Source organism: Nocardia sp. BMG51109 (genome assembly GCF_000526215.1).
Taxonomy (GTDB): domain Bacteria; phylum Actinomycetota; class Actinomycetes; order Mycobacteriales; family Mycobacteriaceae; genus Nocardia.
The window spans coordinates 2,180,289-2,295,631 of sequence record NZ_JAFQ01000004.1 but is presented as its reverse complement, the minus strand read 5'-3'; the positions used below and the strand labels follow the sequence as shown (position 1 = coordinate 2,295,631).

The 115,343-nt window shown below is 68.9% G+C and carries 100 protein-coding genes, 4 tRNA genes and 1 riboswitch (2 of these 105 cut by a window edge); of the genes, 56 read left to right on the top strand and 48 right to left on the bottom strand.

The features are described 5' to 3' along the window. On the top strand, window positions 1-372 hold the 3' portion of the coding sequence (locus tag D892_RS0111840; RefSeq protein ID WP_156959471.1) for an Ig-like domain-containing protein. It extends 579 nt beyond the left edge of the window; 372 of the gene's 951 nt are visible here — the last part of the coding sequence; its start codon lies off the left edge, out of view; it ends in the stop codon at window positions 370-372. An 80-nt stretch (window positions 373-452) separates the two neighbouring features. On the opposite strand, the gene D892_RS0111835 is transcribed toward D892_RS0111840, so the two are convergent. The 5 genes from D892_RS0111835 to D892_RS0111815 all read right to left on the bottom strand — a co-directional run bounded on the left by D892_RS0111835 (window position 453) and on the right by D892_RS0111815 (window position 5,212). Beyond that, entirely contained in the window at window positions 453-2,423 is a 1,971-nt protein-coding gene (locus D892_RS0111835) for a M13 family metallopeptidase (RefSeq protein WP_024801441.1), read from the bottom strand. 139 nt (window positions 2,424-2,562) lie between these two features. Next, a complete protein-coding gene (locus tag D892_RS0111830) occupies window positions 2,563-2,949 on the bottom strand; it encodes a DUF397 domain-containing protein (protein ID WP_024801440.1) in 387 nt (128 codons plus the stop codon). A gap of 10 nt (window positions 2,950-2,959) precedes the next feature. Continuing rightward, entirely contained in the window at window positions 2,960-3,811 is an 852-nt protein-coding gene (locus D892_RS0111825) for a DUF5753 domain-containing protein (protein ID WP_024801439.1), read from the bottom strand. 57 nt (window positions 3,812-3,868) lie between these two features. Next, window positions 3,869-4,375 carry a DUF4190 domain-containing protein gene (locus tag D892_RS0111820; protein ID WP_024801438.1) on the bottom strand — a complete coding sequence of 169 codons (507 nt, stop codon included), beginning with the start codon at window positions 4,373-4,375 and terminating at the stop codon, window positions 3,869-3,871. 54 nt (window positions 4,376-4,429) lie between these two features. Continuing rightward, entirely contained in the window at window positions 4,430-5,212 is a 783-nt protein-coding gene (locus tag D892_RS0111815) for a pirin-like bicupin family protein (protein WP_024801437.1), read from the bottom strand. 627 nt (window positions 5,213-5,839) lie between these two features. On the opposite strand from D892_RS0111815, the gene D892_RS0111810 reads away from it, so the two are divergent. Continuing rightward, window positions 5,840-7,246, top strand: coding sequence for an MFS transporter (locus D892_RS0111810; protein ID WP_024801436.1), 1,407 nt, complete (start codon window positions 5,840-5,842; stop codon window positions 7,244-7,246). Here the strand turns inward: D892_RS0111810 and D892_RS0111805 are convergent. Further along, the gene (locus D892_RS0111805) at window positions 7,191-7,469 is read right to left on the bottom strand and encodes a hypothetical protein (protein WP_024801435.1); all 279 of its coding nucleotides are present in this window, start codon (window positions 7,467-7,469) and stop codon (window positions 7,191-7,193) included. The two genes, D892_RS0111810 and D892_RS0111805, sit on opposite strands and share 56 nt — an antisense overlap. Window positions 7,470-7,636: 167 nt before the next feature. Here D892_RS0111805 and D892_RS0111800 point away from each other — a divergent pair, with 167 nt between their 5' ends. Next, window positions 7,637-9,304, top strand: a complete 1,668-nt coding sequence (locus tag D892_RS0111800) for a DUF4185 domain-containing protein (RefSeq protein ID WP_024801434.1) — start codon at window positions 7,637-7,639, stop codon at window positions 9,302-9,304. Between the two features lie 21 nt (window positions 9,305-9,325). Here the strand turns inward: D892_RS0111800 and D892_RS0111795 are convergent, their stop codons facing one another. The 4 genes from D892_RS0111795 to D892_RS0111780 form a co-directional block, all read right to left on the bottom strand. Continuing rightward, a complete protein-coding gene (locus tag D892_RS0111795; protein ID WP_024801433.1) occupies window positions 9,326-10,519 on the bottom strand; it encodes an ABC transporter ATP-binding protein in 1,194 nt (397 codons plus the stop codon). 220 nt (window positions 10,520-10,739) lie between these two features. Next, on the bottom strand, window positions 10,740-11,594 hold the full coding sequence (locus D892_RS0111790) for an ABC transporter permease (protein WP_051499046.1): 855 nt from the start codon (window positions 11,592-11,594) through the stop codon (window positions 10,740-10,742). Window positions 11,595-12,072: 478 nt separating this feature from the next. Continuing rightward, window positions 12,073-12,789: a molybdate ABC transporter substrate-binding protein gene (gene modA / locus D892_RS0111785; RefSeq protein WP_084161502.1), complete on the bottom strand. Its 717-nt coding sequence runs from the start codon at window positions 12,787-12,789 to the stop codon at window positions 12,073-12,075. Between the two features lie 68 nt (window positions 12,790-12,857). After that, a complete protein-coding gene (locus D892_RS0111780; protein WP_024801430.1) occupies window positions 12,858-13,256 on the bottom strand; it encodes a TOBE domain-containing protein in 399 nt (132 codons plus the stop codon). A gap of 139 nt (window positions 13,257-13,395) precedes the next feature. Here D892_RS0111780 and D892_RS0111775 point away from each other — a divergent pair, with 139 nt between their 5' ends. After that, a complete protein-coding gene (locus D892_RS0111775) occupies window positions 13,396-14,214 on the top strand; it encodes a hypothetical protein (RefSeq protein ID WP_024801429.1) in 819 nt (272 codons plus the stop codon). 42 nt (window positions 14,215-14,256) lie between these two features. Here the strand turns inward: D892_RS0111775 and D892_RS0111770 are convergent, their stop codons facing one another. Continuing rightward, complete coding sequence (locus D892_RS0111770) at window positions 14,257-15,705, bottom strand: CCA tRNA nucleotidyltransferase (protein WP_024801428.1); 1,449 nt, start codon at window positions 15,703-15,705, stop codon at window positions 14,257-14,259. A gap of 169 nt (window positions 15,706-15,874) precedes the next feature. Between D892_RS0111770 and D892_RS0111765 the strand changes: the two genes are divergently transcribed. The 9 genes from D892_RS0111765 (at window position 15,875) to D892_RS0111725 (ending at window position 28,449) form a co-directional block, all read left to right on the top strand. Next, the gene (locus D892_RS0111765) at window positions 15,875-16,426 is read left to right on the top strand and encodes an NUDIX hydrolase (RefSeq protein ID WP_036566951.1); all 552 of its coding nucleotides are present in this window, start codon (window positions 15,875-15,877) and stop codon (window positions 16,424-16,426) included. Further along, complete coding sequence (locus tag D892_RS0111760; RefSeq protein WP_024801426.1) at window positions 16,423-18,981, top strand: DUF6049 family protein; 2,559 nt, start codon at window positions 16,423-16,425, stop codon at window positions 18,979-18,981. The genes D892_RS0111765 and D892_RS0111760 overlap by 4 nt, the downstream gene beginning before the upstream one ends. Further along, window positions 18,978-19,190 (top strand): hypothetical protein, encoded by a 213-nt coding sequence (locus D892_RS0111755; protein ID WP_024801425.1) that lies wholly within the window; start codon window positions 18,978-18,980, stop codon window positions 19,188-19,190. The genes D892_RS0111760 and D892_RS0111755 overlap by 4 nt, the downstream gene beginning before the upstream one ends. Before the next feature lie 377 nt (window positions 19,191-19,567). Next, window positions 19,568-23,674 carry a lipid II flippase MurJ gene (locus tag D892_RS0111750; protein ID WP_024801424.1) on the top strand — a complete coding sequence of 1,369 codons (4,107 nt, stop codon included), beginning with the start codon at window positions 19,568-19,570 and terminating at the stop codon, window positions 23,672-23,674. A gap of 255 nt (window positions 23,675-23,929) precedes the next feature. Then, entirely contained in the window at window positions 23,930-24,508 is a 579-nt protein-coding gene (gene sigM / locus D892_RS0111745; protein WP_024801423.1) for an RNA polymerase sigma factor SigM, read from the top strand. A gap of 72 nt (window positions 24,509-24,580) precedes the next feature. Next, window positions 24,581-25,528 (top strand): hypothetical protein, encoded by a 948-nt coding sequence (locus D892_RS0111740; protein WP_024801422.1) that lies wholly within the window; start codon window positions 24,581-24,583, stop codon window positions 25,526-25,528. Between the two features lie 119 nt (window positions 25,529-25,647). Then, complete coding sequence (gene trxB, locus D892_RS0111735) at window positions 25,648-26,634, top strand: thioredoxin-disulfide reductase (protein ID WP_024801421.1); 987 nt, start codon at window positions 25,648-25,650, stop codon at window positions 26,632-26,634. Between the two features lie 31 nt (window positions 26,635-26,665). After that, window positions 26,666-26,995, top strand: a complete 330-nt coding sequence (gene trxA, locus D892_RS0111730; RefSeq protein ID WP_024801420.1) for a thioredoxin — start codon at window positions 26,666-26,668, stop codon at window positions 26,993-26,995. A 254-nt stretch (window positions 26,996-27,249) separates the two neighbouring features. Further along, window positions 27,250-28,449: an N-acetylmuramoyl-L-alanine amidase gene (locus D892_RS0111725; protein ID WP_024801419.1), complete on the top strand. Its 1,200-nt coding sequence runs from the start codon at window positions 27,250-27,252 to the stop codon at window positions 28,447-28,449. A 61-nt stretch (window positions 28,450-28,510) separates the two neighbouring features. Here D892_RS0111725 and D892_RS40965 read toward each other — a convergent pair whose 3' ends face one another. The 9 genes from D892_RS40965 to rpmH all read right to left on the bottom strand — a co-directional run bounded on the left by D892_RS40965 (window position 28,511) and on the right by rpmH (window position 37,551). After that, entirely contained in the window at window positions 28,511-29,251 is a 741-nt protein-coding gene (locus D892_RS40965; protein ID WP_036566945.1) for a hypothetical protein, read from the bottom strand. A gap of 224 nt (window positions 29,252-29,475) precedes the next feature. After that, window positions 29,476-30,480, bottom strand: a complete 1,005-nt coding sequence (locus D892_RS0111710) for a ParB/RepB/Spo0J family partition protein (RefSeq protein ID WP_024801416.1) — start codon at window positions 30,478-30,480, stop codon at window positions 29,476-29,478. 4 nt (window positions 30,481-30,484) lie between these two features. Continuing rightward, on the bottom strand, window positions 30,485-31,447 hold the full coding sequence (locus D892_RS0111705; protein WP_232236060.1) for a ParA family protein: 963 nt from the start codon (window positions 31,445-31,447) through the stop codon (window positions 30,485-30,487). A gap of 2,313 nt (window positions 31,448-33,760) precedes the next feature. Then, window positions 33,761-34,501: a 16S rRNA (guanine(527)-N(7))-methyltransferase RsmG gene (rsmG, locus tag D892_RS0111695; protein ID WP_024801414.1), complete on the bottom strand. Its 741-nt coding sequence runs from the start codon at window positions 34,499-34,501 to the stop codon at window positions 33,761-33,763. 98 nt (window positions 34,502-34,599) lie between these two features. Further along, a complete protein-coding gene (locus D892_RS0111690; protein WP_063629955.1) occupies window positions 34,600-35,205 on the bottom strand; it encodes a protein jag in 606 nt (201 codons plus the stop codon). Between the two features lie 132 nt (window positions 35,206-35,337). After that, on the bottom strand, window positions 35,338-36,486 hold the full coding sequence (gene yidC / locus D892_RS0111685) for a membrane protein insertase YidC (RefSeq protein ID WP_024801412.1): 1,149 nt from the start codon (window positions 36,484-36,486) through the stop codon (window positions 35,338-35,340). Between the two features lie 4 nt (window positions 36,487-36,490). Continuing rightward, window positions 36,491-36,901, bottom strand: a complete 411-nt coding sequence (gene yidD, locus D892_RS45060; protein ID WP_084161035.1) for a membrane protein insertion efficiency factor YidD — start codon at window positions 36,899-36,901, stop codon at window positions 36,491-36,493. Next, window positions 36,898-37,326 carry a ribonuclease P protein component gene (rnpA, locus tag D892_RS45055; RefSeq protein WP_024801411.1) on the bottom strand — a complete coding sequence of 143 codons (429 nt, stop codon included), beginning with the start codon at window positions 37,324-37,326 and terminating at the stop codon, window positions 36,898-36,900. The genes yidD and rnpA overlap by 4 nt, the downstream gene beginning before the upstream one ends. A gap of 81 nt (window positions 37,327-37,407) precedes the next feature. Then, a complete protein-coding gene (gene rpmH / locus D892_RS45050) occupies window positions 37,408-37,551 on the bottom strand; it encodes a 50S ribosomal protein L34 (protein WP_084161034.1) in 144 nt (47 codons plus the stop codon). 571 nt (window positions 37,552-38,122) lie between these two features. Between rpmH and dnaA the strand changes: the two genes are divergently transcribed. The 8 genes from dnaA to D892_RS0111640 all read left to right on the top strand — a co-directional run bounded on the left by dnaA (window position 38,123) and on the right by D892_RS0111640 (window position 50,372). Continuing rightward, the gene (gene dnaA / locus D892_RS0111675) at window positions 38,123-39,940 is read left to right on the top strand and encodes a chromosomal replication initiator protein DnaA (RefSeq protein WP_024801410.1); all 1,818 of its coding nucleotides are present in this window, start codon (window positions 38,123-38,125) and stop codon (window positions 39,938-39,940) included. Between the two features lie 839 nt (window positions 39,941-40,779). Continuing rightward, window positions 40,780-41,949, top strand: coding sequence for a DNA polymerase III subunit beta (gene dnaN / locus D892_RS0111670; RefSeq protein ID WP_024801409.1), 1,170 nt, complete (start codon window positions 40,780-40,782; stop codon window positions 41,947-41,949). A 178-nt stretch (window positions 41,950-42,127) separates the two neighbouring features. Further along, complete coding sequence (gene recF, locus D892_RS0111665) at window positions 42,128-43,351, top strand: DNA replication/repair protein RecF (RefSeq protein ID WP_024801408.1); 1,224 nt, start codon at window positions 42,128-42,130, stop codon at window positions 43,349-43,351. Window positions 43,352-43,496: 145 nt separating this feature from the next. After that, window positions 43,497-44,081: a DUF721 family protein gene (locus D892_RS0111660; protein WP_024801407.1), complete on the top strand. Its 585-nt coding sequence runs from the start codon at window positions 43,497-43,499 to the stop codon at window positions 44,079-44,081. A 451-nt stretch (window positions 44,082-44,532) separates the two neighbouring features. Beyond that, entirely contained in the window at window positions 44,533-46,566 is a 2,034-nt protein-coding gene (gene gyrB / locus D892_RS0111655) for a DNA topoisomerase (ATP-hydrolyzing) subunit B (RefSeq protein WP_024801406.1), read from the top strand. A gap of 124 nt (window positions 46,567-46,690) precedes the next feature. After that, a complete protein-coding gene (gene gyrA, locus D892_RS0111650) occupies window positions 46,691-49,201 on the top strand; it encodes a DNA gyrase subunit A (RefSeq protein ID WP_024801405.1) in 2,511 nt (836 codons plus the stop codon). Between the two features lie 336 nt (window positions 49,202-49,537). Beyond that, complete coding sequence (locus D892_RS46570; RefSeq protein ID WP_024801404.1) at window positions 49,538-50,191, top strand: DUF3566 domain-containing protein; 654 nt, start codon at window positions 49,538-49,540, stop codon at window positions 50,189-50,191. Between the two features lie 107 nt (window positions 50,192-50,298). Then, window positions 50,299-50,372 (top strand) — tRNA-Ile (locus tag D892_RS0111640). Window positions 50,373-50,503: 131 nt separating this feature from the next. Here the strand turns inward: D892_RS0111640 and D892_RS0111635 are convergent. Beyond that, complete coding sequence (locus tag D892_RS0111635; RefSeq protein WP_024801403.1) at window positions 50,504-51,865, bottom strand: MFS transporter; 1,362 nt, start codon at window positions 51,863-51,865, stop codon at window positions 50,504-50,506. A 62-nt stretch (window positions 51,866-51,927) separates the two neighbouring features. Between D892_RS0111635 and D892_RS0111630 the strand changes: the two genes are divergently transcribed. Then, entirely contained in the window at window positions 51,928-52,323 is a 396-nt protein-coding gene (locus D892_RS0111630; protein ID WP_024801402.1) for a metalloregulator ArsR/SmtB family transcription factor, read from the top strand. 69 nt (window positions 52,324-52,392) lie between these two features. Here D892_RS0111630 and D892_RS46565 read toward each other — a convergent pair whose 3' ends face one another. Further along, window positions 52,393-52,536, bottom strand: coding sequence for a hypothetical protein (locus tag D892_RS46565; protein WP_156959470.1), 144 nt, complete (start codon window positions 52,534-52,536; stop codon window positions 52,393-52,395). A gap of 371 nt (window positions 52,537-52,907) precedes the next feature. Between D892_RS46565 and D892_RS0111620 the strand changes: the two genes are divergently transcribed. Continuing rightward, a complete protein-coding gene (locus D892_RS0111620) occupies window positions 52,908-53,126 on the top strand; it encodes a DUF6480 family protein (protein ID WP_024801401.1) in 219 nt (72 codons plus the stop codon). Between the two features lie 33 nt (window positions 53,127-53,159). On the opposite strand, the gene D892_RS43620 is transcribed toward D892_RS0111620, so the two are convergent. The 3 genes from D892_RS43620 to D892_RS0111605 all read right to left on the bottom strand — a co-directional run bounded on the left by D892_RS43620 (window position 53,160) and on the right by D892_RS0111605 (window position 55,233). Then, window positions 53,160-53,771: an MspA family porin gene (locus D892_RS43620; RefSeq protein WP_084161033.1), complete on the bottom strand. Its 612-nt coding sequence runs from the start codon at window positions 53,769-53,771 to the stop codon at window positions 53,160-53,162. A 78-nt stretch (window positions 53,772-53,849) separates the two neighbouring features. After that, window positions 53,850-54,854, bottom strand: coding sequence for an LLM class flavin-dependent oxidoreductase (locus D892_RS0111610; protein WP_024801399.1), 1,005 nt, complete (start codon window positions 54,852-54,854; stop codon window positions 53,850-53,852). An 85-nt stretch (window positions 54,855-54,939) separates the two neighbouring features. Beyond that, window positions 54,940-55,233 carry a helix-turn-helix transcriptional regulator gene (locus tag D892_RS0111605; RefSeq protein ID WP_051499613.1) on the bottom strand — a complete coding sequence of 98 codons (294 nt, stop codon included), beginning with the start codon at window positions 55,231-55,233 and terminating at the stop codon, window positions 54,940-54,942. A 226-nt stretch (window positions 55,234-55,459) separates the two neighbouring features. On the opposite strand from D892_RS0111605, the gene D892_RS0111600 reads away from it, so the two are divergent. Then, the gene (locus D892_RS0111600; protein WP_024801397.1) at window positions 55,460-58,315 is read left to right on the top strand and encodes a hypothetical protein; all 2,856 of its coding nucleotides are present in this window, start codon (window positions 55,460-55,462) and stop codon (window positions 58,313-58,315) included. On the opposite strand, the gene D892_RS0111595 is transcribed toward D892_RS0111600, so the two are convergent. After that, window positions 58,304-58,639 carry a hypothetical protein gene (locus D892_RS0111595; RefSeq protein WP_024801396.1) on the bottom strand — a complete coding sequence of 112 codons (336 nt, stop codon included), beginning with the start codon at window positions 58,637-58,639 and terminating at the stop codon, window positions 58,304-58,306. The two genes, D892_RS0111600 and D892_RS0111595, sit on opposite strands and share 12 nt — an antisense overlap. A gap of 116 nt (window positions 58,640-58,755) precedes the next feature. Further along, a riboswitch (cobalamin riboswitch) is annotated at window positions 58,756-58,868 on the top strand. 97 nt (window positions 58,869-58,965) lie between these two features. Here D892_RS0111595 and D892_RS0111590 point away from each other — a divergent pair. The 6 genes from D892_RS0111590 (at window position 58,966) to D892_RS0111565 (ending at window position 66,799) form a co-directional block, all read left to right on the top strand. Further along, the gene (locus D892_RS0111590; protein WP_024801395.1) at window positions 58,966-60,492 is read left to right on the top strand and encodes an ABC transporter substrate-binding protein; all 1,527 of its coding nucleotides are present in this window, start codon (window positions 58,966-58,968) and stop codon (window positions 60,490-60,492) included. Beyond that, on the top strand, window positions 60,489-61,253 hold the full coding sequence (locus D892_RS0111585) for a trans-aconitate 2-methyltransferase (RefSeq protein ID WP_036566939.1): 765 nt from the start codon (window positions 60,489-60,491) through the stop codon (window positions 61,251-61,253). Before D892_RS0111590 ends, D892_RS0111585 begins: the two co-directional genes overlap by 4 nt. 6 nt (window positions 61,254-61,259) lie before the next feature. Beyond that, entirely contained in the window at window positions 61,260-62,228 is a 969-nt protein-coding gene (locus D892_RS0111580) for an ABC transporter permease (protein WP_024801393.1), read from the top strand. Further along, a complete protein-coding gene (locus tag D892_RS0111575) occupies window positions 62,225-63,046 on the top strand; it encodes an ABC transporter permease (RefSeq protein WP_024801392.1) in 822 nt (273 codons plus the stop codon). The genes D892_RS0111580 and D892_RS0111575 overlap by 4 nt, the downstream gene beginning before the upstream one ends. Before the next feature lie 443 nt (window positions 63,047-63,489). After that, window positions 63,490-65,145 carry an ABC transporter ATP-binding protein gene (locus D892_RS40945; protein ID WP_084161500.1) on the top strand — a complete coding sequence of 552 codons (1,656 nt, stop codon included), beginning with the start codon at window positions 63,490-63,492 and terminating at the stop codon, window positions 65,143-65,145. 427 nt (window positions 65,146-65,572) lie between these two features. Next, window positions 65,573-66,799 carry a cytochrome P450 gene (locus D892_RS0111565; RefSeq protein WP_024801390.1) on the top strand — a complete coding sequence of 409 codons (1,227 nt, stop codon included), beginning with the start codon at window positions 65,573-65,575 and terminating at the stop codon, window positions 66,797-66,799. Between the two features lie 42 nt (window positions 66,800-66,841). Here D892_RS0111565 and D892_RS0111560 read toward each other — a convergent pair whose 3' ends face one another. After that, window positions 66,842-67,918, bottom strand: a complete 1,077-nt coding sequence (locus D892_RS0111560) for a diacylglycerol kinase (RefSeq protein WP_024801389.1) — start codon at window positions 67,916-67,918, stop codon at window positions 66,842-66,844. A 93-nt stretch (window positions 67,919-68,011) separates the two neighbouring features. On the opposite strand from D892_RS0111560, the gene D892_RS0111555 reads away from it, so the two are divergent. Beyond that, on the top strand, window positions 68,012-68,746 hold the full coding sequence (locus D892_RS0111555) for a glucose 1-dehydrogenase (protein WP_024801388.1): 735 nt from the start codon (window positions 68,012-68,014) through the stop codon (window positions 68,744-68,746). Between the two features lie 72 nt (window positions 68,747-68,818). On the opposite strand, the gene D892_RS0111550 is transcribed toward D892_RS0111555, so the two are convergent. Continuing rightward, window positions 68,819-69,415, bottom strand: a complete 597-nt coding sequence (locus D892_RS0111550) for a TetR family transcriptional regulator (RefSeq protein ID WP_024801387.1) — start codon at window positions 69,413-69,415, stop codon at window positions 68,819-68,821. 205 nt (window positions 69,416-69,620) lie between these two features. Here D892_RS0111550 and D892_RS0111545 point away from each other — a divergent pair, with 205 nt between their 5' ends. From D892_RS0111545 to D892_RS0111520, 6 genes are all read left to right on the top strand, one after another. Beyond that, window positions 69,621-70,406: an SDR family oxidoreductase gene (locus tag D892_RS0111545; RefSeq protein ID WP_024801386.1), complete on the top strand. Its 786-nt coding sequence runs from the start codon at window positions 69,621-69,623 to the stop codon at window positions 70,404-70,406. 32 nt (window positions 70,407-70,438) lie between these two features. After that, a complete protein-coding gene (locus D892_RS0111540) occupies window positions 70,439-71,314 on the top strand; it encodes an SDR family NAD(P)-dependent oxidoreductase (protein ID WP_024801385.1) in 876 nt (291 codons plus the stop codon). Between the two features lie 61 nt (window positions 71,315-71,375). Next, a complete protein-coding gene (locus D892_RS0111535) occupies window positions 71,376-73,025 on the top strand; it encodes an acyl-CoA synthetase (RefSeq protein WP_024801384.1) in 1,650 nt (549 codons plus the stop codon). A gap of 123 nt (window positions 73,026-73,148) precedes the next feature. Next, window positions 73,149-74,504: a cytochrome P450 gene (locus D892_RS0111530; RefSeq protein ID WP_024801383.1), complete on the top strand. Its 1,356-nt coding sequence runs from the start codon at window positions 73,149-73,151 to the stop codon at window positions 74,502-74,504. 168 nt (window positions 74,505-74,672) lie between these two features. Next, entirely contained in the window at window positions 74,673-75,506 is an 834-nt protein-coding gene (locus D892_RS0111525; protein ID WP_024801382.1) for an SDR family oxidoreductase, read from the top strand. 373 nt (window positions 75,507-75,879) lie between these two features. Further along, window positions 75,880-76,782, top strand: a complete 903-nt coding sequence (locus D892_RS0111520; RefSeq protein ID WP_024801381.1) for an alpha/beta fold hydrolase — start codon at window positions 75,880-75,882, stop codon at window positions 76,780-76,782. 43 nt (window positions 76,783-76,825) lie between these two features. Here D892_RS0111520 and D892_RS0111515 read toward each other — a convergent pair. Beyond that, window positions 76,826-76,898, bottom strand: a tRNA-Ala gene (locus tag D892_RS0111515). Window positions 76,899-77,072: 174 nt separating this feature from the next. Between D892_RS0111515 and D892_RS0111510 the strand changes: the two genes are divergently transcribed. Together D892_RS0111510 and D892_RS0111505 are read left to right on the top strand one after the other, a co-directional pair. Further along, a complete protein-coding gene (locus D892_RS0111510) occupies window positions 77,073-77,792 on the top strand; it encodes an enoyl-CoA hydratase/isomerase family protein (RefSeq protein ID WP_024801380.1) in 720 nt (239 codons plus the stop codon). Between the two features lie 81 nt (window positions 77,793-77,873). Further along, window positions 77,874-78,926 carry an alpha/beta hydrolase gene (locus D892_RS0111505; protein WP_369801746.1) on the top strand — a complete coding sequence of 351 codons (1,053 nt, stop codon included), beginning with the start codon at window positions 77,874-77,876 and terminating at the stop codon, window positions 78,924-78,926. 312 nt (window positions 78,927-79,238) lie between these two features. On the opposite strand, the gene D892_RS49150 is transcribed toward D892_RS0111505, so the two are convergent. Together D892_RS49150 and D892_RS45045 are read right to left on the bottom strand one after the other, a co-directional pair. Then, window positions 79,239-79,373 carry a hypothetical protein gene (locus tag D892_RS49150; protein WP_255360218.1) on the bottom strand — a complete coding sequence of 45 codons (135 nt, stop codon included), beginning with the start codon at window positions 79,371-79,373 and terminating at the stop codon, window positions 79,239-79,241. A 108-nt stretch (window positions 79,374-79,481) separates the two neighbouring features. Then, window positions 79,482-80,000, bottom strand: a complete 519-nt coding sequence (locus D892_RS45045) for a hemophore-related protein (protein WP_198036880.1) — start codon at window positions 79,998-80,000, stop codon at window positions 79,482-79,484. 290 nt (window positions 80,001-80,290) lie between these two features. On the opposite strand from D892_RS45045, the gene D892_RS0111490 reads away from it, so the two are divergent. From D892_RS0111490 to D892_RS0111475, 3 genes are all read left to right on the top strand, one after another. Further along, window positions 80,291-81,142, top strand: coding sequence for an ABC transporter ATP-binding protein (locus D892_RS0111490; RefSeq protein ID WP_156959945.1), 852 nt, complete (start codon window positions 80,291-80,293; stop codon window positions 81,140-81,142). Next, window positions 81,139-82,503: an ABC transporter permease gene (locus D892_RS0111485; RefSeq protein ID WP_051499044.1), complete on the top strand. Its 1,365-nt coding sequence runs from the start codon at window positions 81,139-81,141 to the stop codon at window positions 82,501-82,503. Before D892_RS0111490 ends, D892_RS0111485 begins: the two co-directional genes overlap by 4 nt. Before the next feature lie 294 nt (window positions 82,504-82,797). Further along, window positions 82,798-84,186, top strand: coding sequence for a S1 family peptidase (locus D892_RS0111475; RefSeq protein WP_156959469.1), 1,389 nt, complete (start codon window positions 82,798-82,800; stop codon window positions 84,184-84,186). Between the two features lie 19 nt (window positions 84,187-84,205). Here the strand turns inward: D892_RS0111475 and D892_RS0111470 are convergent, their stop codons facing one another. After that, a complete protein-coding gene (locus D892_RS0111470) occupies window positions 84,206-85,720 on the bottom strand; it encodes an NAD(P)/FAD-dependent oxidoreductase (RefSeq protein WP_024801374.1) in 1,515 nt (504 codons plus the stop codon). 226 nt (window positions 85,721-85,946) lie between these two features. On the opposite strand from D892_RS0111470, the gene D892_RS48475 reads away from it, so the two are divergent. The 8 genes from D892_RS48475 to D892_RS0111430 all read left to right on the top strand — a co-directional run bounded on the left by D892_RS48475 (window position 85,947) and on the right by D892_RS0111430 (window position 91,722). Continuing rightward, window positions 85,947-86,054 (top strand): DLW-39 family protein, encoded by a 108-nt coding sequence (locus D892_RS48475; RefSeq protein WP_232236058.1) that lies wholly within the window; start codon window positions 85,947-85,949, stop codon window positions 86,052-86,054. A 12-nt stretch (window positions 86,055-86,066) separates the two neighbouring features. Next, window positions 86,067-86,142 (top strand) — tRNA-Ala (locus D892_RS0111460). Window positions 86,143-86,331: 189 nt separating this feature from the next. Next, window positions 86,332-87,342, top strand: coding sequence for an adenylate/guanylate cyclase domain-containing protein (locus tag D892_RS0111455; protein ID WP_024801373.1), 1,011 nt, complete (start codon window positions 86,332-86,334; stop codon window positions 87,340-87,342). 736 nt (window positions 87,343-88,078) lie between these two features. Continuing rightward, window positions 88,079-89,116, top strand: a complete 1,038-nt coding sequence (locus tag D892_RS0111450) for a daunorubicin resistance protein DrrA family ABC transporter ATP-binding protein (RefSeq protein WP_024801372.1) — start codon at window positions 88,079-88,081, stop codon at window positions 89,114-89,116. Continuing rightward, window positions 89,113-89,961, top strand: coding sequence for an ABC transporter permease (locus tag D892_RS0111445; protein ID WP_024801371.1), 849 nt, complete (start codon window positions 89,113-89,115; stop codon window positions 89,959-89,961). Before D892_RS0111450 ends, D892_RS0111445 begins: the two co-directional genes overlap by 4 nt. A 45-nt stretch (window positions 89,962-90,006) precedes the next feature. Further along, the gene (locus D892_RS47690; RefSeq protein ID WP_198036879.1) at window positions 90,007-90,177 is read left to right on the top strand and encodes a hypothetical protein; all 171 of its coding nucleotides are present in this window, start codon (window positions 90,007-90,009) and stop codon (window positions 90,175-90,177) included. Between the two features lie 133 nt (window positions 90,178-90,310). Further along, a complete protein-coding gene (locus D892_RS0111435; RefSeq protein WP_024801370.1) occupies window positions 90,311-90,838 on the top strand; it encodes a peptidylprolyl isomerase in 528 nt (175 codons plus the stop codon). A 17-nt stretch (window positions 90,839-90,855) separates the two neighbouring features. Then, on the top strand, window positions 90,856-91,722 hold the full coding sequence (locus tag D892_RS0111430) for a rhomboid family intramembrane serine protease (RefSeq protein ID WP_084161029.1): 867 nt from the start codon (window positions 90,856-90,858) through the stop codon (window positions 91,720-91,722). 88 nt (window positions 91,723-91,810) lie between these two features. Here D892_RS0111430 and D892_RS0111425 read toward each other — a convergent pair whose 3' ends face one another. Together D892_RS0111425 and crgA are read right to left on the bottom strand one after the other, a co-directional pair. Then, complete coding sequence (locus tag D892_RS0111425; RefSeq protein ID WP_024801368.1) at window positions 91,811-92,260, bottom strand: PH domain-containing protein; 450 nt, start codon at window positions 92,258-92,260, stop codon at window positions 91,811-91,813. A 99-nt stretch (window positions 92,261-92,359) separates the two neighbouring features. Further along, complete coding sequence (gene crgA / locus D892_RS0111420; protein ID WP_024801367.1) at window positions 92,360-92,626, bottom strand: cell division protein CrgA; 267 nt, start codon at window positions 92,624-92,626, stop codon at window positions 92,360-92,362. Between the two features lie 170 nt (window positions 92,627-92,796). Between crgA and D892_RS0111415 the strand changes: the two genes are divergently transcribed. The 3 genes from D892_RS0111415 (at window position 92,797) to D892_RS0111405 (ending at window position 94,872) form a co-directional block, all read left to right on the top strand. Next, window positions 92,797-93,435, top strand: a complete 639-nt coding sequence (locus D892_RS0111415) for an aminodeoxychorismate/anthranilate synthase component II (RefSeq protein WP_024801366.1) — start codon at window positions 92,797-92,799, stop codon at window positions 93,433-93,435. A gap of 124 nt (window positions 93,436-93,559) precedes the next feature. Next, window positions 93,560-94,372 (top strand): RibD family protein, encoded by an 813-nt coding sequence (locus tag D892_RS0111410; protein WP_369801745.1) that lies wholly within the window; start codon window positions 93,560-93,562, stop codon window positions 94,370-94,372. Window positions 94,373-94,425: 53 nt separating this feature from the next. Beyond that, window positions 94,426-94,872: a deaminase gene (locus tag D892_RS0111405; protein ID WP_036566924.1), complete on the top strand. Its 447-nt coding sequence runs from the start codon at window positions 94,426-94,428 to the stop codon at window positions 94,870-94,872. A 21-nt stretch (window positions 94,873-94,893) separates the two neighbouring features. Here the strand turns inward: D892_RS0111405 and pknB are convergent, their stop codons facing one another. The 7 genes from pknB to D892_RS0111370 form a co-directional block, all read right to left on the bottom strand. Continuing rightward, window positions 94,894-96,795: a Stk1 family PASTA domain-containing Ser/Thr kinase gene (gene pknB, locus D892_RS0111400; protein ID WP_024801363.1), complete on the bottom strand. Its 1,902-nt coding sequence runs from the start codon at window positions 96,793-96,795 to the stop codon at window positions 94,894-94,896. Continuing rightward, window positions 96,792-98,309: a protein kinase gene (locus D892_RS0111395; RefSeq protein ID WP_024801362.1), complete on the bottom strand. Its 1,518-nt coding sequence runs from the start codon at window positions 98,307-98,309 to the stop codon at window positions 96,792-96,794. Before D892_RS0111395 ends, pknB begins: the two co-directional genes overlap by 4 nt. A 51-nt stretch (window positions 98,310-98,360) precedes the next feature. Next, window positions 98,361-99,827 (bottom strand): penicillin-binding protein 2, encoded by a 1,467-nt coding sequence (locus tag D892_RS0111390; RefSeq protein WP_024801361.1) that lies wholly within the window; start codon window positions 99,825-99,827, stop codon window positions 98,361-98,363. Then, the gene (locus D892_RS0111385; protein WP_024801360.1) at window positions 99,824-101,338 is read right to left on the bottom strand and encodes an FtsW/RodA/SpoVE family cell cycle protein; all 1,515 of its coding nucleotides are present in this window, start codon (window positions 101,336-101,338) and stop codon (window positions 99,824-99,826) included. The genes D892_RS0111390 and D892_RS0111385 overlap by 4 nt, the downstream gene beginning before the upstream one ends. Then, window positions 101,338-102,774, bottom strand: a complete 1,437-nt coding sequence (locus tag D892_RS0111380; RefSeq protein ID WP_024801359.1) for a PP2C family serine/threonine-protein phosphatase — start codon at window positions 102,772-102,774, stop codon at window positions 101,338-101,340. Before D892_RS0111380 ends, D892_RS0111385 begins: the two co-directional genes overlap by 1 nt. Continuing rightward, the gene (locus D892_RS0111375; RefSeq protein WP_024801358.1) at window positions 102,771-103,238 is read right to left on the bottom strand and encodes an FHA domain-containing protein; all 468 of its coding nucleotides are present in this window, start codon (window positions 103,236-103,238) and stop codon (window positions 102,771-102,773) included. Before D892_RS0111375 ends, D892_RS0111380 begins: the two co-directional genes overlap by 4 nt. Before the next feature lie 185 nt (window positions 103,239-103,423). Beyond that, window positions 103,424-104,794, bottom strand: a complete 1,371-nt coding sequence (locus tag D892_RS0111370) for a DUF3662 and FHA domain-containing protein (RefSeq protein ID WP_024801357.1) — start codon at window positions 104,792-104,794, stop codon at window positions 103,424-103,426. A 247-nt stretch (window positions 104,795-105,041) separates the two neighbouring features. Between D892_RS0111370 and D892_RS0111365 the strand changes: the two genes are divergently transcribed. Then, window positions 105,042-105,127 (top strand) — tRNA-Leu (locus D892_RS0111365). A 239-nt stretch (window positions 105,128-105,366) separates the two neighbouring features. On the opposite strand, the gene D892_RS0111360 is transcribed toward D892_RS0111365, so the two are convergent. Together D892_RS0111360 and D892_RS0111355 are read right to left on the bottom strand one after the other, a co-directional pair. Further along, on the bottom strand, window positions 105,367-106,029 hold the full coding sequence (locus D892_RS0111360) for a PhoU domain-containing protein (RefSeq protein WP_024801356.1): 663 nt from the start codon (window positions 106,027-106,029) through the stop codon (window positions 105,367-105,369). A gap of 763 nt (window positions 106,030-106,792) precedes the next feature. Continuing rightward, entirely contained in the window at window positions 106,793-107,797 is a 1,005-nt protein-coding gene (locus D892_RS0111355; protein WP_024801355.1) for a stage II sporulation protein M, read from the bottom strand. Between the two features lie 45 nt (window positions 107,798-107,842). Here D892_RS0111355 and D892_RS0111350 point away from each other — a divergent pair, with 45 nt between their 5' ends. Continuing rightward, complete coding sequence (locus D892_RS0111350) at window positions 107,843-108,640, top strand: RDD family protein (protein ID WP_024801354.1); 798 nt, start codon at window positions 107,843-107,845, stop codon at window positions 108,638-108,640. Between the two features lie 280 nt (window positions 108,641-108,920). Here D892_RS0111350 and D892_RS0111345 read toward each other — a convergent pair whose 3' ends face one another. The 5 genes from D892_RS0111345 to D892_RS0111325 form a co-directional block, all read right to left on the bottom strand. After that, entirely contained in the window at window positions 108,921-110,213 is a 1,293-nt protein-coding gene (locus D892_RS0111345; protein ID WP_024801353.1) for a DUF58 domain-containing protein, read from the bottom strand. 3 nt (window positions 110,214-110,216) lie between these two features. Beyond that, window positions 110,217-111,200 carry a MoxR family ATPase gene (locus tag D892_RS0111340; protein ID WP_024801352.1) on the bottom strand — a complete coding sequence of 328 codons (984 nt, stop codon included), beginning with the start codon at window positions 111,198-111,200 and terminating at the stop codon, window positions 110,217-110,219. Between the two features lie 10 nt (window positions 111,201-111,210). Next, window positions 111,211-112,293, bottom strand: coding sequence for a DUF4129 domain-containing protein (locus D892_RS0111335; protein WP_024801351.1), 1,083 nt, complete (start codon window positions 112,291-112,293; stop codon window positions 111,211-111,213). Next, on the bottom strand, window positions 112,290-113,204 hold the full coding sequence (locus D892_RS0111330) for a hypothetical protein (RefSeq protein ID WP_024801350.1): 915 nt from the start codon (window positions 113,202-113,204) through the stop codon (window positions 112,290-112,292). The genes D892_RS0111335 and D892_RS0111330 overlap by 4 nt, the downstream gene beginning before the upstream one ends. 216 nt (window positions 113,205-113,420) lie before the next feature. Continuing rightward, entirely contained in the window at window positions 113,421-113,966 is a 546-nt protein-coding gene (locus D892_RS0111325; RefSeq protein ID WP_024801349.1) for a TetR/AcrR family transcriptional regulator, read from the bottom strand. Between the two features lie 120 nt (window positions 113,967-114,086). Between D892_RS0111325 and D892_RS0111320 the strand changes: the two genes are divergently transcribed. Further along, window positions 114,087-115,343: the 5' portion of an MFS transporter gene (locus D892_RS0111320; protein ID WP_024801348.1), read on the top strand. 324 nt of this gene lie beyond the right edge of the window; 1,257 of the gene's 1,581 nt are visible here — the first part of the coding sequence; it begins with the start codon at window positions 114,087-114,089; its stop codon lies beyond the right edge, outside the window.

The window sequence follows — 115,343 nt, the reverse complement described above, 5'->3', positions numbered from 1 at the left end:
GTGGTCAAGGAGATGCCGACGTCGATGGGCAAGCCCAAGCACGAAACGCCCAACGGCACCTACTACGTCGGCGAGAAGAACCGGAAGATGATCATGGACTCCAGCACCTACGGGGTCGCGACCACCGATCCGGAGGGCTACAAGCTCGAGGTCGAGTACGCGACCCGGCTGTCCAACAGCGGCATCTTCGTGCACTCCGCCCCGTGGTCGGTTCCGCAGCAGGGTGTTTCGGATACCAGCCACGGCTGCCTCAACGTCAGCCCGGCGGACGCCCAGTGGTTCTTCGAGAACTCGCAGAAGGGCGATCCGGTCGTGGTGCAGAACTCCCAGGGCACCCTCAGCGCCAGTGACGGCATGGGCGACTGGAACTGATCCGGTACCGAGCACTCCGTACCGAACAGCGCGGGCCCCGAGCGAAATGCTCGGGGCCCGCGCTGTTTTCGAAGGTTGATCTACCAGATCCGCACGCGCTCGGCCGGATCCAGGTACAGCGCGTCACCCTCCGTCACGTCGAACGCCTCGTGGAAGCCGTCCAGGTTGCGGACCACGCCGTTGCAGCGGAACTCGGGCGGCGAGTGCGGGTCCACGGCCAGGCGCCGAATCGCCTCCTCCCGGCGGGATTTGGTGCGCCACACCTGTGCCCAGCCGAAGAACACCCGCTGCAGGCCGGTGAGCCCGTCGACGACCGGCGGCTCGGCACCGTTCAGCGAAATCCGGTAGGCCTGCAGGGCGATCGAGAGGCCACCCAGATCACCGATGTTCTCGCCGATCGTGAACTCGCCGTTCACCGTGTGGTTGTCGGGGAGATCCGCGGGGGAGAACCGGTCGTACTGATCGACCAACGCCTTGGTGCGCTTGCCGAATTCGGTGCGGTCGGCATCGGTCCACCAGTCGATCATATTGCCGTCGCCGTCGTATTTGCTGCCCTGATCGTCGAATCCGTGCCCGATCTCGTGGCCGATCACGGCGCCGATACCGCCGTAGTTGGCGGCGTCGTCGGCGTTCATGTCGAAGAATGGCGGCTGCAGGATCGCGGCGGGGAAGACGATCTCGTTCATCCCCGGGTTGTAGTAGGCGTTCACCGTCTGCGGCGTCATGAACCACTCGTCGCGATCGACCGGACCTCCGAGCTTGTTCAGGTCGCGATCGTGTTCGGCGGCGTAGCCGCTGCGGTAGTTGCCGACCAGATCGGCCGGATCGATCTGCACGGCGGAGTAGTCGCGCCAGCGATCCGGGTAGCCGATCTTCGGGGTGAACTTCTCCAGCTTGGCGAGCGCGGCCTCGCGGGTCTCGGGCCCCATCCAGTCCAGCTGGGCGATATTGCGGCGGTACGCCTCGGTCAGGTTGTCCACCAGCTGCCGCATGCGCTGCTTGGCCTCGGGCGGAAAGTGCTCGGCCACGTACAGCTTGCCGACCGCCTCGCCGAGCAGGTCCTGCACCAGCGACACACCGCGCTTCCAGCGCTCGCGATTCTCCTGCGCCCCGGTGAGCGTGCGGCCGTAGAAGTCGAAGTTCTCCTCGACCAGTGCGGCGGTCAGATACGCCGCGCGGGACCGCAGCACCCGCCAGCTCGCCCAGGCGCGCCAATCCTCCAGCGGCTCCGACGCCCACAGCCGGGCGAAGGTGCGCACGTAATCCGGTTGGCGCACAACAACTTCGGCGAACAGTTCCGAGGCAGGACGGTCGGCTCCCGACGCCGTCGCGGCGGCCCATGCGGCCCAGTCGAATTCCGGGTTCACCTCGGCGAGCGCCGCGAAAGTGGTGAGGTTGTAGCTCAATTCGGCATCGCGGCGGCGCACCACGTCCCAGTGCCCGGCGGCAAGCTCGCGCTCCAGTTCGAAGGCCCGCCGCGGGTCGTGGTCGATCCCGGCGAGGGCGAACATGCGGCCGATGTGTTCGACATAGGCCGTGCGGATATCCGCGTAATCGTCACTGCGGTAATAGGATTCGTCGGGCAGGCCGATGCCGGACTGGGTCGCGTGCACCAGGTAGCGCTGCGAGTTCTTGTCGTCGGTGTCGACGTAGAACATCAGCGCGCCGCCGACGCCGGTGCGCTGCAGGCGGCCCAGCAGCGCGGCGAACTCCCCGCGGTCGGTCACCTCGCGTATCGCGGCCAGCTCGTCGGCGACCGGGGACAGCCCGGCGGCCTCCACGGCCGGCTCGTCCATGAAGCTGTTGTACAGGTCGCCGATCTTGCGCTCTTCGCTACCGGGCGCGGCGTCCGAGGCCGAGGCGCCCAGAATAATCGTCTGGACGTCGAGCTCGGCCTGGTCGTACAGCGTCCGGAAGGCGCCGTCGACCGCGCGATCGGCCGGAATCTCGTAGCTCTCCAGCCACTTGCCGTTGACGTGCGCGAACAGGTCGTCCTGCACCCGCACGGCCGCGTCGCGATAGGTCAGATCGATACCGGAGGGGGTCGTCACATCCGCAGTCACGATCTCCAGTATGCCGATCCGAACGAGTGCGTGCCGGGCCCGTGAACCGTGATACCGCCCCGCCCGGCACCGCCTCGCGGGACGTTCCCGCCGCGCACACGGGTGCACCCACCGGCCGGACCGGCGCCTACCCGGGAACGGGTACGCGATCGAACTCACCGTCGCGCGCCCCGGCCACGAAGGCAGCCCACTCGCCCGCCGTATAGCCGAGCTCGACATCTCCGCATCGCACCACCGCGCCGCCCGTACCGGACACGGCCGCGGTCAGTGCGCCCGGCGTGGGGCCGGCGGCCCGCCCGAGCACGGCGTCGAGAAAGGCCATCCACTCGCCGGCCGTGACGGCGATGACGGGCTCGTCCTCGGGGCGATCGGCCGGATCGCGCCGGAACTTGCTGTCGCGAACGAATACCGCGGCACCGTCGAACCGGACCTCCACGCACTGGTTGCCGTTGTTGGTGCGGGTCGAGGTGAACCAGCCGGTGGCCTCCGGCCGATACCTGGCGGCGGTTGACATGCGCAAAATTTTACACGTCGGCATGCTTCCTGATCAGCGCCAATGACTCGGTGCGGCCGAGCGATTGGTCCAATGCGCGCACGTAGGCGAAGGCCAGGTCGCGGACCTGTTCCGGATTGTCGACCGCACCGCCGAAGACGGCGCTCTCGGCCCAGGCGAAGGTCGGCAGGCTCTCGTCGGCGAAGTCCAGCAGGTGGAAGCTGGAGCCGCCGAGAATGGCACCCGCCGGGGCGCTGAACGGAATCACCCGTACCTCCACCGTCTCGATGTCCTCGAGCAGATCCGCCAGATACCGCAGCTGGCCGTGCAGCACCTTCGGCCCGCCGATCTGCTGCAGCAACGTCGCCTCGCTCATCACCGCGGTGAGTTCGACCCGGTCCGGGCCGCGCAACCGCTGCTGTCTGCGCATCCGCACCGCGACCAGCTGTTCCACCTGCACCGGGCGGATCATCACGTCGGCGCTGATCAACGCCCGCGCGTAATCCTCCGTCTGCAGCAGGCCCGGCACCACCAGGCTGTCGTAGCTGCGGACGGAGTCGGCGCCGTACTCCATGCCGTAGTAGCGCTGCAGATCCGGCCCGATCAGCGCCGACGACTTGGCCCACCAGCCGCGATCCTTGCTGGCCGCGAGCAGGGTGAGCAGTTCGTCGCGCTCCTCGTCTCCCACCTCCAGCAGATCCAGCACGGGTCCGATGGTGTTCGACGTCAGCACCCGGCGGCCCTTCTCCACATGCGACCAGTTGGCGGGGGTGAAGCCGACCTGCCTGGCGAACGTCGCCGAATCGAAGCCGCGTAGTTCACGCAGTTCACGCAGGCGCAGGACCAATTCCCAGCGGGCAACCGTAGGGGACAGGGGAGCCATGAGTCGTGATGCTACGCCGCGCCGTTCACCGGTGGGTGACTATTGTCATTCCCTACGTCAATTGGTCGGGGCAGGGGTGAGCGTGACACCCAGATCGTTCCCCACCCTGTCCTCGAAATCTCGCTGGCACTGGTCGAGCCTGGCCTGATCACTGCCGGCATCGCGGACACAGTCCATGTAGTCCCGGCCGCCGTGGTCCTCGAAGAAGCCCCAGATGACGATCGCCCCGACCACACCGCCGATCAGTGCCAGCAGGCCCAGCACGATGCCAGCCACCGCCATCCCGAACCCGCCGGCCGTGCCGCGGCGTGCCTTGACGGCCGCGATGATGCCGAACAGCACCGCGAACACGCCCAGGACGATCGCGCCGACGATGGTGATCAGTGCGACCACGGCCAGAATGCCCAGCACCAGCGCGGTGATCGCGAGGCCCCGCCGCTTCGGCGACTCCTGCCAGTACTGCTGACCCGGATAGTCGCCCGGCGGGGGCGGGGGATACTGCCCTTGCGGGGGATATTGGCCTTGCGGGGGCGGGTACTGATCGGGCGGCGGATACTCGGGCATGGCGGTCCTCTCGTTCACCTGGGCGAAATGCCGGATTCGGGCGACCCTCGGATGCTATTGCGCCCCGAGCCGTGCGTGCATCTCCCACACGAGGATCTCCGCGGGCGAGTTCACCGCGATCCGCTGACCGCCACTGCGGGCCAGCCGCACCGCGTCGCCCGCGTAGAGGGCTCCGACGCCCTCCATCTCGATCTCGCCCGCGGCGACGAACAAGTGCAGGTAGGGGGCTTCGGGGAGATGCACCGGCGGGGCCCCGGACGCCGCCGGCATCCGCGCGACGTGCAGTGCGGAATGGCTGCTGTTGATGGCGATCGCGGTGCGGTCGCGGTAGCGCGGCAGGCCCGAGGCCACCGTCACCAGCCCGCCGCCGGCCAGTTCGTCATCGATCTCCCACTGCTGGTAGCCGGGCTCCAGACCGGGCTCGTCGGGCACCACCCACATCTGCACGAAATGCACCGGCTCGGCGGTATCACCCCGGTCCGGCGCCGGCCCGCGCGCATCGTTCTTCTCCGAGTGCAGGATCCCCGAGCCGGCGCTCATGCGCTGGGCCAGGCCCGGATAGATCACGCCGCTGTGCCCGAGCGAATCCTGGTGTACCAGTGCGCCACTCAGGACCCAGGTGACGATCTCCATATCCCGATGGGGATGGGTGTCGAAGCCCTGGCCCGGCGCGACGATGTCCTCGTTGTTCACCAGCAACAGGCCGTGATGGGTGTTGTCGGGATCGTAGTGTTCGCCGAAGGAGAAGGAATGCTTCGAATCCAGCCATGCCACACGGGTTTTCATGCGGTCGCCGCCGCGATGGACGTCGATGTGTGGTGTCGTGAGTATGGACACCGTGGTCCTCCTCTCCGGCCGAGCACCGATCATGTTTCAGGGTAGGAGCACATCGCGGACCAGGTAACGAATTCCCCGCGAATTCTACCGCGCCACCTCGGCCGCTCCCGGGCGGCGAGGGCGTCGGACCCCACGGTAGGCTGCGGATCTGCCGGACCGCCGCGGCACCCGCTCGACGCCCGGCACGGCCGGCGCCCGGCAACCACCGCGGCGCGGTGCCCGCCCGCGGACGACCGTAACCTGGTGTGCCGCAACCTGAACCGGAGGTGAATCGCGGATGCGACCCGAGGTGCTCACGGGTCTCGAACGCACTCTCCGGCAGCGTGCCCGCTCGTCGGGCGTCGTCGGCTCCGGATCGTCCGCCACTCCGCTTCCGCAATACGAAACCACTGGTAGTACGGCGTGTCGCGGCAAACTGCCCGGCCCGGACACCGCGCCGCCGGATCGTTGCGCATCCGAGGGGCGAGCGAGCGAGATCGGCCGGGTACCGAGTCGGCGCCCCGCGACGCGCGCTGTCGGCCCGGCGACGCGCTGTCTCGACGGGCGATCGCCGGACGCCCGGGCGCCGCGACCGGATATCCGAAACACCTTGTCCGCCTTGCTGACCGCGACCGTCAGACCGTGCGGATGACCGAACGCCTCGCCTCGGGCCCGGACGAATCCGCCACCGCGGAACCCCGCTCCCGCTGGGCCGCCGCGCTGGCCGCCACCGCCCGCAATCCCGGCATGCTGCGGCTGGCGCTGGTGCGCTTCGCCGGACAGTTCGGCGACGGCATGTTCCAGGCGGCGCTGTCGGGCGCGATCCTGTTCAATCCGGAGCGCGCCACCGATCCGCTGGACATCGCGGCCGGATTCACCGTGCTGCTGCTGCCGTACTCGCTGATCGGCCCGTACGCCGGGGCACTGCTGGACCGCTGGGACCGGCGGATGGTGCTGCTGGTGGCGAACGTGCTGCGCGGCGCGCTGATCGCGGCGACCGCCGCCGTCCTGCTGGCCGGGATCGGCGAGACCCCGCTGCTCCTGCTGGCGCTGGCGGTGGTCGGGACCAGCCGATTCGTGTTGTCCGGGGCCAGTGCGGCGCTGCCGCGGGTACTGGAACAGCGCTGGCTGGTACCGATGAACTCGGTGCTGGCCACGGCGGCCTCGGGCTGCGCCGGGGCCGGCGCGGCCGCCTCGGTCGCGATCATCGGCGGCATCGGCACGGGCGATTTCGCCTCCGCGGTGGCGGTCGCCGTCAGTGCGGCCGGATCCGTCGTCGGCGCGCTGGCGGCGCTGAGCTTCCACCGCCACCGCCTCGGGCCGGAGCGCTCGGCGACCGCACCGCGCAGTTCGCTGCGTGCCATCGTGACCGGGCTGGGCACCGGGGCGCGGGCGGTGTGGGAATCGCGCGAATGCACCACCGCGATGATCGGCATCGGCGCGCACCGCATCGTGTTCGGCGCCGACACCCTGCTGATGGTGCTGGTGCTGCGGCGCTCGCCGGAGGAGTTGTCGCTGAGCAGCGGGCTGATCGGATTCGGGGTGGCCATCGCGGCCGCGGCATCCGGGATGCTGGTCGCCGCCGTGCTGGCGCCGGTGCTGATCCCGTGGCTGGGCCGACCGCGCACGGTGCTGGCGGGCCTGGCCACCGCCGTGCTGGTGCAGGCGGCGCTGGTCACGCCCATCACGCTGGCCACCGGTCCGGCCGAGCAGCGGGCCCATCAGCTGCTGCTGGTCGGCGCGTTCCTGCTGGGGCTGGCCGGCCAGACCATCAAGCTGACCGGCGACGCCTGCCTGCAGATCGATGTCGACGACGCCCGGCGCGGCCAGGTGTTCGCCCTGCAGGACACCGTCTTCAACATCACCTTCGTGGCGGCCGTCGCCGGGACGGCGATGCTGATCCCGGACGACGGCCGCTCGGCGGCGGTGGCGCTGGCCGGGGCGGCGGTCTACGGGCTGGGTATCCTCGCCATCGCGCTCGACACCCGGCGGCGCGCCGTCACACGCCCGGACCGATCTGTTCGTCCCACACACCCAGACCGCTCGGATCGGTGAAGAAGCTGTCCAGCGCGCCGTCGTCGTCGAGATCCAGTGCCGATACGTCGGCGACGCCGTCGCCGTCCGAATCCCACAGCGCGTCGTCGGCCAGGCCGTCGCCGTCGAAGTCCAGGGCGATCGCATCGGCTGCCCCGGTGCCGGACAGCTCCAGATCGGCCGCCGACGACCAGGCCTGGCGAACCCCGTCGCCGATGCCGAAGACATACTCGATATCGGTCATAACCAACTCCGACGCGCCCGGACCGCAACCGGTTCCCGCCTGCCGTGCTGCGAACGGGCAAATCGGTCGGTTAGATTGGACAGGCTTGTGCTCGGCCCCGGTGACAGCGGTGGCCGATTGTGTGATATCACCGCAGTTCGGCCGGTTACCGAGAGAACAGGGAGAGCATGGGAAGAGGCACTGCGCCTGCGCTTTTCGGTGTCCTGCTGACCGCCCTCGGCCTCGCCGCTCCGGCCGCCGCGGCGCCCGCGCCGTGGGCACCGGCACCGGTGAACGCCTGCGGCGAAACGGGTTTCGACCCGCTGGCGCGCGAGCCCGACCCGAACGCGCCACCGGCGCCGGTGCTGCCGCCGAATATTGATATCCCGGTGCCGATTCCGGAGATCGTTCCGGTTCCGGTTCCCGGGCCGCAGCCGGACAACACCCGCATCGATCCGGCGCCGCTGCCGCCCGACCCCTGCGCCAACCCGTGTCCCGACATTCGCGACACACCCAAGCCCGCCGCCGCCGAGGAACCGGCGAAGCCGAAGGAGCCCGCCCCCGACTCCTCCGGTTCCGGGTCGGGATCGGCCGACTCGGGCTCCGGCGACTCGGGCTCCGGCTCCAATTCGGGCTCCGGCGACTCGGGCTCCGGCGGCGGATCGAACTCCGGCTCGGGCAGCGGGTCCGGCTCCAACTCCGGCCCCTTCAACCTGCCGAGCGTGCGCATCAAGCCCGAGCCCGAACCGATTCCGATCCCGGTGCCGGGCGGCGAACCGCCGGCGCCGCAGACCCCGCCGCCGCCGATCGTCCATCCGGCCGAGCCGGGACCGATCGCCGCACCGGTGGCGCCTCGCCACCTCGAGTCGACGCGACTGGTGAACCAGGTGACCGGTCACGGCTCGACCAACCGCACCGATATGCGCTGGGGCGTCGACGGCACCGACCTGGGCATCATGTGGGAGACCAAGCCGGACGAGATCGCCGTGCTGTTCGGCGACACCTTCGGCAAGGGCTGGCACCCGGGCGGGGCCGGCGGGGCCGATCAGGACTGGCGCAGCAACGTCCTCGGCTACAGCACCGAACGCGACCTGTCCAAGGGTCTGAGCATCGATACGATGGTGCAGGACAGCCGTTGTCACGCCGCCGAACTGCTGGACAGCCGGAAGATCAAGAATTACGAGACCACTGTGATCCCGACCTCCGGCTTCGCGCTCGGCGGCCGGCAGTACGTGAGCTACATGTCGGTCAATCACTGGGACCGCATCCCGGGCATGTGGTGGACCAACAACGGCGGGCTCGCCTACTCCGACGACAACGGCCGCACCTGGGTCAAGGACCAGTACGCCAAGTGGGACAACATGTTCGGGCTGCACCGGTTCCAGGTCACCACGATGGTCCCGCACGGCGACTACGTGTACATGTTCGGCACCCCGAACGGCCGCGTCGGCGTCATCGGACTGGCCCGGGTGCCCCGCGCCGAGGTGCTCAACAAGTCGGCCTACCAGTACTGGGTGAACGGCACCTGGGCGCCGGCCGCCGAGAACACCGCCACCCCGGTGCTTCCGGGCATCGCGGGTGAGATCTCGGTCCGGTACGACGAATCCAGCGGCCAATGGCAGATGGTGTACCTGGATCCGGCGCGACAGGCCATCGTGCTGCGCACCGCGGCCGAGCCCCAGGGCGCCTGGAACGAGGGCCTGCCCCTGGTGAACACGACCGAGTATCCGGCGTCCTACGGCGGTTTCATCCACCCGTGGTCGACCGGCAAGGACCTGTACTTCACCATGTCGGCCTGGGACAGCTACAACGTCTACCTGATGCACTCGACCCTCGACGAACCCGCCGACCCGTAGTCGCACCGCGGACCGTCCGCGTCAGCACGGATAGACCTGCACCTCCGTGGTTTTCACCGCGAAGTAGACCTCCAAGCCGGGAGCGAGGCCGAGTTCGGCGACGGCCGCCGGGGTCAGGTCGGCGATCGGGCCCGGCGCACCGTCGGGCCCGTCGTCGGTGTGCACGCGGACGATGCCGCCGCGGTCGGTGAGTTCGGCGACGCGGACCCGAAAGACGTTGCGCGGACTGCCGGTCGGGTGGTCCCGGTGCACGGCGACGGCGGCGGGGGAGAAGACCGCCGCGGCCCGGACCTCGGGCAGCCATGCGCTGTCGCGACATCCGTGCACGAGATCGTCCCCGCAGCGCACCGCACCCGTCAGCTGTCGGGAATCCGCCGGTGCCGCAGCATCGCTCGCGGCCGCGCCGTCCTCGACCGACGGGCGTGACATTCCGGCCTCGCCGTCGGCCACCGCGGTACCGATCATCAGGTTCACCCCCGCGATCCGGGCGGCGAACGCGCTGCGGGGACGCGCCAGCACGGCGGCCACCGGACCCTGTTCGACGATCCGCCCGGAGTCCAGCACCACCACGCGATCGGCGAGTGTGAGGGCGTCGACGATGTCGTGGGTGACCAGAATCGCGCTGAGCCCCTTGGTGTCCCGCCGCTCGCGCAACACTCGGCGCAGCAGGGTGCGCATGGCCGGCGCGGCGGTCACGTCGAGGGCGGCCATCGGTTCGTCCAGCAGCACCACCCGCGGCTCGACGGCCAGCGCCCGGGCCAGCGCGACCCGCTGCGCCTGACCACCGGACAGTGCCCCCGGCCGCCGCCCGGCCAGCGCCGACGCGTCGACGGCGCCCAGCCAGCCGCGGGCCGCCCGCGCCGCGGCCCGCGCCCGCATTCCCCGGCTGCGTGGCCCGAACGCCACGTTCGCCTCCGCCGACAGATGCGGGAACAGGAGCGGATCCTGTGCCAGCAGCGAGATTTCGCGGCGATGCGGCGGCACCGCGACACCCTCGGCGACATCCGTGAGCACCCGGCCGCCCCACCGGACGTGGCCGACGTCCGGCCGCACCAGCCCCGCCACCACCTCCAGCAGGGTCGACTTCCCGGCCCCGTTCGGCCCGAGCACCGCCAGCACCTCGCCGGGGGCGACACTCAGTTCCGCGGTCAGACCGCGCTCCGCGACGCGAACCGAAACATCCAGCCCGGGTCGACCATCCGCCCCACCGGTCACCACCCACTCTCCTTTCCGCGAGTCCTACGGCGGAATTCGCGGTGGGCAATCGGGCCGGGGAAGGCAATCACGGCCACAGCCGACTCGCGCCCGGCAACACGGGTCGAAACCTCCTGCTCCGCAAGACCGTCCGGCCCACGGCCATCGAGCACCGCCCTCCTGCCGACCGAGTTCATGGATGTGTCTCGGGCGGAACCCGATGCGTGGCGCCGTGCCGAACTCATCGCCGCCGCCCTCGGCCGGAGCCGCCCCAGCGCCACAGTCCGCCCGCCCACTCGCGCCCCCCGGCCACCCCCACCCGGCGGTACGCGACCAGCACGATCACCACCGCGACCAGCACCAGCAGCAGCGAAAGCGCCACGGCCGCATCGGGATCGTCCTCGCGCTGCAGATAGATCTCCAGCGGCAGCGTCCTGGTGCGCCCGCGCAGGCTGCCGGCGAAGGTGAGGGTGGCGCCGAACTCACCCAGGGCCCGGGCGAACGACAGCACCGCACCCGACACCAGCGCGGGACGCAACAGCGGCACCGTGATTCGCCACCAGACCGTGCTCGGCCCGGCGCCCAGGGTGGCGGCGATCCGCTCGTACCGCTCCCCGGCGGTGCGCATCGCGCCCTCCAGGGTGATCACCAGGAACGGCAGCGCCACGAAGACCTGTGCCAGCACGACGGCGGTGGTACTGAACGCGATCCGGATTCCCGCCGCCTCCAGGTGCCCGCCCAGCATCCCGTTGCGCCCGAACAGGTACAGCAGCGCGAGGCCGCCGACGACGGGCGGCAGGACCAGCGGCAGCAACACCATCGCGCGCAACACCGGCAGTATCCGCCAGCGCACCCGGGCGAGCACCACCGCCATCGGCACCCCCAGCAGCACGCACAGCGCGGTGCTGGCCACGCCGGTCTTCATGCTGAGCGACAAGGCATCTCGCGAGGTCGGCGAGCTCACCAGCCCGAAGAAGTCCGACCAGTCGACCGCCCCCGCCAGCGCCACCAGCGGCGCGGCCACGAACGCGAAGCCGGCCAACGCCGGTACCAGCACCCACCGCGGCACGGCAAGCCCGGGGCCGCGCAACAACATCCGCGTCGCACGAGCCGCCCTGGACCCGGGCGCGAGATCGTGGTCACCCGCCTGCCCGGGATCAGCCGGCCGTACAGCGGACCGATCGGTGATCAACCGGCACCACCCCGATCTCCCTCGGCGCCCGGCCGATTCGGATGACACGGCTCCTTCGTCACGCGGTGGTGGACAGTAGCCGTCACACGCCGCAGGCCCGATCGCGGCTCCACCGGGCATGGCCACCCGGACCCGACCGCCGCTACGGCCCGCCCGACGGAATCGACCGGCATGCGGCACCTCGTCGACCGGCACCGAGCGGACAGCGATGTGCCACGGTGCGGTCTACCGGTATCACCACCGAGGACTGCCCGGGCGAGATCCTCCGGCCCACACATCATTCCGGTGCCCACCGCGCGGCCGCCGACAGCACGGGACGATCCTGTGCCACAGGAGCTTTCCCGCCCGGAGCACCGAGTCGTGCGGGGACCGCCCAGCGGATTCACGGCGCGCCGAAGCCGGCCCTCGACAGCGCCGCGCGACCCTGCGGCCCGGTGACCAGCTCCTCGAACTGGCGCGCCAGTTCGGACTGCTTCGAATCGGCCACGGTGGCAAGGGGATAGGTGTTGACCGCGCCCGCGGATTCGGGGAAGGGCACGGTGGCGACCTTGTCACCCGCACCCGCGGCGTCGGTGACGTACACCAGCCCGGCATCGGCCTCGCCCGAGGTCACCTTGGCCAGCACATCGGTCACCGCCGACTCCTCGCTCACCGGCGAGAGGGCCACGTGCGCGGCGGTGGTCACCTTCTTCGTCGCGGAACCGCACGGCACCTGCGGTGCGCACACCACCAGCCGCAGCTCCGGCTGGGCCAGGTCCGTCAGTGCCGCAATATGTTTCGGGTTGCCGGGCGGGGTGACGATGGTCAGCACGTTGGTGGCGAAGGTCTGCGGCGGCTCGGTGATCCGGCCGGTCTTCACCACCTTGTCCATATTGGCGGTATCGGCGGAGGCGAAGACGTCCGCGGGCGCACCCTGATTCAGCTGTGCGGCCAGATCCGACGAACCGGCAAAGGAGAAAGCCACTTTCGTCCCCGGATGCGCCGACTCGAACTCGGTGCCGAGGCCGGTGAAGACCTGGTTCAGCGAGGCCGCCGCGAACACCGTCACCGTGGTCGCGCCGCCGCCGGAGTCCGACGAGCCACAGCCCACCGATCCCATCGTGACGGCGGCCGCCGCGCACAGCACACCGATCCGCCGCAGCCCGCCGCCACGGCGGTCGCCGCCGGTCACCGCGGAGGCGTCTCGACCACGACCGTGGTCGCCTTCACGCTCGCCACCGCGACGCTGCCCGGTTCCAGACCGAGCGCCCGCACCGACTCGCTGCTCATCAACGACACCACCGTGAACGGTCCGCATTGCATCTCCACCTGTGCCATCACCCCGTCGGCCACCACACGGGTGACCAGTCCGGGGAACCGATTGCGTGCCGAACTGGCACTGCCCAGCCGGGCCTGTGGCGGCCGGGCGTGGTCGACCGCCAGTGCGGCCAGGTCCCGTCCGTCGATCGCCAGCCGGCCCGCGTCGTCCTTGTGCGCGGCGAGCGTGCCGGCATCGATCCACCGGCGCACGGTGTCGTCGCTGACACCGAGCAGTTCGGCGGCGTCTCGGATACGCAAGCTGGGCACCGCAGCAGCATATGCCCGCATTTTCGGATCAACAACGTTCAATGATCCGAATCTGCGGATACGGGAAATCATTGTTTTCGGAGAAGTCACCCACGGCGCGCGTCCGCCGACGACGCCGCCCAGTACGCTCGAAGCAATCATGGCCACCTATTTCGACCCGCGGTTCTGGTCGCCGCTGCGCGCCGTCGGCCTCGGCCGTCGCCTGTTCGCCCCGGTCCGGCTGGAGCAGTGGAGCGCCCGGACGACCGCCTGGCTGGATCCGGTGGCCGATCTGGGCGCCGGCACCGTCACCGCGCTGCTGCCCGACGTGCTGATGACGCTGCTCAGCGAGGGCATCCTGAGCCAGTTCGGCGGCAAGGAGGTCACCGCCACCCTGCTCGGCCACGAGATGACGGCCACGCTGCGGACGCTCGAGGTCCGCCGCCGCGGGGCGCACTTCCGGACCAGGACGGTGCTGACCGATCTGGTGTGGAGCGAGCACCCGATCGAGGAGATGACCGTCGTCGCACACGGCGTCCGGCTGATCCCGGGGATGCCGACCAAGGTGCGCACCGCCAACCTCGACGTCACGGGCACCGTCTCCACCACGGCGCTGGTCGAATGGCTCGACCGGTGGCGGTTGGACTGGCGGCTCGGCGTCGACGCGGAGACCGGGCTGATCACCGCACGGCACCGGCGCCGACGAATCAGTGCCCTGGTAGACGCGACGATCAGGGAGAATCTCCTGCACGTCACCGTGCACCGGGCGACCCGCCTCGGCATCCGTATTCCCCGGCGGTGGATCCGGATCGCCCCGATACCGCTGACCGGCCTACCGAAACGCCTCACCGTCGTGCGCGCCGACCGGGACACGGACCGGGTTCACTTCCGCATCGATATACCCGAGATCACCGGCTCGTTCGATCTCACCCAGATCCGCTCCGCCATCGTCGCCGGCACCACGCTGATCGTGTTCTGAAGTCCCCGATCGTCTTCCGAAGTCCCTGGTGCGGCCGAAGTCCTAGGGCGCGCCGGAGTTCCACCACTCCAGCAGCGCCTCCGTCGCCTCGTCCCGCGACATCGGCCCGCGATCCATCCGCAGGTCCTTCAGGTACCGCCACGCCCGGCCGACCTGCGGACCGGGTTCCAGGCCCAGCAGTTCCATGATGGCGTTGCCGTCCAGGTCCGGGCGCACCCGCTCCAGGTCCTCCTGCTGCCGCAGGCGTTCGATGCGCGTCTCCAGGTCGTCGTAGGTCGACTGCAACTGGGCGGCCCGGCGCTTGTTCCGGGTGGTGCAGTCGGCGCGTACCAGTTTGTGCAGCCGCGGCAGCAGATCGCCGGCGTCGGTCACGTAGCGGCGCACCGCCGAATCGGTCCACTGGCCCTTGCCGTAGCCGTGGAAGCGCAGGTGCAGGTAGACCAGCCGGGCCACGTCCTCGGTGAACTGCTTCGGATACTTCAACGTGCGCATACGTTTGCGCGTCATCTTGGCCCCGACCACCTCGTGGTGGTGGAAGCTCACCCCGCCGCCGGGCTCGTTGCGCTTGGTCGGCGGCTTGCCGATGTCGTGCAGCAGGGCCGCCCAGCGCAGCACCAGGTCCGGATCGCCCTCCTCCTGGTCGACGGCCTGCCGCAGCACCGTCAGGGAGTGCTGGTAGACGTCCTTGTGCTGGTGGTGCTCGTCGATCTCCAACCGCATCGCCGGCACCTCCGGTAGCACCCGTTCGGCCAGGCCGGTCTCGCACATGACGTCGATGCCCTCGGTCGGATGCTCGCCGGCGATCAGCTTGTCCAGCTCGGCGCGCACGCGTTCGGCCGTGATCCGGTCGATCTCGTCGGCCATGGCGGCGATCGCCGCACGGACCCGCGACGCCGGATCGAATCCCAGCTGCGCCACGAAGCGCGCGGCACGCAACATCCGCAGCGGATCGTCGTGAAACGAATCCTCCGGCGCCGCAGGCGTATCCAGCACCCCGGCCAGCAGCGCGTCCATGCCGTTCAGCGGATCGAGGAACTGCAGCTCGCCCTCGGCGCCGATCCGCACGGCCATGGCGTTGACGGTGAAATCGCGCCGGACCAGGTCGCCGTCGAGGGTGTCGCCGAAGGTCACCTCCGGATTGCGTGATATCCGGTCGTAGCTGTCGCTGCGGAAGGTGGTGATCTCCAGCTGCCAGCCCAGTTTCGACGCGCTCACCGTGCCGAACGCCAAACCGCCGGTGTCCCACAGATTGTCGGCCCACCCGCGCAGGAGCTGCTGCACGTCGTCCGGGCGCGCGTCGGTGGTGAAATCCAGGTCCGTGCCCAGCCGGCCCAGCACCGCGTCGCGCACGCTGCCGCCGACCAGATACAGCTGATGCCCGCGCGCGGCGAACATCTCGCCGAGCGGCGTCAGCACATCCGACAGCCTGCCCAGGGTTATCGCCGCGGCCGCGAGTAGACGAGTACGACGATCCACGCTCGGATCGGACACTCTCGGATCAGACACTGCTGCATCCTCGAACTTCGGCGAAACCACGGGAACGCAGCTTAGTTGGTCGTCGAACGCCGCCCGCCGCCGCTACGCGGCGGACGCCGCCCGGGGCCGCCGTGGCCCGGCGAGCGGAACGAGGCGACGGACTCGGCACAGCTAGACTGACGCAGTGTCTCCGGCCGATCGCGCGAACAGTCGACGTCGCCAGCCCCGGCGCCGCGGTTCGGCCGGTAATGCGGCGGACAACCGCAGGGGCAAACCACGCATGCGCACCGTCCGCGAAACCTCCGCGGGCGGCCTGGTCGTCGACGGTCTGAACGGGCCCCGCGAGAACCGTTCCGCGGCCCTCATCGGACGTACCGACCGCCGGGGTCGGTTACTGTGGTCGCTGCCCAAGGGACATATCGAAGAGGGGGAGACCGCCGAGCAGACGGCCGTGCGCGAGGTCGCCGAGGAGACCGGCATCGACGGGGTGGTCGTCGCCGAGCTCGGGAGTATCGACTACTGGTTCGTCACCGAAGGCCGCCGGGTACACAAGACCGTGCATCACTATCTGATGCGGTCGGTGGGCGGCGAGCTGTCGGACGCGGACATCGAGGTCACGAAGGTGGCTTGGGTGCCGTTGAGCGAGCTGGACTCCCGGCTCGCCTACGCCGACGAGCGCCGGCTGGCCGAGGTCGCGAACCGCCTGATCGACCGGATGGAGAACGGCAGACAATGACGCGTGAGGGCCGCCGTCGGCACCGCTGCGTGCCGATGCTCATCGCGCTGGCTCTGGCGGTGCTGGCCGCACCGTTCGCCGGGCCGGCGACCGCACAGCCATCGGGCAGTAGCGGTTCGCCGTCGTCGAGATTCCTCAAGCTCACCCTCGATTCGGTGGCGCCGAACACGGTGACCACCAGCAGCGACTCGGTGCTGACGGTGACCGGGACGGTCACCAATATCGGCGATCGGGTGGTCGACGACGTCAGCGTGCGCGCCCAGCGCGCGCGGGCCATCGACGACCCCAGCGGCCTGCGCTCCGCCCTGCAGCTGGACCAGGTGAACTACGACGTCGTCGGCCCGTTCCAGGACGTCACCGATCGCCTGAGCCCGGGTCAGCGCAAACAGTTCACGCTGCGGATCGGGATCCGCGAGCAGGCGCACGGCAGCGCGGGCAGCGCACCGGTCACCTCCTCGCTGGACATCACCGACCCCGGTGTCTACCCGCTGCTGCTGAACGTCAACGGCGAACCCGCCTACGGCAATCAGGCCCGCCTCGACGACGCCCGGTTCCTGCTTCCCGTGCTCGGCCTGCCGCCGACCTCCACCGATGCGGAAGATGCCGGAGCGCAGTCCGTTCCGGCGACCACCGACTCCCCGGTGGCCACCAGCCTGATCTGGCCGCTGGCCGATCGGCCGCGGCGGGTCGGCGGCATCCCCGGTTCGGTCGACGGCCAGGAATTGCTGACCGACGACGAACTGGCCGGTGAGCTGGCACCGGGCGGCCGCCTGGACCAACTGCTGTCGGCCCTGGAATCCACCCTGCGCCCCACGGCCGGGCGGGACACCCGCTCGGCACCGGGCCTGTCCGATGCCATCTGCCTGGCCGTCGACCCCGATCTGTTGCTCACCGTCTCGGATATGACCGAGGGATATCGAGTGCTGGCCAGCCCGTCGGATCCCGACGGCCCGACCCGCGACGGCACCGGGACGAGTGCCGCACAGAACTGGCTGGACCGATTGCGCACGGTGGCGCAGTCGGTGTGCACCGTGGCGCTGCCGTACGCGCAGGTCGACATCGGCGCCCTGGCCGCCGTGCACGACGCCGACCTGACCAACCGCGCGCTCCGGTCACCGGCCGACATCGTCGATTCCTTGCTGTCGGTCCGATCGATGCGCGGGCTCGCCCTGCCCGCGGCGGGGAGCATCGATTCCGAGGCCGCCACGCTGCTCGCCGGGCAGGGCTACACCACCGCGGTACTCGCCGACAACGCCGTGGCGGAGGCCGATTCCCTCAGCACCGCAACGGGTTCCGGGGTATCGCGCACCGAGGGCGCCACGGTCCGCAGCACCGCCGCGGTATCCGCGGCGACCGATGCGCCCAGCCCGGAGATGGTGCGCCTGCCCGATATCACCGTGCCGTCGAACGGCGCTCAGCCGCAGCAGTCCGATTCCGCCCTGCGGGCGGCCACGTTCGACTCCTGGTCGGCCACCGCGCTGGCCGCGGTCGGCTCCAATCCGGCGACCCCGCCGTTCACCCCCGATACGGTGCGCTACGAGGTCACCAACGACTCCCGCACGGCCCGGCTGCAGGACGCGCTCGGCGCGGTGTCGTGGTCGGCGCTGAACCCGCAGTCCGGCCGACCCCGCGCAGAGTTGCTGATGCCGCCGCAGCAGTGGGGCGCCGGCCGGGACGAGGCGACCGCGCTGCTCGACCAGCTCGATCTGATGTTCCGCAGCGGGCTGGCGACGCCGCGCTCGTTCCGGGATCTGGCGGCACAGCAACCGGACCCCCGCCCGTTCGAGGTGAACTACCGTTCCGAGGTCGCCGACGCCGCGGTGCCGGACCGGTTCATCGCGCCCGCGCAGGAGCAGGGGCGGCGCATCACCGAACTGATGGGCGCGCTGGTCGAGGTGCCGCAGCAGGAACCGACGCCGCGCGGTTTCGTCACCCCGCTGCGCGACGACCTGGTCCGGGCGCTCACCACCTCGGACCGCACCAGCCCCGGCGCCCAGGCCGATACCGCAGCCCAGCGCCGGGTCGACCAGGTCACCCGCACGATGGACAATCTGTTCCGATCGGTCACCGTGCTGCCGCCGGGCGGCGTGTACACGCTGGCCTCCGAGCAGAGCCCGCTGCTGCTGGTGGCCCGCAACGAGCTGCCGGTCGCCATCCGGATCCGCCTGAAGATCGGCGTACCGGCCGAGACGAACATCACCGACATCGGGGAGCAACAGCTGCCGGCCGAGGGCACCCGGTCCTTCCAGATCCCCACCCAGGTCAGCGACAGCCGCAATCTGGTGATCCCGATCTCGATCACCACGGCGGACGGAATCCCGCTCGGCGATCCCACTTCGGTCTCGGTGCGGTCCAACGCCTACGGTCCCGCGTTGGCGATAATTACGGCATGCGCCGGTGCACTGCTGTTCCTGTTGGCCGGCCGCCGTTTGTGGCGCCGTTTCCGGGGACAGCCGGATCCGGCCGACGAGGGCCTGGATACGGGAATGCGCCGCAGGCTGAACCGGTATATGCGGGCACGGAAGCGGGTGCGCCGGCAACAGGAGGCACCATGAGCGACGACGGCCCGGGTATTTCGGGCACCGCCGCGCGGGGCGTCCTGTCCCGGCCCGGCGACGGATACCGGGATGATGGCAGCAGGCTCCGCGCCCCGTCCCGCATCGGTTCGCGGAGCGGTACCGACGGCCGGGCCGCGGGTCGCGAGGTCGACCTCCGGCACGACCGGGTCCCCTTATCCATCCGATCGGCCAGGGAGGAACGGTGAGCGAACACGACAGCCGTCCCCGGCCGACCGGGCCCGACGAGGGCCCGGAACCCCGTCGCGCCCCGTCCGCGCCGTGGGAACGCCACCGGCCCCGCCCGGCCCCGCCGATGCCGCCGGACGGCGCACCGGACGAGCCGCCACATCCGGGTCCGCAGGGTCCCCGTCGACAGGTCCCGCTGAGCGGCCCGATTCCCCGGGTGTCCACCGGTAATCCGAACCAGCCTCCGCCGAGCGGACCGCGTCCGGGCCCCCCGAACAACGCACCGCGGCGGCCACCGCCGAACGACGCCCCGCGCCAGATGCCGCCGAACGATCCCGGGCGGCGCCCGCCGGGCGGCCCCCCGCGACCGGTGCCACCCAACGGCCCGAACAGCAGAATGCCACCGAGCGGTCCGCCGCCCGGTCCCCGGCCGGGCGGTCCGCCTCCGGGCGCCCATCCCGGGACGCCCCCGGCACCACCGCGTCGCGGTGCGCCACCCCATGCCGGCGGACCCGTTCCGCCACCCGGACCTCCGCCGGGCCGGCGCCCACCCGCGGCGGATCCGATCGACGGTCCCACCCGGCGTATCCCGCGACCGGACCGGGCCGGCGATCCGGCGCGTCCCGAACCCCGGCCGCAACCCCGGCACCGGCCGTCCGCGCCACCCGACCGGCCCGCCCGCGCCGACCGTCCGGGGCCGCACCGCACCGCACCGCAGGCCGCGGTCGCGCAGCGGGAGAGCCCGAATGCGCGACTGGTCCGGGACTCCGGCTCCATCGCGCTCGCGACGCTGGTCAGCCGGATCACCGGCTTCGGCAAGCAGCTGCTGCTACTGACCGTGCTCGGCCCGGCCATCGCCAGCGGCTTCACCGTCGCCAGCACCATGCCGACGATGGTCGAGCAGCTGGTCCTGGGCGCCGTGCTGACGGCGTTCGTGGTGCCGACGCTGGTGCGGGCCGAGAAGGAGGATCCGGACGGCGGCTCCGCATTCGTGCGGCGCCTGATCACCGCGGCGGTCACGGTGCTGGCCTTCACGGCGCTGCTCTGCACGGCGGCCGCACCGCTGCTGATCAAATACGTATTCCTGTCCGACGACGGCAAGGTCAGCACCACGCTGACGACCGCGCTGGCCTTTCTGCTGCTGCCGGCCATCCTGTTCTACGGCATCTCGTCGCTGCTGATGGCGATCCTGAACACCCGGGAGAACTTCAAGCCGGGCGCCTGGGCACCGGTGCTGAACAATCTCGTCGTCCTCGTCGTCCTGGGCCTGTACGCGATCACCCCGGGCGAGATCACCCTGGACCCGGTCCGGATGAGCGACCCCAAGCTGCTGCTGCTGGGCGGTGGCGTCACCCTGGGCGTCGTCGTGCAGGCGGCAAGCATGATGCCGGCAATCCGGCGCGCGGGTATCGATCTGCGGCCGCTGTGGGGGGTCGACGCGCGGCTGAAACAGTTCGGCGGCATGGCGGGCGCCGTCATCCTCTACGTATTCATCAGCCAGGCCGGCATGGTGTTCGGCACCCGGATCTCCTCGCACGCCGACGAGGCCGGACCGGCCATCTACAACAACGCCTACCTGCTGCTGCAGTTGCCGTACGGCGTCCTCGGCGTCACGGTACTGACCGCCATCATGCCGCGCCTGAGCCGCAATGCCGCCGACGACGACACCCCCGCGGTGGTCGACGACCTCTCGGCCGCCACCCGGCTGACGATGATCGCGCTGATCCCGGTGGTGCTGTTCCTGACCATCGCCGGGCCGCAGGTCGGCACCGCGCTGTACGGCTACGGCAACTGGGGGACCGACGACGCCGCTCGCCTCGGCCAGGCGGTGAGCTGGTCGGCGTTCATGCTCATTCCCTACGCCCTGGTCCTGATCCACCTCCGCGTCTTCTACGCCCGCGAGCAGGCGTGGACGCCCACCTGGATCATCCTCGGCATCACCGCCGTCCGGATCGTGCTCTCGGCGGCGGCGCCGTTGGTGGTGGACGACGACCACGTCGTGGTCGCCCTGGGCGTGGCCACCGGCCTCGGGTACGCCGCCGGCGCGGTGATAGGCGCCTGGCTGCTGCACCGCAGTCTGGGCGATCTGCGGATGTCCAATGTCGGCCGCACCATCACCCGGGTCGTGCTGGCGTCGGTCGCCGGTGCCGCGGTGGCGCTCATCATCGACCAGTTGCTCGGGTTGTCGCGCTTGCACAGCGGGATGGGCTCGCTGTTCCGGGTCGTCATCGACGCCCTGGTCATGTTCGGTCTCTCTTTCGGGCTGATGCGGCTGGCCGGTATTCCGGAGATCGTGGCCATCACCGTGGCGATCTCCCGCCGCCTCGGCATCACGCCGCCCGCGCCCGACCTCGGTCTCGGCGAGGGCGAGGCGGATGTACACGACACCATGGTGCTGCCGCGGCCCGACCTCGATGCGCCGTACTACTACCGGTACGACCCATATCTCGACAGCCAGCAGACCATGGTCCTACCTGTTATCCGACCCGGTGCCGTTGACCGCACCGGCGGGGGTGAGTTCCCGTACCCTGTTCGGCAGAGAAACGCAAACGCCGGTTCCGGCACCCGCGGGGCCGGCGATGCCGGTACCCGCGCGGAGTCGGATTTCGGCCGAGTCGGCGACGTCCCCGGTGCGCCGCCGACATATCGAACTTCGACACACCAGGGCGAAGGAGGCACGAGGGTGAGCGACGACGCGGCGGGAGGTGTCCCGGCCGCCGACCCTGCCGACGCGGCAGGCGCAGTGCGCACCGACAACGTCCCGCCCGGGCAGACGCCGGCCGACCACACCGCCGACCAGGGCATGGGCGACGCCGAGCAGTCCGCGGCGCCGCCGCCGGAGGACGAGCCGGCCGGTGACGATCGATCGGAGCCACCGCGCGACCCGGCCTACGACACCGGAATGCTCCCGGTCGGATCCCCGGAGATGCCGCCCATGCGGGTCGAACCGCCCTCGCGGCGCGGCCCGCGTGGTCCCAAGCTGATGCCGGGCGCATCGGTCGCCGGTGGCCGGTACCGCCTGCTGGCGGATCACGGCGGATCCCGCGGCCTGCGGTTCTGGCAGGCACTGGATGTGAAGCTGGACCGCGAGGTCGCGCTGACGTTCGTGGATGCCGATCAGAAGGCGGCCGACAACGCCGGCCACGACGGACCGCAGGCTATTCTGTCGCGCACGCTGCGCCTGGGCCGGATCAATTCGCCCGGCCTGGCTCGCGTGCTCGACGTGGTCCGCGGCAGTTCCGGCGGCATAGTGGTGGCCGAGTGGACACCCGGCAGGTCGCTGCGGGAGATGGCCGAGACCCAGCCGTCGCCGATCGGCGCGGCCCGCTCGATCCGGGTTCTGGCCGCGGCGGCCGAACTGGCCCATCGCGGCGGCGGCGCGCTATCGATCGACCACCCCGACCGGATACGCATCAGCGCCTCCGGCGATGCCGTGCTCGCCTTCCCGGGCACGCTGGCCGACTCCGATGCCCAGTCCGACGTGCGCGGGCTCGGCGCGATGCTGTATGCGCTGATCACCGCCCGCTGGCCGATTCGCGGCGGCGGCGTCAGCGGTACCGCCGCGACGGTCGGCGGACTGCGGCCGGCCGACTACGGCGCCGACGGCACCCCTGTGGAACCGCGGCAGATCCGGCCCGAGACCCCGTTCGAGATCTCCGCGGTCGCGGTGCGTTCGCTCGAGTCCAACAAGGGCGTGCGCACGGCCGCCACGGTGCAGCACGTGCTGGAACAGGCCTCGGTGGTCGATCAGAAGACCGACTTCATCCCGGTCCTGCGCCTGGGCCAGCGGGCGACGAGCGCCCCCGACGAATCGCTGGCCGACCCGGAGCTGCTGGCCCAGGAGAAAGAACGCTCGCAGCGGATGCTGTGGATTCTCGTCGGGCTCGGCGTGCTCGCGGCGCTGGTGGTCGGCGTCATCATCTGGTGGCTGCTGAGTATCTTCGCCCCGAGCAATTCCGAGGCGCCGCTGAACGAGCAGCGCAAGCTCGGCCTGACCACCGCGAATGTGGCTCCGGTCAACCCGAATACGGGTTCGCCGGAGCCCTCGGCGACCACCCCGGGCAGCGTCCCGGTGCGCGCCACCGGCGCCACGGTGTTCTCGCCCGAGGGCACGCCGGACAGTCCGGGCAACATCGGGGCGGTACTGGACGGCAATCCCACCACCACCTGGCACACCGACCAGTACTTCCAGCAGTTCCCGGCGTTGAAGAAGGGCGTGGGCGTCGTAACCACCCTCGGCAGCCCCAGCAAGCCGACCAAGGCGATCATCGACTCGCCGACCCCGGGCACGGTGGTGGAGATCCGTACCTCGCCGACGGCCACGCCGACCCTCGACCAGACGCAGCTGATCGGCCAGGCCACCCTGGCCGACGGCGCCACCGAGATCCCGCTGCGCGCCGACCAGCCGGGCCGCTACGTACTGGTCTGGATCACCAACCTGGCCGAGTCCGGCGGCCAGTTCCAGACGACGTTCGCCGACATTCGCTTCGAAGCCGCGCCCTGACGATCGCGGCGCCGCGCGGCGCACGATATCCGGTCTCCGGTCTGGTTGCTGCTCGTTCGAAACTGCCGATATGATGCTCACCGCGCTCTCGGCAGGGGAGCTTCCTGGGATCTGGTGCTGCGGTCCTGGATGAACGCGAAATTGGCGGTGAGGTCCGGCTGCGGACGTGACGCCGCATGAGCGCTGATCCTAGGGGTTGTGTTGTCGTTTGATGCGGGCGAGCGGTCCGGCGCGGGGACATCCGAGCCGCCTGCTGTGCGGCGCCGCTCGGCCGATCTCGACGCGGCCTCCGACCGCGCGCTGCTCCGCGCGCATGTCGCCGGCGATCGTGACGCCTTCGGGGTGCTGTTCCGCCGCCACTACCACCACCTGTGGCAGCTTGCGCTGCGCACCTGCCGCGTCCCCGAGGATGCGGCCGACTGCCTGCAGGACGCGCTGCTGTCGGCGCACCGCAACGCCGCCGCCTTCCGCGGTGATGCGGAGGTCCGCAGCTGGCTGCACCGCATCGTCGTCAACGCGTGCCTGGATCGGATGCGCCGCAACAAGGTTCGCCACAGTGTCTCGCTGTCGGACGAGGCCGTCGCCGAACCGGCCGACGAGCACGACCACTTCGCCCATCGCGAGATGTCGATGGTGGTCGACGCGGCGCTGCTCGGGCTGCCCGACGATCAACGCGCCGCGCTGGTCGCGGTCGACATGGAGGGGTATACGGTAGCGGATGCGGCGCAGTTGCTGGGCGTCGCAGAGGGGACGATCAAGAGCCGCTGCTCTCGCGGCCGCAAACGGTTGCAGCAGGAGTTGACATTCCTACGGGATCCCGGGAACCGGATGTAGCCGAGATGCGTCATAACTACTGACGAACGAAAACTTAGGATATCCAACCACAGCAGGCCGACCGGAGAGGCGATGGACGACAAGGGCGAAGGCGTCCGGCAGCGCCGACCCGAGGTCCGGGAAGGCGCCGAGGTCCGGGAAGGCCCCGAGGTCCGGGAAGGCGCCGGAGAGCCGGGAGACGCAATGGCGGTCCACCCGGTGCCACGGCCTCCCTTCTCCACGGACCTGCTCGCCGATCTGCACGCCGACAACGTGTCGCCGGAGTTGTCCGAGCAGCTGTGGCCGCAGGTCCGCGACGATCCCGAATCCCTTCGGTTCCTGCGCTCGCTGGACGACGTAACCGTCGAATTGCAGTCCCTCGGACAGGATTCGGAGATCCTGCACCCGATGCCGTCCGAGGTCGGCACCCGGCTCGATCGGCTGCTCGATGATCTCGCCCACGGCAACCGTCCTGAAACACCAGCCCCTGAAACACCCGTCCCGGGCGACACCGCCGTCCCTCCGCTCCCGCCCGGCGACAACGGCACGCCCACCACCCGCCCGATGGCGGCGGTCGCGCCGGACGAGGAGGATCCCGCCGAACTGATCCGCCTCGATGCGCGGCGTTCCCGCCGGCTGCGCTGGCTCACCGCGGCCGCAGCCGTCATCGCGATCGTCGTCGGCGCCCTGATCGGCGTGGACGCCGTCCGCGGTCCCGATCCCGCGCCGAGGGCCCTGCCCACCACACCGGCCGGCGCGGTGGAACTCGACGACGACCTGCCCGCCGCCACGCTGCTGAGCGCCATCGGCCGCAACGAGGTGACCGGCCCGCTCGCCGGCCCCGGCGCGCTGACCGGCTGCGTCGCCGCGGCGGGCTTCAATCGCCCGGTGCTCGGCTCGATGAACGTCACCTACCGCGGCCGGCCCGCGGTGGTGATCATCCTCACCGGCCCGCAACCGCCGAAGATCACGGCGCTGGTGGTGGGGACGGGGTGCGGCCCCGGCAATGCCCAGAAGCTGGAAATGCGCGACATCGGTTAGCTGCGCGGCCGGTGATCCGGCCGGATCGTGCGGGGGTAACGGCCGCTAGCCGGGGAACAACACCGTTTACCCTGGTGTTGACTCACAAGCCTGATGACACACTTTCTCGGAAGGGCCTCATGGACACCTCTGTTCGCGACCTGATCATCGTCGGCTCCGGCCCCGCCGGCTACACCGCCGCGGTCTATGCCGCGCGGGCCGAACTCGAACCGCTGTTGTTCGAGGGCACCCAATTCGGCGGTGCGCTGATGACGACCACCGAGGTGGAGAACTTCCCCGGTTTCCGCGACGGCATCATGGGCCCCGACCTCATGGAAGAGATGCGCGAGCAGGCCAAGCGGTTCGGCGCCGACATCCGCACCGAGGATGTCGAGACGATCGACCTCTCCGGCCCGATCAAGACGGTCACCGTCGGCGGTGAGGCATACCGGGCGTACGCGGTCATCCTCGCCATGGGTTCGGCCGCGCGCTATCTCGGCGTCCCGGGCGAGCAGCGGCTGCTGGGCCGCGGCGTGAGCGCCTGCGCCACCTGCGACGGCTTCTTCTTCAAGGGCCAGGACATCGTGGTCGTGGGCGGCGGCGACTCGGCGATGGAGGAGGCGACCTTCCTCACCAAGTTCGCCGCCAGCGTCACCATCGTGCACCGCCGCGAGGAGTTCCGCGCCTCGCGCATCATGCTGGAGCGGGCCAGGACCAACGAGAAGATCCGCTTCGTCACCAATGCCGAGGTGCTCGAGGTACACGGCGAGAACAGCGTGACCGGACTGACCTTGCGCGACACCAGGACCGGCGAAACCTCGGAGCTGGCCGCGACCGGCCTGTTCGTCGCGATCGGTCACGACCCGCGCAGCGAACTGGTGCGCGGCCAGGTCGACCTGGACGGCGAGGGCTACGTGCTGGTGAACCAGCCGACGACGGCAACCTCCGTCGAGGGCGTGTTCGCCGCCGGCGACCTGGTCGACCACGTCTACCGCCAGGCCATCACCGCCGCAGGCACCGGCTGCCGGGCGGCCATGGACGCCGAGCGCTGGCTGGCCGACAAGGGCGACATCACTTCCAACACTCTCGACCACGCCGGCGAGCCGGTCGAAGTCCCCGTCAATTGATCCATCTCCGGTAGAGCTCGAGGAGTCACCCATGTCCGAATCCGCCACCAAGACCGTCACCGACGACACGTTCTCGCAGGACGTATTGGGCAGTGACAAGCCGGTTCTCGTCGATTTCTGGGCGAGCTGGTGCGGTCCCTGCAAGATGGTCGCGCCGGTGCTGGAGGAGATCGCGGCATCCCACGGCGACAAGCTGACCATCGCGAAGGTGGATGCCGATGCCAATCCGGTGATCTCCCGGGACTACGGCGTTCTGTCGTTGCCCACGATGATCCTGTTCTCCGGTGGCCAGGAGGCCAAGCGGATCGTCGGCGCCAAGGGTAAGGCCGCCCTGCTGCGCGAACTCGAGGGTGTCATCTGAGATCACATGCGGGGCTGCCGACGCGATCGGCATCCGCACTGTAGGCTTTCGGCGCCGACGGCAGCTCCGAACATTCGGTCGGGGCTGCCGTCGGCGAACTCCGACAACAACGTCGGAGTTAGGATCTCGACACCCGGAGGATTGCCGAAATTCGGTCCGGGTCTGAGACAATCGACCGACGCTCCGGTCGTGCGAGGGTATGAGCCGTCGCATGAGTGGGTACCCGGAATGGCGGAAGGAAAGGGCTCTCACGCATGCACCGACTTCGTCACGGCGATACTGGACCAGCCGTCGCTGAGGTTCGGAGCACCCTGGCAAGTCTCGGATTTCTTCACCTTCATCCCGTCGCGGCCGAACGCGCCGACGGAAACGGGGAGTACTGGAAGGATTCCGAAGCCGTTTTCGATCACGGTCTCGATTCCGCCGTTCGCGCCTTTCAGCAGCAGCGCGGCCTCCTGGTCGACGGTGTCGTCGGCCCGGCCACCTACCGGGCCTTGAAGGAGGCGTCCTATCGCCTGGGCGCGCGCACGCTGATCTATCAGCTATCGGCACCGCTGTACGGCGACGATGTGGCCACGCTGCAGCGGCGCCTGCAGGATCTCGGATTCTACGTGCACCGTGTCGACGGCTATTTCGGCCCGCAGACCCACGACGCCCTGACGGCGTTCCAGCGCGAGATCGGGCTGTCCGCCGACGGCATCTGCGGTCCGGACACGCTGCGCTCGCTGGAGCTGCTCGGCGCCCGCGTCACCGGCGGAAACCCGCACCGGATCGCGGAGGAGGAGGTCGTGCACCGCGCCGGCCCGCAGCTGACCGGTAAGCGGATCGTCATCGATCCCGGAATGGGCGGCCCCGACAAAGGTTTCGCCGTCCCCACCGAATTCGGCGATGTCTACGAGTCGGAAATTCTCTGGGATCTGGCGAGCCGGCTGGAGGGCCGGATGGCCGCCACCGGTATGGAGACGTTCCTGTCGCGGCCGTGGGGTGCCAACCCCTCCGACGCCGAACGCGCCGAGACCTCCAACACCTTCGACGCCGACCTGATGATCTCGCTGCGCTGTGCCAACAACCCCAGCCCGATGGCCAACGGCGTGGCCAGTTTCCACTTCGGCAATTCGCACGGCTCCGTCTCGATGATCGGTCAGGTCCTGGCCGGCTTCATCCAGCGCGAGATCGTGGCACGCACCTCGCTGCAGGACTGCCGGACGCATTCCCGCACCTGGGATCTGCTGCGGCTGACCAAGATGCCGACCGTCCAGGTCGATATCGGTTACCTGACAAACGATTACGACGCCTCGGTGCTGACCAACCCGCGCCTGCGCGATGTGATCGCCGAGGCCGTCCTGATCTCGGTGAAGCGGCTGTACCTGCTGGGTCAGGACGATCAGCCCACCGGTACCTACACCTTCGCCGAACTGCTGGCCGAGGAGCTCGCCGCCGCCGACCGAATGTAGGTGTCCGACAGCGGAAACGGGGCGCCACCGGCATCGGCCGGGGCGCCCCGTTCGGCTTTCGTCAGGGACACCCGACCCGGGACCGGGACTCGACGGAAGCGGCCGCCAGCAGTTGATCGAGGGCGTGCTCCACGTCTTCCTTCCAGAAGTGATCACTGTCGAGTTCCAGGCGCAGGCGAGGAAACCGATGATGCGGCGCTACCACGGTGAAGCCGACATCCTCCAGGAATTCCGCGTCGATCATGCAGCCCTCCGGCGAGCATCCGGCGTCGGCCCGGCGACCCGGTGCCATCGACAGACCGTGCGGCGGAGTATCGATGCGCTCCAGCAGAAACATCGAGCTGACCGATCGTGTCGCCAGCGAGGTGGCGGCGGGATCCTGACGCAGGCCGAACGCCTCGATGGCCCGCACGCCGCGCCGCACCAGATCGGTGACCACCGCGTGAATCAGCCGATCCGCGACGTCGTTGTCGTGGTAGGGAAGTTCGGAGCGCAGGGTGGTCAGCAACACCGCGTCCGGGCTGACCGGTGAGGTGGGGAAGAGCGCGGCCCGCGGTACCGCGCTCGGCGGCGAGTACAACGCGCAACCGGCCGGTTGACCATCGACCAGGGCCACCTGACCGCACGAACCCCATTGGAGCATGACGGTGGACAGCCAGGCCTCCTTCTCGAAGACCGGGTCGCTGAATTCGCGAGAGTCCGCCGCCACGGCCGGATCGATCTCCCAGAACACACACCGGCGGGCGTGTACCGGCAGCTTGTCGAGTCCGTCCAGGGTCAGTGCGGTCACGCTGGTCGACACCGCTCTACTCAGCCTCCAGCTCTCCGATTCATCCACACTCACGCCGCATCAATATCTACTCGCCAGCAAGAATAAGCGATCAAAGGGATCCGCCTCATTTCCGATAGCTGTGCTGTTCATCAGGACTGCAGCGCGGCACCCGAAAGGGGCCGTCACAGTGACGTTTCCATGCCGGGGTCCAGGTACGCCGGCGATTTCGCGGATTTCGGCCGCGGATCCCGACGCTACTGGTCCTGCTGCTCCATCATCTTCACGATGCGTTCCAGATCGGCAAGATCGCCGAATTCGACGACGATCTTGCCCTTCTTCTTGCCCATGCTGACCGTGACACGGGTATCGAACGAATCGGCCAACCGCTCGGCCAGCCGGTCCAGACCCGGCATCTGCACCGGCTTGCGCTCGGCGGGGCGTCGTTCCTTCTCCTCGTTCGGGTCCCGGTTGGCGAGGGTGACCGCCTCCTCGGTGGCGCGGACCGAAAGCCCCTCGGCGACGATCCGTTCCGCCAGCTTTTCCTGCGCGTCCGCACCGGATTCCAGCCCCAGTAGCGCGCGGGCGTGACCGGCGGACAGCACACCGGCGGCCACCCGTCGCTGCACCGGAATCGGCAGCCGCAGCAGGCGGATCATATTCGTGACAACCGGCCGGGATCGGCCGAGCCGGCTGGCGAGTTCCTCGTGGGTGACGTCGAATTCCTCCAGCAGCTGCTGGTAGGCCGCCGCCTCTTCGAGCGGGTTGAGCTGGACCCGGTGGATGTTCTCCAACAGGGCGTCGCGCAACATCGCGCCGTCGGTGGTCTCCCGGACGATGGCCGGGATGGTCTCCAGGCCCGCGTCCTGGCAGGCCCGCCAGCGGCGCTCGCCCATCACGATCTGATAGCGCGGGGTAGGGGAGTCGTCCAGCTGACGCACCACGATCGGCTGCATCAACCCGAATTCGCGAACCGAGTGGATCAACTCGTCCAACGCCTCCGGTTCGAAGACCTGGCGCGGCTGCTTGGGGTTGGGCTCGATCTGCTCCGGCGGAATCTCCCGATACACCGCTCCGGCGTCGGATGCCTCGTCGGGGTCGGGGACCCGATGCAGATAGGCCGATGCCGGATGCGGACCGACCGGATCGAGGCCGATGACGGCATTCGCGGCGGCGCTACCGAGCCCCTGCACCTCGCTCGGCCCGGTCGGAATCAGCGCGGCCAGCCCGCGCCCCAGTCCACCCTTTTTCGCCTGACTCATCGACCTACCGGCCCCTTTCCTCGTTCACTCCACCAACCGCGCTCACGACGGCAGTCCGGGAGGCCATTTCGCGACCGGCATCCAGATAGCTCATCGCGCCCCGGGAACCAGGATCGTAATCCAGCACCGTCATGCCGTAGCCGGGAGCCTCGGACACCTTGACACTGCGCGGGATCACCGAGCGCAACACCACGTCGCCGAAGTGGCCACGTACCTCCTCGGCCACCTGGTCGGCGAGCTTGGTGCGACCGTCGTACATCGTGAGAACGACGGTGGACACATGCAGCTCCGGATTCAGATGTGCTTGCACCAGACCGATATTGCGGATCAGCTGTCCCACACCCTCGAGCGCGTAGTACTCGCACTGAATCGGGATCAGCACCTCCTTGGCGGCCACCAACGCGTTGACGGTGAGCAGACCGAGAGAGGGCGGGCAGTCGATCATCACATAGTCGATGTCGTAGCCGGCCAGATTCGCCTCCTGGATCGCGGCCTTGAGCCGGCCCTCGCGGGCGACCATCGAGACGAGTTCGATCTCCGCGCCGGCCAGATCGATGGTGGCCGGAATGCACAGCAGCCGTTCGTTGTGCGGGCTCTGCTGGATGGCATCCTGCACCGAGGTCTCGCCGATCAGCAGCTCGTAGCTGGAGGGAACTCCGGAATGATGCTCGACACCCATCGCGGTACTGGCGTTGCCCTGGGGGTCGAGATCGATGACTAGGACGGTCATCCCCTGTAGCGCCAGTGCGGCGGCCAGATTTACCGCCGTCGTGGTCTTGCCGACACCACCCTTCTGGTTCGCAATGGTGATGATGCGTTGCTCACGCGGCTTGGGGATGGTCATCGAACCAGGATGCAACACCTGACTGGCGCGCTGTGCCTCGGCAGCTATGGGCGTGTCGGCGGAGATACTCCCGAACGACGGCCGGCCGAGTTCTTCCACATCGAAGCCACTCCCGTCCAGCATTCCGGGCACCCGCGACGTTGTTTCCCGTGAAACATTCGCCGGACCGTTCGACATACAGGCTCCTAACCCCGAGAACTTCAGACACGTGCCCCAGCAGCATCAGTGCCGCATCGGCTCGAGCAAGCGGAGCGCGGGACGCTCAGAGGAAGACCGGTGCCCGTCTGGCGGGCCTATCGGGTATCGCGAAACTGCGCTCACACTCAATGACACCTAGCTTGCCAGTACCGGAGTCATTACGGAAGTTGAACCGCTGCGATCACACCGCAACACACAAAGTTTGTTGCCGAGAAGCGCTTCGGACGGCCGACTGCCACCCTTGGACTCGTCCGGAGAGAGCCGGCGGCTCTCTGTGTTTCACATGAAACGGAACAGATCGGGCGTGGAGACGTCGCCGGCGCCGATCGCATCCCGATGCGGCTCATCGAATCTCGCCCCCATCGGCGACGGTCGGAGCCGAATCGTCAGGCACCGATCCGGAACTCGACCCGTTCGTAATCGTGCGTCCGGTCCGGCACGGACAAGCTGCGCGTTGCGCGTCGAGACGCCAGTGGTGACAGCGAGGCCCGATGGGAGTCAGCCATGGCCACGTTCCGTCCCCAGTACTCGCCTCGTGCGCAGGCGCGGCTGCTGTCTCCGTCGCTGATGTTTCACATGAAACCGAATCTCTGTCCGAACAGTTTGGCTACGGGCCTCTCCATGCGCTGTGGGACAACCTCTCCGCTCTCTGCGCGGCACCGCCCTCCACTCGCTCAGGACCGCTCCGCGCCGGCAGCGGCTGCCGCGCCGGCCTTCGAATGATCCGGTAGTTCTCGCGGACATACCGGACCATGCGACACCGAGCGATCGGGCGTCGCACCGGTACCTCTCCGCGAACACCGAATGGCGGGCCTGTATCAGTCGAACACTCGCCAACTCGGCGAGGCGATTACGTCCGCTGATTCCAAGACAGGGGAGGGGATCGATGTTTCACATGAAACACGGACCGGGCGCCGACTCACCGACGTGATATCGGTGGCAGTAATCGAGTCGCCCGGGCCGCGCCTCTCACGGTTCCGCCGTTCCCGTTCGACCAACCCTGCGGGCGTCTACTCCACCCCCAGCCGCACTCGGCACAGTCGGCATGGCCAGCCGCCCGCGACTCGGCCAGCGGCGTACACGTAGTGTCGCAACGGTCGACACCGGCAGGGGTCGCGGAGACAGACAACCGAGATCCAACACGCGCCACCGCTCGTTCGCACGAACGCATCGTGCTGAGGCGTCCCCGGTCGTCGTTTCACATGAAACACCGATCCCGTGCTGCCACCAGTACCCGGAACTCCGCGGCTCATGGACGAATACGAGGGGATGCTCCCCAACGAGCGCCGACCGCAGGTAGCCACCAAAATCGACCTACTGGATCAACCTTGTCGATTACCGGTCGCCTCCACAGGGAGCCACACCTTCGCGATTGGGTAACTCTCCACGGTCGAACGTCCGCACACCGGACCGAAGAATCGGAAGGGGATTCCGCGCCGAACCGAGGGACCGTTGGTTCATGTGAAACATCGCGGGGACTGGCGAACCCGCGATCCGGGTGATGTTTTACCTCTCGGCGGACCGACCGTCGGAACCTTCGTCGCGAAGCAAGTGCCGCGACTGACGAGGCGCCGAACCCAGTCGCCCGTTCCGGCCCCACCGCGCCGATCAAGGGACGGTCGACTGACGTCCGAAACCCATGCCGCGGCGGACGGTTCGATCGACTGGCACTACGTCCGGAAGCAGAAATCCGATCCTGACGGTATGTCGAGCGGCGAGAAGTTGGGCCGGGGGTGCGGCCGAAGCGCGTGAGCATCACCGCGGTCCGGTTGTCATGTGACGCGAATCCGGTCGCCCTCGGCGCCACGGAAATCCATTCTTGCCCGATTACCCGAGACGACCATCCGACTTCACCACACTGGAGAGCATGCCGCGTAAACCAAGCATCGCCACGAATCGTTCACAGCACTCGTGTTTCATGTGAAACGAAGCGGGCGCGACACCAACCCGTACACCCCGGACCCATGGTCGGCCGGTCCTGTTTTGGCTCGACCTCAGAACCGTCGCCGCGTCCGAATCCGTTGGTGCCGTAGAGCGCTCTCTCGTCCACCACGACGGTCGCCGGACCCGGTCGAGACAAAGTGCACCGACGCACACGAATCCAAGCCCAGGATTGGCTACTCGACCTCGGCAGGGGAGTTCGACCAAGAGACTCGGATCGGAGTCCGGTATCGGACCCGGGTCCATGTGATACCCGCGGACAGTGAGCCCGATCGGAGACGACAGTGGGGAAGCGCGTTATCGGCGGCGGGGCGGCTTACCGCGCTCCGCCCTGCGCTCGGCGCGGGGGAGACGCTCCACGCTCAGGACGACCGTCGGCGGAGAGACGATACCGGCGCCGCACTCGAGCACCTTCGCATGGCCGCCCCCCGCGCGAACCAACTCGGCCCGGTCGCGTTCCAATTCCTCGGCCACGCTCGCTCCCTTGAGCGCCAACATGTGTCCACGATCGTGCACCAACGGAAGGGACCACTTGGCGAGCTTGGCCAGAGGGGCTACGGCGCGGGACGTCACCACGTCGGCGCCGCCGGTCGTCTTACGAACATCCGGTTGTTCCGCCCGCCCCCGCACAACTGTCATCTCCAGCCCCACCGACTCGATGAACTCGGCCAGGAAAATGGTCCGACGCAGCAACGGTTCGACCAAGGTCACCCGGAGGTCCGGACGCGCGATCGCGAGCGGGATTCCGGGCAGTCCGGCGCCGCTCCCGATATCCACCACGGTCGCCGCCGCCGGAATGAGTTCGCCGATCACCGCACAATTGAGAATGTGCCGATCCCACAACCGCGGCACCTCGCGCGGACCGATCAGACCGCGCTCCACACCGACGGACGCCAGCACCGCATGGTACCGACGGGCCAGCGATAGTCGATCACCGAACACCTGCTCCGCCGCGGCGGGCGGCTCCGACTCGGCCGCCGCCGGGGTAGGGCAGTGCTCCGGTGTGGTCGCACCGGTTCCTCGTTCCACGTGAAACATCCTTCCGGACTCGGCGACGGATCGAACATACCGACCCCTGAACAAGGGTAGGGCCCCGGTTCCGCGAACCGGGGCCCTACCTGCTCGAGGTCGCACACTCAGGACGGTAGAACCACCACGCGGCGGTTCGGCTCCACACCCTCGCTCTCGCTGGTGACCCCGTCGATGTCCGCCACGGCGTCGTGCACGATCTTGCGTTCGAACGGCGTCATCGGCGCCAGGGATTCCGCCTTACCCGATTCCAGGACGCGGCGCGCCGCCTCGACACCGAGCGAACTCAGCTCCTCGCGACGCTTCGCCCGCCAGCCCGCGACGTCCAGCATCAGCCGGCTCCGCACACCGGTCGCCTGCTGCACGGCCAATCGGGTCAGCTCCTGCAACGCGTCCAGGACCTCACCGCGCCGGCCGACCAGCTTCGACAGATCGCGGCCGCCGTCGATGCTCACCACCGCCCGGTCACCCTCGACGTCCAGATCGATATCACCGTCGAAGTCGAGCACATCCAACAGCTGTTCGAGGTAATCACCGGCGATCTCGCCCTCCTCGATGAGCGCTTCCTCCGCCTCGCTCGCCCCTTCGGATTCGGATCCGGAATCCAGATCCGCGGTGGTCTCCGATTCGTCGCTCGCCGAGGTGTCCGCCGTCGCCGTACCGTGTGCGCCCAGGGCCACAGTGGCGTCCTCTCCGTCGGTCTCAACAGTCATGTGCCGTTTCCTTCAATTTGCATCATCCGTCGTGCCCGGCTCCATCGCGCCGGGTTGTCGTTCCTCGGCGTCCACGGCCCAGCGGCCCGCATGACCGCCGGGCCGTCGTGTGCTCACTGCCCGAGAGCTCGGCTAACGCCGTCGCTTCTGATTCGCACGGCCGCGGTTCCCAGATCGCTTGCGATTACCTTGTCCGCCTTGCTTACCCGACGAGGTTGTCGTCTTCCGCGGTTTAGTGGATCCGGAACCATTACGCGCCGCGGTCGATTCGCCGACGCTGTCGGTGGCCGACGCATCCGACGCATCCGGGGTATCCGCCGATTCGTCGGCCGACGGCTCCTTCTTCGCGGCCGGCTTGGCTCCCGGCTTCGGCTTCGCACCCGGTTTCGGCGCGTTCGCGGCGCGGCGTTCGACGGCCTCCTGCTTCTTCTTTTCTTCTTCTTTCTCCATGCGGCCGAAGACGAGATGCTGCTGCCCGTAGGTCCAGATGTTGTTGGAGACCCAGTAGATCAGGATGGCGATCGGCAGGAACGGACCACCGACGACGACACCGAGCGGAAACACCCACAGCGCCAGCTTGTTCATGATGGCGGCCTGCGGATTGGCCGCCGCCTCCGCGCTCTGGCGGGCGACCGAGGCACGCGCGTTGAAGTGGGTCGCCAAGCCCGCGACGATCATCAGCGGCACCGCGACGATCACCATGGCCGTCACGGTCGGGATGCCACCGTAATCGGCGAACGCTTCCAGCTGTGCCTTCGGCGTGGTGATCGCGGCGGAGATCGGCGCGCCGAAGATGCGGGCCCGCAGGAACGACTGCACATCGTCGGCATTGAAGACATAGTTCGGCGTGTGCGCGTTCGTGAACGCGTCCATGTTCATCCCGCCGCCGAAGCCGCCGATCCCGCCGCCGACTCGGTTGAACGATCGGAGCACGTGGTACAGACCGATGAACACCGGCACCTGTGCCAGCACGGGCAGACAGCCCATGAGCGGATTGAAGCCGTGGTCCTTCTGCAGCTTCTGCATCTCGAGCGCCATCTTCTGGCGGTCGTTCTTGTACTTCTTCTGCAGCTCCTTGATCTGTGGCTGCAGCTCCTGCATCTGCTTGGTCGTCCGGACCTGCTTGACGAACGGCTTGTACAACACCAGTCGCAGGGTGAATACCAGGAACACCACGGCCAGCGCCCAGGCCAGGCCGTTGTCCTTCCCCAGGACGAACCCGAAGACGCGGTGCCAGAACCACAAGATCCAGGACACCGGATAATAGATGAAATCGAGCACGGCTCTATGTACTCCCGTCGGTCGTGTCGCCGGCCACCGCGCGCGGCGACCCATTACAAGGCTCGTGTGCGGCCGTCCCCGAGTTCTCGTGACCGGCACTGCCGCGGGCCGGATCCGGCTCGTTCGCTGGCGCATCGGGAGACATCGGATGGGCAGCTGCCCGTTCCCGTTTCGGTTCCGGAACGGGATCCCACCCACCAGGGTGCCAGGGCGCGCATTTGGCCAGTCGCACGGCCGTCAATCCGAGACCGATGAACAGGCCCCGGGTGCGCAGCGCGGTCACCGCATACTCGCTACAGGTCGGGGTGAATCGGCACACCGGCATGCGGGTGGGGGAGACATAGGTGCGATACAGCTCGATGAGGAAAATCAGTACACGAGCGGGTATTCGAGCCAACACCGCGAGGTGACTCATCCGGACCCGCCTCGGTCGTCGGCGGTCTCGGACCGCACCGCCGCATCCGGGAACAGCTTGCGCAACGCCCCCCGCAGCTGCCGGTCGAGTTCGTCCGACGAAGTCCGTGCGGCGCCGGGCAGCACACGAATGACGATATCCGCCTCGGAAGGCAATTCGGCTGTCAGAGGGGTACAGATATGACGCAGGCGGCGAGCCACACGATGACGTACCACCGCGGAACCCACCGCCTTGCTGACGATCAATCCGAAACGGGGACCCCCGATACGAACCGCCGGACCGGATAGATCCCGCCCGGCGCCGTCCGCCTCCGAGGTCGATACAACCGCGTGCACGACCAGATCACGCCTCCCGACTCGTCGGCCACGCCGCACCGTCCGGGAGAAATCGGCACGATGATGCAGCCGATACGGCTCAGGCAACACCCGAGTGTCCGAGCACGTAACGGATGACGGGATGTGGCGAACCGAACGGCGAGGGAGACATGGCGCCGATGCCGGAGCCGATCAGGCCGTGAGCTGGGCGCGGCCCTTGCGACGACGCCCCGACACGATCGCGCGGCCCGCACGGGTGCGCATCCGGAGGCGGAACCCGTGAACCCGCGCCCGACGACGGTTGTTCGGCTGGAACGTCCGCTTGCCCTTGGCCACGGTCGATACTCCTAGAGTCGGTGGGCACCCGGCGGCACCCGCAGCTTTGTCGGTGAAACATGTGTTGCGACGAGTGACGATCTCGACATCGGCGCAATACCCATCGCGGACCGGGCAGCACGCAGCCGCCACCGCGTCAATGGGTGACTGTACGAGACTACTGATCGCGTCTGGCCGGGTCAAACCGGGGTACCGGCCACCCATCCGGCATTGACCTCGTACGATGGGTTGCCACACCCCGCTGTGTCACCATCCGGCGGACAGTTCGGAGCACCGCCCGGTGACCGACGACACGCCCGTGAACCGGGCTTGCCGCGACCGTGGTCCACCGAACCGGCAATGTAGCCAAAAAATAGCTATAGATCTGCAGGTCGCAGCACCGAAGGCGGCTACACAACGCCGCAACTCACACCACTGTGGTTCTCCACATCTGTGGATAATTGTGTGGAAAGACCCCTGGAGTGGCATATTCGTAGGGCCGACGGCCACGCCGACGCTCGCGCCACGGGGGGATCTGCGGGTGGTGCCCGACCGTCTGCTCCTATCTACCTATTCCGGGGAGGAAACGTACGTGGACGACGAGCAGAACGTGTTGACCGACGTGTGGCCCAAGGTGGTCGCCGAGCTCACGGCCGGCTCCGCAGACGGTGCCATCCCGCCGGTGACCAACGCCCAGAAGGCATGGCTGGGGCTGGTCAAACCACTGACCGTGGCACAGGGATTCGCGCTGCTCTCGGTACCTTCCTCGCTGGCTCAGGAGGCGATCGAACGCGATCTGCGCGAGCCCATCCTGCGGTCGCTGGCCCGGCGGCTCGGACCGCAGGTCGAGGGGCTCGGCGTCCGCATCGCCGCACCGACCAGCCCGCCGGCCGACCGACCGGCCGGCCCGCCCCGGCATGCCCGGCTGACCTCCCGCCCGGAGCGGGTGCGGGAGGCCCCGCGAGAGCCTGTGAATCATCCCCCGCAGCCGGAGTACTCCCCGGGGCCCGAGTACGACGCTCCGCACCACATATCCCCGGGCGACTACACGGGCCGGGGCGACTATCCCCAGACCGAGTTCCCCGCTCAGCCGGTGGCTCGAGAATTGCCCGACGGCGTCGACGCCGGTGAGCCCGCCCCGATCCGCCGCGAGTGGGAGCTTTCCGCGGCATCCAACGACCCGCGCGGTATGCCCCGGTCGCAGGCTCCTTCCACGCAGGACTCGCTGTTTCCCCCGGAGCCGGATGCCACGCCGGCACCGCGGCCGCATTTGGCGGCCGTCGATCGCCCCAGCGAGGAGCCGGTCGTCAACGTGCGCGACTCCTGGCCCACCTACTTCACCAAGTCACCCGAGCCGACGGCGACGGCACCGGCCTCCTCCGCGGCGAGCTTGAACGCGAAGTACACCTTCGAGACGTTCGTCATCGGCGCCTCCAACCGGTTCGCGCACGCGGCCGCGGTCGCGATAGCCGAGGCGCCGGCGCGGGCCTACAACCCGCTGTTCGTCTGGGGCGCTTCCGGTTTGGGCAAGACCCATCTCCTGCACGCCGCCGGTCACTACGCCCAGCGGCTGTTTCCCGGGATGCGGGTCAAGTACGTCTCGACCGAGGAATTCACCAACGACTTCATCAACAGCCTGCGCGACGACCGCAAGGTGGCTTTCAAGCGGCGCTACCGCGAGACCGACGTGCTGCTGGTGGACGACATCCAGTTCATCGAGGGCAAGGAAGGTATCCAGGAGGAGTTCTTCCATACCTTCAACACCCTGCACAACGCCAACAAGCAGATCGTGGTGTCCTCCGATCGGCCGCCGAAACAGCTGGCCACGCTCGAGGAGCGGCTGCGGACCAGGTTCGAGTGGGGCCTGATCACCGACGTGCAGCCGCCGGAACTGGAGACGCGGATAGCGATCCTGCGCAAGAAGGCGCGGATGGATCGGCTCGATGTGCCGCACGACGTCCTCGAACTCATCGCCAGCCGGGTGGAACGCAACATCCGCGAACTCGAGGGTGCGCTGATCCGAGTGACGGCGTTCGCCTCGCTCAACGGGCAGCCGCTGGATCTGTCGCTGGCCGAGGTCGTGCTGCGCGATCTGATGCCCGACACCACCACCATCGAGATCACCGCGTCGACGATCATGGCCGTCACCGCGGAGTACTTCAACACCACGCTGGAAGAACTCACCGGTCCCGGCAAGGCGCGGCCGCTGGCGCAGGCGCGGCAGATCGCGATGTACCTGTGCCGCGAGCTCACCGACCTGTCGCTGCCGAAGATCGGCCAGGCGTTCGGCCGCGACCACACCACGGTCATGTACGCCGAGAAAAAGGTGCGTAAGGAAATGACCGAGCGTCGACGGGTCTACGACCAAGTCCAGGAGCTCACAGCGCGAATCAAACAGCGCTCTCGCTGAGGCTCTCCCCAACTTCTTCATCCGCAGGCCGATCCACCCGACTACCTGGGTGGATCGGCTTTTTCGTGCTGTGGATTCCTCGAGGAATCCTTGGGGAGTCCTCGAGGAATCCCGGTGTTCTCCACCGGTTTACTCACAGTTCGGCGGCAGGGGTGTTGACGATGCCGCTCACACCCGTTGGCTCACAGATCCCACAGTCGAACTCATCCACGGGGCACGACCTGCGTCGATCCGATGTTGTGCCTGTGGATTCCTCGAGGAGTCCTTGTCAGGTCCTCGAGGAATCCCCGAGTTGTCCACTGCTTCGCACACAGGTGTGTACAAACCGGGCATCATGATGGAAGAACTCGAGGACCGCTCGAGGACGGACGGGGGACGGATTCGTAACCTCCACAGGCCCTCGCCGTTCATCCTCGAGTCACCAGCCGGACATCCCCAGCGTGCCACGCTCCGTGAGCAGCCGATTCGCGCGGAGTCCACAGAATCCACAGCGCCTACTACTGTTTCAGTTCTTCTTCCTCTATTACTTCTTTGAAGACAGGCTGTGTGGAAATCCGGTTCGGGAGGCAACGACACGATCGGCAGTCGGTCACCCACCGAATCGATTCGGCAGGGAGGAAACCGGAAGCAGCCCCCGCGGATCCGCGCGACGCACCGGGCGGAGGGGTGGCGTGGTGATCTCGGGCTCGCACGGGTACGGTTTGATGTCGGTCGCCTGTGCCACACTGCACGGCGGAGCGGCCGATCCAGAACAACCCGTTCCAGAACACCCCTGAATGAGCCGGCGATGAGCCGAACGGATCACGACCGATCGAGACTGGGAGAGGACATACCGGGCGATGGAGCTTGCAAGCATGAAGTTTCGGGTCGCTCGCGAGGATTTCGCGGAATCCGTCGCCTGGGTGGCTCGCAGCCTGCCGTCGCGCCCGCCGGTTCCGGTGCTCGGCGGCGTTCTCCTGGTTGCCGACGAGGACGGGCTGACCGTTTCGGGTTTCGACTACGAAGTCTCCGCGCAGATGCGGGTCGCCGCCGAGGTGGCGGGCCCCGGGCAGGTGCTGGTCTCCGGCAGGCTGCTGGCCGATATCACCAAGGCCCTGTCCAACAAGCCGGTGGACGTCTCCGTCGACGGCACCCGCGTGCTGATCGCCTGCGGCAGTGCGAAGTTCTCGCTGCCGACCATGCCGGTCGAGGATTACCCCCAGCTGCCCGAGCTGCCGCCGCAGACCGGTGAACTGGCCGTCGATGTGTTCTCCGAGGCCGTCGGCCAGGTGGCGGTCGCTGCGGGCCGGGACGACACGCTGCCGATGCTGACCGGCATCCGCGTCGAGATCGAGGGGCCGAAGGTCGTCCTCGCCGCCACCGACCGGTTCCGGCTCGCGGTCCGGCACCTGGAGTGGCAGCCCGGCAGCCCGGACGTGGAAACGGCCGTCCTGGTCCCGGCCCGGACACTCTCGGAGGCCGCCAAGACCCTGGGCTCCTCCGCCTCCTCGGTGCAGCTGGCCTTCGGCACCGGCACGGACGGCCTGCTCGGCATCGTCAACGGAGGCCGCCGCACCACCACCCGGCTGCTCGACGCGGAATTCCCCAAGTTCCGCCAGTTGCTCCCCAAGGAACACACCTCGATCGCCACCCTCCAGGTCAGTGCGCTGATCGATGCCATCAAGCGCGTTGCCCTGGTGGCCGAGCGCGGCGCGCAGGTGCGGTTGGAGTTCTCCGATCAGGGGTTGCAGCTCTCGGCCGGCGGCGACGACGCGGGCCGCGCCGAGGAATGGCTGGAGGCCGAGTTCCGGGGCGAGGCGCTGACCATCGCCTTCAACCCGGGGTACCTCAACGACGGTCTCTCGGCACTGCATTCCGACCGCGTGACCTTCGGATTCACCACCCCCAGCCGTCCGGCCGTGCTGTGCCCGACCGGTGAGGAGGAGCCCGAGGTGCTCGAATCCGGAGCGTTCGCCCCGCTTGCCGGCAACTTCACCTACCTGTTGATGCCGGTTCGGCTGCCGGGCTGAGGCCGCCGGGTGTCCCGGTAGCTCGCCCGCACCGAGCGTGCGGCGGGCTCCGGCTTCCCGCCGGAGCCGGGCTGTGAACATTGTTGATAACTCTGTGTAGAACTCTCGGCGCGGGGACGGTACGTACCCCGAGCCGAGGTTGTGCACAGCGTTGACCGCGGGGACGGTGAACTGAGCGATGCACGTCAGAGCGTTGAGTCTGCGTGATTTTCGCTCGTGGGAGCAGGCCGAAGTCGAACTGCCCGTCGGGCGGACCGTATTCCTCGGCTCGAACGGAAACGGCAAGACCAACCTGGTCGAGGCGCTCGGTTATCTCGCGACCCTCGGGTCGCATCGCGTGGCGACGGACGCGCCCCTGATCCGCCTGGGCGCGACGCGGTCCCGGATCGGTGCGACCGTGGTGAACTCCGGGCGGGAACTGCGCATCGATATCGAATTGAACCAGGGCTCGGCGAATCGTGCCCAGATCAACCGCTCGCCGGTGCGGCGACCGCGGGAGATCCTGGGAATTCTGCAGACGGTCCTGTTCGCTCCGGAGGATCTGGCGCTGGTCCGTGGTGATCCGTCGGAGCGGCGCCGCTTTCTCGACGAGTTGTGCACAGCGCGGTTACCCCGCCTCGCCGGGGTTCGGTCCGATTACGACCGGGTGCTGCGGCAGCGCTCGGCGCTGCTGAAAACCGCGGGGCGGCAGTCTCGGTCGCGCTCGGGTACGCCCGCCGAGCTCGGCACGCTGGATGTGTGGGACGGCCACCTCGCCACGCACGGTTCGCAACTGCTGGCGCAGCGGCTGCGGCTGGTGCACGAGCTGCATCCCTACCTGGAGCAGGCGTACGGCTCGATCGCCCCGGAATCGCGGCCCGCGGCGATCCGCTACCGCAGCTCCTACCTGCCACCGGAGTTCCTGGAACTCGGCAGGGCGCCGCAGCCCGATGACGCCGAGGCGCTGGAGTCGACCATGGTGCGCGAGCTGGCCGCCGCCCGCAACAAGGAACTGGAACGCGGAGTCTGTCTGGTCGGACCGCACCGCGACGACCTGGAGCTGATGCTCGGTTCGGCGCCGGCGAAGGGTTTCGCCAGTCACGGCGAATCGTGGTCGTATGCGCTTGCGCTGCGGTTGGCGGCCTTCGAACTGCTGCGCAGCGTCGGCACCGATCCGGTGCTGTTGCTCGACGACGTATTCGCCGAACTGGACCGCCGCCGCCGGTCCGCCCTGGCCTCGGTGGCCGCCACCGCGGAGCAGGTCCTGATCACCGCGGCCGTCGCCGACGACGTCCCGGCCGAACTCGAGGCCGCCCCGGTACGGATCGAGACCACGGGGGAGGCCGATCAGCGCACGTCCCGGATCGATGACCCGGCCGGCGAATCCGCCGCACCGCCGATCGATTCGACCGCGGAGCGGTGAGAAAACGCCCCGCCGCGACTATGTCACGTGACACCCGCTGCGGCACGCCGGAAGTCGGGTGCCGAGCCGCTAGCCTGTCCTGCAATGCCCGGCGTGTGCCGAACCGGCCGCGGCGGGAAATCGACTGTCGGTGGAAGGAGCGACGGTGACGGATGAGCCCGAGTACGGCGACGGGACCGGTCCCGCCCAGCCCGCACCCGCCGAACCCGGTTCCGAACCGCGCGGCATCGACCTGGCCCGCCGTGCCCTGGAGGAGGCCCGTGCCGCGGCCAGGGCCAGTGGCAAGGCCGTCGGCCAGGGCCGGGCCTCCCCGCGCAAGGGCGGTGTGCGCGCCTTGCGCAGGCGTTCCGGGTGGTCCGGCGCCCGCCCCGACGAGCGCGATCCACAGCGACTGTCCAACCTGGCCGGCGCCCTGGCCAAGAGCCGTGGCTGGTCGGGCAAGGTCGCCGAGGGCATGGTGTTCGGCCGGTGGGCGAGCGTGGTCGGGGAGGATGTCGCGGCACATGCGAATCCGGTGTCGCTGACCGACGGCGTACTGAGCATCCAGGCGGAATCCACCGCCTGGGCAACGCAACTGCGCATGTTGCAGTCCCAGATCCTGGCGAAGATCAACGCCGCGGTGGGGCAGGGCGTGGTCACCTCGCTGAAGATCAGCGGCCCGGCAGCTCCGAGTTGGCGCAAGGGTGAGCGGCACATCCGAGGGCGCGGCCCGCGCGACACCTACGGCTGACGTTTCACGTGGAACCTGCTCGGCGCCTGTGGAATACGCATGCCGTAAGCTCGTATCCAGCGCGGACAGGTTTCCCCGGCGCGGCCCGGCCGGAATCCGTAGCGGGGGTGATCGCCGGGATCGCTCAACCCTCCCGCTAACTTCCCGGCCTCATCTCGACGAGCCGCTGTGACCCGCTGAAGCGCCGAGACCTACAACCGGACCCGGCAGCGACCGATTTCACGCACTCACGACGCTCTCAGGGGTGTCATAGATGCATCCTGGGGCGGGTGTGCCAGTAGGATGGGGGAGTAACTAGCGGCGATACCGTCGGCGCGTTCCGGGCAAGCCCGCGCGAGGACCCGTAATTCTCGAGCAGTTCGTGATCTCGAGCAGATGTCGATCGGGGAACCACACGCGTGCTGCCCGACGCTGTGCCGAAGGATCAGCAAGTAAGGAGAGCTACCGAGCAGTGGCTGCCAAAGACTCCAAAGCGACCGGCTCGACGCAGAGCCATCAGGACTACGGTGCCTCCAACATCACGGTCCTGGAAGGCCTCGAAGCCGTCCGCAAGCGCCCGGGTATGTACATCGGCTCCACCGGTGAGCGCGGTCTGCACCACCTGATCCAGGAGGTTGTGGACAACTCCGTCGACGAGGCGATGGCCGGGTACGCCTCGCGGATCGATGTCACGCTGCTCGCCGACGGCGGCGTCGAGGTGAAGGACGACGGCCGCGGCATCCCCGTCGAGATGCACAAGCAGGGCATCCCGACCGTGGAGGTCGTCATGACCCAGCTGCATGCCGGCGGCAAGTTCGACTCCGACGCCTATGCCGTGTCCGGTGGTCTGCACGGCGTCGGTATTTCGGTGGTCAACGCGCTGTCCACCCGGGTCGAGTTGGAGATCGACCGGGACGGCTACCACTGGACGCAGGACTACAAGGACGCCAAACCGGGCAAGCTGACCAAGGGCGATCCGACCAAGAAGACCGGCAACACCACTCGCTTCTGGGCCGATCCCGAGATCTTCGAGACCACCACCTACAACTTCGAGACCGTGGCGCGGCGGCTGCAGGAGATGGCGTTCCTGAACAAGGGCCTCCACATCACCTTCACCGATGAGCGGGTCACCGAATCCGACGTCACCGAGGAAGTGGTCAGCGATACGGCCGAGGCTCCCAAGCAGTCCGAGGCCGCGCCGGTCGAGCACAAGGTCAAGTCGCGCACGTACCACTACCCCGGCGGCCTGATGGACTTCGTCAAGCACATCAACCGGTCCAAGCAGCCGATCCACAACACGGTCGTGGGCTTCACCGCCAAGGGCACCGGGCACGAGCTCGAGGTGGCCATGCAGTGGAACTCGGGATATTCCGAATCCGTGCACACCTTCGCCAACACCATCAACACGCACGAGGGCGGCACCCACGAGGAGGGCTTCCGCGCCGCGCTGACCTCGGTGGTGAACAAGTACGCCAAGGACAAGAAGCTCATCAAGGAGAAGGACGGCAACCTCACCGGCGACGATATCCGGGAGGGCCTGACCGCCATCGTGAGCGTGAAGGTCGGCGATCCGCAGTTCGAGGGCCAGACCAAGACCAAGCTGGGCAATACCGAGGTGAAGTCGTTCGTGCAGCGCGCCTGCAACGAGCATCTGGCGCACTGGCTGGAGGCCAATCCGGCCGATGCGAAGACCATCGTGCAGAAGGCGGTGTCCTCGGCGCAGGCCCGGGTCGCGGCGCGCAAGGCGCGGGAGCTGGTGCGGCGCAAGAGTGCGACGGATCTGGGCGGCCTGCCCGGCAAGCTGGCCGACTGCCGGTCCAAGGATCCGCGGCTGTCGGAGATATACATCGTCGAGGGTGACTCCGCCGGCGGCTCGGCCAAGTCCGGGCGCGATTCGATGTATCAGGCGATCCTGCCGATCCGCGGCAAGATCATCAACGTCGAGAAGTCGCGGATCGACAAGGTACTCAAGAACAACGAGGTCCAGTCGATCATCACGGCGTTCGGCACCGGCATCCACGACGAGTTCGACATCACGAAGCTGCGCTACCACAAGATCATCTTGATGGCGGACGCCGACGTCGACGGCCAGCACATCACGACGCTGTTGCTGACGCTGCTGTTCCGGTTCATGCGCCCGCTGGTCGAACAGGGGCACGTGTATCTGTCCTGCCCGCCGCTGTACAAGCTGAAGTGGCAGCGCGGCGCACCGGAGTACGCCTACTCCGACCGCGAGCGCGACGCGATGATGGAACGCGGCCTGTCGTCCGGCAAGAAGATCAACAAGGACGACGGCGTGCAGCGCTACAAGGGTCTCGGCGAGATGAACCCGAAGGAGCTGTGGGAGACCACCATGAACCCGGAGACCCGGTTGCTCCGCCTGGTGACGCTGGACGACGCGGCCGCGGCCGACGAGCTGTTCAGCGTCCTGATGGGCGAAGACGTCGAGGCCCGGCGCAGCTTCATCACGCGCAATGCCAAGGACGTCCGCTTCCTCGACCTGTGATCCGGTGTGCCGCCCGGACGACCCGTCCGGCGCCGCCCAACTCGTGCAGACTTCCCAGATGACAACCCGGCCCGGGGTTATCCGAGAGCACCATCCGGATTTCCTTCGCGGGTAAGGAGACTCGATGACCGAGACCACACTGCCCCCCGAGGGGGGCGACCGGATCGAACCGGTCGATATCCAGCAGGAGATGCAGAACAGCTACATCGATTACGCGATGAGCGTGATCGTGGGGCGTGCGCTGCCCGAGGTGCGCGACGGCCTGAAGCCGGTGCACCGCCGCATCCTGTACGCGATGCACGACAACGGGTACCGGCCCGATCGCGGATACGTGAAGTCGGCCCGCCCGGTCGCCGAGACCATGGGTAACTATCACCCGCACGGCGACGTGCCGATCTACGACACCCTGGTGCGCATGGCGCAGCCGTGGTCGATGCGTTATCCACTGGTCGATCCACAGGGCAACTTCGGTTCGCGCGGCAACGACGGCCCGGCGGCCATGCGCTACACCGAATGCCGGCTCACGCCGCTGGCCATGGAGATGCTGCGGGAGATCGACGAGGAGACCGTCGATTTCGTGGCGAACTACGACGGCCGCTCGCAGGAGCCCGTCGTTCTCCCCAGCCGTGTCCCCAACCTGTTGATCAATGGTTCAGGTGGCATCGCGGTCGGTATGGCCACCAATGTGCCGCCGCACAACCTGCGCGAGGTCGCCGACGCGATCTACTGGGCGCTGGAGAACCACGACGCCGACGAGGAGACCACCCTCGCCGCCTGCATGGAGGCGATCAAGGGCCCGGACTTCCCGACGCACGGCCTGATCGTCGGCGGTCAGGGCATCCAGGATGCGTACAAGACCGGTCGCGGCTCGATCCGCATGCGCGGTGTGGTCGAGATCGAGGAGGACAACCGCGGCCGCACCACGATCGTCATCACCGAGCTGCCGTACCAGGTCAACACCGACAACTTCGTCAACTCGATCGCCGAGCAGGTGAAGGACGGCAAGATCGCGGGCATCGCGGATGTCCACGACGAATCCTCCGACCGCGCCGGCCTGCGGATCGTGGTCACGGTCAAGCGCGACGCCGTCGCCAAGGTCGTGCTGAACAATCTGTACAAGCACACCCAGCTGCAGACCAGTTTCGGCGCCAACATGCTCGCCATCGTCGACGGCGTGCCGCGCACCATGCGGCTGGATCAGCTGATCCGGCTCTACGTCCACCATCAGTTGGACGTCATCGTCCGGCGCACCCGCTACCGCCTGCGCAAGGCCGAGGAGCGCGCCCACATCCTGCGCGGTCTGGTCAAGGCGCTGGACGCGCTCGACGAGGTCATCGCCCTGATCCGGCGCTCGGCCGATACCGAGACCGCGCGCACCGGGTTGATGGACCTGCTCGAGATCGACGAGATCCAGGCGACGGCGATCCTGGACATGCAGCTGCGCCGGCTGTCGGCCCTGGAACGTCAGAAGATCGTCGACGAACTGGCGAAGATCGAACTCGAGATCGCCGATCTGAAGGACATCCTGGAGAAGCCGGAGCGGCAGCGCGCGATCGTCCGCGACGAGCTGAAGGAGATCGTCGACAAGCACGGCGACGACCGGCGCACCAAGATCGTGGCGGCCGACGGCGACGTCGCCGACGAGGACCTGATAGCACGCGAGGACGTGGTCGTCACCATCACCCAGACCGGTTACGCCAAGCGCACCCGGACCGACCTCTACCGCAGCCAGAAGCGCGGCGGCAAGGGCGTGATGGGCGCCGGGCTCAAGCAGGACGACCTGGTCAAGCACTTCTTTGTGAGTTCGACGCACGATTGGCTGCTGTTCTTCACCAACCTGGGCCGGGTCTACCGGGCCAAGGCCTACGAGCTGCCCGAGGCCAACCGCACCGCGCGCGGCCAGCACGTGGCCAACCTGCTGGCGTTCCAGCCCGAGGAGAAGATCGCCCAGGTCATCCAGATCAAGTCCTATGAGGACGCGCCGTATCTGGTGCTGGCCACCAAGAACGGCCTGGTGAAGAAGTCGCGGCTGACCGATTTCGACTCCAACCGCTCGGGCGGCATCGTCGCGGTCAACCTGCGCGGAACCGACGAATTGGTCGGCGCCGCACTGTGTTCCGGCGACGACGACCTGCTGCTGGTGTCCGCGCACGGCCAGTCGATCCGCTTCGCCGCCGACGACGAGGTGCTGCGCCCGATGGGCCGCGCCACCTCCGGCGTCCAGGGCATGCGGTTCAATACCGACGACTGGCTGCTCTCGCTGAACGTGGTCCGCAACGACACCTACCTGCTCGTGGCGACCTCCGGCGGCTACGCCAAGCGCACCGCGATAGAGGAGTACACGGCACAGGGCCGCGGGGGTAAAGGCGTATTGACTATCCAATACGACCCCAAACGTGGCACGCTGGTGGGCGCGCTCATCGTCGACGACGAGGACGAGATCTACGCGATCACCTCGAGCGGTGGCGTCATCCGGACAGCGTCCAATCAGGTACGCAAGGCCGGACGGCAGACCAAGGGCGTGCGATTGATGAACCTCGGCGAGGGCGATACCTTGCTTGCTATCGCACGTAACGCCGATGAGCCCGACCAGGTTTCCGACGAAGAGGAAGCCACCGGTGGCGATAAGCAGTAGGTTCGGGTAGCAGTAGTTTCTTTACAGGCAGCGGCGGCACGAAGGATCTGAGGAATCCCAATTGACCACTCCGAATCAGCCGAACGACGAGCGGCATCACGCCAACGGCGTGACCGAGCGAATCGCGCCGTCCCCGATTCCGCCGCGGCCCATTCCGCGGCCGGGGTCGGGTGACAGCGGTTCGGGCGGCCACTCCGAGATGCCCCCGAACAGCAGGGTGAGACGGCGAACCAGCAGGGACCGGCCGACAACGAGACGGCGCGGTTCGAGGAGGGATGGTCGCAGCTGCCGCAGCGGGAGCCCCAGTCGAATCTGAACCGTCCCGGGCAGCCGCCGGTGGCGGGGCGTCCGCCCTCGGCGCCGGTCGGTCTCGGCGGTGGCGTCACCAACGCCCGCACCACCGCGGACCTGGCGGCCAAGGCGGCCCGCAAGGAGGCGGCGATGGTGAAGTCCGTCGGTATCGACGGGCCCACGCGCAGCATCTCCCGGCCGGAACTGGTCAAGGACATGCCGGATCTGTCCGAACTGCGGCATCCACTACCGCATGCCGAACAGCCCGCGCCCGGCCAGCCGCCCACGGGCGTCTCGCCGGCCGTGCCGGCTGCCGTGGCCGCGGCCGCGGGCGGTGCGCCGTTGCGCGCGACCGTGCAGGTGCGCCACGTCGACCCGTGGTCGACGCTCAAGGTCTCGCTGGTGATCAGCGTGTCGATGTTCTTCGTGTGGATGCTGGCGGTCGGCTTCCTGTACATCGTGCTGTCCGGCATGGGTGTGTGGGACCGGCTGAACAGCAGCTTCACCGACATCATGTCCAACGGCAGCAGCTCGTCGTCGTCCTTGATCGACGCCGGCTCGGTATTCGGGTACGCGGCGGTGATCGGCCTGATCAACGTCGTTCTCCTGACCGCGCTGTCGACCGTCGGTGTATTCATCTACAACCAGTGCACCGACCTGGTGGGCGGCGTCCAGGTCACCCTGGCCGACCCGGACTAGTAGCTCGATCGACCGGCTACAGCCTTGCCACCAGCGGTTTTGGTTGTAGCCGGTCGAGTCCGGTAATCTCTGCACTCGGCTCGGGGATCACGGTCCGAGAGTCATATGGGTCTATAGCTCAGGCGGTTAGAGCGCTTCGCTGATAACGAAGAGGTCGGAGGTTCAAGTCCTCCTAGACCCACACCATACGAACAGCCCCGGCCGATCATTTCGGTCAGGGGCTGTCGTCATTCCGGGAGCTTCCCGGTCGATTTCGCCGATGTAGGCAGCGAGAAGGCAGCATCACTCCGGATTCCGTGCTCGGCCCGGCGATCAGCTCACGGTGATCGGCCAGCGGCGGTGGTTGTCGTCGATGACGAACATATGGGTGTGGCGGTAGCGGCCGGCTCCGACGGGGTGGGCGTCGTGGACGTGGGCCGGGTCGATCTCGTCGCCGTGGTGGGTGTGTTCGAGGGCATCGGGGTCGGGGCGGGGCCAGCAGCGGGCGGCGGTGGCGGCGCCGATCGCGGCCAGGGCCGCCAGCACCAGCCAGGCGGTGGTGAAATTCGTTGTGGTGGCGAGCCATCCGGCGATCGGGTAGGCGATGAGCCAGCACAGGTGCGACAGCGAGAACTGGGCGGCGAAGAGCGCGGGACGGTCCGGAGGGCGCGACGATCGCCGCAGCACACGCCCCGCGGGAGTCAGGATCAATCCGGCGCCGGCGCCGATCACCGCCCAGACCGTCAGCGCGATCGGCCATCGCCACCCGCTGTCCCCGGCCGACGACAGGGCGATCGCGGATATCAGGCCCGTGCCCGATACGGTCGCGCCGAGCGTCATGATCGGCCGTTCTCCGGTCCGGTCGAGGATCCGGGGCAGTGCCAGGGCGGCGGCCATGGTGCCGAACCCGTTGGCGGCCAACACGACAGCCACCTCCGCCTGCGAGCCGCCGAGGGCATCGCGGACGAAGTTGACGGTGTTGACCATGACCACCGAACCGACCGCGGCCACAACCAGATTCAGGCCCATCAGCCCGCGTAGCCGGGGCGTGGCGGCGAAGATCCGCATGCCGGCCGCCGTCCGGTCGCACACCCCGGTCAGCGGACTGCGGATGGCGTCGGGGATGCGGGTGGTGACCACCAGGGCCGCGGAGGCGACGAAGCCGATCGCTGTACCGGTGAACAACCAGTGAAAGCTGATCACGCTCAACAGCATTGCCGCGAGCATCGGGCTGAGCAGGGTCTCCATCGTCGAGGCCAGTTGTGCGGCCGACAACGCCCGGGTGTAGTCGCCCTCGGCGGGCAGGATGTCGGGCAGCACCGCCTGGAAGGTCGGGGTGAACGCCGCCGAGGCCGACTGCAGCACCGCGATCAGCAGGTAGATCTGCCACACCTGATCCACGAACGGCAAGGCCAGGACGACGAGGGCCCGCGCCAGATCGAGTGTCACCAGCAACAATCGCCGCGGCACCCGGCCGGCGTAGCCCGCCGCCACCGGCGCCACCGTCACATAGGTGACCATCTTGATCGTCAGCGCCGCACCCAGGACGGCCCCCGCCCCGGTGCCGGCCAGTTCATAGGCCAGCAGCCCCAGCGCCACGGTGGTCAGGCCGGTACCGAACAGCGCCGACAGCTGTGCGGTGAACAGATGCCGATAATCGCGATGGCCGAACAGCTCCCACACCGCCGCGTCCACCTCCTGCCCGTGCCGTACTGGCTCGCTGTGGCCGGGCCCGGTGATTACCTTACTATCTACGTATGAACGCAGATAGCGGGAAACCGAGAACCCGGATCGACGAGGACCAGGTGCGTCTGGTGGTCGAGGTGTTCCGCATGCTGGCCGACACCACCCGTATCCAGGTGTTGTGGGCGCTCGCCGACGCGGAGCTGTCGGTGAACGAACTCGCCGAGCACATCGGCAAGCCCGCGCCGTCGGTATCGCAGCATCTGGCGAAGCTGCGGATGGTGCGGTTGGTGCAGACCCGTCGCGCCGGTACGACGATCTACTACCGGCTCGAGAACGAACACATCCGCCAGCTGGTCACCGACGCGGTGCACAATGCCGAACACGCCGGCCCCGGCGTGCCGCAGCACCATCGCGCCGACGCCGATGTCCGGCCGATCGCCGAAGGCCGACGGGCCGAACAGCAGTAGAGCCTCCGATTCACGGTCGTCGTCGCCGATGTACACGGCGACGGTGTTCTCCAGTCCGCTTGCACCGAGCTATATTTCGCCGTCACCCGGGGCTCCGCCGTCCCGCTGGGCGAACATCACCCGCTCCCACCAGGACTTCAACGGGCTCGGCTCCGGCCATTCAACGGCTTCGGGACGGGCGGGGTGGTACAGCGGGATCTTTATTTCCTGCATGAAACACCTCTCGATCTCGGCGTGGTGCGCGTCTGCCGATCGGCGACCAGGCCGTTTGCAACAGGACGGGTCGCGCCTGTCAGCTTACGATCGCAGTACCCGGACATCCGGAATCTCAGTCGGACGACGGACGTAAGGTCGGCCACACTGTCGGCGGATACACGGAGTTCAGGCGGTCGAGTCGGCACCGGATCGATCGGTAGCCGGGCCGTGGTTGGCATCCGCATCGGCGGGTATGCGGCGAACATGGAACTCGTCGCAATCATCGCCTTGGCGGTCCTGGTCGGTGTGGTGGTCGCACGCCGGAAACTGTCCGGTAAGCCGACGGATCCACCGACACCGACCGGTAATCCCTGACGGAGGGAGGGGCCATGTCCGCTATGGATCCCGACCCCGCGAGGACGCCCGACCTGGAGACAGGTGGCGGCGTGCCGCCGGGCTCGACACCGCCGGAAACACCGCAAACCGCCGGCCTTTCCGCACCCGAACCGCGCACTCGTCGACGGTTTCCGATCACCGGCGTCGGTGCGATCGTCGTGATCGTCGTGCTGGTCGTTGTCTTCCTCGCCGTGGCCGTCATCGTGTTCTGAAACGACGGTGCCGATCTGCCGACCCCGATACGGTCAGATCCACAATGGATCGCCATAAACGACGCCCATGTCGTCGAGTTCGTCGGTGTGCAGCTGCATGACCGCGTACTGGCGGACGACCGCGGGGCCGATGCATCCGTTGATCACCAGGTGGACGTCGCGGAGGTTGACGCGGGCCGGGACTCCCTTTACTGCATCCTTTTTGATTAGTGGTACGTCCTTCACGCTGCCCGGCGCTACGTTCACCGAAACGGTCGGTCCGAGATCGGTCTGGCCAAATTGCGACGGATTGATGTATGCGGTGGGCGATTCTCCCACGCTGGCGCCGGACAGTTCGACGGCACACCCGACGTGGTAACCGACCATCAGCGTTCCCCCGCTGGCGCTGTCAGAGCGGGTATACGCGGATTCGGAGATGAATACTTCACGGACCGCGCCGGATGCGTTCAGCGGCGGTACCTTGTCGATCAGCTCGTCCTGATGACCGAGAACGAATGTCGGTCCGTCCGGTGAGGTGAAGGTCTTCTCGTGCGGTGCCATCGGCACCACCTCCGCCGATACGGGCGCGGCGCACATCACCGTGGTTCCGATAGTTGCAGCCGATGCCGCGCATGACAGAACGAATTTAGCGAGACGAAATGGCATGCGCGCAATCGTAGCGGGACGTGTCTTGATTTCGGATAATCAACGATTTCGGCGGTGTCGGATCGAATTCCGGAAAGCTCAGCCGGCCGGGACGTCCGCGGCCATGGCGGCGCCGGTGAGTTCGACCGACCGTACGCGGTCGGCGATCCGGGTGGCCTGGTGGGTGAGGATCAGCTCGTCGGCCCCGATGGAGTCGGCGAAATCGTCCAGGTACGAACGGACTTCGGCGGGCGTGCCGACGGCGGTGTACTTCGTCATGGTGGTGAGTGGGCGGCCGTTCGGGGAGGCCAGGAACGCGTCGATCTCGGCGTCGGTAAGCACGGTGTCCGCCGCGCCGCGCTTGATCATCATCCGTGCGCGGTTGCGGTACGCCGTCGCCTTCTGGTCCGCCGCCTCGTCGTGGTCGTCCGCGGCGAACACGTTGACCCCGGCCATCACGTACGGTTCCGGCAGCTGGTGGGACGGCTGGAAGGTGTCGCGGTAGGCGGTGACGGCCTGATGCAGCGCGTCCGGGGCGAAGTGCGACGCGAAGGCGTACGGGAGTCCCAGGTGCGCGGCGAGCTGGGCGCCGAACAGCGACGAGCCCAGAATGTAGAGCGGCACCTCGGAGTCGGGTCGCGGGACCGCCTGCACGCCGGGGACTCTCGACCGCCCGGCCAGGTACCCCTGCAACTCCAGCACGTCCTGCGGGAAGGAGTCGGCCGAGGACGGGTCGCGCCGCAGCGCGAGCATCGTCTTCTGATCGCTGCCGGGCGCCCGGCCCAGCCCGAGGTCGATCCGGCCCGGATACATGGTTTCGAGGGTGCCGAACTGTTCGGCGATCACCAGCGGCGAGTGATTGGGCAGCATGATGCCGCCGGCGCCGAGCCGGATCGTCTCGGTATGTGCCGCAACGTATCCGATCAGCACGCTGGTGGCGCTCGACGCGATCTGCTCCATGCTGTGGTGCTCGGCGTACCAGACGCGGCGGTATCCGCTGCGCTCGGCGGCGCGGGCGAGGGTGACGCTGTTGTCGAAGCTGTCGCGGGCGGTGTCGCCGGGCGAGATCGTCGCCAGGTCGAGGACGGACAGGGCGGTGGGCATGGCGTCGCTGCCTTTCGAGTAGTGGTCGGAGGGCCCGATATCGGGAGGCTCGGTGTCGGGAGGCTCGGCATGAGAGGAGCCGGTGTCAGAGGGCACGGTGGAGTTGTTCGGTGAAGGCGCGGATGCGGGCGTCGTCGCGGCGGTAGTAGGTCCACTGCCCGCGCCGGGTGGCGCGCAGGAATCCGGCGCGCTGCAGGACCGCCAGATGCGCCGAGATCGTCGAGGCCGAGGTCCCCGCCCTCTGCTGGATGAGCCCGACGCAGACGCCGAACTCCGCGGCGTCCCCGGCCCGCCCCGGGAAATTCGCTTCCGGGTCCTTGAGCCATTCCAGGATGTGCAGCCGAGTCTCGTTCGCCAGCGCCTTGCACTCGTCGAGCATCACCACCGCCGTTCGTTATTTCGCTTATAAACGAAATTACGCCGCGGTCCGGCGCTCGGCATCATGACGCTGCTCACCGGGTTCGCCCGACGGCACCGACCTGGGAATACCGCGCGTATCGGGACCGGGCCCACGGGCATGTGCCACGATGGCGGAGGGTTCCGGGGGCAGCGTCGTGTCGTGCGGCGCGCATGCGGATCGAGCGCGAGTGGGGAGAAACACGGCAATGGACAGACCGGGGGACAAGGTCCCCAATTTCCCGGGTGCAGGCCGTGTCTATCGGTTGATCGGCGCGCTGTATCAGCGCCCGCGGTACAGCGACTGGCCGCGCAAACTGACCGGCGATCTGCGGTGGGGCGGTGCGTATTCCAAGGACGGGCGGTCGGAACTGCGCGGCCTGCCCATGGTCTATCTCGTTACGCCCGAGAATGATTCGGCGACCGAGGGCGACAACGACCTGAGTGCCCTGGTGACCGGAAACATCGCGGGCTTCTTGAAGGGTGCGACGCCCGCCGATGCGCGCCCACCGTATGCGCACGTGCGGAGCCGGGCCGAGCGATCGAGTACCGACGGTGACAAGCAGTCGGGCACAGGAGGTTTCGAGGGGGTGCCCTGGGACGAACCGCGACGTGGCGAGTTCTCCTATGCCGACGTCGAGGCCGTTCGAAACCTGCTGTGGGAGGCGCGCAACAAACTCGTCAGCGACGACAAACGCGGTCGGCGGCTACAGTTTCCGCTGTTCTCGCTGGTGTATCTGCTGATGCGCAGCGGCCCCGGCGAAGACGAGCCGGATCGTGATCGCTGGTACCGGCGCCTGTTTCGGCAGTACGGCGTCATGCGGCACATCGAGAGCGCGGTGCGGACCGCGGACCGGGACATCGCCCTCGAACAGACCCGGTGGCGGGCCCCGCTGTGGCTGATGTACGTCGTGACGCTCGGAATCTTCCGCTTGGCGCTGACCGGCCGAATTCCGTTGCTGTCCGGCCGATACCGGTGGTTCATGCGGCAACCACACCTGGCGCCGGACCTGTCGGGAACGTTCGTGCGGTTCGCCGACCGGCTCGGGCGCTGGCGGGGCGAGGACCCGGAATATGTTGCCCGCCTGCTGGTGAACGCCTTTCTCGAGGACCTGCGGCGCGGCTACCGATTGCCGTGGTGGAACATCACCCGCACCCGCCGGATGACCTATCCGGTGCTGCTGCTCGACGACGCGGCCCTGGTCGGCGGGGGAGACCGCCTGCTCTGGCTGGTGAACGAGATCCGGAACCAGACCGGACTGTTCGACCCGCTGTTGATCGTCGGTGTCGGCCGGCACCGGCACCTCGGTCCCAGCCGCCGCAGCTCCGATCCGGCGGCGCCCACGGCGGCCGTGTCCGCATCGTCCGCTTATACGGAGTGGCGGAACGAGCTGTCGGTGAATCGGCGCAAACGCAAGCCGATCACCTGGTACCTGCCGATCTCCCTCCCCGCGCCCGGCTCGGCGACCGGGAGTTCCGACGACGGCCCGGACGGATTCAGCGGCTTCGATCTCCAAACCGACGACGAGAGAAAGGCTGTGCGGCCACCACTGGTCTACAACCGCGCGGTCCGCATCTCCGGCGTCGTGATCCTGTGCGCCGGGCTGGCCACCATTCCGGTCGGGTACCACCGCGACCACTGCTGGAGTTTCACGTCGTCGGTGCACCGGGTCGGGGCCGAGTGCATCGGCATCAGCGACGGGTCGCACAGTCTGTTCGAGCCGTCGGATCCGCACATCCGCAGCGTCGAAAACACCATTGCCGCACAGAACGAAGCGGCCGAACGGCTGCACGAGGACTTCCCGAAACGGCCCTACATCACCATCGCCTACCCGCAGGCGCTCACCTCGTCCGACGGCACTGCCGATTCGCTCACGGCCGAGCGCGAGGGGCTGGAAGGCGTTGCGGCCGCACAACAACGGCAGTTGACGAGCAGGCAGGGGGACGACGCTCCGATCGTGCGCGTGCTGATCGCGAACGGCGGGAAGGGCATGCTGCAGGCGGCGACGGTGGCCCGGCAACTCGGCGAACTGGCCGACCGGGACGAGCGCCTGGTCGGTGTGGTCGGGCTGGACCTGAGCACGCGGGCGACCGCGGACATGATCGAGGTCCTCAGCAATGCCGGCCTGCCGATGGTCGCCTCGACCCTGTCGCAGGAGAGCCTGGGCACCGGGCGCCCCATGTATTTCCAGGTGGCTCCGACCAACAAGACCGAGGCCCAGGTCGTGGCGGCCTTCGCGGACGATCATGCGAAAGGGTCCTCGGGTGCCCGTAAGGTACGGATCTACTATTCCGACGACTCGGCCGATACCTACAGTTCGGACCTGCGCGACAACGCGCGAATCGAGTTCTCGGCCAAGGGCTTCGACGCCGACCCGCGGTCGTTCACACCGGGCCGGGCTGCTGACGCCGGGCGGAGCACCTGTGGATACGACGGATACGTGTTCTTCGCCGGGCGCGGGCTGCCCGATTACGGCGACTTTCTGGACGCGGCCGGCGCGTGCTCGAGCAAGGCCGTGTTCATCGGTGACGACGATGTCAGCCGGTACGTGGCCGCCGCGCCGAAACGCCAGGCCAACCGGACGCTGAACTTCTACTACGCCTCGTTCGCCGTCGCTCCGCCGATCACGGAGCGTAACGGTGAGGAGCTGAACTTCTATCAGACGCTCGAGGAGCTGTTCCCGTTCGAGCGGAACCCGGAACACGGCCGATCACTCGACGGGCACGCGGCGCTGGCCTACGACGCCGCGCAGGTTCTGATCCGGGCGACGAGCTACCTGCACACCGGCCCGGTCAGCCATCCGACGACGCCGGGCACCGTCTGGCGCGAGATCACCGACATCCACCGATACCCCACGGAGCAACGCCAGATCGACGGTGTCAGCGGCACCATCGACTACGGCGGCGAGATCACCCGGCAGGTACCGAAAGATAAGCCGGTCGCCATCCTGCAGGTCGTCCACGGGGATGTGAACACCGACATCATCGGATTCTGCGGGACCGCGGAGGGACATACGCCCTCCGCGTGGTGCCCGCCGAAAGAGGGCGACCGGTCACCGGGATGACGACCGGCCCAGCGAAACGTCCGGTGGTGGGCGCCGACCGTACGGGCCGACCCCCACCTGTGCGTCGGACAACAGTTCGGCCACGCTGACCGATAGGCGCTCGGCGGTCTTGCGAATGCCCACGGCGACGGTGCGCGCGGGCGTTCCGGCGTTGCTGCGCAGCCGGATCGGGGCGACGGTCATACCCTCGATGGCGATATGGCAGGTGAATTCGCGGTCGTCGGCCGCCGGATCCGGGTGCGGCCGGCCGATCGTCACGTGCACGGGTTTGCCGCCCACGGCGAGGTGTCTGGTGGCCAGGACCGAACCGTCTCCGGAAGTCATAGCGCAACACTATGGCCATCGCCCGGATGTGCCACGGTTCCGACGGCGTGGCGACACGCGCGCACCGCGATCGGCGTACCCGCGGACGGTCACCTCGGATCCGGCGGCGTGGCCTGCGTAAGATATCGCGTGCCCGTGGGGAAGACCGGTGTGAGTCCGGGGCTGTCCCGCAACTGTGAGGCTCGTCATGAGCCGAAGCCAGATACCTGCGGGCACAACTACGGAACGGTCACGATCACGTGGAAATGGTCGATGCGCCGAGTGAGCCGCCGGCTTGTTTGTGCATGTCTTCTCGCGTGGGGTGCCGGACGCGATGGGAGTCGGACATGCGGAGTGTCGTGCCGCCGGGAATGAGCCGCCGCGGTTTCCTGCTGGGCGGTGCCGCCGCCGCGGGAGCGTTGGCCGTGGGCTGTGGGCAGGGGGCGGGTGACACCGAGACGTTCACCGCCGCCTTTCAGGGATCCGGTGCCGGAGAGGGCATCGATCCCGGTGTGAACACGCTGTTCATCGACGAGGCACGGATGAAGGCGGTCTACGACGGACTGTTCGAGATCGACGGGGCGATGCGGCCGACTCCCCGGCTGGCCGCCTCGGCCGAGCCGAACGCCGACGGCACGAGGTGGCGGATCGCGCTGCGCGACGCGCAATGGCACGACGGGAAGAAGTTCACCTCCCGGGACGTGCTCTACACGGTGGCCCGGGTGCTCGGTCCGCCGCAGCGGCGACCTTTCATCGCCGCCAGCACACTCGACCAGGTCGATCTCGGGCAGTGCCGGGCCGTCGACGACCTGACCGTCGAGATCGCCCTGCGGCAGCCGTCTTTCGAATTCCCGGCGGCGCTGTCGGCCTACGGGACGAAGATCATCCAGGACGGTGCCACCGACCTGACCCGTCCGGTCGGCACCGGGCCGTTCGTCTTCGAATCGTTCGAGCCGGGAAAGCAGTTCGTCGCCACGGCGAACGACCGCTACTGGGACGGGGCGCCCTCGGTGCGGCGGCTCGAGATCATCAGCGCGGAATCGGACGCCCGGCTGGCGGCCGTGCAGAGCGGCCAGATCGACTTCGCGGACAACCTCACGCCGGCCTCGGCCCGGACATTGCGTGGCCGGAGCGGTGTTTCGCTCGAGTCGACGCCGAACAGCGGCATCTACTTCTTCGCCATGAAGACCGATCGGCCGCCGTTCGACAATCCGGACGTGCGGCGTGCGGTGATGCGGATGATGGATCGCGCGGAGCTGGTGAAGGTGGGGCTGGCGGGGGAGGGCGAGGTCTCCAACGACGTGTTCGGCAAGGGCTATCAGTACTACGCCGACCTGCCGCAACACGGGTACGACCCCGACGAGGTGGGGCGGCTGCTGAGCCGGGCCGGCGTCCGCGACCTGTCGTTCGACCTGTTCACCGCCCCGGTCGCCTACGGATTCGTGGAGGTGGCAAGGCTTTTCGCCGACCAGGCGGCACGCTGCGGGGTCCGGGTGAACGTGGTGCTCGGCTCGAAGGACAGCTACTACGCCGACGCGCTGAACACCGGCCAGCTCACGATGGGTCAGTCCGGGCCGCTGTCGATCCCCAACCATTTCGCCTCCCGGCTGCTCACCGGATCGCCGCAGAACCGCACGAAGTGGTCCGATCCGGAGTTCGACCGGCTGTATGCCCGCGCGCAGGCCACCCCGACGGAGGAGGGGCGCACGGCGATCTACCGCACGATGCACGAAATACTGTATGACAGAGGAGGATTCGTGTTCTTCGGCACCACGAACTGGCTGAGCGCCGCGCGCGACACCGTCCGCAACGCCCCTGCGGCGGTGCCCAATTCGCACGACTGGGCACGGTTCGACAAGGTGGCCGCCCGATGACCGGCACCCTGGACGCCGACCGGGCGCGGTACTGGCTGGACCGCTGGGATCGCCAGCAGGAGCACTACATGCCCGATCGCGAACAGCGGTTCGAGGTGATCGGCGACATCCTGGCGGAGCAGCTCGATCGGCCCGATCCGTTGATCGTCGACCTGGGCGTCGGGCCGGGCACTCTGTCGGAGCGGCTGCTGCGCCGGTTCCCCGCGGTGAGCATCGTCGGGGTGGACGCGGATCCGCTGCTGCTGGCGCTGGCCGATCGAGTGCTCGGATCGCCGCGCTTCCGAACGGTTTTCGCCGATCTGCGCGCCGCGGACTGGTTCGGCGAACTGGGCCTCGAGCGGGCACCGGACGCGTTCGTGAGCACGACGGCGCTGCACTGGATGAACCGCGAGCCGCTGCGCGCGATGATCGAGACCTGCGCGCGTGCGCTGGCGCCGGGTGGGGTGTTCGTCAACGGCGACCACCTCTACGAGGGCGAGGCCAGTCCCCGGCTCGACGGCCTGGGGCGGGCGATCACCGCGCGCCGGGCGCACCGGACGGGCGCGGCGGACGCCGAGGACTGGGCGGCATGGTGGGCGGCGGTCGAGCAGGCGCCCGAACTCGCCGAACTGGTCCGGCTGCGAAACGGCGGGTTCGAGCACAAGGTGCACGACCGCCCCACCGCGCACGACTACGTCGCGTTCGCGCGCGCGGCGGGGTTCGCCGAGGCCGGATTCGTCTGGCAGTACGGCGACGACCGCATCGTGGTCGGGATCCGGTAGCCGATCGTGGCCGCGCCGTCGTTCGGCCGGTTCGTGCTGCGCCGGACCGGAATCGGTGTCGGGCAACTGCTCGTGCTGCTCGTGCTGGTGTTCGTGCTGTCGCTGCTGCTGCCCGGCGACGCCGCCGACGTGCAGAACAACAACGTGCTCGGCGCGGATCAGCGTGCCGAGGCCCGGCAGCTGCTGGGGCTGGACGTGGCTCCGGTGCGGCGGTTCCTGGATTGGCTCGCCCGCGCGGTGACCGGGGATTTCGGCGTCTCCTACGCCAGTGGCGAGCGGGTCGGCGCCCTGATCCTGCAGCCGTTCCTGACCACCGGACTGATGGCGGTGCTGGCGCTGGCGCTGTTGCTGCCGATCGCGGTCGCGGCCGGTTTCGCCGCCGGATTGCGGCCGGGCTCGCTGCGCGATCGCGTAATCACCTCGGTCAGTATCGGATTCGACTCGGTGCCGGATTTCGTGCTGGCGGTGCTGCTGGTCACCTATCTGGCGGTGAATCTGCGGCTGCTGCCGGCGACATTTCTCGGCACCGATCAGGACACACTGCTCGCGCGGCCCGAATATCTGGTCCTGCCGCTGATCGTGATGGTCGCCCGGGTCGCGGCCCCGCTCGTGCGGCAGGTGCGGGCCGGGGTCGTCGACGTGCTGGACCAGCCCTATATCGCGCAGGCCCGGCGGCTCGGCGTCGGCCGCGGATCGCTGTTGCTGCGGCACGTCGCGCCCAATGCGCTCGGGCCGGCGTTGCAGGAGCTCGGGCGGACCGGGGACGGGCTGCTGTCCGGGGTACTCATCGTCGAGGCCGTATTCGTGCTGCCCGGTATCGCGTCGGAGCTGATCGGGGCGATCGGCAACCGCGACGATCCGGTGATCCTCGCGATCGTCTCGATCACCGGTGTCGTCGCCGTCGTGGTCAACCTGCTGATCGATCTCGTCGGCCGGCGGCTGGTTCCCCGCTCCGCGGAAGGCATGCCGCGATGACCCGGCGGCGGTGGATATATCTCACGCTGGTGGCGGTGCCGCTGCTGTTCGCGGTCGCCGGACCGTTCGTCGCGGGCTCGGCGCCGGCGCAGCGGCAGGCGCCGTTCGAGTCGTCGCAGTGGTCGCCGTTCGGCACCGACCGCCTCGGCCGGGACGTGCTCGCCGCGGCGCTGACGGGCGGCCGCACTTTTCTCCTGGTCGCCGCGCTGACCGTGCTCGGCGCCTACGTCGTGGGGTTCCTGATCGGTGTGGCGGCCGCCGCGGCGCCGCGGGCGTGGCTCGACGAGTTGCTGATGCGGCCGATCGATGTGCTGCTGTGCCTGCCGTCGCTGCTGATCATCATGGTGGCCGCGCTGCGCACGCGCGGGTCGGCGGTGGCGATCGCCTGCGCGGTCGGTATCGCGCTGGTGGCGCCGATCGCCCGTTTCGTGCGGATGGCGGCCCGGTCGGTCGTGCACGGCCCGGTGATGGACGCCCTGCGGATGCAGGGCGAGAGCCGGGCCTACCGGTACGGGAACTACGCCGCGCGCGAGATGATCCGCCCGATCGCCGCCGACCTCGGCGTGCGCTTCACGACGGCGGTCTACTTCCTCGCCTCCGCCAACTTCCTGGGCCTCGGCTTCGACACCACGTCCACGGACTGGGCGGTCTCGGTGGCCGCCAACAAGGACGCGCTGACCATCGCGCCATGGTCGGTCGCGCTGCCGGCGGGCCTGATCGTGCTGCTGGTCGTCGGGATCAACCTACTGTGCGACGACCTTCTCGCCGACCCACGCACCATCGCCACCCGCACGGCCCGAGCAAGCGAGTCCCCGTGACCGACAATCCCCCGAAAACCGATGCCCCGAATATCAATTCGGCCGACGGTGCCGCGCACAAGAAATCGCCCGAACACGGTCCCGCGAACCGCGTGGCCGCGAACGACATTCGGGCGAAGTCCCGTGCCGCGGACAGCAGTCCGGCCGGCGGTTCTGCCCACGGCAGTCCGGCGCACGACGGTGCCGCGAACAGCGATCCGACGCACGGCAGCGCCGCGGACGGGCATCCGGTGGTCGAGAGTGCCTCGAACGGAGGTGCTGAAGAGAGTGGCCTGTCGCACAGCAGTGCCGCACACGGCAGTCCGGCGCTCGGCACTGCCGCACAAGGGAATTTCGTGGATGGTCGTGTTGCGAATAGCAGCGTGCCGGACGACGATCCGGTGAGGCCCGCTACCTCGGACGACAGTGCCCCGAAGCCTCGTACGTCCGACGACGAACCGGCGATGGCCGATGACGGCCCGGCGAGTGGCGGTGCCGCCCACGGCAATCCGGTGAGCGTCGGCGTAGCGAATCGCAACGCGGTGACCGGCCGCGTCGTGAAGAGCGGTGTCCTGGACAACGATTCAGCCGATGAGGCTGTCGCAGACGGCGGAGCCGTGGACGAGGAGGGGCCGGTGGTGCTTTCGGTGCGCGGGCTCACCGCTCGTGCGGGGGCGGCCGTGCTCGTCGAGGACGTCGACTTCGATGTCCGTGCCGGGCAGATCATCACGCTGTTCGGCCCCTCCGGCGCCGGGAAGACCACGATCGCGGCGGCGCTGGCCGGCGTGGACCGGCCGGGTATCGAGATCGGCGGTGAGATTCGCCGTGCCGGTGAGCCCGGCCGGCTGCGGGTCGGCTATCTGCCGCAGAATGCCGCGGCGACACTGAATCCCGCGCGGCGCATCGGGGCGGCGCTGGGTGAGCTGGCCGAGCTGCACCATCGACGCGCGGGCGGTCGGCGCCGCGGCCGCGCCCGGCGACGGGCGCATGTGGCACAGGCGCTGTCGAGCGCCGCCTTCGATATCGTCGATGCCGATCTCGATCGGTTCCTGCGCAAGTTCCCGCATCAGTTCTCGGGTGGCGAGCGTGCCCGGCTCGCGCTGGCTCAGGTCCTGGCCTGCGAGCCCGATGTGCTGGTGGTCGACGAGCCCACCGTCGGGCTGGATTCGATCGCGCGTGCCGACCTGCTGGCCGGGCTGGCCGGATTGCGCTGTGCCGGAAAGGCCGTCGTGCTCATCACGCACGATCCGTTCGCGGCCGACCGGATCAGCGACCGGATCCTGTTCGTGCGCGCGGGGCGCCTGGTCGCGGACGGCTCGACGGCGGCCGATGAACCGGCGCGACGCCCGGCCGCGCCGCGCACCGCCCGGCCCGCGGTACGGCTGCGCGAAGTGTCGCTCGCACTGCGCGGTACTCCGGTGCTGCGGAGCGTCGATCTCGAACTCGGGCAGGGCGAACTGCTCGGGATGATCGGCGTCTCCGGCGCGGGCAAGTCCACCCTCGCGCGCTGTGTCGCCGGGCTGGTCGCCCCGGATTCCGGCGCGGTACTGCTCGACGGCGCGCCGATACCGGTGCTGCGCAAGCGCTCCCGTGCGCAGATCGCCGCGGTCCAGTACGTCTGGCAGGAGTCGGCGTCGTCGTTCGACCCGCGTCGCCCGGTGCTCGATCAGGTCGCCGCGACCGGTGTCCGGCTGCGCGGGCTCGACCGGGAATCCGCCCGGTCCGCCGCCGTCGGGATGCTGGCCGACCTGGGCATCGACGGCGACCAGGCGCGGCGGCATCCGTCCGGATTATCGGGCGGCGAACTGCAGCGCGCCGCGCTCACCCGTGCCCTGCTGGCGCATCCGCGGGTGCTGATCTGCGACGAGATCACCACGGCCCTGGACCGGCCGATGGCCCGGCGGATCCTCGACTACGTCGACGAGTATCGCCGCAGCACCGGCGCCGCGGTGCTGTCCATCAGCCACGACCTGCGCGGCCAACTCGGCCGAGCGGACCGCATCGCCATCGTCGACCGCGGCCGGATCGCCGAAACCGGCACCCCGGAAACCCTTCTCGCACACCCCGAGACGACGATCATGCGCAGCCTGCTCGATGCGGAGCAGCTCGACCACCCCTGAACACCTCCGGGTCTCGTGAACACCGCCGGGCCTCGGCGATCCGTTGCCGAACCTAGGGACCAACGGGCACCGCGCTCTTGTCGGCCCCGGGCATCGCGCGGCGGATTCGGGTGGCCCCCGACTCGGAGCAGGCGACGATGTCGTCCGGTGCGAACCCTCCATCGACCCGGATCAGGTCCCGATGCCGTCCGGGTGCGGGGCACAGCTGTCGGCCGCGACTGCCAGGGCCGCGGCGGTCCCTCGAAGATCGGGCCGGAGACCGGGATTCATTGTCCGCACTGCTGTACGGTGGTAGCGTCCAGACACATGTCCGGGATGCTGTCCTATTATCCGGGCCGCCGCGGCGTGAGCAGGCCGTCGGCATGCTCGGCCCGGCACTTTCGCGGTTGATCTGAAGTTCGCGACGATGCGGACGTGAGGAGGAATTATGGGCGCACCGTCGATACCGGCGGGGTTCGATTTCACCGACCCCGAGTTGTGGGCCGCTCGCAGTCCGGTCGCCGAATTCGCCGATCTGCGCAGCACCGCCCCGGTGTGGTGGAACCAGCAGACGCCCGAGCAGGCCGCGCCGTTCGAGGACGGCGGGTACTGGGTGGTGAGCCGGCACGAGGACATCAAGGAGATCTCGCGCCGCCCGGAGCGGTACTCCTCGCAGGAGAAGGGGGCGATCATCCGGCTGCCCGGTTTCGCGGAGCCGGAGCAGCTGGAGTCCACCACGGCCCTGCTGGTGAACATGGATCCGCCCAAGCACACCAAGATCCGGCGCATCGTCTCGAAGGGGTTCAGTCCCCGCGCGGTGGAGGGGCTGCGCGCGGCCCTGACCGAACGGGCCGAACGAATCGTGCACGCGGCCAAGGATTCCGGCGGCGGTGACTTCGTCGAGCAGGTCGCCTGCGAGCTGCCGCTGCAGGCCATCGCCGAGCTGCTGGGCGTGCCCCAGGACGACCGGCACAAGCTGTTCGACTGGTCGAACCAGATGCTGAACTACGACGATCCCGAATACGGCGACCCGGTCGTGGCGTCGGCGGAGATCCTCGGCTACGCCTGGAACATGGCCGAGCAGCGCCGCCGGACCCCGGTCGACGACATCGTCAGTCAGCTCGTCAACGCCGATGTCGACGGGGAGGCGCTCGGTTCGGACGAATTCGGATTCTTCGTGATCCTGTTGTCGGTGGCCGGCAACGAGACCACCCGCAACGCGATCTCGCACGGGATGAAGGCGTTCGTCGACCATCCCGAACAGTGGGAGCTCTACCGCGAGCAGCGGCCGCGCACCGCACCCGACGAGATCGTGCGCTGGGCCACCCCCGTGACGGCGTTCCAGCGCACCGCGACCGAGGATCACGAGCTGGGCGGCCGGCCGATCAAGGCGGGCGATCGGCTCGGATTGTTCTACAGCTCGGCCAATTTCGACGACGCCGCGTTCGAGAATCCGTTCACCTTCGACGTGCTGCGCGATCCCAACCCCCACCTGGGGTTCGGCGGGACCGGCGTGCACTTCTGCATCGGCGCGAACCTGGCCCGGCTGGAGATCGACCTGATGTTCAACGCCATCGCGGATGCCATGCCCAACCTCCGCGAACTCGCCGCCCCCGAACGCCTGCGGTCCGGCTGGATCAACGGCATCAAGCATTGGCAGGTGTCCTACCGGTAGACCGGCTCGCCCGGCGGATTCCGGCGAGCCGGTCGGCGCCGGTCAGTGCCGCGTGTAGAGCCCCTTGCCGGTGATCAGCGGGAGATCCAGGGTGGTCCGGATGCCGGCCGGCGCCGCGACCACCGCCGGTATGGCGTTCACGATCCGCCCGGCGGCCGCGACGATGGCGGCGTGGTTGTGGTCGCCGCGCCGGCTGGTCGGGCAGATGTCGACGGTGTAGGAGGGTTCGCCGACGATCTCGACCCGATACGAGCCGCCCGGTTGCGCCGGCTGTGGCCAGTCCGGCCGCAGATCCCCGCGCAGCCGGGTGACGTGCTCGACCACGATCGCCGAGCGCCCGTCGACGATCCCGTGGATCTCGAAGCGCACGGCCGCCAGGCCGCCCTCGGGGATGTGCCCGGCGGCCACGTCGAACGCCTCGGGCGCGGGCTCGCGGTCCGTGGTCTCGGTGATCTCGTCCAGCGTGATGCCCAGTCCGGCCGACAGCTGCCGGAGCGTCGTACCCCAGGCCAGACTCAGCACGCCCGGCTGGAACAGCATCGGCATCTCGCTCAGCGGCTTGCCGAATCCCATGACGTCGAACATGACGGTGGAGCCGTCGTAGGTGGCGTAGTCGGCGATCTCGCTGCACCGCACCTGTTCGATCTCCTGACAGGTGCCGGCGAAGGCGAACGGGATCAGGTCGTTGGCGAAGCCGGGGTCGACACCGGTGATGAACACACTCGAATCGCCCTGGCGCGCGGCCTCTTCCACGCGCCCGATGTACTTGTCCGCCATCACCTGCCACGGGTACTGCAGCGTGCCCGGCGCGGATCCGACGACATCGATCCCGGCGGCGAGAATCCGCTGCACATCCGCCATCGCCTGGGGCAGCCGGGTGTCGCCCATCGCGCAGTACACCGCGCAGTCCGGCCGGGTGGCGAGCACCTCGTCCATGTCGTCGGTGGCCGCGATGCCGGTGTGGACGTCGAGTCCGGCGAGTTCGCCGGCGTCCCTGCCCACCTTCGCCGGCGTCGACACACCGACCGCGACCAGCTCGTACTGCGGGTCGTCGATCAGCTGGCCGAGCGCGAGCCGTCCGACATTTCCGGTGCCGATGTGTGCGACGCGAATGGGCATACAAAACTCCTCGTGACAGAACCTCGGGACAGTGAACAGCCTTCCGGACCAGTGTCTGGAACATGTTCTAGTTCGTATGGTAGCGTCACGGCCATGGGACGTGTAGATGGCAAGGTTGCACTGATCAGCGGGGGCGCGCGGGGGATGGGGGCCGAGCACGCCCGGCAGCTGGTGGCCGAGGGCGCCCGCGTGGTCATCGGCGACATCCTCGACGACGAGGGCAAGGCCCTGGCCGGCGAGCTCGCCGAGGCGGCCCGCTACGTCCCTCTCGACGTCACTCAGCCCGATCAGTGGCAGGCGGCGGTCGCCACGGCCGTCGACGATTTCGGCAAGCTCGACGTCCTGGTCAACAACGCGGGCATCATCAACGGCAGCTCGTTGCAGAAGTTCTCCCTGGAGAAGTGGCGCCAGATCCTCGACGTCAACCTCACCGGCACGTTCCTCGGCATTCAGGCGTCGATCGAGCCGATGATCGCCGCCGGTGGCGGTTCGATCATCAACGTCTCCTCGATCGAGGGCCTGCGGGGCGCGCCCTGGGCGCACGGCTACGTGGCCTCCAAGTGGGGTGTCCGGGGGCTGGCCAAATCGGCTGCCCTGGAGCTGGCGCCGCACAAGATCCGGGTCAACTCGCTGCACCCCGGCCTGATCCGCACGCCGATGACGGCGAACATCCCCGACGACCTGGTGACCATCCCGCTGGGCCGCCCGGCCGAACCCGCCGAGGTCTCCACCTTCGTCGTCTTCCTGGCCAGCGACGAGTCCGCGTACGCGACCGGATCGGAGTTCGTCATGGACGGTGGCCTGGTGGCGGCGGTACCGCACAAGTAGCACAGGTGGGCAGCTGATACAGGCAGGCGGTCCGGGGCCGAACCGGCCTCGGACCCAGTGCATTTCGGGGACCTAGTGCATGTCGGCCGCGGCCAGCAGCAGCCGCGCGGTGGTCTCCATGCGGTCGGCGATCTCGGTGTACGAGGCGTATCCCATCCCCGCCCGCAGCAGCGCCCCCGAATACAGCAGCTCCAACGCCTCGATGAGGTCGGGATCGGAATCCGAGCCGAGCGCGTCGATGATCCGCCGCCGAATCTCCAGCCCGATCCGGATGCGCAGGTGCGCGACGTCGGGATCGCTCCCCAGTAGTGCGCTGGTGACGGCGTTCGCCATCTCCGGTTCGCTGCCCAGGATGCCGGCGATCTGCCGCAGCGCCACGACGGCCCGGGCCGCGATATCGTCGATGCCGGAGTGGTCCGGCGGTGGGGTCTGGGCGAGGCGCCGCCAGAACGCCTCGGCGATCAGATGCTCTTTGGAGGAGAAATAGGTGTAGGCGGTCGCCGTGCCCACGCCCGCGGCCGCGGCCACCATGCGCACGGTCAGACCGCTGAATCCGGCGCTCGCGAGCACGTCGACGGAGGCCTTCGTCAGGCGGTCGACGGTGTCGGCCTGCTTCTTGTTCAGGCGGCGGCGGGTCGACTCACCGGCGACGGAATCATGATCGGACACCTGTCCAGACTACGGGCGGTCGATAGGTGGAGCAAATTGCCGCCCGGCGCGTCGGCCGCCGGATTCCGGCCGTCCCGGCAACGCTCACGCCTGGTCCATTGTGCCTCGGGGTTCGCCGTGTTAATGTTCGGACACCTGTCCGGTCAAGTGTTTTAGATATGCCCGGACATCTGTGAATTCTGGCGTTCTCCGGAGGGTCGAACCAATGCCACGTTTCGAACCGAATCCCCCGCGCCGCCCCGTACTGATCGCGGGCGCCTCCTCGGGAATCGGCGCCGCGACCGCCGCGATGCTGGCCGCGCAGGGACATCCGGTGGCGCTGGGCGCGCGCCGGGTCGAACAGTGCGAAGAGCTGGTCGGCAAGATCCGCGCCGACGGCGGCGAGGCGATCGCGCACTATCTGGATGTCACCGACGGCACCGCCGTCGACGAGTTCGTCACCGCCGCGGAGGCCGCCCACGGGCCGGCCGAGATCCTGGTCTCCGGCGCCGGTGATCTGGAATTCGCGCTGATCCACGAGATGGATCCGGAACGTTTCGCGCTGCAGGTGAATGTGCACCTGACGGCGGTGCAGCGGCTGGCCCACCGGGTGCTGCCGGGAATGATCGAACGGCAGCGCGGCGATTTCGTCGTGATCGGGTCGGACTGCGCCCCCGATCCGCGGCCGCGCACCGGCGCCTACAGCGCGTCGAAGGCCGGCGTCGAGGCGCTGACGCGGCAGCTCCGGATGGAGTTGGAGGGCACCGGGGTCCGAGCCTCGCTGGTCCGGCCGGGCCCCACCCGCACCGGGATGGGCGGCGACGCGTCGGCAGAGGTCGTCGGTCCGCTGATCGAGGACTGGGTGAAGTGGGGCTTCGCCCGCCATCCCTATCTGCTGCGCGCCTCGGATATGGCGGCCGCCGTTGCCGCGGTGGTGAATACGCCGCGCGGCGCTCATCTCGTGGTGGTCGAGGTCCAGCCCGAGGCGCCGCTGGAGGCGCCCGCGACATGAACGGCGACGCGACGGCGAGTGGGGAGGCGGATATGACCGGCGAGCGGTTGTTGCCGGGTCGCGGGGCGGTCGTGGTCGGCGGCGGCAGCGGCATCGGTCGCGCCGTGGCCGAGCTGCTGGCCGCGCAGGGTGCCGGCGTGATCGTCAACTCGCGCAGCGAGAATGCCGTGCACGAGGTCGCCGGCGCGATCGAGCACGCCGGTGGCCGTGCGGCGGCCGTCGCGGGGTCGGCCGCCGACGAGAAGGTCGCCGATCGGTTGATCGACCGCTGCGTCGCCGAGTTCGGGTCCATCGACATCCTGGTGAACTGCGCGGCGGTCGCGGAATCGCCGCGGTCCTCGATTCTCGACATCACCGTCGCCGAATGGCGATCGTTGCTCGACGCGCACCTGACCACGGCGTTCAACACCTGCCGCGCGGCGGCGCCGCGGATGGTGGCGCAACGCGGCGGTGCGATCGTCAACACCGGATCGTTCGCCTATCTCGGTGATTACGGCGGCACCGGCTATCCGGCCGGGAAGGGCGCGGTGACGAGCCTGACCCTCGCCCTCGCCGCGGAACTGAAGGAGCACGGGGTGCGGGCGAACGTGGTCTGTCCGGGGGCGAGGACGCGGTTGTCCACCGGCGCCGACTACGAGGAGCAGATCCGCGAGCTGCATCGGCGCGGAATGCTCGACGAGATGACGATGCACGGAGCATTGGACGCACCGCCGCCGGAGTACGCGGCCGCGGTGTACCTGTATCTGGCCTCGTCCGCCGCGGCCGCGGTGACGGGCGAAGTCCTCATCGCCGCAGGGGGATTCGTCGGGAAATTCGCGCGGCCGACGCCCACTCCGCTCGGTTTCCGCGATCACAACGAGAGTCCGCCCTGGGAGGTGGACGACCTGGCGCGCATGATCGGCGGCTAGCCGGTCGGGCCCGAGACATTGCCGCAGACCGTCGTGTAACGACCTTCGAGAAAGTCGAAAAATGCCGAACAACTTCGCCGATCTGTTCGAGCACGCCGTCGACGCCATGCCCGACCGGGTGGCGCTCGTGCAGGGTAGGCGGTGGATCACCTACCGGGAGCTGGATTCTCGCGCGGACCGGCTGTCGCGGTATCTGGGATCGATCGGGGTCGGCACCGGGACCCACGTCGGAATCCAGATGCACAACTCCATCGAGACGATGGAGACGCTCATCGCCTGCTACAAGCTGCGCGCGGTACCGATCAACATCAACTACCGGTACGGGGCCGAGGAACTGCGCTACGTCTACGACAACGCGGATCTGGAGGTCGTGTTCCACCATCGCCGGTACGCCCGGCTGGTCGAGCGGGTCCGGCCGCTGGTGCCGGGGGTGCGGCAGGCCATCATCGTGGACGATGGTCAGGGCTCGGTCGTGGGCGACGGTCAGGATTCGTCCGTCGAGACCGGTTCGGTGCCGTACGAGGAAGCGCTGCGGGATTTTCCGGCGGCGCGGGTGTTCGGCGACCGCAGCCCCGACGACCTGTTCATGGTCTACACCGGCGGCACCACGGGCATGCCCAAAGGCGTGATGTGGCGGCAGGAGGACATGTGGCGGGTGCTCGGCGGCGGCATCGACTTCTACACCGGGGAGCCGGTGGCCGACGAGTTCCAGCAGTCGCGGATGGGGACCCAGGCCATGCCGAGCCGGTGGCTGATCCTGCCGCCGCTGATCCATCCCTCGGCGATGATGCCCACTTTCACCGCGTTGTGGAGCGGCAACTCGGTGGTGCTGATGCCCGCGTTCGACGCGGCGACGGTGTGGGAGACGGTCGCCCGGGAACGGCCGGGGGTGCTGGTGATCACCGGTGACGCCATGGCGCGGCCGCTGATCGACGCCTATCGGGCCGACCCGGTCGACGCGTCGTCGCTGTTCGTCATCGCCTCGGGCGCCGCGCTGCTGTCCCAGGCGGCGAAGAACGATCTGCTGGAACTGTTTCCGCAGGCACTGATCTCCGACTCGATCGGATCCTCCGAAACCGGCTTCGGCGGTATGGGTTTCGCGCAGCGCGACGACGACCCGGGCCGGGGGCCGCGCGTGCAGGTCGGCCGCGGCTCGGTGGTGGTCGACGACGCCGGGCGCCGGGTCACCGCGGGCGAGGGATGGTTCGCCAAGACCGGTTCGGTCCCTATCGGGTACTACAAGGACCAGGTCAAGACCGACAAGCTCTTCCGGACCGTCGACGGGGTCCGCATGGTGATCACGGACGACCGGGCGCGGGTCGAGGAGGACGGCTCGATCACGCTGATCGGCCGGGGCAACATGGTGATCAACACCGGCGGGGAGAAGGTGTTCGCCGAGGAGGTCGAGGCCGTCACCAAGGCGTACGACTCGATCTACGACGCCGTGGTCATCGGTGTCCCGCACGATCAGTGGGGCCACCAGGTGGCGGCGGTCGTCTCGGTGGCCGGCGCCGGTTCGGTTCACACCGCCTCCGGCGATATCGATTTCGGGGCGCTGGAGCGTCATATCCGCGCTCATCTGGCCGGCTACAAGCTCCCGCGCCGGATCTGGGTGACCGACGTCGTCCGCCGCGCGCCGAGCGGTAAACCCGACTACCGCTGGGCCCGGGAGTACGCCGAGTCGCGGTCGCCGGACCATGTCGTCGGCTAGTGCGTCGGCCTCCCTGGGCACCGCTGGACCAGCGGAGTCTTGCTCCGCAACGGTAACCGTAGTACCGTCCAGACAAGTGTCCAGCAACTTGTATGACGAGACATCGGCTGAAGGGTTCGAAAGATGACGGTGGTCAAGCCGCAGCAGGTCTCCGGTGGCGAACACGAGCACGGACATCTGGAGGAGTTCCGTACCGATCCGATCGCGCTGATGCGGCGGGTGCGCACGGAATGCGGTGACGTCGGATCGTTCCGGCTGGCCGACAACGATGTCATCCTGCTGTCGGGTGCGGAAGCCAACGAGTTCTTCTTCCGCTCCGCCGACGAGGATCTGGATCAGGGTGCGGCGTATCCGTTCATGAAGCCGATCTTCGGCGAGGGCGTGGTGTTCGACGCCAGCCCGGAGCGCCGCAAGGAGATGCTGCACAATCAGGCGCTGCGCGGTGAGCACATGCGCGGTCATGCGGAAACCATTGCCCGCGAGGTGGATCGGATGCTCTCACGCTTGGGTGACTCGGGTGAGATCGATCTGCTGGAGTTCTTCGCCGAGCTGACCATCTACACCTCCTCGGCCTGCCTGATCGGGGTGAAGTTCCGCGAGGAGCTCGACGACCGCTTCGCGCACCTGTACCACGAACTGGAGCAGGGCACCGACGCGCTGTGCTACGTCGACCCCTACGCGCCGATCGAGAGCTTCCGCCGCCGCGACGCCGCCCGGGCCGAACTGGTCGAGCTGGTGCAGGAGATCATGAACGGGCGGATCGCGAATCCTCCTCGGGGCAAGGAGGATCGGGACATGCTGGACGTGCTCGTCTCGGTCCGCGACGAGCAGGGCGAGCTGCGGTTCTCCGCCAGCGAGATCACCGGCATCTTCATCTCGATGATGTTCGCCGGGCACCACACCACCTCCGGCACCGCGGCGTGGACGGTCATCGAGTTGCTGCGCAATCCCGGCGTGCTCGACCAGGTGGTCACCGAGCTCGACGAGCTCTATGCCGACGGCAAGGACGTCAGTTTCCATGCGCTGCGGCAGATTCCGCAGCTGGAGGCGGTGCTGAAGGAGACGCTGCGGCTGCATCCGCCGCTGATCATCCTGATGCGGATCGCCCGCGACGAGTTCGAGGTGTGCGGCAATCGGATCGCGCCCGGCGATATGGTCGCGGCCACCCCCGCGGTGTCCAACCGCATCCCGGAGGACTTCCCCGAGCCCGATCGGTTCGATCCGGGCCGCTACATCGATCCGAACCAGGCCGATCTGATCAACCGCTGGACCTGGATCCCCTTCGGCGCCGGGCGGCACCGCTGCGTCGGCGCGGCCTTCGCCCTCATGCAGCTGAAGGCGATCTTCTCGATCCTGTTGCGGGACTGGGAATTCGAGATGGTGCAGCCGTCCGACACCTACCGCAACGACCACTCGAAGATGGTCGTGCAGCTACAGCAGCCCTGCGCCGTCCGCTACCGCCGCAGGCACCGGGCATGAGCGACGCGACCGGAGGCGGCAGCGTGCGTCACCACGGAGGGAGCCGGGAATGCCCGCAGGTGGTACAGCCATGAGCGGCGCGACCGCAGGCGGCAGCGTGCGTCACCACGGAGGGAGCCGCGAGTGCCCGCAGGTGATGCAGCCGTGAGCGATGCGACCGGAGGCGGTATGGCGAAGAGCCGCACGGCCGTGGCCGGCCGGGTCGTCGCCGTCACCGGCGGCGCGCGCGGCATCGGCCGGTCGATCGCCGCCGAGCTGACCGGCCGGGGTGCCCGGGTCGCGATCGGCGACGTCGACGCCGAGGCGGCGGCTCGGACGGCCGCCGACCTCGGGCTCGGCGCGGGATTGCCGCTCGACGTCACCGATCACGACTCGTTCGCCGAGTTCCTCGACGCGGCCGAGCGCGAGCTGGGGCCGATCGATGCGCTGATCAACAACGCGGGCATCATGCCGGTCGGACGGTTCACCGCGGAATCCGACGAGATCACCCACCGGATCCTCGACATCAACGTCTACGGCGTCATGCTCGGCACCAAACTCGCACTGCCGCGGATGCTTTCGCGCCGGGCCGGGCACATCGTGAACATCGCCTCGCTGGCCGGGGAGAACCCGACTCCCGGGATGGCCACGTACTGCGCGAGCAAGCAGGCGGTGCTCGGCTTCACCGAGGCGATGCGGCTGGAGCACCGCGGCACCGGTGTGCGGTTCTCGGCGGTGCTGCCGACGTTCACCCGGACCGAGCTCATCGCCGGCACCCGAGCGCCGATGGGCCTGCTCGCCGAGCCCGGCGACGTCGCCCGCGCGGTCGCCGAGCTCATTGCCCGCCCGCGCCGCCGCGTGGTGGTCACCCGGCTGGCCGGCATCCTCGCCGGCCTGAACAAGCTCACTCCGCGCCGGGTCGGCGAGTTCTCCTCGCGCCGCCTGGGCGTCGACCGCATCTTCCTCGACGAGGTCGACCACGCCGCCCGCCGCGACTACGACGAGCGGGTCCGGAACCTCTGACCGCGTCCGCGGTCGCTCGCGGATCGGAGCCTCTGGCCATCCGGCGCCGAATGGCTCGCATTCGCCTTGTGTCGGCCGAGTTCCGGTGCCCTGGTATCGGACAGTTGGCGTGGTGTTCGCTGGACATCAGCTGCCTTCGAGCCGCCCCCGGCGCCGCCCACCGGTACTCGCTCTGCCCGGCTGCTGGGCTGTACCCGCTTGTTCCGTGCGGGGGCCGTGCCCGAATGGTCCGGCCGACGGGACTCCGCCGCTCGATCGGTCTCGGGAGAGGTGTGTGGTCACACTGTCGCCGCCGATGCGTACGCTGTCCTCGGACCGGCCGTCGGCCGGGTACTGGTGTCGGGGCCAACCATCGGCGAAAGAGGTTGAACCAGTGGAGAAGACCAGCGCGTCGTCGCCCGAGCGGCACACCCAGGGCGCTTCCGAATGGGTGACGACCTCGGACGGGCGCAGGCTGCACGCGATGGTGCTGCCGGGCCCGGGAGATCCGGGCATGCCGACCGTCGTGTTCGAGGCCGGCGGCGCGGCCAGCCGGTCCATGTGGGCGCTGGTGCAGTCACAGGTCGGGGAGTGGGCGCGGGCGATCGTCTACGACCGCTCCGGCCTCGGTCGCAGCGCGCCCGACCCGTCGTCGCGGACACTGGCCCGGATGGCCGGCGATCTCGGCGAGGTGCTCGACCACTTCGGCGCGGGGCCGTACGTGCTCGTCGGGCACAGCGCGGGCGGACCGATCGCGCGCGCCGCGACGGCCGCGAACCCGGACCGGATCGCCGGACTCGTCCTGGTCGACCCCACCGAGGAGGGCCTGGACGCCCTGTTCACCCCGTCGTTCCGAAAGATGGAACGGGCGAACCACGCGCTCGGGGTCGCGGCGGCACGACTGCGGGTACTGCGGCCGTTCTTCCGCTCGATCATCACGCCGCTGCCCCCGGACGCGCGCGAGGACATGCGGCGGGAGGGATTCACCGCGCAGGCGATGAAGACCTTCGCCGACCAGGGACGTACGTTCCTCGACGAGCTGGCCGTATACCGCGAGACACCACCGAATCTCGGCGATCTTCCGGTCACCGTGATCTCCGCGGGACGGGCCGGGAACGGTATGAACCGCAAGCTCCGCACCACCCTCAACGACCTGCACGCCCGCCAGGCGGCCAGGTCCCCCAGGGGTCACCACGTCGTCGCCGAGCAGTCCGACCACTACGTGCTGCTCCGCGAACCCGATCTGGTCGCCGAGGAGATCCACAGCCAGATCGAGCGATTCGCCGACGGCGTCTGATGCGCCGGTGGAGCCCGATTCACTTGTGGAGCCTGATCACTTGTGGAGCCTAGGGGAATCGAACCCCTAACCCCTGCCTTGCAAAGGCAGTGCTCTGCCAATTGAGCTAAGGCCCCATCGTGCACTCGACCAGTGCGAAGTGTCGATCGTGTGCTCCGAAACGGTACCTTCCGGGCGTATGCGTGGTCAAAAAGCGGGATCGGTTGCGCCGGTCGGGGCTCGTCCGGCCCGCCGTACACGCTCCTCGGAAATCTCGGGAGGGTTGTCAGCAACTGTGTAGCATTCACCCCGTGCCGTACCTTGAACACGAGGGCGATGTCGCGATCCTGCATCTGGATGACGCCGAGCATACCGACAGCAGCGATCCGGAGAACCGGTTCCACCCGGAGTGGATGGCGCGATTCCACGCACTGCTCGACGAGGTCGAGGCGGAGCCGGGCCCGCGGGCGGTGGTGACGGTCGGCGCCGGCAAGTTCTACTCGACCGGCGCCGATCTGAATTGGGTCGCGGAGCATCCGGGCGAGGTCGACACCTACCTGAGCGAGATCCAGCGGTTGTTCGCGCGGATGCTGGTATCTCCGCTGCCGACGGTCGCCGCATTGCAGGGCCACACCTTCGGTGCCGGCGCGTTTCTGGCGCTCACCCACGATCGCGCCGTGATGCGCGACGATCGCGGCTACTTCTGCTTCCCGGGTATCACGATCGGCACGTCGTACGCCCCCGGCACCGTGGCCCTGGCTGCCGCGCGGCTGCCGCCGCGGACCGTGCACGAGGCGCTGGCCACCGGTCGCCGCTATCGCGGCCCCGAGGCGCTGGACCGGGGTCTGATCGATGAAATCGCGCCCGCGGACGGCGTGCTCCCCGCCGCGGTCGAATACGCCAAGAATGTGGCACACACCCGCGGGCCGGTCCTCGCCGATATCAAGCGACAGCTCCATCACGAGGTCGTGGCGCAGCTGTCGACGCCGGTGGCCGGCTACAACCATCGGAAACCGTCGTCCGGCGGTTGATTTTTCCGTGCGCGAATTTCATGGTGTCGGTGCCGGTCGGATATGAATGGGCGTGCTAAAAGCTTGGGTATGAATTGGGGTTTGAAAGCAGGGGTTCTCAACGCGCGTCGCGCACGCACCGTTACCGGTTTCGCGTTGTCCGGGCTGCTGGCCTGGTCGGTACTCGGCGCCTCGCCCGGATATGCCGCACCGGCGCCGGTGGCCGGGGCGGAAACCGGCGCCACGGCGCCCGATGGTTCGCACCTCGCCGGTGTCGAGCGCATCGATGACCGAAATATCCGGCTCCAGATCTATTCCGCGGCCATGGATCAGAAATTTCCGGTGGAAATCCAGTTGCCGACCGACAGGTCGCGGCCGCGGCCCAGCCTGTACTTGCTCAGCGGTGCGGGCGGCGGTCTGGACGAGGCATCCTGGCAGGCAAAGGGTCATGCCCAGGAGTTCATGTCGGACAAGAATGCGAACCTGATCCTGCCGATCGGTGGAAAGTTCAGTTACTACACCGACTGGATCAAGGACGATCCCGCGCTCGGGCGCAACAAATGGAAGACCTACCTGACCGAGGAACTGCCGCCGATCATCGATCGGGCGCTCGGCACGAACGGCCTGAACGCCATCGCCGGAATTTCCACCTCCGCCACCACGGTCCTGTCGCTGCCGATCGCGAAGCCGGGTCTGTTCAAGTCGGCGGCGGCTTACAGCGGATGTGTTCAAGCCAGCGATCCGGTCGGCTCACGATTCGTGAAAACCGCGGTCGCGTGGGGCGGCGGCAATGCCGACAACATGTGGGGCCCGGTCGGCTCGCCCGAATGGGAGAAGAACGATCCGTACATTCAGGCCGAGCATTTACGCGGGCTCAACATCTACATGTCGTCCGGGAACGGCATGCCGGGCCGGCACGACGCACTGGGCGACCCCTATGCATTGCCCGGAGTCGGTGGGTTGGTCAATCAGGTCACGGTCGGCGGTCTGATCGAGGCCGCGACCAACTACTGCACGCAGAACATGAAGTCCCGGCTCGAGTCCCTCGGCATTCCGGCGACTTATCATCTCGGCCCCGGCACTCATTCGTGGGGCTATTGGCAGGACGAATTCGAGCGGTCCTGGCCGGTCCTGGCCCGGGGCATGGGCCTGTAGTAACGAAGCGCGGGCCGGTCGCCAAGTCCGTGGCGTCCGGCCCGCGTCTGTTCGGAGCGCGATACTAGATGATCGCGATGATGATCCCGGTGATGACCGAGGCGGCGGCGACGGCCGCACCGACAGCACTTCCCACGACGGGCAGCAGCATGGTTCTCTCCTGTTTCTAGGTGTGTGCGCTGACTCGGCGAATATGCCGAGCAAATGTCTCGAGGTAGTGCACCCGCCGCATTATCGGCGGGCTCGTAACGGCGAAATGCGGGTCGGGCGTCCCTCCTGCAGACGTCCGACCCGCTTTCATCGATTACTGGATCAGATCACCGCGATGATGATGCCAGCAATCGTGCCCAGAGCGGCGACGGCCAGACCGGCGGCACTGCCAACGACGGGCAGAAGCATGTTTTCCTCCTGTTGCGTGATTGATGGTGAACTAGCACGAGCGATCATGCCAACTATGGCTCTGTTACCGCTGAACCGCGGCGGCGTGTCGGGAACTTCGCCAGGTTTGTTTTATTTGGACGATCGCCCTATAAAACAACCGACCAGTAGGCGACCTCAGTAACGCTGGCAGGAATCGGCGACCCGCTGCATGACCGGACCGATTTCCGGCCTATCGACGCCGAGTCCGGCATCCATACCGGTGGTGCTGGCGAGCTTCTTGCGCTGCGTCGTCAACTGTTCGTACATCGCCGCGCGCTTGTCGGCGGGCTGGGAGAGCACGAGCTGCAGAACATTCTTCTGCAGGGGAACGGAATCCAGCCGGGCGGCGGTATCGGGCGCGACTTCGTGCAGCGCGGAGTCGATCTGAGCGAAGGAACAGCTCGAAGTCAGCAACGGCCCGATATCGTCGACCGCGTCGGCGGACGCGGCTGCCGATCCGAACAACCCGGTGCCGACCGCGAATCCGCCGACGGCTACGGCGACGATCGCACAGCGGGCGTTGAGCATCCTCATGAATTCACCCTTCGTAGAGTCAGTTCGAATATCCGGGGCTCTGCGGCCCCGGCGGTGATCGTAGCCAACCGCGATCGAGTTTCGACGCAACAGCCGGCGTCGTGCGCGGTCGAAATCCATTGGGACATGCGTACGAAATGAGAAATGCGGTGATTTGTCACCAGGGTGTGCGGCGACGCGCCGACCGGGTGGCCGGGGAGCGCGCGGCCGCTCACCTACTGTGGGTGCGCGGCCGCACGAGCGCCCCGAATCGGCGGGTCGGCGCGCTGTTTTCACGTCATTCAGTGGATGTCCAAGGCATGTAGAAGGCATATCGAATTACGGGTACGGCGAATGGGAGGCGAGGAGTTCGCGTGTTGGAAATCGCGGGTCTGCGGAAGCGGTACGGCGACGTGGTGGCGTTGTCGGACATGACATTCGACGTGCGCGCGGGAGAGATGTTCGGTTTCGTCGGCGCCAACGGCGCCGGAAAGACGACCACCATGCGAATCGTCATGGGAGTGGTGGGCGCCGACGGCGGGGAAGTGCGCTGGGCGGGGCGGCCGATCGATCTAGCGGTGCGTCGGCGGATCGGGTACATGCCGGAGGAACGAGGGTTGTATCCGCGCATGCCGGTCGGTGCGCAATTGCGGTATTTCGCTCGCCTGCACGGTGTTCCGGCCTGGGAGGCGGATGCCGCGGCGCGGCTGTGGATGCTGCGACTGGGCATCGACGGGCGCGCCGACGACGACGTGCTGAAGCTGAGCCTGGGCAATCAGCAGCGCGTGCAGCTGGCGACGGCGCTGGTGCACGACCCGGACATCCTGGTTCTCGACGAGCCGTTCTCCGGCCTGGATCCGGTTGCGGTCGAGGTGATGAGCTCGGTGCTGCGAGAGCGCTGCGAGGCCGGCAACAGCCCGGTGGTGTTCTCCTCGCATCAGCTCGACCTGGTCGAGCGGCTGTGCGATCGGGTCGGGATCGTCCGCAACGGCACCGTGATCGCCTGCGGCACGGTCGACGAACTGCGTAGTCGCGGGCCGGCCCGGCTCGCGATCGACGTGCCCGACGCTCCCGACGACTGGGCCGCCCGGCTGCCCGGCGTGGAGGTGGATCACCGAGACGGGTCGCGCTGGACCCTGCGCCTGACCGAGGAAGTCGACGACCAGCGGGTGCTCGCGGCCGCGCTGGCCGTGAGCCCGGTGCGCGAATTCGCCCGCGTGCAGCCCAGTTTGAGCGAGTTGTTCCAGCATGTCGTCGCCGATACCGATCAGGAGGCCGCGTGAGCAGCGATCAGATGTCCGGGACGCAGGCGATTCGGCTCGTCGCCGCCCGGGAGGTCGGTACCCGGCTGCGCTCGCGATCGTTCCTGGTGATCACGATCGTGCTGCTGGCGGCGGTCGTCGGTTCGGTGCTGCTGTTCCACTTCCTGGGCCGGGGCCAGGCCGCGTCGGTGCAGCAGATCGGTGTCACCGCGGAGACGGCCGAATACCAGCAGTTGCTGGTCAGCGCCGGGCAGGCGACGGGCAAGCAGATCCGGACCACGGTGGTCGACCGGGCCGCGGGTGAGGCGAAGGTCCGCGACGGTGATCTGGCGGCCGTGCTGGTGGACGCTCCCGACGACTGGGCCGCCCGGCTGCAGGTGGTGGTGAACTCGGCGCTGCCGAACGATCTGCAGGCGCCGCTCGGCCTGCTGGCCCGGCAGCTCGCGCTGAATCAGCAGATCGTCACGCTCGGCGGCGACCCGGCCACGGTTCAGCAGGCCCTGGCCTCGGCGACGGTGGTCACCCATCCGTTGCAGGCGGCCGACGAGCACCGCGCCGCCCGCATCGGCATGGCCAGTGTCGTGGGCGTGCTGACCTACGTGATGCTGCTGATCAGCATCCAGCTGACGGGGCAGGGGGTGGTCGAGGAGAAGGCCAACCGCATCGTCGAGCTGCTGCTGGCGACGATCCGTCCCTGGGAACTGTTGGCGGGCAAGGTACTCGGCATCGGCATCGTGACGATCGCCCAGGTCGCGGTGCTGGCGGCGGCCGGCGCCGGCACCGCGGTGGCGACGGGGGTGCTGCACATGTCGGCCGCGGTCCTCACCGGCGTGGTCGGGTGGGCGCTGGTCTGGTACCTGCTGGGCTATTTCCTGTACGCGCTGGTGATCGCCGCGGCCGCGTCGCTGGTGTCCCGGCAGGAGGATCTGGCCTCGGTCGCCACCCCGGTGACCGTGCTGGTGATCGCGGCGTACCTGATCGGGCAGACCACGGTGCCGGCCCACCCGAACGGGACGACGACGGTGGTTCTGTCGCTGGTCCCGCTGTTGTCGCCGGTCCTGATGCCGATGCGCGCCGCTTATACGGTGCCCGGCTGGCAGATGGCCGCCGCCGTGGCGCTCACCCTGGTGACGATCGCGGTGACCGCCCGCCTGGCCGGGCGCGTCTACGGAAATGCCGTGCTGCTCACCGGAAGCCGTGTCTCGCTGCGTACCGCGCTGCGGCTCGACCGATCGAGCCGGGCACGGCTGTTCGGTCGAGGGCGGCAATCCGGCGCGGTTGTCGAGGCCGCCCCGGCGGCGCGCGACGAGGAGCCGGAGGCCCCGGCGAGAGATGTGCCCGAAGACGACCGGACCGCATCGACCGCCGGGCTGCCCGGATGACCGACGTCGCCGGGCCGAACGCCCTCCCGCCCGGTCCGGCGACGTGACCGACCGGCGGTCCGCTCACCCTTGTGGGGCCGACGGACCACCGTGAACTATTCGGAGCGGACCGAGTCCGGGTGTGGAACCGGATGTCGCCGTGTTCCTCTGCCTGCGGGCACTCTGCTCGGCCCGGATGAACTCCGGCGGCGTGACACCGACACGGCCGAAGACCAATTGGTCCATTTTGTGACGGGTGTGACATAGCATCGGGAACGGTCACCACCACTGTCCATCCTCTCAGGAGGCAGCTCGATGACTCCGGGTTCGCGCATGTTCCGCACCGTTCTGGGCTGCTGTGCCGCCGTGGCCGTGGCCGTTTCGACCGCACCGCCGGTCGCGGCCGACCCCGGTCCCGACGACGTTCCGCTGCCCCTCGGCCTGATCGAGGCGGTGCGCCGGGACCTGGGCATCGACGCGCACGAATATCTCGCCCGGGTCGCCACTGCGCAGCGGCTGTCGGAGTTCGCGAAGGCGGCCCGCCGCACGTATCCGGCCGTCTTCGGCGGAACACGGATGGACGGCGGCCGCCCGATCGTCATGCTGACCGCCGGGACGCCCGCATCCGGTGCCCGGAGGGACGCCCAGAAGGCGGGATTCGTGGTGGAGACGGTCGCCGACAGCGAGGCGAGGCTGCGCGACCGCCAGGCCGCGTTCGAGCGCTGGCTGGGTGACCAGCCTCGATCCGTGGCGGATGCCATCGTCGGATACGGCGTCGATCTGCTGCACAACAGCCTCGAGATCCGCGCGACCGAGGACGTCCGGGTGCCCGACGCGGTCGGGCCCGTCCGTTCCGTCGTGATGGCGATGCCCGAGGTCCTGCCCGACGACGGCCCCGCTGCCGGCCGGCCGATCGCGGACGCCGAGTCCACCGAGCCCGTCGTCGGCGGCCGGCCCTATGCGGTCGAACTCGGCGGCAAGACCCACCGGTGCTCGTACGGCTTCAACGGCACCGATGCCGAGGGGCATGCGGTCAATATCACCGCCGGACACTGCGATCCCGGCAACCTGGTCGACCCTGCCGCGAAAAGCGCACGGCCGCAACAGGTCTTCGATATCCGCGACAATCGGCGTGGCGACGAGATCGGCCACTTCGAGGTTTCGAACTTCGCCCCGCACGACTACTCGATCATCCGGATCGACGATTCGGCCGCACCGCGATTCCGGAACAACCTGGTGTCGACCGAGCGGGTGGCGCCCCCGGCCGAGGGCGCGGGCAGCAGCGCCGGATGGCCGTCTCTCGGCAGCAGCGACGCGGCGGCCGGCGACGAGCGGGATCTGCTGCGGATCGACGGAACGGCCGACCCGGTGGTCGGAGTCCCGGTGTGCAAGTCCGGCTTTCGGTCCGGTTACTCCTGCGGCCCGGTCCTGGCGGTGGGCCAGCAGGGCCGGCTGAGCGACGTGCCGGGGCACGATGGGAAGGCCGTCGAGATTGAGGACATGTTCGTGGTCAATCTCTGTGCCCAGCGCGGCGACAGCGGCGGGCCGATCTTCGCCGGCACCAAGGCGGTCGGGGTCAACAGCGCCATCCTCACGGCCGCCACGCCGCTGGACCAGGGTTGCGGGCATCTGCCCATCCTGCTGGGCCAGCCGATCGGCACCGTGCTCGACGACAACCCCGGCCTCACCGTTCGTACTCGCTGATCCTGGACGTCCGCCCGCGTCAGGGCTCGCCGACCGCCGCCCTGTGCGGTTCGGCCACCGCGGGGCCGGGGCGGCGAAGGGTGTCCGGCACGAACGCACGGGAAGGGTCGGTCCGGGTCATCCGGTCGAACCGGCGCGCGGAGGCGGGCCAGGGATTGGTGACGGCGCCGCTGGCGTGCTGATACCAGCTCCCTCCCGAGGTCCAGACCGTGGCCTCCAGCCGGTCCCGCAGCCACTCCCGGTACCGTGCGGCGACGTCGGGCGCCACCTCGATGGCGGCCGCGCCGGTCCGGTCGCGCCAGCGGAGGCATTCGATGATGTAGCGGATCTGGCATTCCTTCATGAAGGGGTTGGATCCGGTGCTCAGGAAGGTGTTCGGGCCGGCGATGAGGAACATGTTCGGGAACTCGGGCACGGCCAGCCCGAGATAGGCGTCGGCGCCCCTGGCCCAGCGCTCGTGCAGGCTCGCGCCCGCCCGGCCCACGACGGTCAGCGGCACCAGGAACTCCGGTGCCCGAAACCCCGTGGCGTACACGATGACGTCGGCGGGACGGTGCCGCCGGTCGACCGTCTCGATGCCGTCGGCGGTGATCCTGGCGATGGTCTCGGTGACGAGTTCGACGTGCTCCTCCCGCAGTGCCGGATAGAAGTCGCTGTCGAACAGGATGCGTTTGGCCCCGATCGGGTACTGCGGTGTGAGCGCGGCCCGTAACGCCGGATCGGGGATCTGCCTGCGCAGATGTGTCCGGGCGAGGTGCTGGGCCGGCCGGGCCGACCAGCCGCGCCCGGCGATCGGCGTCAGCGCGAGATCCGCCCCGTGGTGCAGGGCCCGCCGATACAGTCCGTGCATCCCCGGCAGCCGCAGCGCCGTCCGTGCCACCGCGCCGAACCGCGCGCGTGGTTTGGGGAGTATCCAGTGCGGTGTCCGCTGGTAGACGGTGACCCGGCGGGCGTCGCCGGCGATCCGCGGGACCAGTTGCGCGCCACTGGATCCGGTGCCGATCACGGCCACGTCGCGGCCGCGCGGATCCAGGGAGTGCTCCCAGGCCGCGGAGTGGAACGCCGCGCCGGTGAACTCACTGCGGCCCGCGATGTCGGGTACGTAGGGCCGGTGCAGCTGACCCACCGCGAAGATGACGGTGTCGGCGACGACCACACCGCCGTCGGCGGTGGCCAGGGTCCAGTGGCCGGCGGTGTCGTCGTAGACGGCCTCGCGGATCGCGGTCCGCAGCCGTAGATGTGGTTCGAGCCCCTCGGCCGCGACGACCTCGTGCAGATACGCCAGAATGCCGCTTTGCCGCGGGTAGCGCGTGCCGGTATCGCGGTACGGGCGAACGGACAGCGAATACAGGTGCGACGGTACGTCACACGAGCATCCGGGGTAGGTGTTCTCCCGCCACACGCCGCCGACGTCCGCGCCCTTCTCCAGGATCACGAAGTCGTCGAAACCGGCGCGTTTCAGCGCAGATCCCATGCCGATTCCGCCGAAACCCGCACCGACGACCGCCACCCGCACCTGCGCGCACGCGCCCACCGTGAACTCCCCTCGCCGCCACCGTCGCCGACACCACACCCGCGAACATTGCACCTTTTGCGAGGATTCTATGTACCCGGTCTCAGTGATAGTTAACAAATGGCAATCGGCGGCGTGTTCGGGCGGCCGGTTGCCGGGAGCGAGGCCGTCGCGGCGGTGGCGGCCGGGTCGGCGGAGCCCGGTCCTCGCGACGCCCGGTTCCGCGCATCGCAGTAGGGTGGGAGCCATGAAATTTCTCCTCACCATCGGCGTGGTTGCCGCAGTCGTGTTCGCCGTCAGCAAGTTCCGTCAGCGCAACGACGCCGACCTGTGGCACGAGGTGACCTCCCGCTGACGGGGTGCACCCGGGGCCTTAGCTCAATTGGCAGAGCACTGCCTTTGCAAGGCAGGGGTTAGGGGTTCGATTCCCCTAGGCTCCACCAGGCGGTATCCGCTTCCCGTCGGCGCATCGGATGCGTCCGGCGGTCGAAATCCGCAGTGCCGGACGGCTTCCCGGCGCAGCAGGTGAGATGTCATGAATCACACAGGGATTCGGTTCGGGGGCGGTGCGCGCGGACAGTGAGTGATCACTACCCGATGATGCGTGGCCGAGCGGGCCGTAAGGTCGAGACATGGCGTCTCCGGAGTTGTCGAAGCTGGTGCAATCGGTCGTCGAGCCATACCTGCTGAACGGTCCGCGCCGCTACACGCGGGAGGACGTCTCCCGGCAGTCCGGATTGCCGCCGGAGCTGACCCGCAGGCTGTGGATATCGCTGGGCTTCCCGGCCAACCCGGACGACGAGGCGGTCGAGTACACCGACGCGGATGTCGAGGCGGTCAACAACTTTCAGAGCCTGGCGGCGCTGGCGGCGACCGACGTGCGGCAGCAGTCGGGGGCCGCGCGCACGCTCGGCCAGTCGATGGCGCGGCTGGCCGAATGGCAGGTCGACCTGGTGGCTGAGGAGATCGTGGACCGCATCCGGGCGATCACCGCCGCCGATCCGGCCGCCGATGAGGCCGCGATCGCCCAGGAGGCGACCGAGGAGGTCGTCTCGACGCTGCAGCAGTTGCAGGCCTATGCCTGGCGCCGGCACCTGGCGGCCGCGCTGGGCCGCTCGCTGGACGGCGACGGGTCCGGCGGCGGCGACACCACCCTGCGCGACCTGGCGGTGGGCTTCGCCGACATGGTCGGCTACACCCGGCTGACCCGCCATCTCGATCCCGAGGAACTCACCCGGCTGCTGGAGTCGTTCGAGACCATCACCACCGACGCGATCACCGGCAACGGCGGCTGGGTCATCAAGAACGTCGGCGACGAGGTGATGTTCGCCGCCGAATCGGCGGCGGTGGGCGCCCGGATCGCACTGGCCGTCCAGGAAGCCGCGCTCGCCGACGGGAGCACGCCGGAGCTGCGGGTGGGGCTGGCCTACGGCGAGGTGCTGCAACGCTTCGGAGATCTGTACGGATCGGTGGTGAACACGGCGGCGCGGCTGACCGGTGTGGCCCGGCCCGGGACGGTGCTGATCGATGACGGCGCGGCCGCACAGGTGGCCGGGGAACCGGGATTCACCCTGCGGCATCTGCGCGGGGTCCGGGTGCGCGGATTCAATCGCCTGCGCTCGCACGTGCTACGGCGCGCCTGACCGGGATCGCCACCGGGAGAAGGAAGTTGGCCGCGAAGAGGTCGGCTCGGAAAGACCCGGAAATTAGGAGCGGGCCTCGGCGAAGGGGGGGAGTTAGCCGAGGCCCGCGTAAGGTCGGCCCGGGGGGGAGGGGCCGACGTGAATGATCCTACGCGACGATTCGCGATTGTGTGTGTATGAGGGCCGCCACTTTCGGAAACTTTTTCCGGTCGTGGTCGCGGAGGCCTGTTTCCGCCTTTCGGAAGCGGGTGCCGGTAGTGCTTCGAAACGCTTGAATATGTTGGGGGACAAGCATTTCCATCTTGCCGAACCAACCCGGATGTGAGGCGTATAGGGGGTCGGTGTCGCGTATGCGACGATCCGTTCGCGCCCGGCCTGGTTGTGCCGTTCCGGATTGCCCGGTTCCTCCGGCGTGTCGAATCCGCGTGCGGTCGTCCGGGTGAGTATCGCCGGATGTGCGAGATCGAGTAGCGCGCTACTCGGGATCCGGTCCGGCCGGTCGGCGACGATCTAATCGGCCGCATCCCGCCGGCACCCCCGAGCACCGCCGGATCCCCGGGATGCGGCCTCCTGCCGTCCGGAGACCATCCACGGTGGCGGGTCGTCGACCAGCATGTTCGGGTTCCACGATATTCGGATGAAACTTGTCGGTGCTGTGGGCAATACTGGCGCCAAGGTCGATCGGGTCGCTGTTGATCAGGTCGCCACACACCCATCCATGAACGGCAGGTGCCTCATGCCCGACGCCATCATCGCCGAGGGTCTGGTCAAGAAGTACGGTCGGCTGACCGCCCTGGACGAACTCGATCTGACGGTCCCCGAGGGGACGGTCACCGCGCTACTGGGCCCCAACGGTGCCGGCAAGACCACGACGGTCCGGGTGCTGACCACGCTGCTGATTCCGGACGCCGGCAGCGCCACGGTGGCCGGGATCGACGTACTGCGCGAACCGCAGCGGCTGCGCGCGCGCATCGGCGCCTCCGGGCAGTACGCGGCCGTCGACGAGTACCTGACCGGGTTCGAAAATCTGGAGATGGTCGGGCGGCTGTACCACATGGGCGTGCAGCGCAGTAAGGACCGCGCGCGGGAGCTGCTGGACCGGTTCCGGCTCACCGACGCCGCCGACCGACCCGTGAAGGGCTACTCCGGCGGCATGCGCCGCCGCCTGGATCTGGCCGGCGCCCTGGTCGCGAACCCACCGGTGCTGTTCCTCGACGAGCCGACCACCGGCCTGGATCCGCGCGCCCGCCTCGACCTGTGGGACGTCATCGAGGAACTGGTCGCCGGTGGTACGACGCTGCTGCTGACCACGCAGTACATGGAGGAGGCCGACCGGCTGGCCGACACGATCGCCGTGATCGACCACGGCAAGGTCATCGCCCGCGGTACTGCCGACGAACTCAAGACCATGGTGGGCGGCGACCGCATCGAGCTCACCGTCGAGCAGGCCGACAGTCTCGCGATCGCGCAGCAGGCCCTCGCCCCGCTCGCCGTGGGCGAGATACATCTCGAGCCCGCCCTGCGCCGTATCACCGTGCCGGTCAGCGAGGGATCGCAGGCCCTGGTGGATGCGATCGGGCGCCTAGCCGAACACCGGGTCCGAATTCACGACGTGGGGTTGCGCCGCCCGTCGCTGGACGACGTGTTCCTGACCCTGACCGGCCACGAGGCCGACGAATTGATCGGCGAGAACGGCGGCGCCGGCGAGAACGGCAGTGCCGGCGGGCAGCGCGCCGCCGATCGCGTCGAAGCCACGGAAGGACATTCCCGATGAGTACGGTTACCGCCCTGGCCGATCGGCCTTCGGCCGGCCAGCGGATGTCGATGGTGGTCACCGACAGCCTGACGATCACGAAGCGAAACGTCATCAAGATCAGGCGCGTTCCGGACGTGCTGATCTTCTCGACGCTGTCGCCGATCATGTTCGTGCTGCTGTTCGCCTACATCTTCGGTACGGCGATCGAGGTGCCCGGCCCGCCGGGTGGCTACCGCGAGTTCCTGATCGCCGGCATCTTCGCGCAGACCTCGGTCTTCGGTGCGACGTTCACCGGGTTGAGCCTGGCCGAGGATATGCAGAAGGGCATCATCGACAGGTTCCGCTCGTTGCCGATGGCCCCGGTGGCCGTGCTCATCGGCCGCACCGCCGCCGATGTCGTGATCAACGTGGTGAGCCTGGTCGTGATGTCGCTGACGGGCCTCGTGGTCGGCTGGCGCATCCGCGGATCGTTGCTCGACGCCGTGCTGGCCTATGTGCTGCTGTTGCTGTTCGCCTACGCGATCTCCTGGATCATGGCCGTGGTCGGCCTGATCGTGCGGGCGCCCGAGGTGTTCAACAACGCCAGCTTCATGGTCATCTTTCCGCTGACCTTCCTGGCCAATACCTTTGTCCCGCTGGATAAGCTGCCGGCCCCGCTGCGGGTGTTCGCCGAATGGAATCCGGTCTCGGCGGTCACCCAGGCCACCCGCGACCTGTTCGGGAACTCGGGTCCGGCGGTGCCGGGGGCGGATGCCTGGCCGATGCAGCACCCGACGCTGACCACGCTCATCTGGGTGGTCGTGATCCTGGTGGTGTTCGTGCCGCTGGCCGTGCGTCAGTTCAAGCGCTCGGTCAGCCGCTGAGCAGCCTTTTCTGCACGAAATGTCGTGCTGTGCCACAGTGGTCGCATGCAGTTGCGCAATCGGCTGATCGTCGCCGCCCTCGTCGGATTCGCCGGCAGCGCCGCCTGGCTGGTGGCTCGCCGCCGCCCGCAACTTCCGGAACCCGCCACCGAGCCCCCGCGCCTGGGGTACTCGACCAACGGATCCACGCCACACGAGGCCGCGCGCCTGCCGTAGGGCACCGCATGGGGGGCGGGCCGGCGGCACCATGCGCAATCACGGAGTACTCGGGAACGATGCCGATCGAACACAGCGGCAGCGCGCGGTCAGATGCGGCTCGATACCCCGCGTGCATGGCACGATGTTCGTCGTGACCTCACCGAATCAGACCGCCGTGGCCACCCTGCACACCAACCACGGCGACATCAAGATCTCGCTCTTCGGTAACCATGCCCCGAAGACGGTGCGCAACTTCGTCGGTTTGGCCGACGGTTCGGCGCAGTACTCGACGCAGAACGCGAGCGGTGGCAGCTCCGGCCCGTTCTACGACGGTGGCACCTTCCACCGCGTGATCGATGGGTTCATGGTTCAGGGCGGTGATCCGACCGGCACGGGCCGCGGTGGTCCGGGGTACGAGTTCGGCGACGAGTTCCACCCGGAGCTGCGCTTCGATCGCCCGTATCTGCTGGCCATGGCCAACGCCGGGCCGGGGACCAACGGTTCGCAGTTCTTCATCACCGTCACGCCGCAGCCGCACCTGAACCGCCGCCACACCATCTTCGGCGAGGTGGTGGAAGCGGATTCGCGCAAGGTCGTCGACGCCATCGCCATCACGCCGACCGACCGCAACGACCGACCGAAGGATCCGGTCGTCATCTCTTCCATTTCTCTCGACTGAAGCCTCATCGGAGTTCCGTGAATCCCCAACCGCCCGCATCGGCCTGCTTCCGCCATCCCGATCGGCCCACCGGCCTGGCATGCACTCGGTGCGGTCGGGCGGCCTGTCCGGAATGCCTGCGGCCGGCCTCGGTCGGCCAGCACTGTGTCGACTGCGTGCGCCAGGGGCAGGCCGACGTGCGCCCGGTGCGCACCGTGGCCGGCGCCCCCGCCGCCCAGCGGTCGGTTCCGTACGTGACCTATGTGCTGATCGCGATCAACGTCGCGATCTTCGGGATCACCGCCGGGCAGTCGCACAGCATCACGTCCAACTATGGATCGACGCTGTTCTACGACTGGGTGCTGGCGCCGCCGAGGGTGGCCGACGGGGAGTGGATCCGGGTGCTCGGCACCGGGTTCCTGCACTACGGTCCGCTCCATCTGCTGGTCAACATGTTCGCGCTGTTCATCCTCGGCCGCGATTGCGAGATGGTGCTGGGCCGGCTGCGGTTCATCGCGGTGTACCTGGCCTCGCTGCTGGGCGGGTCGGCCGCGGTCATGTGGCTGGCCCAGGACACGGCGACGGCGGGCGCGTCGGGCGCGATCTACGGCCTGTTCGGCGCTATGGCGGTGATCCTGCTGCGGCTGCGGCAGAGCCCGACCCAGGTGCTGGTGCTCATCGCGATCAACCTGCTCATCAGCGTGTCGCTGCCGAACGTGTCGCTGTGGGGCCATCTCGGCGGTCTCGCCGCCGGCACGCTCGCCACGGCCGGCATCCTCTTCCTGCCGCAGTGGCTGAAGGCCGGTAGCCCGCAGGCCGCGCGGACGATCGGCTGGGGTGCCGTGGCCGGCTTGGTCGTGGGTGCGCTCGTGCTCATCGCGGCCGCGGCGGCGCAGCTGTCCTGAGCCGGTCGGGCGGGCCGTCCTGGGCTGGTCGGGCGCGGTTGTGTGCTGGGCCGGTCGGCCCGCGAGCCCGGCTTATTCGCGAGCGGGCCTATTCGCGGACGAGCCCCTGCTCGATCATCGCGTCGAGGACGTCCTGGGGATGCGTGCCGAGATCCCAGCGGCCGAAGATCAACAGCCGCTCGTCGCCGCGGTGGTCGACATCGAGTTCCAGGTTGGGCACCTTCCGGCCGAGCCGCCGGAAGCCCACCACGCGCGCCCGCAGGATCTTCTCGCGCGGGTATTCCACCGGCCCGAACAGGCCACGCACGATCAGCGCCGGGTCGGCCCCCGGGACGATCGTCAGCCGCGGCCGCTGCCGCAGCCCGAGCGCGGTCAGGCCCAGCAGCAACAGCGCCGCCAAGCCGACCAGCAGCCGGCTGGGCGCATCGCCGGTCAGGACGGCGGCGCCGATCAGCACGACACCGCCGACGGCCGTCGCGGCGAGCGCGGCCGGAGGGGTGGACCAGGCGAGCCGAGGCGCCGAATCGGATGCGGTCACGGTCCCCAATCGCTCCTCGAGTTGTCCACAGGATCATCCACAAGTGTGCATGAATAACACGGCTGTAGCGCCGCGGTGTGCCGGTGCCTCACCGGCCGGTCAGCGCCACCGCATCGTCATGATCAGGCCGATGACCATGAGCCCGAAACCGATCAGGAAGTTCCAGGCGTTCAGATCGGCCATCCACGAGATCTTGTCGTTGGCGAGGTAGTACACCAGCAACCACACCAGACCGGCCAGCATGAAGCCGAGCATGATGGTGACGTACCAGACCGGCGACGGGCCGCCCTTCACCTTCACCGGGGTGCGGCTGGTCGGTGTGAGCGTGTAGTCGGTCTTCTTGCGGCGGACCTTCGACTTGGGCATGACGTCCTCGTATTCGGCGTACAGGTCGTACCGGCGGGGCATGCGGCCGCGCATGCGCTCGGCGGCTGTGGTCGACGAGACGACATCGTCGACTGCGCCGCGCGCACCTGCCGGTCTGCCTAAAGGCTATCCCAGCTGGCTTCATCGCATCCGCCGCGTACTCTCGAACCATGCGTGTACTGGTCGTCGACAATTACGACAGCTTCGTATTCAACCTGGTCCAGTATCTGGGCCAGCTGGGCGCGGAGGCGACCGTCTGGCGTAACGACGACGCGCAGCTGGCGAATGTGGACGAGGCCGTCACCGGGTTCGACGGTGTGCTGATCAGCCCGGGTCCGGGGACTCCCGACCGGGCGGGCAGCAGCATCGACCTGGTGCACGCGTGCGCCCGGCAGCGCGTCCCGTTGCTCGGCGTGTGCCTGGGGCATCAGGCTATCGGCGCGGCCTTCGGCGCCACCGTCACCCGGGCCGCCGAGTTGCTGCACGGCAAGACCAGTTCGGTGTTCCACGTCGGCGCGGGCGTACTGGCCGGACTGCCCGACCCGTTCACCGCCACCCGCTACCACTCGCTGACCGTGCTGCCCGAGACCCTGCCCGACGAGTTCGAGGTGCTGGGCAGGACCGAGAGCGGCGTCATGATGGCGATGCGGCATCGCACCCTGCCCCTGCACGGCGTCCAGTTCCACCCGGAATCGGTGCTCACGCAGGGCGGTCACCGAATGCTGGCCAACTGGCTGGAGGTATGCGGTGAGCGCCCGCCGGAGGGCCTGATCGATCAGCTCGAGGCAGAGGTCGCGGCGCTGGTCTGACGGTTCGGGCCGACGTCGTCGCAGTACGAACCGTCGTAGCAGTACGAATCACCGTCGCAGTACGGACCACTGTCGCAGTACGGACCACACAGGAGCGGCGAATGCCCGGCGGGGATACACCACGGTGAGCGACAACTCCGCGGGCCGGGACGGACCGCAGACGACCGCCGGGCAACCCGTTGACACCGGCGGCGAGGCCGGCGCTGAAAGTCGTGCACATCCTCGTCCGCATGTCGTGCTGTCTGTGGCCGTGAGTGTCGACGGCTACCTCGACGACGCCGGTCCCGAGCGATTGCTGCTGTCGAATCCGGACGATTTCGACAGGGTCGACGCGGTGCGGGCCGATTCGGACGCCATTCTGGCCGGCGCGGAGACCCTGCGCCGCGACGATCCGCGGCTGTTGGTGCGCAGCGACAGCCGGCGTGCCCGCCGGGTGTCCGCGGGCAAGCCGGAACATCCGGTGAAGGTGACCGTCACCGCCGGCGGCGATCTCGATCCCCGGCTGCGTTTCTTCCACAGCGGCGGCGACAAACTGGTCTACACCACCGACGTCGGCGCGGCCCGGATCGGCGATCGGCTCGACACCCTGGCCGAGGTCGTATCCCTCGGCGGGACACCCGATTTCGGCGCGCTGCTCGACGACCTCGGCCGGCGCGGCGTGACCAGGCTGATGGTGGAGGGCGGCGGCCACGTGCACACCGCCTTCCTGGCCGGCGATCTGGCCGACGAACTGCTGCTGGCCGTGGCGCCGGTGCTGATCGGCGACTCCCGAGCGCCGCATTTCCTGCATCCGGCCGACTTTCCGGGCGGGTCCCGGCGCAGAATGGTATTGGCGGACGTCGACCGGATCGGGGACGTCGCGCTGCTGCGTTATCTGCCGAGGCAGGCCGAGCCGCCGACCGATGGAAGGTCGCACGACATGGAAACACCACAGTGACTTCGCGCTTCGCCGATTCGGGCGGGGAAGGCCCTGGGACACACCGGTTCTGGATGCACCATGCGATCGGGCTGGCCCGGCTGTGCCCGCCGAGCCGGACCGCCTTCTCGGTCGGGGCCGTGATCGTCGCCGACGACGGAGTCGAACTGGCACACGGTTATTCGCGGGAAACCGATGCCAAGGTGCACGCCGAGGAATCGGCCCTGGACAAGCTCGGCTCCGAGCCGCGCCTGGCCGGGGCCACCCTCTACAGCACCCTCGAACCCTGCTCGCAGCGGGCCTCGCCGGGGCGGGCGCCGTGCGCGGATCGCATTCTGGCCGCGGGCATTCCGCGCGTGGTCATCGCGTGGCGCGAACCACCCACCTTCGTCGACGACTGCATCGGCGTGGAGAAGCTGCGCGAACACGGCATCGAGGTGATCGAACTGGCGGACCTGGCCGACGAGGCCATGTCCATGAACCGGCACCTCACCCTGTCCCGCGATCCTGAGCCCTCCTGACGCGGTGCAGGGGCGCCGAGGTCACGGCGGTCCGAGCACCCCGGTGACGATGGTGACGGTGCCGTTGCGGTCGATGGACGATCCGGCGGACGGCTCCTGACTCATGACGCGGCCCACGCTGCCCGCGTCGAGCGTGTTCTGGGTGGACTGACGGATCTGCCCCGCGCCGCCGGTCCAGCCCTGCTGGCGCAGCGCGTTCACCGCGGCGGACGGGGTGAGGCCGACCAGCTGCGGCATCGAGATCTCGCTGCTGGAGACCCGGACGGTCACCACCGATCCCTTGTCGGCCATCGTCCCGGAGGGCGGGTCGGTGCTGATCACCGTGCCCTTGGCCGAGGAACTCGGCACTTCCACGACATTGATCCGGAATCCGGAACTCTTGGTCAGATTCGACTCCGCCACGTCGCTCGGCTGACCGACGACGTAGGGGACCGGGATCTGCTCCGGGCCCTTGCCGAGGGTCAGCTTGACCGTGCTGCCCACATCGGCCTTGGAACCCATCGGCGGGTCGGTCTCGATCACCTTGTCCTTGTCGGCGGGGCTGGACCAGTCGCGTCCCACGTTCGGATCCACCTGCAGGCCCAGCGCGGTCAGCTGCTTCTCGGCGTCCTGCTGACCGAGTCCGGTCAGGGTCGGCAGCGGGACTTCCTGCGGGCCCCGGGAGACCTGCAGGGTGACGACGCTGCCCTTGGGTGCGCTCGAACCGCCGAGGGGCTGGGTGCTGATGACATTGCCGACCGCGACCTGGCTGTTCGCCTTCTCCTGCGTGGCCACGTTGAAACCGGCCTTCTGCAGTTCGTTCTGCGCCTGCCCGACCGGCTTGTTCGCCAGGTCGGGCACCGTCACCTGCCCGGGGCCGCTGCCGGGGCCGATCAGGAACCAGAACAGGGCGAACACCGCCGCCAGCGCGGCCAGGCCGCCCGCCACCAGCACGGCGGTGCGGCGCGGGTTGCGGGGCTCGTCGGGTTCGGGTTCGTCGACGTCATCGCGTTCGACGGTGCGGTAGGTGCGCGGCGGCGGCTCGGTGCTGCCGAGGATCGTGGTGCGGTCCTCGTCGGTCATCACCATCGGCGCCTGCGGCTTCTGCCCGCCCAGCACGCGGATCAGATCGGCGCGCATCTCCGCGGCGGTCTGGTAGCGGTTGGCCGGATTCTTGGCCATCGCCTTGAGAATGACCGAATCCAGCTCGCGCGGGACTCCGGGGTGCACGAGCGAGGGCAGCCGGGGATCCTCGCGCACGTGCTGGTAAGCGACGGCGACCGGGGAATCGCCGGTGAAAGGCGGTTCGCCGGTGAGGATTTCGTAGAGCACGCAGCCCACGGAGTAGACGTCGGAGCGGGCGTCCACGGTCTCGCCGCGGGCCTGCTCGGGAGACAGGTACTGCGCCGTGCCGACCACCGCGGCCGTCTGGGTCATGGGGTTGGAGCTGTCGGCGATCGCGCGGGCGATGCCGAAGTCCATCACCTTCACCGCGCCCTGCCGGTTGATCATGATGTTGGCGGGCTTCATATCGCGGTGCACGATGCCGTTCTTGTGGCTGAAGTCCAGCGCGGCGCACACGTCGGCGATGATCTCCATCGCGCGGCGCGGCAGCAGCGGGCCCTTGCCGCGCACCATGTCGCGCAGCGTGTCGCCGTCCACATACTCCATCACGATGTAGGGCAGCGGGCCGCCGTCGACCTCCGCCTCCCCGGTGTCGTAGACGGCGACGATCGCCGGGTGGTTCAGCGCGGCCGCGTTCTGGGCCTCGCGCTTGAACCGGAGATAGAAGGTGGGGTCGCGGGCCAGATCCGCGCGCAGCACCTTGATCGCGACGTCGCGCCCCAGGCGCTCGTCGCGGGCCTTGTGAACCTCGGACATCCCGCCGAACCCGATGATCTCGCCCAACTCGTAGCGAGAGGAGAGATGCTTCGGGGTCGTCATGGCAGTCCTTGCGGTGCGGTGTCCGGGGAACTACTGCTGTCGGGGGTGGTGCCGGGGATTCCGTTGCCGCCGGTGCCGCGGGTTCCGTGTGTCCCGTAGTTGCCGTCGAGACCGGGAATCTCCGTAAATGGTAGATCCAGAGACGGCCGGGACAGGCGACCCGTGGTCGTCGGCGCGGTAGACGAGGGGCGCTGCGTCCGCGTGCTGCTCGGCGGTCCGGGGGTGGTCGTGGTCGTCGGCGGTTGCGTGGTCGTCGGCTGTTCCGGCGTGGTCGTGTACGTCTGGGGCGGCTCGTACTGGGTCGTCGGCGGTTCGGTGGTGGTCGTGGGCACCGGCGGGGGCGCGACCTGCGAGGTCGGCGACTTCACCGGCGTCACCGAGGATTCCGGCGGATCACCGCTCAGCAGCACCCAGGCCGCGATGCCGCCCAGGGCGAGCGCGCCGATGCCGAGCCCGGCCAGTGCCTTCTGTCCGGTGCTGAACCGCGACTTGCCCTCGTCGTCGGGGGGAACGGGTGCGGCGCGGCGGGACATGGCGGCGGTACCGCCGGCATTCTGGGTCGGGTAGCGGACGGTCGCGTCGTCGTATTCGTCGCGCGGCAGCATCGCGGTCGGACCGGCGGGCGGCAGCACGCGCGCGGCGCCGGTCTGCGGCGATCCGAGGCCGCGGGGCGGTGGTGGCCGGCGTCCGGCCCGGACGGCCGCCACCGCATCGGCGAACTCGCCGCCGCTGTAGTAGCGGCCGGCCGGATCCTTGGTCATCGTGGTTTCGATGAGTTCGCGCACGTTCGGGGGGAGGTCCGTCGGCATCGGCGGCGGATTCTCGCGCACATGCTTCATCGCTACCGTGAGCGCGCCGTCGCCGGAGAACGGCCGATGTCCGGACAGCGCCTCGTAGCCGACCACCCCGAGCGAGTACACGTCGCTGGACGCGGTGGCGTCCTCGCCGGTGGCCTGCTCGGGCGCGATGTACTGGGCGGTGCCCATCACCATGCCGGTCTTGGTCACCGGGGACGCGTCCACCGCCTTGGCGATGCCGAAATCGGTGATCTTCACCTGGCCGGTCGGCGTCACCAGGATATTGCCGGGCTTCACGTCGCGGTGCACGACGCCGGCGGCGTGCGCCACCTCCAGCGCGCGGCCGGTCTGTTCCAGCATGTCCAGGCCCTGGGCGACCGACAGCCGGTTCATCCGGTTCAGCACGGCGTTGAGCGGTTCGCCCTGCACCAATTCCATGACCAGATAGGCGGTTTCGCCGCCCTGCGGGTCGTAGGTCTCGCCGTAGTCGTAGATGCCCGCGATGCCCGGATGATTGAGTTGCGCGGTGGTCTTGGCCTCGGTGCGGAAACGGTGCCGGAAGGTGGGGTCCGCGGAGAATTCCGCCTTGAGGACCTTCACGGCCACCCGGCGGTCCAGCCGGGTGTCCAGTGCCTCCCACACCTGGCCCATGCCGCCGGTGGCGATCAGCCGTTGAAGTCGATAGCGGTCCGCGATCATCGCACCGTTGTTCAGCATTGCAGCCCCCGTAGGCATCGTCTCGTGGTGCTGATTAGCACGGTCATTGGGTCAACCCCCCTGGAGTCCGGCGTCGAGTACCGCTCGGGCGACCGGGGCGGCGACCGATCCGCCGGTGGCCGCGAGCGCGCGGTCCCCGCCGTTCTCCACGATGACCGCGATCGCGATCTTCGGGTTCTGCGCCGGTGCGAAGGCCGTGTACCAGGCGTGCGGCGGGGTGTTGCGCGGGTCGTCGCCGTGTTCGGCCGTTCCGGTCTTGGACGCGATCTGGTACGGGCGTGGTTGATTCCCTCCGGACGTGTTCTTCTCCGACGCGATCATCAGATTGGTCAGCTCCGTCGCCACCGGGGCGCTGATCGCCTGGCCGACCGAGACCGGCTTGGTCTTGGACAGCTCGCTCAGGTCCGGGCCCTGCAACTGGTCGACCAGCCGCGGCTCCATCCGCACTCCGCCGTTGGCGACGGTGGCGGCGATGACGGCGTCGTCGAGCGGGGTCAGCGCCACATCGCGCTGGCCGATGCTGCTCTGCGCGAGGGACGGGTTGTCCGGGATGGTTCCGACGGTGCTGTCGGCCCACTGGATCGGGATTCCGGGGTGCGGGCCGATGCCGAACGCCGTCGCCTCGTCCTTCAGTTTCGCGGCGCCCACCTTCATACCGATCTCGGCGAATGCCGTGTTACACGACCTGCGGAAGGCTTCGTAGAGCGAGGCGGTGCCCCCGTCGCCACACGTCGCGCCGTTGTAGTTCTCCAGCGTGGTGCTGGTGCCCGGCAGCGTGATGTTGGGGGCCGCGGTGAACTGGTCGTCGGGCTTGATACCCATCGACAACGCCGCGGCGGCTGTCACGATCTTGAACGTCGAGCCCGGCGGATAGGTCGCCGAGACGGCACGATTGAGCATCGGCTGGCGCTCGTCGGCCGACAGCGAATCCCAGGTCTCCGTGCTCTTGGCGCCGTCGTGGCCGGCCAGCTGGTTGGGGTCGTAGCTGGGAGTGGAGACCATGGTCAGGATGCGTCCGGTGCTCGGCTCGATCGCCACCACCGAGCCGGTGTAGCCCTTGCTGGTCAGCTGCTCGTAGGCGACCTGCTGCATGGCCGGATCGATGGTGGTGACCACGTTGCCGCCGCGCGGGTCGCGGCCGGAGATCATATCCACCAGCCGCCGGCCGAACAGCTGGCTGTCCGAGCCGTTGAGCACCGAATCCTCGGCGCGCTCCAGCCCGTTGCTGCCGTACTGCATCGAATAGAAGCCCGTGACCGGGGCGTAGGCCATCGGGTCGGTCGGGTAGGTGCGCAGGTACTTGTAGCGGTCTTCGGTGGCGACCGAGCCCGCCAGCACGGTGCCGCCGCCGGAGATCTGGCCGCGCTGGCGCGAGTACTCGTCGAGCAGAACCCGCGAGTTGCGCGGGTCGCTGCGCAGGCTGTCGGCCTTGATCACCTGGACGTAGGTGGCGTTGGCGAGCAGCGCGACGATCATGATCATCACGGCCACGGCGACGCGGCGCAGTGGTGTGTTCATACCGCTTCTCCTCTCGGCCGTGGTTGTTGACGAGGATCGCCGCCCTGCCCCTCACCGGCACCGCGAATGAGTTCCGTCTGCGCATCGGCGATGGGGGCCTGCTGCTCACGGCGCCGGGACGGGGCCGGTGCCCGGGCCGAATCGGAGATCTTCACCAGCAGCGCCAGCAGCGCGTAGTTGGCCAGCAGCGACGAGCCACCGTAGGAGACGAAGGGTGTGGTGAGGCCGGTCAGCGGGATCAGTTTGGTGACGCCGCCGACCACGACGAACACCTGGACCGCGATGGTGAACGACAGCCCGGCGGCGAGCAGCTTGCCGAAGCTGTCGCGGACCGCCAGCGCCGTGCGCAGGCCGCGCACCACGAAGATGGCGAACAGCATCAGCATCGCGGTCAGCCCGATCAGTCCGAGCTCCTCGCCGATGGTCGCGACGATGAAGTCGGTATTGGCGAACGGCACCTGCGAGGGCCGCCCGCTGCCCAGCCCGGTGCCCGCCAGTCCGCCGGTGGCCAGCCCGAACAGCGACTGCGAGATCTGATAACCGGTGCTGTTGTAGTCGTCGAACGGGTGCAGCCAGGTCGCGACCCGGACCTGCACGTGCCCGAAGCTGTTGTAGGCGATGAAGAATCCGGCCGCCAGCAGCAACCCGCCGACGATCAGCCAGCCCACCCGTTCGGTGGCGATGTACAGCAGCGCCAGCACCGTCGCGAAGATCAGTAGCGAGGTGCCCAGATCCTTTTCGAAGACGAGCACGGCCAGGCATACCAGCCATACGGCCAGGATCGGCCCGAGGTCGCGCCCGCGCGGCAGCTCCATGCCGAGAATGCGGCGCCCGGCGGCGGTGAACAGCTCGCGCTTGGCAACCAGCACCGAGGCGAAGAAGATGATCAGCAGGATCTTGGCGAATTCACCCGGCTGCACGCTGAATCCGGGCAGCCGGATCCAGATCTTGGCACCGTTGGTCTCGGAGAATTTGCCGGGCAGCAGCGCCGGGATGACGAGGGCGACCAGGCCGAGTAGTCCCAGGGTGTAGCTGTAGCGCGCGAGCGTGCGGTAGTCGCGCAACAGCACCAGCAGCCCGACGAACAGCGTGATGCCGAACGCCGTCCACAGCACCTGCGAGTTGGCGTCGGGGGACGGCATGGCCGAGCCGTTGTACACCGCGTTCTGTTCGTCGGCCAGATCCAGCCGGTGGATGAGCACCAGCCCGAGGCCGTTGAGCAGGGCCGCGATCGGCAGCAGCAGGGGATCGGCGAACGGCGCGAACCGGCGCACGGCCAGGTGCGCGACCCCGAACAACGCCAGATAGGCCAGCCCCAACTTTGCCAGGTCCCAGGTGACCTCCTGATCCTGGCTCGCCTCGACCAGCACCAGTGCCACGGTGGTGATCGCCGCCGCGCCGGCCAGCAGCAACGCCTCGACGTTGCGCCTGGTCGTCGGCGGCGGCGCGGGAGCGAAACCGCCCGGGGGACTGGGAAAAGCCCCGGCGGACGGTGGTGCCGGTGCGGACATCAGTCCGCCTTCCTGCAGTTCTCCCCTGGAGTCTGAGGGGTCGGCGCGGCGGTGGTCGCGGGCGGGGCCGGCTGCTCGGAGTGCGCGGGAGCATTGGTCGGGCTCGGATTGCCCGGGGCGGGAGCCGGGTTGTCGGCCGGCGGTGTCGCCGGCGGTGCGGCGGGCTTCTCGCACGCCGGCAGCAGTTCCTGCGAGGTGAGCTTCTCGAGCTGGCGACGGGCGTCGTCGGAGGTGCCGGGCTGCAGGCCGTTGTTGACCACCTTGTCACGGCCGGACGGCCGGAGGTCGTCGACGTGCAGCTCCTTACAGCCGGACGGGAAGCCGTTGCCGGGTGGCAGCAGGCTGAGCCGGTTGCCGCGATCGATGCAGGCGAGCTGGTCCACGTCGCGGATCGAATATCCCAGCACCGAGCCGGGTAGTCCGCGCATGATCACGATGGCGCCGTTGTCGGTGCCGACGTAGTAGTTGCTGCGGATCATCTTGTAGCCCACCACGAGTCCGACCACGACCGCGATGATCAGCGCCGTCGCCAGCAGGATCCAGCGCAGCCTGTGACTCTTGCGCGGGGCGGGTGGCTCCGCCGCCACGGGGGCCCGGCGGGGCGTCGCGCGCGGGGGGCGCATCGCCGCCGCCCGGCCCGCGGCGGTGTTGGGCGGCGGGATCTCCTCGTCGTCCTCGACCGAGGCGGCGCCCGCCACGATCGGATGGCTCTGGCCGTAGTCCAGGTCGATGACGTCGGCGACGACCACGGTCACGTTGTCGGGGCCGCCGCTGCGCAGCGCCAGCTCGATGAGCCGGTCCGCGGCCTCGTCGGTATTGCCCTCGCGCAGCGTGTTGGCCAGGGTCTCGTCGCTGACCACGTCGGACAGGCCGTCGGAGCACAGCAGGTAGCGATCGCCGGCGCGGGCCTCCCGGACGGTCAGGGTGGGCTCGATCTCGTTGCCGGTGAGCGCGCGCATGATCAGCGACCGCTGCGGATGGGTGTGCGCCTGCTCGGGCGTGATGCGGCCCTCGTCCACCAGCGATTGCACGAACGTGTCGTCGCGGGTGATCTGGGCGAGTTCGTCGGCCCGGAGCAGATAGGCGCGGGAGTCGCCGATGTGGGCCAGCCCGAGTTTCTTGCCCGCGAACAGGATCGCGGTGAGCGTGGTGCCCATCCCGTCCAGCTCGGGCTCCTCCTCGACCTGGTCGGCGATGGCGGCGTTGCCCTCGCGCACGGCGCGGTCGAGCTTGCCGAGCAGATCGTCGCCGGGCTCGTCGTCGTCCAGGTGGGCGAGGGCGGCGATCATCAACTGGGAGGCCACCTCGCCCGCGGCGTGACCGCCCATGCCGTCGGCGAGCGCGAGCAGGCGCGCACCGGCGTAGACGGAATCCTCGTTGTTTGCCCGGACGAGACCACGGTCGCTACGCGCTGCGTAGCGGAGAACTAGAGTCACGATCGCAGCTCGATCACTGTCTTACCGACACGGACTGGGGTACCGAGCGGAACTCGGACGGGCGTGGTGACCTTCGTTCGGTCGAGGTAGGTCCCGTTGGTGGATCCTAGATCTTCGACGTACCAGTCGTCGCCGCGCGGGGACAACCGCGCATGCCTGGTCGACGCGTAGTCGTCGGTCAGCACGAGAGTGGAGTCGTCGGCACGCCCGATGAGCACCGGCTGTTGACCGAGCGTGATGCGAGTGCCGGCGAGTGAACCCTGAGTCACCACTAGATGTCTGGCGCCCTTCTGGCCACGGCTGAAGGATGGCAGCACCGCGGAACCACGCGGGGCCCGGGGCTGGATCCGGATGCCGGATGCCGCGTAGATATCGCTGCGCAGGGTCCTGAGCACCGCCCAGACGAACAGCCACAACAGCAGTAGGAACCCCGCACGGGTCAGCTGCAGGATGAGTCCCTGCACGGCGCTCCACCTCCTGTTCGACCGGTGCCGCTGGTACGGTTCGACCCCCAACCGGCGTGCTGGTCAGCACGGCCCGGCTGCCGAGCGAGTGTTGGCAGCATAATAGGACCGACGACCGGTTGCGATCACGATACGGCCCGAGGATTCTCGGGCCACATCGTGACCTGCACCGGCAGCTTACGGGATCAGACGATTCGGATCAGGATCTCGGAATGCCCGGCGCGGATCACATCGCCGTCGGCGAGTTGCCAATCCTGGACGGGCGAGCCGTTGACCAGGGTTCCGTTGGTCGATCCGAGGTCGGAGAGCATCGCGACCTGACCGTCCCAGCGGACCTCGATGTGCCGCCGGGACACACCGGTATCGGGGAGGCGGAAATGCGCGTCCTGGCCGCGGCCGATGATGTTGCTGCCCTCTCGTAGCTGGTACGTGCGGCCGCTGCCGTCGTCGAGCTGGAGGGTGGCGGAGAAGCCGGAGCCGCCCCGCTGCGGCGGCTGCGCCGGCGCGGGGGCATAGCCGCCCTGAGGGCCGTAGCCGGGCTCCGCGTAACCCTGCGGGGCGTAGCCGGCCTGCTCGTATCCGCCCTGGTCGGCGTAGCCCGGATCGTATCCGGGGGGCTGGGCGTAGCCCTGCGGCGCGTACCCCGGGTCGTATCCGCCGGGGGCCTGGCCGTAGGCCTGCTGCGCGTAGTCCTGGTTGGGGTAGCCCTGCTGCCCGTAACCCTGGTCGTACCCCTGATCGGCGTAACCCTGGTCGTAGCCACCCTGTTGCCCGTAGCCCTGGTCCACGTAGCCCTGCGGGGCGTAGCCGCCCTGGTCGTATCCGGGCGGCTGGCCGTAGCCCGGGTCGGCGTAACCCTGCGGCGGGTAGCCCCCAGCGGCACCCGGCTGGTAGTCGTAGCCGTTCTGATAGTCGCCGTAAGCCTGCTGCGACTCCGGCGCGGCATAGTCACCGGCGGCGGGGTACTGCCCGCCGCGGCCGTAGTCGTAGGTCCCCGGTCCGGGGCGGCCACCGGGCGGCGCGTACCCGCGGTTGCGTGGATCGGACTCCGCGGGCTCACGGCTGGGGTCGTAGCCTGAGTTCTGCGTCATGGGGCCAGCTCCTGGTTGCGGGTTTGCGGTTCGTTGTGCGGGTTGTCCAGGCCGGTCGGGCGGCCGTCGGTCCGGCGGATTCCGGCGACCCACGTCCGGGTCGACCCGGCCGCGCGTCCTGAACTGCCCGGTGTGCAGCGTAGGGGATGCCTGGAATTCGACGTGCACTTCGCCGTAGGTCTGCCAACCCTGCTCACGGAGGAAGTCCTGCAGATGCTTGGCGAAGGCACGACTGGTCAGTTCGTGATCCGCGTCGAGTTCTTGCAGGTCCGACGTGTTGATGGTGATCACGTAACTGTTGGGAGCCAGCAGATGTCCGCCATCGAGTTCGGTCACCCGATCGATGGCCTCGCGCTGCAGCGCCGCCTCTACTTCCTGAGGCACGACGCTGCCACCGAAGACCCGGGCGAAGGCATCGCCGACGGCGCCCTGCAAGCGGCGCTCGAAGCGCGACACGATCCCCATCTCGGCCTCCCTTCGGTGTGCGCACGTCCTGTCTTCCGACTTCGATCCCGTCTGTCACCAATCCGCGACACGCAAATAGGGCGTGTCGTGGGACGGACACGGTCTCTGCATGATATCCACGATCCTCCACACCTGTAACTCTCGGCAGGCCAGCGAAGTTCCCGGCCCGCAACAGGATGGTTACAAGCCTGCTGAACAGGCGATTTCATCTCGGCTGCGGCTGCGTGATACTGTCTCTCAGTCGCTCGGGCGAGTGGCGGAATGGCAGACGCGCTGGCTTCAGGTGCCAGTGTCCTTCGGGACGTGGGGGTTCAAGTCCCCCTTCGCCCACCACGCATCGAAGGCCCGGATCTCGGATCCGGGCCTTCGTCGTATCGGTGCCGTGTCGGTCCTTTCGCGGTGTCTCAGGGGGTGTTCGGGATATCACAATCTTCGTTCGGCCTATACCGGCCCGTGGCGCGGATTTCAGTCAACCGGGGTATCTGTGGGCGTGCGAGTGACGTGACGGCTGGAACCATCCACCGTGCGCGCGAGCGGCGCTCGCGCGCACGGTGATGCCGAGTCGCACGGGTTCACGGTTCGTCGGTCTGCGCCGACAGCGGAATTCCGGTGTGGAAGAAGCGGATCAGGCGGCCGATGCGCACGCAGTGCTCGGCGCAGCGTTCGTAGTGGTGGATGAGCAGGGCGAGGTCGACGGCCATGGCGTTGCCGTGCGGCCAGTCCGGCGCCGATACCGACTGCCGGATCCGCTGCTGGATGTCGGCGAGCCGCCCGTCGGTGGCGACCGGGTGGCGATCGGCCGGGAGTTCGTCGTCGACGATGGCGTGATGGGCGCCCGCGGCGAGGCCGGTGACGATCTCGCCGATCTCGCCGAGCGACTCCAGAATGTCCGGCGGCGCAATCGGATTCGGATATCGATGCACCACGCTGTCGACGATGCGGCTGGTGAGCCAGCTCATCCGGGTCAGGTTGTCGTTGATCTGGATCGCGCTCACGACGTGCCGGAGATCGCGGGCGACCGGCGCCTCCAGGGCGAGCAGGATCACCGCCCTGTTCTCGCAGGCATCGTGCAGCGTCTGCACCCGTTCATCGATGGCGAGGACCTCGTAGGCGGCGGTCAGGTTGGCCTCTCGCACCGCCACCGCGGCGCGTTCGGTGGCCTCGCGCGCCAGTTCCGACAGTTGGGCCAGCTCATCGGTCAGTGCTGCGAGTTCGAAGGAGAATTTCGTCCGCACGGGGGATATCTTCGCGGTTCGCCCCCGGCTGTGCAGCCGTTCGGCCGCGAAACCCGTTGTGGCTGTCCGTGACCCGGCGCCGTTCCACTTCGCGGTCGGTCGGAACGCCGGGTTTCGGTCGCGACCGGAGACGCCGGGGGCGAGGTTGCGACGACACGGCGACCGCGTCGCTTCGATGTGCTTTGCCGGGTGTGATCTTCGCCGCACCTGGCGAGCCCGCAGGGGGCGAGGACCGTACTACGGGAGGGTTGCGGGCGCATCTTGTCTGTACCGTTATCGCGATTGTTGCGGCGCGCAACTGGCATGTATCTGTGAAGTTGACCTCAATACAGTATGTGACTCAAGCAATCTTCGATGTTTCATACTTTTGGTCTGTTACCGGCGTGGCAATCTTGCGGTCATCTTCGGTTTGATACTTATAAACAGCCCATACAGGGCGAAGTCCCAGCGCGAAGTGGTGCATGGCAAACCGGCGAGGTCGATCTTTCGGGCGAACCGGAAATGCCGAATCGGTCGAATGGGAGGGACCGGATGGTTCGCCGGTCCGTGTCCGCCACTCCGTCGGACCGGGGGACGCCGAATGTTTGCGGACTAGACCGTCGCGGCGCCGTTTCCGGTCTGTGACTTATACGCCCGGCGGCTGCGCGGCTGGTTGCATCGCGATAACGATTGTGTAGAGTTGACGGTAACGCTGGCCGCAGCTGAGCTGGACTCGCTGCGGCCAGTGGATCTCAAATCTCCCCGTCCGAATCATGGTCGGTGGTCACGCTTCCCGCAACCGATTTTCCGCCCCATGATCACCCGTGCGCCCGTCGGTAACTGTCGGGTCACGTTCCACCGATCGCCCGGCGCCGAACACGTATCCGAGGAAGCCCATCTCGGCCACCAGCCCGATCGCGATCCGCACCGGCGCGGGCAGGCCGCTGGGCGTCACGAATCCCTCGATGAGCCCCGAGACGAGCAGCACGACGACCAGCCCCAACGCGATCGTCGCGGTCGCCCGGCCCTGTCGCGCCAGCGCCTGCGCCCGGCTGAGCCGGCCCGGGTCGACCAGTGTCCAGCCGAGTTTCAGGCCGGCGCCACCCGCCACGAAGACGGCGGTCAACTCGAGCATGCCGTGCGGCAGGATGAAACCGAAGAAGGAGTCCAGGCGTCCGGCGTCGGCCATCAGCCCGGCCGAGATGCCGACGTTGACGGCGTTCATGACCAGTACGTACGCCGCGGGCAGGAGCAGTAGCCCGGTGAACAGCGCCACCGCCGACACCGCCGCGTTGTTCGTCCACACCTGAGCGGCGAACGCGTCGTGCGGATGCTCGGAATAGTAGGTCTCGAACTCCCCGCCCGGAGCGGTCAGCGCGTCGGTGTCGGCCGGAATGCCCAATGCGCGGCGCGCGGCGGCCGAACCGGACACCCAGGTGCCGATCCCGCCCGAGACGGCCAGGAACAGCACCGCCACCGCCGCCCACCACGGCCACGCGCGGTACACCGCCGCCGGGAACCGGCGCGTGAAGAACAGCCCCACCTCCCGCCAGGCGTCGGCCTGGGTGCCGAGCGCCCGCCCGCGCGCCCGGGCCAGCAGCGCACCGAGACCGGCGATCAGCTCGGGATCGGGGGAATGCGACTGCAGCCGGGCCAGCTGTTGCGAGGTGCGGCGATACAGCAGCATCAGCTCGTCGGCCTCGGCGCCGGTCAGCCGCCGCTGCCGGGCCAGCTGGTCGAGCCGATCCCAGGATCGCCTGTGCGCGTAGGCATACGCGTCCACGTCCATCGGTTCCTCCCGTGGTCCACCGCAAGAGGCTAGTCTGTCTGCAGCATGGCCGTTTTCACTACCGGCGAAGCCGTCGCCCTGGACCTGCCGATCGCGCGCATCCCCACCCGGGCCGCGGCATTCGTCATCGATGTGGTGCTGCAACTGGTGGTGGGCTGGCTGCTGGTGCTCGGCGCCTCGGCCGTGCTGGTGTGGGTGCGGCCCGATACCGCGTGGCTGGACGTCGCTCTGCTGGTCATCGTCGTCTCCGTGCTGGCCGGCTACCCGATCACCTGCGAGACGCTGTTGCGCGGCCGCACCGTGGGCAAGCTGGCGCTGGGGCTGCGCGTGGTCCGCGAGGACGGCGGGCCCATCGACTTCCGCCACGCCCTCACCCGCGGACTCGCCGGCGCGATCGTCGACTTCTGGGCTCTGGGCGGGCTGGGGGTCGTCGCGGTGGTCACCTCGCTGTGTTCGCCCCGGGCGCGGCGGGTCGGCGACGTGCTCGCCGGCACGGTGGTCGTGCACGACCGGGCCCGGATTCCCATGCCCGCCTTGGCGGTCGCGCCGCCGTGGCTGCTGGGCTGGGTGCAGCGGCTCGATCTGTCCGGTCTGAGCGAAGACCTCGCCCTGCCGGTCCGGCAGTATCTGACCCGATTCCGGACGCTGACGCCCGAGGCGCAGCACAACCTCGGGGTCGCCCTGGTCGCCGCCGTCTGCGAGCAGTTGCGAGTGGTACCCCCGGTCGGCTACCCACCTCTACAGATCCTCGGTGCGGTGATCGCCGAGCGCCAGCGCCGCACCCTGACACCGGCGCCCGTCGCTCCCTCCCCGCAGCCCGTAGCTTGGCGGCAGCCGGCGTGATCCGGCGCTCCGGCGGCGGCGTGTGCCGTGCCGGGCCTGGAACCGTTGGTGGTGCACGTCTTTCCGGCCCGATTTCGGGGGGGAGGGGTGCCTGAGTGATCACCCTGTACGCCCGTAACGCCGCTCCACCGTCAGAGCGTGTCGTTCGGGAGTCTCCTGGGGGCACGTTCCTCGGCTCGTGTCGTCGCTCATCGGTACCGGGCCGGTCCTGCCGTATGCCGATGCCCTATCGGCCCGACGGCATTCGTATCCGGCGAGGCGCCGGTGTGGGCTCCGATCGTCACAGTCCGCCGGAGCGCTTGAGTTCCAGGTATTCGTCCGCCAGTTGTGCGGGCAGGCGGTCGGGGGCGGCGGCTACCACGTCGATACCCTTGCGGCGCAGGGATTCCCGGGTCGCCGTGCGCTCGGCGAGCAGGGATTCGGCGGCGGCCGCAGTATAGATCTCGTCCGCCGTGCCGTACCGCGCCGCCGCCGCGGCCACATCCGGATCGGTGACCGAGACGATCAGGACTCGGTGCCGCTGGGTGAGCACTGGCAGCACCGGCAGCAGATTCTCTTCCACCATCGCCCCGTCCAGGCTGGTGAACCACACGATCAGGCTGCGGCGGCGCGAGCGCTGCACCACCGTCCGGGCCAGGCCGACGGTGTCGGTGTCGACCAGGGCGGGGACGACGCCGGACAGGGCGTGCATCAGCCTGGGCTGCAAGCCCTTTCCGCTGCTGCCCTGCACCTCGGCCCGCACCCGCCGATCGTAGGCGAGCAGGTCGACGGTGTCTCCGGCCGCGGCGGCCAGCCCGCCCAGCAGCAGCGCGGCCTCGATGTTCACATCCAGCCGGGTGCCCGCGCCGATCCGGCCGGCGCCGAGCCGCCCGGTGTCGAGCACCAGCAGCACTCGGCGGTGCCGTTCCGGTCGCCAGGTACGCACCAGGACATCGGCGGCGCGCGCGGTGGCCCGCCAGTCGATCGCCCGGACGTCGTCGCCGGGAACGTATTCGCGGAAGGAGTCGAATTCCGAGCCCTGGCCGCGCGCGTTGATCACCGTGCTGCCCTCGAGCAGGTGGAGCTCTGCGACCTTCGAGGCGAGCATTCCCTCGCTGCGGAACGGCGGCAGCGCGCGCAGCCGGGCGGGGACGTCGCGGCGGAACTGCTTGCCCGCCAGGCCCATCGGGCCGAACAGTCGCAGGGTCACCGGGCCCGCCGCGCGGTCGCCGCGGTAATCCGGTCGCAGCGTGGTGGGCAGCCGAGTTCGGGTGTTCGGCGGCAGGTGCAGCGGATACGAGCGGGTGGTGGCGTGCGCGCTGTCGGGCCAGTCGTCCCACAACCGGCCGCGCAGGGTGCGGTCGCCGTGGTTCAGCACCGTCAACTCGACGGTCGTCGACTGTCCCGACCGGACGGTGGTGTGCGGGCTGCGGGACAGCCGCAGGTGCTCGGCCCGGCCCACGGCCAGCACATCGACGATTGCCAGTACGGCCAGTAGCGCGGTGAGCAGCACCACGGCCCACCAGGTCGCCAGCGCCGTCGCGCCCACCGCGGCGACCGCGGCGACCGCGGCCAGCCGTCCCGTGACGACCATCGCCTACACCGGGACCGGCACCGACAGCAGCAGCGACGACAGCACGCTCTCGGTCGTCACGCTGTCCAGTTCCGCCTCCGGGCGCAGCTGCAGCCGATGCCGGAGCACCGGCACCGCAACGGTCTTCACGTGATCGGGCGTCACGAAGCCGCGGCCGGTGAGCCACGCGAGGCCGCGCGCGGCGGCCAGCAGCGCGGTGGCGCCGCGGGTGGAGGCGCCGTGCTGGACCGCGGGTGCCGCCCGAGTGGACCGGCACAGGTCGACGATGTAGGCCAGCACCTCCGGATTCACCGGCACCCCGGCCACCGCGGACCGCGCCGCCGTGAGGTGATCCGGCCCGGCGACCGGGCGCAGGCCCGCGGCCGGCAGGTCCCGCGGGTCGAATCCGGCGGCGTGTCGCTGCAGGATGCGGAATTCGTCGTCGCGGCCGGGCAATTCGATATCGACCTTGAACAGGAACCGGTCCAGCTGCGCCTCCGGCAGCGGGTAGGTGCCCTCCTGCTCGATCGGGTTCTGGGTGGCCACCACGACGAATGGTTCCGGCAGCGGCTGGGGCTTGCCGTCCACCGAGACCTGCCGCTCCTCCATCGATTCCAGCAGCGCGGACTGGGTTTTCGGCGGTGTGCGGTTGATCTCGTCGGCCAGCAGCAGATTCGTGAACACGGGGCCGCGACGGAAGGTGAATTCGGCCGAGTGCGGGTCGTAGATCTGCGATCCGGTGACATCGCCGGGCATCAGGTCCGGCGTGAACTGGACCCGGGCGTGATCGAGGTCCAGCGCCGTCGCCAGCGAGCGCACCAGCAGCGTCTTCGCCACGCCCGGAACGCCTTCCAGCAGCACGTGGCCGCGGCACAGCAGCGCCAGCACCAGGAACATCACGGCCTGGTCGTTGCCGACGACGGCCTTGCCGATCTCGTCGCGTACCGCGCCGAGGGCCCGCAGGGCGTCCTCGGCGGTCGGGGTGTGCTGGGTGTCCGCACTGGTCATCAGGTCTCCGTCATCCGATCTCCGATTCGATTCTTCGCAGTTGCGCGGCAACCAGTCGCAGCGTCTCGTCGTCCGGGACCGGGCCGAACAGGGCAGTGCCGATATCGGCGGCGGGCAGGCCCGTGCGGCCGGCGACCGCGGCGACGATCCGGTCGGCGGGCGCGTCCGCGGTCACGCCCAGGACGGTCCGGATTCGGCGCAGCGACGCCGCGCGCAGCGTGGCCGCCACGTGATCGCGGTCCCCGGACCTGCGGTACAGCGCCGCCTGCCCGGCGAGCAGTTCGTTCGCCGCGATCTGCACCGGGCGCGGCTCGCCGACGAGCGCGCCGCGGCGACGGGCCCGCCACCACACCACGATCGCGCCGAAGACCAGCCACTGCAGGCCACCGTAGGCCAGCCAGGCCGGTGTCCGCGCGAAGATCGAATCCGAGCCCTCGCCGAGATTCGGGGTGGGCGGCGAGTAGTCGTCGGGAGTCGGCGGAGGCTGCGTCGGCGGTTCGGGCGGTGGCGGTGCGCTGGGCGCGGTGGCCAGCTGGATCAGCAGGTAGACGATCAGCGCCAGCCCGATCACGGCGAGGAGAACGGCCCAGAACTTGGGATCGCGAATCAACTGCGGCAGCGGCGGAATCCGGATCGACCGGTCGCGCGGGGGCGCGGCCTCGACCGGCTCGGGCGGCGGGGGTGGAGCCAGCGAAAAGACGTCGGCCTGCTCGAGCCGCCGGTATTCGGCCTCGGTGGCCGCCCGGCCGCCGTAGACGACCTCGTCGAAACCGTCTGCGGCGGTGGGTAGCTCGCCGGCCCGGTCGGGCAGCGCGGCAACCGCGTCGGTGGCGGTCTCCCGGGCGGTGCGGGATCGCCGGACCGCCAGGACGCCGCGCTGCTCCAGGCCGCGCACCACGGCCCGGTATCGCTCGCGCAGGGCGGTGTCGTAGTCGTGCTGTCCCGCCGCCGCTTCCGCCGCACCGCGGTGATCGCCGGCGGCGCCGAGCGCGGGTGGCGGCGGCGCCGGTGGTTCGTCGATGCCCGGTGGCGAATAGATCGGCGGTGGCGGGGTACGGAGTGGAGGGGTGCCCGCCGGATCGGTTCCGGTCATGCCGCCCCCGCCCGGGTTCGGTTGCCCACCACCGGAATCCGGATGTCCCAGCCCTCGCGCCGGCAGCGGCGATCGGCGTAGCCGACCACGTCGGCGGCCGATTCCACCGCCTCGGCGAGGGCGGCGAACAGCAGGACGGTGGCCGTCGACAGGACGATCGCGGCCCAGCGGTGGGTGCCGGAGATTTCCGAGACGAACAGCGTGCCGCCGACCAGCGGCACGATCAGCACCAGCAGCACGCCACGCAGGTACAGCCACACCCCGGTCAGCCGCCACTCACCGCCCGCCGCAAGGGTTTTCGCCCGTGTTGCCGCGGTGCGGTAGGGCATCGGCTGCCCGAACGGCGCCGAATCCCCGGACGGCGCCGACTCGTCCAACAGCGCCGGAACCGTCAGGCACCGTCGTGCCCGCAGCCAGCCGAGCCAGACCAGTGCGGGCAGCACAGTGACGACGAATATCGCGCCCAGCGCGAGCACGCCGAGGCCGATCAGGGTGGACACCGCCCGGTACCGCAGCAGCGGACCCGCCGCGCGTCTCAGGTCCCGGAGGGCCGACCGTCGATCGATCGGACGCCGGTGCAGGCTCGCCAGCCCGGCCGGCACGGTCACCCCGCGCACGTACCAGCGCAGCAGCCAGGCGAGTACCACCGTGGAAAGCACCGCGGCCCAGGCCGTTCCGGCATCGGAACCGCCCGTCGCGGCCGATCCGGCGACGGTGAGGGCGGCCACCGCGCCGACCGCGATCAGATATGCGGCCCCCACCAGCCCGCCCAGCAACCGGATGTGTTCCGTGAGCACCGCGAACGGCAGATCCAGCGACTCCCGGAAGGTCAGCGGCCGGACCGGAAGCCGTTCCGGAGCATCGGAGCCGGGGATCGGGGCCGCCCCCGCACCGGAATGGTCCGTGGTCACGTCGGCGTCACCGGTCCGGTGGACGCGCTCCGTCGGGGATCGAAGGCCGGGCGTGGCGGCCGGGCACGGACGTGGGGCGGCCGAGTGCGCGAATAACCCATCTGTCCGCCTTCTTCGCCGATGCCGGGTGCCCCCACGGTGCGGGATACTTCGTTTCCCCTACGCACAATAATGTGCACGGCCGGACAAAGCTGCGTGCCGGCCGGATCGGCCGGTTCAGAGCGCCAGCAGGCGAGCGACCACGGCGCGATAGCGGTCCGGGTCGACGGAGGGCATGCCGAGCAGGGCGCGCAGGTAGACGCCGTCGCCGACCAGGCGGATGACCTCGGCGCGGACCGGATCGTCGACCTCGTCGTCCAGGGCCGCGCCCCAGGTCGACATGACCTCGGCGAGGGCGCGGCGCACCTCGTCGTCGCGCTCGTCGTGCGGGGCGTCGACCGTGCGCATGGCCGCCACCATGGACCGGTACAGCGCCAGCTCCAGTGCGTCGGAGTCGTTGTCGGGGCTCGGCGCCTGCAGATACCACTCGGCGACCGACTTGCCCTGCGCCACGGCATTGTTCAACTGCTGGTCGGTGCGTTCACCGAGGCGCCGCACGAGGCCGGCCAGCAGCGCGTCCTTGTTCTTGAAGTGGTACAGCAGGCCGCCCTTGGAGACACCGGCGGTCGCCGCCACGTTCTCCAGGGTCACCTGGGACATGCCCTTGTCCAGCAGCAGGGTCTCCAGTGCGTCGAGTATCCGGTCGCGGGTGGTGGTCGTCACGGTCCTCGACTGTACCGTCCGGACGGTAATCTTTGGTACTGTACCGTCTGGACGGTAAAACTCTCTGCCGTCGAACGCCGACGACACGGAAGTCGAGAACGACAGAAGGGCAGAAGGACGATGGACACCCGCAACGCCACCGCGATCCCGCGCCGGGCAACTGCCCGGGACTGGGCAGGCCTCGGCGTTCTGGTACTGGCGTTGCTGCTCGTCTCCGTGGATGCCACGGTGCTGGATATCGCGGTCCCCGCGATCAGCGCCCACCTGGCTCCCAGCACGTCGCAACTGTTGTGGATCATCGACGTGTACTCGTTCGTGCTGGCGGGTCTGCTGGTCACGATGGGTGCACTCGGTGATCGCGTCGGTCGCCGCCGGCTGCTGCTGCTCGGCGCCGCCGGGTTCGGCGTCGCCTCCGTGCTTGCCGCGTGGTCGGTGAATCCGGAGATGCTGATCGCCGCGCGCGTGCTGCAGGGCGTCGCCGGTGCCACGCTGATGCCGGCCACCCTGGGCCTGATCCGCGCGATGTTCACCGACGCGCGCCAGCGCACCACCGCGATCGCGGTGTGGAGCGCGGCGGCCGCCGGTGGCGCGGCGTTCGGGCCGCTGCTGGGCGGCTGGCTGCTGGAGCATTTCTGGTGGGGCTCGGTGTTCCTGATCAACCTGCCCGTGATGCTGGTGCTCGTGGCGCTCGGCCCGATCCTGGTGCCCGAGTCGCGGGATCCGCATCCGGGCCGTTTCGACCTGGTCAGCGCCGGGCTGTCGATGATGGCGCTGGTGCCGGTCGTGTACGCGGTCAAGGAGACCGCCGCGCACGGCCCGAGTCTCGTGCGGCTGGGCGTCGCGCTGGTCGGCGCGTTGGCGGGCGTGTTGTTCGTGCGCCGGCAGCGCCGCCTGGCCGACCCGATGCTGGATCTGCGGCTGTTCGCGCTGCCGCGGTTCCGTACCGCGGTGCTGACCAATCTGCTGGCGGTGTTCGCGCTGGCCGGTGTGCTGTTCTTCGGGTCGCAGTATCTGCAGCTGGTGCAGGGGCGTTCGGCACTGGACGCCGGGCTGTACCTGCTGCCGGGCATGCTCGCCAGCATGGTGTCCGCGCTGGTGTCGGCGTGGTTGGTGCGCTGGTGGCAGCCGAGCCGGGTGCTGGCCGGGGCGCTGGTGGTGGCCGCGCTCGGCGCCGGGCTGTTCGTTCGGCTCGGTGCGGATCCGGCGGCCGGTGTCGGCGCATTCGTCGCCGGGTTCCTGCTCGTCGGCGCGGGTGTCGGTGTGGCGCTGACGGTCTCGTCGGATCTGGTGGTCGGCTCGGCGCCGCCCGCGCGCGCCGGTGCGGCGGCCGCGGTGTCGGAGACCGCGTACGAGGCGGGCATCGCGCTCGGTGTCGCG

What these genes read in the sequence shown, in the direction of transcription:
- D892_RS0111830 (WP_024801440.1), bottom strand. Translation starts at nt 2,949, where the DNA reads ATGTCAACCGCCGCCAGGTATCGGCCGGAGGCCACCGGCTGGTTCACC.
- D892_RS0111825 (WP_024801439.1), bottom strand. Translation starts at nt 3,811, where the DNA reads ATGGCTCCCCTGTCCCCTACGGTTGCCCGCTGGGAATTGGTCCTGCGC.
- D892_RS0111820 (WP_024801438.1), bottom strand. Translation starts at nt 4,375, where the DNA reads ATGCCCGAGTATCCGCCGCCCGATCAGTACCCGCCCCCGCAAGGCCAA.
- D892_RS0111810 (WP_024801436.1), top strand. Translation starts at nt 5,840, where the DNA reads ATGACCGAACGCCTCGCCTCGGGCCCGGACGAATCCGCCACCGCGGAA.
- D892_RS0111805 (WP_024801435.1), bottom strand. Translation starts at nt 7,469, where the DNA reads ATGACCGATATCGAGTATGTCTTCGGCATCGGCGACGGGGTTCGCCAG.
- D892_RS0111800 (WP_024801434.1), top strand. Translation starts at nt 7,637, where the DNA reads ATGGGAAGAGGCACTGCGCCTGCGCTTTTCGGTGTCCTGCTGACCGCC.
- D892_RS0111790 (WP_051499046.1), bottom strand. Translation starts at nt 11,594, where the DNA reads ATGTTGTTGCGCGGCCCCGGGCTTGCCGTGCCGCGGTGGGTGCTGGTA.
- modA (WP_084161502.1), bottom strand. Translation starts at nt 12,789, where the DNA reads ATGGGATCGGTGGGCTGTGGCTCGTCGGACTCCGGCGGCGGCGCGACC.
- D892_RS0111775 (WP_024801429.1), top strand. Translation starts at nt 13,396, where the DNA reads ATGGCCACCTATTTCGACCCGCGGTTCTGGTCGCCGCTGCGCGCCGTC.
- D892_RS0111760 (WP_024801426.1), top strand. Translation starts at nt 16,423, where the DNA reads ATGACGCGTGAGGGCCGCCGTCGGCACCGCTGCGTGCCGATGCTCATC.
- D892_RS0111755 (WP_024801425.1), top strand. Translation starts at nt 18,978, where the DNA reads ATGAGCGACGACGGCCCGGGTATTTCGGGCACCGCCGCGCGGGGCGTC.
- D892_RS0111750 (WP_024801424.1), top strand. Translation starts at nt 19,568, where the DNA reads ATGCCACCGAGCGGTCCGCCGCCCGGTCCCCGGCCGGGCGGTCCGCCT.
- D892_RS0111740 (WP_024801422.1), top strand. Translation starts at nt 24,581, where the DNA reads ATGGACGACAAGGGCGAAGGCGTCCGGCAGCGCCGACCCGAGGTCCGG.
- trxB (WP_024801421.1), top strand. Translation starts at nt 25,648, where the DNA reads ATGGACACCTCTGTTCGCGACCTGATCATCGTCGGCTCCGGCCCCGCC.
- trxA (WP_024801420.1), top strand. Translation starts at nt 26,666, where the DNA reads ATGTCCGAATCCGCCACCAAGACCGTCACCGACGACACGTTCTCGCAG.
- D892_RS0111725 (WP_024801419.1), top strand. Translation starts at nt 27,250, where the DNA reads ATGCACCGACTTCGTCACGGCGATACTGGACCAGCCGTCGCTGAGGTT.
- D892_RS0111710 (WP_024801416.1), bottom strand. Translation starts at nt 30,480, where the DNA reads ATGAGTCAGGCGAAAAAGGGTGGACTGGGGCGCGGGCTGGCCGCGCTG.
- D892_RS0111705 (WP_232236060.1), bottom strand. Translation starts at nt 31,447, where the DNA reads ATGCTGGACGGGAGTGGCTTCGATGTGGAAGAACTCGGCCGGCCGTCG.
- rsmG (WP_024801414.1), bottom strand. Translation starts at nt 34,501, where the DNA reads ATGTTTCACGTGGAACGAGGAACCGGTGCGACCACACCGGAGCACTGC.
- D892_RS0111690 (WP_063629955.1), bottom strand. Translation starts at nt 35,205, where the DNA reads ATGACTGTTGAGACCGACGGAGAGGACGCCACTGTGGCCCTGGGCGCA.
- yidD (WP_084161035.1), bottom strand. Translation starts at nt 36,901, where the DNA reads ATGAGTCACCTCGCGGTGTTGGCTCGAATACCCGCTCGTGTACTGATT.
- dnaN (WP_024801409.1), top strand. Translation starts at nt 40,780, where the DNA reads ATGGAGCTTGCAAGCATGAAGTTTCGGGTCGCTCGCGAGGATTTCGCG.
- recF (WP_024801408.1), top strand. Translation starts at nt 42,128, where the DNA reads ATGCACGTCAGAGCGTTGAGTCTGCGTGATTTTCGCTCGTGGGAGCAG.
- gyrA (WP_024801405.1), top strand. Translation starts at nt 46,691, where the DNA reads ATGACCGAGACCACACTGCCCCCCGAGGGGGGCGACCGGATCGAACCG.
- D892_RS0111630 (WP_024801402.1), top strand. Translation starts at nt 51,928, where the DNA reads ATGAACGCAGATAGCGGGAAACCGAGAACCCGGATCGACGAGGACCAG.
- D892_RS46565 (WP_156959470.1), bottom strand. Translation starts at nt 52,536, where the DNA reads ATGCAGGAAATAAAGATCCCGCTGTACCACCCCGCCCGTCCCGAAGCC.
- D892_RS0111620 (WP_024801401.1), top strand. Translation starts at nt 52,908, where the DNA reads ATGTCCGCTATGGATCCCGACCCCGCGAGGACGCCCGACCTGGAGACA.
- D892_RS43620 (WP_084161033.1), bottom strand. Translation starts at nt 53,771, where the DNA reads ATGCCATTTCGTCTCGCTAAATTCGTTCTGTCATGCGCGGCATCGGCT.
- D892_RS0111610 (WP_024801399.1), bottom strand. Translation starts at nt 54,854, where the DNA reads ATGCCCACCGCCCTGTCCGTCCTCGACCTGGCGACGATCTCGCCCGGC.
- D892_RS0111605 (WP_051499613.1), bottom strand. Translation starts at nt 55,233, where the DNA reads ATGCTCGACGAGTGCAAGGCGCTGGCGAACGAGACTCGGCTGCACATC.
- D892_RS0111600 (WP_024801397.1), top strand. Translation starts at nt 55,460, where the DNA reads ATGGACAGACCGGGGGACAAGGTCCCCAATTTCCCGGGTGCAGGCCGT.
- D892_RS0111595 (WP_024801396.1), bottom strand. Translation starts at nt 58,639, where the DNA reads ATGACTTCCGGAGACGGTTCGGTCCTGGCCACCAGACACCTCGCCGTG.
- D892_RS0111590 (WP_024801395.1), top strand. Translation starts at nt 58,966, where the DNA reads ATGCGGAGTGTCGTGCCGCCGGGAATGAGCCGCCGCGGTTTCCTGCTG.
- D892_RS0111585 (WP_036566939.1), top strand. Translation starts at nt 60,489, where the DNA reads ATGACCGGCACCCTGGACGCCGACCGGGCGCGGTACTGGCTGGACCGC.
- D892_RS0111575 (WP_024801392.1), top strand. Translation starts at nt 62,225, where the DNA reads ATGACCCGGCGGCGGTGGATATATCTCACGCTGGTGGCGGTGCCGCTG.
- D892_RS40945 (WP_084161500.1), top strand. Translation starts at nt 63,490, where the DNA reads ATGGCCGATGACGGCCCGGCGAGTGGCGGTGCCGCCCACGGCAATCCG.
- D892_RS0111565 (WP_024801390.1), top strand. Translation starts at nt 65,573, where the DNA reads ATGGGCGCACCGTCGATACCGGCGGGGTTCGATTTCACCGACCCCGAG.
- D892_RS0111560 (WP_024801389.1), bottom strand. Translation starts at nt 67,918, where the DNA reads ATGCCCATTCGCGTCGCACACATCGGCACCGGAAATGTCGGACGGCTC.
- D892_RS0111555 (WP_024801388.1), top strand. Translation starts at nt 68,012, where the DNA reads ATGGGACGTGTAGATGGCAAGGTTGCACTGATCAGCGGGGGCGCGCGG.
- D892_RS0111545 (WP_024801386.1), top strand. Translation starts at nt 69,621, where the DNA reads ATGCCACGTTTCGAACCGAATCCCCCGCGCCGCCCCGTACTGATCGCG.
- D892_RS0111540 (WP_024801385.1), top strand. Translation starts at nt 70,439, where the DNA reads ATGACCGGCGAGCGGTTGTTGCCGGGTCGCGGGGCGGTCGTGGTCGGC.
- D892_RS0111535 (WP_024801384.1), top strand. Translation starts at nt 71,376, where the DNA reads ATGCCGAACAACTTCGCCGATCTGTTCGAGCACGCCGTCGACGCCATG.
- D892_RS0111530 (WP_024801383.1), top strand. Translation starts at nt 73,149, where the DNA reads ATGACGGTGGTCAAGCCGCAGCAGGTCTCCGGTGGCGAACACGAGCAC.
- D892_RS0111525 (WP_024801382.1), top strand. Translation starts at nt 74,673, where the DNA reads ATGGCGAAGAGCCGCACGGCCGTGGCCGGCCGGGTCGTCGCCGTCACC.
- D892_RS49150 (WP_255360218.1), bottom strand. Translation starts at nt 79,373, where the DNA reads ATGATCGCTCGTGCTAGTTCACCATCAATCACGCAACAGGAGGAAAAC.
- D892_RS45045 (WP_198036880.1), bottom strand. Translation starts at nt 80,000, where the DNA reads ATGGATTTCGACCGCGCACGACGCCGGCTGTTGCGTCGAAACTCGATC.
- D892_RS0111490 (WP_156959945.1), top strand. Translation starts at nt 80,291, where the DNA reads ATGACATTCGACGTGCGCGCGGGAGAGATGTTCGGTTTCGTCGGCGCC.
- D892_RS0111475 (WP_156959469.1), top strand. Translation starts at nt 82,798, where the DNA reads ATGACTCCGGGTTCGCGCATGTTCCGCACCGTTCTGGGCTGCTGTGCC.
- D892_RS48475 (WP_232236058.1), top strand. Translation starts at nt 85,947, where the DNA reads ATGAAATTTCTCCTCACCATCGGCGTGGTTGCCGCAGTCGTGTTCGCC.
- D892_RS0111455 (WP_024801373.1), top strand. Translation starts at nt 86,332, where the DNA reads ATGGCGTCTCCGGAGTTGTCGAAGCTGGTGCAATCGGTCGTCGAGCCA.
- D892_RS0111450 (WP_024801372.1), top strand. Translation starts at nt 88,079, where the DNA reads ATGCCCGACGCCATCATCGCCGAGGGTCTGGTCAAGAAGTACGGTCGG.
- D892_RS0111445 (WP_024801371.1), top strand. Translation starts at nt 89,113, where the DNA reads ATGAGTACGGTTACCGCCCTGGCCGATCGGCCTTCGGCCGGCCAGCGG.
- D892_RS47690 (WP_198036879.1), top strand. Translation starts at nt 90,007, where the DNA reads ATGCAGTTGCGCAATCGGCTGATCGTCGCCGCCCTCGTCGGATTCGCC.
- crgA (WP_024801367.1), bottom strand. Translation starts at nt 92,626, where the DNA reads ATGCCCAAGTCGAAGGTCCGCCGCAAGAAGACCGACTACACGCTCACA.
- D892_RS0111415 (WP_024801366.1), top strand. Translation starts at nt 92,797, where the DNA reads ATGCGTGTACTGGTCGTCGACAATTACGACAGCTTCGTATTCAACCTG.
- D892_RS0111405 (WP_036566924.1), top strand. Translation starts at nt 94,426, where the DNA reads ATGCACCATGCGATCGGGCTGGCCCGGCTGTGCCCGCCGAGCCGGACC.
- pknB (WP_024801363.1), bottom strand. Translation starts at nt 96,795, where the DNA reads ATGACGACCCCGAAGCATCTCTCCTCTCGCTACGAGTTGGGCGAGATC.
- D892_RS0111395 (WP_024801362.1), bottom strand. Translation starts at nt 98,309, where the DNA reads ATGCTGAACAACGGTGCGATGATCGCGGACCGCTATCGACTTCAACGG.
- D892_RS0111390 (WP_024801361.1), bottom strand. Translation starts at nt 99,827, where the DNA reads ATGAACACACCACTGCGCCGCGTCGCCGTGGCCGTGATGATCATGATC.
- D892_RS0111385 (WP_024801360.1), bottom strand. Translation starts at nt 101,338, where the DNA reads ATGTCCGCACCGGCACCACCGTCCGCCGGGGCTTTTCCCAGTCCCCCG.
- D892_RS0111370 (WP_024801357.1), bottom strand. Translation starts at nt 104,794, where the DNA reads ATGGGGATCGTGTCGCGCTTCGAGCGCCGCTTGCAGGGCGCCGTCGGC.
- D892_RS0111355 (WP_024801355.1), bottom strand. Translation starts at nt 107,797, where the DNA reads ATGGACGTGGACGCGTATGCCTACGCGCACAGGCGATCCTGGGATCGG.
- D892_RS0111350 (WP_024801354.1), top strand. Translation starts at nt 107,843, where the DNA reads ATGGCCGTTTTCACTACCGGCGAAGCCGTCGCCCTGGACCTGCCGATC.
- D892_RS0111345 (WP_024801353.1), bottom strand. Translation starts at nt 110,213, where the DNA reads ATGGTCGTCACGGGACGGCTGGCCGCGGTCGCCGCGGTCGCCGCGGTG.
- D892_RS0111340 (WP_024801352.1), bottom strand. Translation starts at nt 111,200, where the DNA reads ATGACCAGTGCGGACACCCAGCACACCCCGACCGCCGAGGACGCCCTG.
- D892_RS0111335 (WP_024801351.1), bottom strand. Translation starts at nt 112,293, where the DNA reads ATGACCGGAACCGATCCGGCGGGCACCCCTCCACTCCGTACCCCGCCA.